Annotated in this window: 127 protein-coding genes and 1 tRNA gene (2 of these 128 running past the window's edge); 70 read left to right on the top strand and 58 right to left on the bottom strand. The window is 65.5% G+C overall.

Annotation, left to right across the window (positions count from 1 at the left end; all coding sequences use genetic code 11):
- The 5 genes in view from B0I00_RS05525 to B0I00_RS05505 are tightly spaced (at most 1 nt apart) and all read right to left on the bottom strand, a layout consistent with a single transcriptional unit that may run on beyond the window.
- Window positions 1-435 carry the 5' portion of a glycerol-3-phosphate dehydrogenase gene (locus B0I00_RS05525; RefSeq protein WP_100866288.1) on the bottom strand. 1053 nt of this gene lie to the left of the window's left edge, so the window shows 435 of its 1488 coding nt (coding positions 1-435); its start codon is at window positions 433-435; the stop codon falls past the left edge of the window.
- Window position 436: 1 nt separating this feature from the next.
- Window positions 437-1537, bottom strand: coding sequence for an LLM class flavin-dependent oxidoreductase (locus tag B0I00_RS05520; RefSeq protein WP_100866287.1), 1101 nt, complete (start codon window positions 1535-1537; stop codon window positions 437-439).
- On the bottom strand, window positions 1534-2439 hold the full coding sequence (locus B0I00_RS05515) for an aldo/keto reductase (RefSeq protein ID WP_100866286.1): 906 nt from the start codon (window positions 2437-2439) through the stop codon (window positions 1534-1536). The genes B0I00_RS05520 and B0I00_RS05515 overlap by 4 nt, the downstream gene beginning before the upstream one ends.
- A complete protein-coding gene (locus B0I00_RS05510; protein WP_100866285.1) occupies window positions 2436-3449 on the bottom strand; it encodes a LacI family DNA-binding transcriptional regulator in 1014 nt (337 codons plus the stop codon). The genes B0I00_RS05515 and B0I00_RS05510 overlap by 4 nt, the downstream gene beginning before the upstream one ends.
- Window positions 3446-5524 carry an alpha-glucosidase gene (locus B0I00_RS05505; RefSeq protein WP_100866284.1) on the bottom strand — a complete coding sequence of 693 codons (2079 nt, stop codon included), beginning with the start codon at window positions 5522-5524 and terminating at the stop codon, window positions 3446-3448. Before B0I00_RS05505 ends, B0I00_RS05510 begins: the two co-directional genes overlap by 4 nt.
- A gap of 86 nt (window positions 5525-5610) precedes the next feature.
- Here B0I00_RS05505 and B0I00_RS05500 point away from each other — a divergent pair, with 86 nt between their 5' ends.
- A complete protein-coding gene (locus B0I00_RS05500) occupies window positions 5611-8067 on the top strand; it encodes a TonB-dependent receptor (RefSeq protein WP_100866283.1) in 2457 nt (818 codons plus the stop codon).
- A gap of 72 nt (window positions 8068-8139) precedes the next feature.
- Here the strand turns inward: B0I00_RS05500 and B0I00_RS05495 are convergent, their stop codons facing one another.
- Entirely contained in the window at window positions 8140-9420 is a 1281-nt protein-coding gene (locus B0I00_RS05495) for an MFS transporter (RefSeq protein ID WP_100866282.1), read from the bottom strand.
- Between the two features lie 81 nt (window positions 9421-9501).
- On the opposite strand from B0I00_RS05495, the gene B0I00_RS05490 reads away from it, so the two are divergent.
- From B0I00_RS05490 to B0I00_RS05475, 4 genes are all read left to right on the top strand, one after another.
- Window positions 9502-10620, top strand: coding sequence for a YeiH family protein (locus B0I00_RS05490; RefSeq protein WP_100866281.1), 1119 nt, complete (start codon window positions 9502-9504; stop codon window positions 10618-10620).
- Window positions 10621-10706: 86 nt separating this feature from the next.
- Window positions 10707-11150, top strand: coding sequence for a MarR family winged helix-turn-helix transcriptional regulator (locus B0I00_RS05485; protein ID WP_232730119.1), 444 nt, complete (start codon window positions 10707-10709; stop codon window positions 11148-11150).
- Complete coding sequence (locus tag B0I00_RS05480; RefSeq protein ID WP_100866280.1) at window positions 11143-12237, top strand: HlyD family secretion protein; 1095 nt, start codon at window positions 11143-11145, stop codon at window positions 12235-12237. Before B0I00_RS05485 ends, B0I00_RS05480 begins: the two co-directional genes overlap by 8 nt.
- Before the next feature lie 11 nt (window positions 12238-12248).
- Window positions 12249-13841 carry a DHA2 family efflux MFS transporter permease subunit gene (locus B0I00_RS05475; protein ID WP_100866279.1) on the top strand — a complete coding sequence of 531 codons (1593 nt, stop codon included), beginning with the start codon at window positions 12249-12251 and terminating at the stop codon, window positions 13839-13841.
- A 9-nt stretch (window positions 13842-13850) separates the two neighbouring features.
- On the opposite strand, the gene B0I00_RS05470 is transcribed toward B0I00_RS05475, so the two are convergent.
- Window positions 13851-13925 (bottom strand) — tRNA-Gln (locus B0I00_RS05470).
- 49 nt (window positions 13926-13974) lie between these two features.
- A complete protein-coding gene (gene yghU, locus B0I00_RS05465; protein ID WP_100866278.1) occupies window positions 13975-14817 on the bottom strand; it encodes a glutathione-dependent disulfide-bond oxidoreductase in 843 nt (280 codons plus the stop codon).
- A gap of 108 nt (window positions 14818-14925) precedes the next feature.
- Between yghU and B0I00_RS05460 the strand changes: the two genes are divergently transcribed.
- Complete coding sequence (locus B0I00_RS05460) at window positions 14926-15957, top strand: DNA topoisomerase IB (RefSeq protein ID WP_100866277.1); 1032 nt, start codon at window positions 14926-14928, stop codon at window positions 15955-15957.
- Here the strand turns inward: B0I00_RS05460 and B0I00_RS05455 are convergent.
- Both B0I00_RS05455 and B0I00_RS05450 read right to left on the bottom strand, forming a co-directional pair.
- Window positions 15954-17051: a branched-chain amino acid aminotransferase gene (locus B0I00_RS05455; protein ID WP_100866276.1), complete on the bottom strand. Its 1098-nt coding sequence runs from the start codon at window positions 17049-17051 to the stop codon at window positions 15954-15956. The genes B0I00_RS05460 and B0I00_RS05455 overlap by 4 nt on opposite strands.
- 523 nt (window positions 17052-17574) lie before the next feature.
- The gene (locus B0I00_RS05450; protein ID WP_100866275.1) at window positions 17575-18096 is read right to left on the bottom strand and encodes a hypothetical protein; all 522 of its coding nucleotides are present in this window, start codon (window positions 18094-18096) and stop codon (window positions 17575-17577) included.
- A 57-nt stretch (window positions 18097-18153) separates the two neighbouring features.
- Between B0I00_RS05450 and B0I00_RS05445 the strand changes: the two genes are divergently transcribed.
- The 7 genes from B0I00_RS05445 (at window position 18154) to B0I00_RS05415 (ending at window position 23005) form a co-directional block, all read left to right on the top strand.
- Window positions 18154-18924, top strand: coding sequence for a TlyA family RNA methyltransferase (locus tag B0I00_RS05445; RefSeq protein ID WP_232730118.1), 771 nt, complete (start codon window positions 18154-18156; stop codon window positions 18922-18924).
- A gap of 57 nt (window positions 18925-18981) precedes the next feature.
- Window positions 18982-19533, top strand: coding sequence for a TspO/MBR family protein (locus B0I00_RS05440; protein ID WP_100866273.1), 552 nt, complete (start codon window positions 18982-18984; stop codon window positions 19531-19533).
- A gap of 26 nt (window positions 19534-19559) precedes the next feature.
- The gene (locus tag B0I00_RS05435) at window positions 19560-19814 is read left to right on the top strand and encodes an accessory factor UbiK family protein (protein ID WP_100866272.1); all 255 of its coding nucleotides are present in this window, start codon (window positions 19560-19562) and stop codon (window positions 19812-19814) included.
- Between the two features lie 63 nt (window positions 19815-19877).
- On the top strand, window positions 19878-20177 hold the full coding sequence (locus B0I00_RS05430; protein ID WP_100866271.1) for a hypothetical protein: 300 nt from the start codon (window positions 19878-19880) through the stop codon (window positions 20175-20177).
- A gap of 48 nt (window positions 20178-20225) precedes the next feature.
- A complete protein-coding gene (gene recO, locus B0I00_RS05425) occupies window positions 20226-20828 on the top strand; it encodes a DNA repair protein RecO (RefSeq protein WP_100866270.1) in 603 nt (200 codons plus the stop codon).
- 7 nt (window positions 20829-20835) lie between these two features.
- On the top strand, window positions 20836-21879 hold the full coding sequence (gene leuB / locus B0I00_RS05420) for a 3-isopropylmalate dehydrogenase (RefSeq protein WP_100866269.1): 1044 nt from the start codon (window positions 20836-20838) through the stop codon (window positions 21877-21879).
- Between the two features lies 1 nt (window position 21880).
- Window positions 21881-23005, top strand: coding sequence for a glycosyltransferase (locus B0I00_RS05415; protein ID WP_198519139.1), 1125 nt, complete (start codon window positions 21881-21883; stop codon window positions 23003-23005).
- On the opposite strand, the gene B0I00_RS05410 is transcribed toward B0I00_RS05415, so the two are convergent.
- Complete coding sequence (locus B0I00_RS05410; RefSeq protein WP_100866267.1) at window positions 23002-23559, bottom strand: hypothetical protein; 558 nt, start codon at window positions 23557-23559, stop codon at window positions 23002-23004. The two genes, B0I00_RS05415 and B0I00_RS05410, sit on opposite strands and share 4 nt — an antisense overlap.
- A gap of 95 nt (window positions 23560-23654) precedes the next feature.
- Between B0I00_RS05410 and B0I00_RS05405 the strand changes: the two genes are divergently transcribed.
- Complete coding sequence (locus tag B0I00_RS05405; RefSeq protein ID WP_100866266.1) at window positions 23655-24113, top strand: hypothetical protein; 459 nt, start codon at window positions 23655-23657, stop codon at window positions 24111-24113.
- Here the strand turns inward: B0I00_RS05405 and B0I00_RS05400 are convergent.
- A complete protein-coding gene (locus B0I00_RS05400; RefSeq protein WP_100866265.1) occupies window positions 24110-25198 on the bottom strand; it encodes an NADH:flavin oxidoreductase in 1089 nt (362 codons plus the stop codon). The two genes, B0I00_RS05405 and B0I00_RS05400, sit on opposite strands and share 4 nt — an antisense overlap.
- A 47-nt stretch (window positions 25199-25245) precedes the next feature.
- Window positions 25246-26523: a phospholipid carrier-dependent glycosyltransferase gene (locus B0I00_RS05395; RefSeq protein WP_100866264.1), complete on the bottom strand. Its 1278-nt coding sequence runs from the start codon at window positions 26521-26523 to the stop codon at window positions 25246-25248.
- A gap of 82 nt (window positions 26524-26605) precedes the next feature.
- On the opposite strand from B0I00_RS05395, the gene B0I00_RS05390 reads away from it, so the two are divergent.
- The 5 genes from B0I00_RS05390 to B0I00_RS05370 all read left to right on the top strand — a co-directional run bounded on the left by B0I00_RS05390 (window position 26606) and on the right by B0I00_RS05370 (window position 31369).
- Window positions 26606-27811 (top strand): trans-sulfuration enzyme family protein, encoded by a 1206-nt coding sequence (locus tag B0I00_RS05390; protein WP_100866263.1) that lies wholly within the window; start codon window positions 26606-26608, stop codon window positions 27809-27811.
- A 62-nt stretch (window positions 27812-27873) separates the two neighbouring features.
- On the top strand, window positions 27874-29232 hold the full coding sequence (locus B0I00_RS05385) for a sensor histidine kinase (protein ID WP_100866262.1): 1359 nt from the start codon (window positions 27874-27876) through the stop codon (window positions 29230-29232).
- A gap of 68 nt (window positions 29233-29300) precedes the next feature.
- A complete protein-coding gene (gene apaG, locus B0I00_RS05380) occupies window positions 29301-29699 on the top strand; it encodes a Co2+/Mg2+ efflux protein ApaG (protein WP_100866261.1) in 399 nt (132 codons plus the stop codon).
- Window positions 29700-29711: 12 nt separating this feature from the next.
- On the top strand, window positions 29712-30470 hold the full coding sequence (locus B0I00_RS05375) for a LysR family transcriptional regulator (protein WP_100866260.1): 759 nt from the start codon (window positions 29712-29714) through the stop codon (window positions 30468-30470).
- A gap of 56 nt (window positions 30471-30526) precedes the next feature.
- The gene (locus B0I00_RS05370) at window positions 30527-31369 is read left to right on the top strand and encodes an alpha/beta fold hydrolase (RefSeq protein WP_100866259.1); all 843 of its coding nucleotides are present in this window, start codon (window positions 30527-30529) and stop codon (window positions 31367-31369) included.
- 275 nt (window positions 31370-31644) lie between these two features.
- On the opposite strand, the gene B0I00_RS05365 is transcribed toward B0I00_RS05370, so the two are convergent.
- The gene (locus B0I00_RS05365) at window positions 31645-32319 is read right to left on the bottom strand and encodes an energy transducer TonB (protein WP_232730117.1); all 675 of its coding nucleotides are present in this window, start codon (window positions 32317-32319) and stop codon (window positions 31645-31647) included.
- A gap of 163 nt (window positions 32320-32482) precedes the next feature.
- Here B0I00_RS05365 and B0I00_RS05360 point away from each other — a divergent pair, with 163 nt between their 5' ends.
- The gene (locus tag B0I00_RS05360; protein ID WP_100866257.1) at window positions 32483-33046 is read left to right on the top strand and encodes a J domain-containing protein; all 564 of its coding nucleotides are present in this window, start codon (window positions 32483-32485) and stop codon (window positions 33044-33046) included.
- A gap of 7 nt (window positions 33047-33053) precedes the next feature.
- On the opposite strand, the gene B0I00_RS05355 is transcribed toward B0I00_RS05360, so the two are convergent.
- Together B0I00_RS05355 and B0I00_RS16990 are read right to left on the bottom strand one after the other, a co-directional pair.
- Window positions 33054-33824 (bottom strand): hypothetical protein, encoded by a 771-nt coding sequence (locus tag B0I00_RS05355; protein WP_100866256.1) that lies wholly within the window; start codon window positions 33822-33824, stop codon window positions 33054-33056.
- Window positions 33825-33957: 133 nt separating this feature from the next.
- Window positions 33958-34164 carry a hypothetical protein gene (locus B0I00_RS16990; RefSeq protein ID WP_157812471.1) on the bottom strand — a complete coding sequence of 69 codons (207 nt, stop codon included), beginning with the start codon at window positions 34162-34164 and terminating at the stop codon, window positions 33958-33960.
- Window positions 34165-34584: 420 nt separating this feature from the next.
- On the opposite strand from B0I00_RS16990, the gene rpsL reads away from it, so the two are divergent.
- From rpsL to B0I00_RS05175, 36 genes are all read left to right on the top strand, one after another.
- Window positions 34585-34956 (top strand): 30S ribosomal protein S12, encoded by a 372-nt coding sequence (gene rpsL, locus B0I00_RS05350; RefSeq protein ID WP_100866514.1) that lies wholly within the window; start codon window positions 34585-34587, stop codon window positions 34954-34956.
- 69 nt (window positions 34957-35025) lie between these two features.
- A complete protein-coding gene (gene rpsG, locus B0I00_RS05345; RefSeq protein WP_100866255.1) occupies window positions 35026-35496 on the top strand; it encodes a 30S ribosomal protein S7 in 471 nt (156 codons plus the stop codon).
- 110 nt (window positions 35497-35606) lie between these two features.
- On the top strand, window positions 35607-37679 hold the full coding sequence (fusA, locus tag B0I00_RS05340; protein ID WP_100866254.1) for an elongation factor G: 2073 nt from the start codon (window positions 35607-35609) through the stop codon (window positions 37677-37679).
- Window positions 37680-37770: 91 nt separating this feature from the next.
- The gene (tuf, locus tag B0I00_RS05335; protein ID WP_100866253.1) at window positions 37771-38961 is read left to right on the top strand and encodes an elongation factor Tu; all 1191 of its coding nucleotides are present in this window, start codon (window positions 37771-37773) and stop codon (window positions 38959-38961) included.
- An 82-nt stretch (window positions 38962-39043) separates the two neighbouring features.
- A complete protein-coding gene (locus tag B0I00_RS05330) occupies window positions 39044-39394 on the top strand; it encodes a hypothetical protein (protein ID WP_100866513.1) in 351 nt (116 codons plus the stop codon).
- 218 nt (window positions 39395-39612) lie between these two features.
- Window positions 39613-39924, top strand: coding sequence for a 30S ribosomal protein S10 (rpsJ, locus tag B0I00_RS05325; protein ID WP_100866252.1), 312 nt, complete (start codon window positions 39613-39615; stop codon window positions 39922-39924).
- A 281-nt stretch (window positions 39925-40205) separates the two neighbouring features.
- Entirely contained in the window at window positions 40206-40964 is a 759-nt protein-coding gene (gene rplC, locus B0I00_RS05320; protein WP_100866251.1) for a 50S ribosomal protein L3, read from the top strand.
- A gap of 4 nt (window positions 40965-40968) precedes the next feature.
- A complete protein-coding gene (gene rplD / locus B0I00_RS05315; protein WP_100866250.1) occupies window positions 40969-41595 on the top strand; it encodes a 50S ribosomal protein L4 in 627 nt (208 codons plus the stop codon).
- Window positions 41588-41893, top strand: coding sequence for a 50S ribosomal protein L23 (locus B0I00_RS05310; RefSeq protein ID WP_100866249.1), 306 nt, complete (start codon window positions 41588-41590; stop codon window positions 41891-41893). Before rplD ends, B0I00_RS05310 begins: the two co-directional genes overlap by 8 nt.
- 8 nt (window positions 41894-41901) lie before the next feature.
- Window positions 41902-42738, top strand: a complete 837-nt coding sequence (gene rplB, locus B0I00_RS05305; protein WP_100866248.1) for a 50S ribosomal protein L2 — start codon at window positions 41902-41904, stop codon at window positions 42736-42738.
- A gap of 6 nt (window positions 42739-42744) precedes the next feature.
- Window positions 42745-43023, top strand: coding sequence for a 30S ribosomal protein S19 (gene rpsS / locus B0I00_RS05300; protein ID WP_100866247.1), 279 nt, complete (start codon window positions 42745-42747; stop codon window positions 43021-43023).
- Entirely contained in the window at window positions 43023-43400 is a 378-nt protein-coding gene (gene rplV / locus B0I00_RS05295) for a 50S ribosomal protein L22 (protein ID WP_100866246.1), read from the top strand. Before rpsS ends, rplV begins: the two co-directional genes overlap by 1 nt.
- A gap of 3 nt (window positions 43401-43403) precedes the next feature.
- Window positions 43404-44114: a 30S ribosomal protein S3 gene (gene rpsC / locus B0I00_RS05290; protein WP_100866245.1), complete on the top strand. Its 711-nt coding sequence runs from the start codon at window positions 43404-43406 to the stop codon at window positions 44112-44114.
- 2 nt (window positions 44115-44116) lie between these two features.
- Window positions 44117-44551: a 50S ribosomal protein L16 gene (gene rplP, locus B0I00_RS05285; RefSeq protein WP_100866244.1), complete on the top strand. Its 435-nt coding sequence runs from the start codon at window positions 44117-44119 to the stop codon at window positions 44549-44551.
- The gene (gene rpmC / locus B0I00_RS05280) at window positions 44548-44751 is read left to right on the top strand and encodes a 50S ribosomal protein L29 (RefSeq protein WP_100866243.1); all 204 of its coding nucleotides are present in this window, start codon (window positions 44548-44550) and stop codon (window positions 44749-44751) included. The genes rplP and rpmC overlap by 4 nt, the downstream gene beginning before the upstream one ends.
- 10 nt (window positions 44752-44761) lie before the next feature.
- On the top strand, window positions 44762-45031 hold the full coding sequence (gene rpsQ, locus B0I00_RS05275; protein ID WP_100866242.1) for a 30S ribosomal protein S17: 270 nt from the start codon (window positions 44762-44764) through the stop codon (window positions 45029-45031).
- Between the two features lie 61 nt (window positions 45032-45092).
- Window positions 45093-45461: a 50S ribosomal protein L14 gene (rplN, locus tag B0I00_RS05270; protein WP_100866241.1), complete on the top strand. Its 369-nt coding sequence runs from the start codon at window positions 45093-45095 to the stop codon at window positions 45459-45461.
- The gene (gene rplX / locus B0I00_RS05265) at window positions 45461-45775 is read left to right on the top strand and encodes a 50S ribosomal protein L24 (protein ID WP_100866240.1); all 315 of its coding nucleotides are present in this window, start codon (window positions 45461-45463) and stop codon (window positions 45773-45775) included. Before rplN ends, rplX begins: the two co-directional genes overlap by 1 nt.
- The gene (rplE, locus tag B0I00_RS05260) at window positions 45768-46346 is read left to right on the top strand and encodes a 50S ribosomal protein L5 (protein ID WP_100866239.1); all 579 of its coding nucleotides are present in this window, start codon (window positions 45768-45770) and stop codon (window positions 46344-46346) included. Before rplX ends, rplE begins: the two co-directional genes overlap by 8 nt.
- A 20-nt stretch (window positions 46347-46366) precedes the next feature.
- Entirely contained in the window at window positions 46367-46672 is a 306-nt protein-coding gene (gene rpsN / locus B0I00_RS05255; RefSeq protein ID WP_100866238.1) for a 30S ribosomal protein S14, read from the top strand.
- Window positions 46673-46682: 10 nt separating this feature from the next.
- Window positions 46683-47078, top strand: a complete 396-nt coding sequence (rpsH, locus tag B0I00_RS05250) for a 30S ribosomal protein S8 (RefSeq protein ID WP_100866237.1) — start codon at window positions 46683-46685, stop codon at window positions 47076-47078.
- Complete coding sequence (gene rplF / locus B0I00_RS05245; RefSeq protein ID WP_100866236.1) at window positions 47078-47611, top strand: 50S ribosomal protein L6; 534 nt, start codon at window positions 47078-47080, stop codon at window positions 47609-47611. Before rpsH ends, rplF begins: the two co-directional genes overlap by 1 nt.
- On the top strand, window positions 47611-47952 hold the full coding sequence (gene rplR / locus B0I00_RS05240; protein ID WP_100866235.1) for a 50S ribosomal protein L18: 342 nt from the start codon (window positions 47611-47613) through the stop codon (window positions 47950-47952). Before rplF ends, rplR begins: the two co-directional genes overlap by 1 nt.
- 1 nt (window position 47953) lies before the next feature.
- A complete protein-coding gene (rpsE, locus tag B0I00_RS05235) occupies window positions 47954-48700 on the top strand; it encodes a 30S ribosomal protein S5 (protein ID WP_100866234.1) in 747 nt (248 codons plus the stop codon).
- 5 nt (window positions 48701-48705) lie between these two features.
- The gene (rpmD, locus tag B0I00_RS05230; protein WP_088307932.1) at window positions 48706-48882 is read left to right on the top strand and encodes a 50S ribosomal protein L30; all 177 of its coding nucleotides are present in this window, start codon (window positions 48706-48708) and stop codon (window positions 48880-48882) included.
- Between the two features lie 145 nt (window positions 48883-49027).
- Entirely contained in the window at window positions 49028-49573 is a 546-nt protein-coding gene (gene rplO / locus B0I00_RS05225; RefSeq protein ID WP_100866233.1) for a 50S ribosomal protein L15, read from the top strand.
- Between the two features lie 119 nt (window positions 49574-49692).
- Complete coding sequence (gene secY, locus B0I00_RS05220) at window positions 49693-51060, top strand: preprotein translocase subunit SecY (RefSeq protein WP_100866232.1); 1368 nt, start codon at window positions 49693-49695, stop codon at window positions 51058-51060.
- A gap of 39 nt (window positions 51061-51099) precedes the next feature.
- Window positions 51100-51747 carry an adenylate kinase gene (locus tag B0I00_RS05215; protein WP_100866231.1) on the top strand — a complete coding sequence of 216 codons (648 nt, stop codon included), beginning with the start codon at window positions 51100-51102 and terminating at the stop codon, window positions 51745-51747.
- Window positions 51748-51749: 2 nt separating this feature from the next.
- Window positions 51750-52301 carry an SRPBCC family protein gene (locus tag B0I00_RS05210; protein ID WP_100866230.1) on the top strand — a complete coding sequence of 184 codons (552 nt, stop codon included), beginning with the start codon at window positions 51750-51752 and terminating at the stop codon, window positions 52299-52301.
- Window positions 52302-52466: 165 nt separating this feature from the next.
- Window positions 52467-52835 carry a 30S ribosomal protein S13 gene (gene rpsM / locus B0I00_RS05205; RefSeq protein ID WP_100866229.1) on the top strand — a complete coding sequence of 123 codons (369 nt, stop codon included), beginning with the start codon at window positions 52467-52469 and terminating at the stop codon, window positions 52833-52835.
- A gap of 54 nt (window positions 52836-52889) precedes the next feature.
- Window positions 52890-53279, top strand: coding sequence for a 30S ribosomal protein S11 (gene rpsK, locus B0I00_RS05200; protein ID WP_088307824.1), 390 nt, complete (start codon window positions 52890-52892; stop codon window positions 53277-53279).
- A 107-nt stretch (window positions 53280-53386) separates the two neighbouring features.
- Window positions 53387-54448, top strand: coding sequence for a DNA-directed RNA polymerase subunit alpha (locus B0I00_RS05195; protein ID WP_100866228.1), 1062 nt, complete (start codon window positions 53387-53389; stop codon window positions 54446-54448).
- A 110-nt stretch (window positions 54449-54558) separates the two neighbouring features.
- Window positions 54559-54969, top strand: coding sequence for a 50S ribosomal protein L17 (rplQ, locus tag B0I00_RS05190; RefSeq protein ID WP_100866227.1), 411 nt, complete (start codon window positions 54559-54561; stop codon window positions 54967-54969).
- Between the two features lie 111 nt (window positions 54970-55080).
- A complete protein-coding gene (locus tag B0I00_RS05185) occupies window positions 55081-57228 on the top strand; it encodes a prolyl oligopeptidase family serine peptidase (RefSeq protein WP_100866226.1) in 2148 nt (715 codons plus the stop codon).
- Window positions 57229-57359: 131 nt separating this feature from the next.
- Window positions 57360-57959 carry a hypothetical protein gene (locus B0I00_RS05180; RefSeq protein ID WP_100866225.1) on the top strand — a complete coding sequence of 200 codons (600 nt, stop codon included), beginning with the start codon at window positions 57360-57362 and terminating at the stop codon, window positions 57957-57959.
- A gap of 135 nt (window positions 57960-58094) precedes the next feature.
- A complete protein-coding gene (locus B0I00_RS05175) occupies window positions 58095-58673 on the top strand; it encodes a hypothetical protein (protein WP_157812470.1) in 579 nt (192 codons plus the stop codon).
- Window positions 58674-58730: 57 nt separating this feature from the next.
- Here the strand turns inward: B0I00_RS05175 and B0I00_RS05170 are convergent, their stop codons facing one another.
- A complete protein-coding gene (locus B0I00_RS05170; RefSeq protein ID WP_100866223.1) occupies window positions 58731-60764 on the bottom strand; it encodes a S9 family peptidase in 2034 nt (677 codons plus the stop codon).
- A gap of 105 nt (window positions 60765-60869) precedes the next feature.
- On the opposite strand from B0I00_RS05170, the gene uvrC reads away from it, so the two are divergent.
- On the top strand, window positions 60870-62804 hold the full coding sequence (gene uvrC / locus B0I00_RS05165; RefSeq protein ID WP_100866222.1) for an excinuclease ABC subunit UvrC: 1935 nt from the start codon (window positions 60870-60872) through the stop codon (window positions 62802-62804).
- Window positions 62805-62811: 7 nt separating this feature from the next.
- Here the strand turns inward: uvrC and B0I00_RS05160 are convergent, their stop codons facing one another.
- The 4 genes from B0I00_RS05160 to B0I00_RS05145 all read right to left on the bottom strand — a co-directional run bounded on the left by B0I00_RS05160 (window position 62812) and on the right by B0I00_RS05145 (window position 67965).
- Window positions 62812-64380 carry a serine hydrolase gene (locus B0I00_RS05160; RefSeq protein ID WP_100866221.1) on the bottom strand — a complete coding sequence of 523 codons (1569 nt, stop codon included), beginning with the start codon at window positions 64378-64380 and terminating at the stop codon, window positions 62812-62814.
- A 109-nt stretch (window positions 64381-64489) separates the two neighbouring features.
- Complete coding sequence (locus B0I00_RS05155) at window positions 64490-65380, bottom strand: acyl-CoA thioesterase (RefSeq protein ID WP_100866220.1); 891 nt, start codon at window positions 65378-65380, stop codon at window positions 64490-64492.
- Between the two features lie 75 nt (window positions 65381-65455).
- Window positions 65456-65770 (bottom strand): hypothetical protein, encoded by a 315-nt coding sequence (locus B0I00_RS05150; RefSeq protein WP_100866219.1) that lies wholly within the window; start codon window positions 65768-65770, stop codon window positions 65456-65458.
- A gap of 92 nt (window positions 65771-65862) precedes the next feature.
- Complete coding sequence (locus tag B0I00_RS05145) at window positions 65863-67965, bottom strand: sodium-translocating pyrophosphatase (RefSeq protein WP_100866218.1); 2103 nt, start codon at window positions 67963-67965, stop codon at window positions 65863-65865.
- 246 nt (window positions 67966-68211) lie between these two features.
- Between B0I00_RS05145 and B0I00_RS05140 the strand changes: the two genes are divergently transcribed.
- Both B0I00_RS05140 and B0I00_RS05135 read left to right on the top strand, forming a co-directional pair.
- Window positions 68212-68406, top strand: coding sequence for a hypothetical protein (locus tag B0I00_RS05140; RefSeq protein WP_100866217.1), 195 nt, complete (start codon window positions 68212-68214; stop codon window positions 68404-68406).
- On the top strand, window positions 68403-69371 hold the full coding sequence (locus tag B0I00_RS05135) for a fatty acid desaturase (RefSeq protein ID WP_232730116.1): 969 nt from the start codon (window positions 68403-68405) through the stop codon (window positions 69369-69371). Before B0I00_RS05140 ends, B0I00_RS05135 begins: the two co-directional genes overlap by 4 nt.
- Here the strand turns inward: B0I00_RS05135 and thiL are convergent.
- From thiL to hisG, 4 genes are read right to left on the bottom strand one after another with little or no spacing between them, the layout of a single operon-like run.
- Complete coding sequence (thiL, locus tag B0I00_RS05130; protein WP_100866215.1) at window positions 69368-70231, bottom strand: thiamine-phosphate kinase; 864 nt, start codon at window positions 70229-70231, stop codon at window positions 69368-69370. The genes B0I00_RS05135 and thiL overlap by 4 nt on opposite strands.
- Window positions 70228-70671, bottom strand: a complete 444-nt coding sequence (nusB, locus tag B0I00_RS05125; RefSeq protein WP_100866214.1) for a transcription antitermination factor NusB — start codon at window positions 70669-70671, stop codon at window positions 70228-70230. The genes thiL and nusB overlap by 4 nt, the downstream gene beginning before the upstream one ends.
- Window positions 70668-71960, bottom strand: a complete 1293-nt coding sequence (hisD, locus tag B0I00_RS05120; protein WP_100866213.1) for a histidinol dehydrogenase — start codon at window positions 71958-71960, stop codon at window positions 70668-70670. Before hisD ends, nusB begins: the two co-directional genes overlap by 4 nt.
- Window positions 71960-72616: an ATP phosphoribosyltransferase gene (hisG, locus tag B0I00_RS05115; protein WP_100866212.1), complete on the bottom strand. Its 657-nt coding sequence runs from the start codon at window positions 72614-72616 to the stop codon at window positions 71960-71962. Before hisG ends, hisD begins: the two co-directional genes overlap by 1 nt.
- A 128-nt stretch (window positions 72617-72744) precedes the next feature.
- Here hisG and B0I00_RS05110 point away from each other — a divergent pair, with 128 nt between their 5' ends.
- Window positions 72745-73842, top strand: a complete 1098-nt coding sequence (locus B0I00_RS05110) for a DUF2332 domain-containing protein (RefSeq protein WP_100866211.1) — start codon at window positions 72745-72747, stop codon at window positions 73840-73842.
- Between the two features lie 3 nt (window positions 73843-73845).
- On the opposite strand, the gene B0I00_RS05105 is transcribed toward B0I00_RS05110, so the two are convergent.
- The 4 genes from B0I00_RS05105 to B0I00_RS05090 are packed head-to-tail and all read right to left on the bottom strand — an operon-like array spanning window position 73846 to window position 76755.
- Window positions 73846-74754 carry an alpha/beta fold hydrolase gene (locus B0I00_RS05105; protein WP_100866210.1) on the bottom strand — a complete coding sequence of 303 codons (909 nt, stop codon included), beginning with the start codon at window positions 74752-74754 and terminating at the stop codon, window positions 73846-73848.
- Entirely contained in the window at window positions 74751-75569 is an 819-nt protein-coding gene (locus B0I00_RS05100) for an SDR family NAD(P)-dependent oxidoreductase (RefSeq protein WP_100866209.1), read from the bottom strand. Before B0I00_RS05100 ends, B0I00_RS05105 begins: the two co-directional genes overlap by 4 nt.
- 29 nt (window positions 75570-75598) lie before the next feature.
- Window positions 75599-76480, bottom strand: a complete 882-nt coding sequence (locus tag B0I00_RS05095; RefSeq protein ID WP_100866208.1) for a pirin family protein — start codon at window positions 76478-76480, stop codon at window positions 75599-75601.
- Entirely contained in the window at window positions 76480-76755 is a 276-nt protein-coding gene (locus B0I00_RS05090) for a BolA family protein (protein ID WP_100866207.1), read from the bottom strand. Before B0I00_RS05090 ends, B0I00_RS05095 begins: the two co-directional genes overlap by 1 nt.
- 38 nt (window positions 76756-76793) lie before the next feature.
- Here B0I00_RS05090 and B0I00_RS05085 point away from each other — a divergent pair, with 38 nt between their 5' ends.
- Window positions 76794-77372: a J domain-containing protein gene (locus tag B0I00_RS05085; RefSeq protein WP_100866512.1), complete on the top strand. Its 579-nt coding sequence runs from the start codon at window positions 76794-76796 to the stop codon at window positions 77370-77372.
- Here B0I00_RS05085 and B0I00_RS05080 read toward each other — a convergent pair whose 3' ends face one another.
- Genes B0I00_RS05080 through B0I00_RS05035 form a run of 10 tightly spaced genes read right to left on the bottom strand, consistent with a single transcriptional unit; the run spans window position 77373 to window position 83158 of the window.
- Entirely contained in the window at window positions 77373-77813 is a 441-nt protein-coding gene (locus tag B0I00_RS05080; RefSeq protein WP_100866206.1) for an SRPBCC domain-containing protein, read from the bottom strand. It abuts the gene before it with no gap.
- An 11-nt stretch (window positions 77814-77824) separates the two neighbouring features.
- Window positions 77825-78475, bottom strand: coding sequence for a glutathione S-transferase family protein (locus B0I00_RS05075; protein WP_100866205.1), 651 nt, complete (start codon window positions 78473-78475; stop codon window positions 77825-77827).
- Window positions 78475-79146 (bottom strand): dihydrofolate reductase family protein, encoded by a 672-nt coding sequence (locus B0I00_RS05070; RefSeq protein ID WP_100866204.1) that lies wholly within the window; start codon window positions 79144-79146, stop codon window positions 78475-78477. The genes B0I00_RS05075 and B0I00_RS05070 overlap by 1 nt, the downstream gene beginning before the upstream one ends.
- Complete coding sequence (locus tag B0I00_RS05065; RefSeq protein WP_100866203.1) at window positions 79139-79627, bottom strand: VOC family protein; 489 nt, start codon at window positions 79625-79627, stop codon at window positions 79139-79141. Before B0I00_RS05065 ends, B0I00_RS05070 begins: the two co-directional genes overlap by 8 nt.
- Window positions 79624-80250, bottom strand: a complete 627-nt coding sequence (locus B0I00_RS05060) for a glutathione S-transferase family protein (protein ID WP_100866202.1) — start codon at window positions 80248-80250, stop codon at window positions 79624-79626. Before B0I00_RS05060 ends, B0I00_RS05065 begins: the two co-directional genes overlap by 4 nt.
- Window positions 80251-81036: a VOC family protein gene (locus B0I00_RS05055; RefSeq protein WP_100866511.1), complete on the bottom strand. Its 786-nt coding sequence runs from the start codon at window positions 81034-81036 to the stop codon at window positions 80251-80253.
- An 11-nt stretch (window positions 81037-81047) separates the two neighbouring features.
- Window positions 81048-81431, bottom strand: a complete 384-nt coding sequence (locus B0I00_RS05050) for a DUF1428 domain-containing protein (RefSeq protein ID WP_100866201.1) — start codon at window positions 81429-81431, stop codon at window positions 81048-81050.
- Window positions 81428-81859, bottom strand: coding sequence for a VOC family protein (locus B0I00_RS05045; protein ID WP_100866200.1), 432 nt, complete (start codon window positions 81857-81859; stop codon window positions 81428-81430). Before B0I00_RS05045 ends, B0I00_RS05050 begins: the two co-directional genes overlap by 4 nt.
- A gap of 14 nt (window positions 81860-81873) precedes the next feature.
- Window positions 81874-82527 (bottom strand): glutathione S-transferase family protein, encoded by a 654-nt coding sequence (locus B0I00_RS05040; RefSeq protein ID WP_100866199.1) that lies wholly within the window; start codon window positions 82525-82527, stop codon window positions 81874-81876.
- Window positions 82517-83158 (bottom strand): TetR/AcrR family transcriptional regulator, encoded by a 642-nt coding sequence (locus B0I00_RS05035; protein ID WP_100866198.1) that lies wholly within the window; start codon window positions 83156-83158, stop codon window positions 82517-82519. The genes B0I00_RS05040 and B0I00_RS05035 overlap by 11 nt, the downstream gene beginning before the upstream one ends.
- A 270-nt stretch (window positions 83159-83428) precedes the next feature.
- On the opposite strand from B0I00_RS05035, the gene B0I00_RS05030 reads away from it, so the two are divergent.
- Window positions 83429-84019: an outer membrane protein gene (locus B0I00_RS05030; protein WP_100866197.1), complete on the top strand. Its 591-nt coding sequence runs from the start codon at window positions 83429-83431 to the stop codon at window positions 84017-84019.
- A 60-nt stretch (window positions 84020-84079) separates the two neighbouring features.
- Here the strand turns inward: B0I00_RS05030 and B0I00_RS05025 are convergent, their stop codons facing one another.
- Both B0I00_RS05025 and B0I00_RS05020 read right to left on the bottom strand, forming a co-directional pair.
- Window positions 84080-84589: a DUF1697 domain-containing protein gene (locus B0I00_RS05025; RefSeq protein WP_100866196.1), complete on the bottom strand. Its 510-nt coding sequence runs from the start codon at window positions 84587-84589 to the stop codon at window positions 84080-84082.
- Complete coding sequence (locus tag B0I00_RS05020; protein ID WP_100866195.1) at window positions 84586-85239, bottom strand: glutathione S-transferase family protein; 654 nt, start codon at window positions 85237-85239, stop codon at window positions 84586-84588. Before B0I00_RS05020 ends, B0I00_RS05025 begins: the two co-directional genes overlap by 4 nt.
- 94 nt (window positions 85240-85333) lie before the next feature.
- On the opposite strand from B0I00_RS05020, the gene cobS reads away from it, so the two are divergent.
- Window positions 85334-86326, top strand: a complete 993-nt coding sequence (gene cobS, locus B0I00_RS05015; RefSeq protein WP_100866194.1) for a cobaltochelatase subunit CobS — start codon at window positions 85334-85336, stop codon at window positions 86324-86326.
- On the opposite strand, the gene B0I00_RS05010 is transcribed toward cobS, so the two are convergent.
- The 5 genes from B0I00_RS05010 to fmt all read right to left on the bottom strand — a co-directional run bounded on the left by B0I00_RS05010 (window position 86323) and on the right by fmt (window position 90893).
- Window positions 86323-87267: a homocysteine S-methyltransferase family protein gene (locus B0I00_RS05010; RefSeq protein WP_100866193.1), complete on the bottom strand. Its 945-nt coding sequence runs from the start codon at window positions 87265-87267 to the stop codon at window positions 86323-86325. The two genes, cobS and B0I00_RS05010, sit on opposite strands and share 4 nt — an antisense overlap.
- A 170-nt stretch (window positions 87268-87437) precedes the next feature.
- Window positions 87438-87998 carry a ferritin-like domain-containing protein gene (locus B0I00_RS05005; RefSeq protein ID WP_100866192.1) on the bottom strand — a complete coding sequence of 187 codons (561 nt, stop codon included), beginning with the start codon at window positions 87996-87998 and terminating at the stop codon, window positions 87438-87440.
- A 97-nt stretch (window positions 87999-88095) separates the two neighbouring features.
- A complete protein-coding gene (locus B0I00_RS05000; RefSeq protein WP_100866191.1) occupies window positions 88096-89202 on the bottom strand; it encodes a zinc-binding dehydrogenase in 1107 nt (368 codons plus the stop codon).
- Window positions 89203-89244: 42 nt separating this feature from the next.
- Complete coding sequence (gene truA / locus B0I00_RS04995) at window positions 89245-89991, bottom strand: tRNA pseudouridine(38-40) synthase TruA (protein WP_100866190.1); 747 nt, start codon at window positions 89989-89991, stop codon at window positions 89245-89247.
- A complete protein-coding gene (gene fmt / locus B0I00_RS04990) occupies window positions 89988-90893 on the bottom strand; it encodes a methionyl-tRNA formyltransferase (RefSeq protein WP_100866189.1) in 906 nt (301 codons plus the stop codon). The genes truA and fmt overlap by 4 nt, the downstream gene beginning before the upstream one ends.
- Before the next feature lie 43 nt (window positions 90894-90936).
- On the opposite strand from fmt, the gene recR reads away from it, so the two are divergent.
- Window positions 90937-91533, top strand: coding sequence for a recombination mediator RecR (gene recR, locus B0I00_RS04985; RefSeq protein WP_100866188.1), 597 nt, complete (start codon window positions 90937-90939; stop codon window positions 91531-91533).
- A gap of 3 nt (window positions 91534-91536) precedes the next feature.
- Here the strand turns inward: recR and B0I00_RS04980 are convergent, their stop codons facing one another.
- A complete protein-coding gene (locus tag B0I00_RS04980; protein ID WP_100866187.1) occupies window positions 91537-91932 on the bottom strand; it encodes a nuclear transport factor 2 family protein in 396 nt (131 codons plus the stop codon).
- A 113-nt stretch (window positions 91933-92045) separates the two neighbouring features.
- Here B0I00_RS04980 and B0I00_RS04975 point away from each other — a divergent pair, with 113 nt between their 5' ends.
- Window positions 92046-92612: a peptide deformylase gene (locus B0I00_RS04975; protein WP_100866186.1), complete on the top strand. Its 567-nt coding sequence runs from the start codon at window positions 92046-92048 to the stop codon at window positions 92610-92612.
- An 88-nt stretch (window positions 92613-92700) separates the two neighbouring features.
- Window positions 92701-94095 carry a DNA recombination protein RmuC gene (gene rmuC, locus B0I00_RS04970; protein WP_100866185.1) on the top strand — a complete coding sequence of 465 codons (1395 nt, stop codon included), beginning with the start codon at window positions 92701-92703 and terminating at the stop codon, window positions 94093-94095.
- Between the two features lies 1 nt (window position 94096).
- On the opposite strand, the gene B0I00_RS04965 is transcribed toward rmuC, so the two are convergent.
- The 6 genes from B0I00_RS04965 to B0I00_RS04940 all read right to left on the bottom strand — a co-directional run bounded on the left by B0I00_RS04965 (window position 94097) and on the right by B0I00_RS04940 (window position 98563).
- Window positions 94097-94471, bottom strand: a complete 375-nt coding sequence (locus B0I00_RS04965; RefSeq protein ID WP_100866184.1) for an META domain-containing protein — start codon at window positions 94469-94471, stop codon at window positions 94097-94099.
- Between the two features lie 51 nt (window positions 94472-94522).
- The gene (locus B0I00_RS04960) at window positions 94523-95326 is read right to left on the bottom strand and encodes a TrmH family RNA methyltransferase (protein ID WP_100866183.1); all 804 of its coding nucleotides are present in this window, start codon (window positions 95324-95326) and stop codon (window positions 94523-94525) included.
- Window positions 95327-95330: 4 nt separating this feature from the next.
- Window positions 95331-95609: an HPr family phosphocarrier protein gene (locus B0I00_RS04955; RefSeq protein WP_100866182.1), complete on the bottom strand. Its 279-nt coding sequence runs from the start codon at window positions 95607-95609 to the stop codon at window positions 95331-95333.
- A 43-nt stretch (window positions 95610-95652) separates the two neighbouring features.
- The gene (locus B0I00_RS04950; RefSeq protein ID WP_100866181.1) at window positions 95653-96057 is read right to left on the bottom strand and encodes a PTS sugar transporter subunit IIA; all 405 of its coding nucleotides are present in this window, start codon (window positions 96055-96057) and stop codon (window positions 95653-95655) included.
- Between the two features lie 112 nt (window positions 96058-96169).
- Window positions 96170-97087: an RNase adapter RapZ gene (rapZ, locus tag B0I00_RS04945; protein ID WP_100866180.1), complete on the bottom strand. Its 918-nt coding sequence runs from the start codon at window positions 97085-97087 to the stop codon at window positions 96170-96172.
- A gap of 66 nt (window positions 97088-97153) precedes the next feature.
- Window positions 97154-98563 (bottom strand): glutamate ligase domain-containing protein, encoded by a 1410-nt coding sequence (locus tag B0I00_RS04940; RefSeq protein ID WP_100866179.1) that lies wholly within the window; start codon window positions 98561-98563, stop codon window positions 97154-97156.
- Between the two features lie 53 nt (window positions 98564-98616).
- Between B0I00_RS04940 and B0I00_RS04935 the strand changes: the two genes are divergently transcribed.
- The 4 genes from B0I00_RS04935 (at window position 98617) to dnaN (ending at window position 102458) form a co-directional block, all read left to right on the top strand.
- Entirely contained in the window at window positions 98617-99441 is an 825-nt protein-coding gene (locus tag B0I00_RS04935; RefSeq protein WP_100866178.1) for an LD-carboxypeptidase, read from the top strand.
- Window positions 99442-99469: 28 nt separating this feature from the next.
- Window positions 99470-100405 (top strand): ACP S-malonyltransferase, encoded by a 936-nt coding sequence (gene fabD, locus B0I00_RS04930; RefSeq protein ID WP_100866510.1) that lies wholly within the window; start codon window positions 99470-99472, stop codon window positions 100403-100405.
- A 16-nt stretch (window positions 100406-100421) separates the two neighbouring features.
- The gene (gene fabG, locus B0I00_RS04925; protein ID WP_198519156.1) at window positions 100422-101174 is read left to right on the top strand and encodes a 3-oxoacyl-[acyl-carrier-protein] reductase; all 753 of its coding nucleotides are present in this window, start codon (window positions 100422-100424) and stop codon (window positions 101172-101174) included.
- A 165-nt stretch (window positions 101175-101339) separates the two neighbouring features.
- Window positions 101340-102458, top strand: a complete 1119-nt coding sequence (gene dnaN / locus B0I00_RS04920) for a DNA polymerase III subunit beta (RefSeq protein ID WP_100866176.1) — start codon at window positions 101340-101342, stop codon at window positions 102456-102458.
- Between the two features lie 61 nt (window positions 102459-102519).
- Here the strand turns inward: dnaN and B0I00_RS04915 are convergent, their stop codons facing one another.
- The 5 genes from B0I00_RS04915 to B0I00_RS04895 form a co-directional block, all read right to left on the bottom strand.
- A complete protein-coding gene (locus tag B0I00_RS04915; protein WP_100866509.1) occupies window positions 102520-103527 on the bottom strand; it encodes a zinc-dependent alcohol dehydrogenase family protein in 1008 nt (335 codons plus the stop codon).
- Between the two features lie 2 nt (window positions 103528-103529).
- On the bottom strand, window positions 103530-105284 hold the full coding sequence (locus B0I00_RS04910) for an N-acyl-D-amino-acid deacylase family protein (protein WP_100866175.1): 1755 nt from the start codon (window positions 105282-105284) through the stop codon (window positions 103530-103532).
- 102 nt (window positions 105285-105386) lie between these two features.
- Window positions 105387-106709 (bottom strand): FAD-dependent oxidoreductase, encoded by a 1323-nt coding sequence (locus tag B0I00_RS04905; RefSeq protein WP_100866174.1) that lies wholly within the window; start codon window positions 106707-106709, stop codon window positions 105387-105389.
- A 4-nt stretch (window positions 106710-106713) separates the two neighbouring features.
- A complete protein-coding gene (locus B0I00_RS04900) occupies window positions 106714-107547 on the bottom strand; it encodes an alpha/beta fold hydrolase (RefSeq protein WP_232730115.1) in 834 nt (277 codons plus the stop codon).
- Between the two features lie 16 nt (window positions 107548-107563).
- On the bottom strand, window positions 107564-108345 hold the final stretch of the coding sequence (locus tag B0I00_RS04895; RefSeq protein WP_232730114.1) for a PHA/PHB synthase family protein. It continues 928 nt past the right edge of the window; only the last 782 of its 1710 coding nucleotides appear in the window; its start codon lies off the right edge, out of view; the stop codon is at window positions 107564-107566.

The raw sequence follows: 108345 nt of genomic DNA, 5'->3' as shown, positions 1-108345 counted from the left end.
GCTGGTGAACTCCGGCTTCAAGGGCGTCCCGGCGGGATGGCGGGCAAGGGCGACGGTCTCGGTCGCGGGCAGGCGCTTGCGCCCGCCGATGTGGTCGTAGAGGAACAGCCCGAGCCGGACCAGCCAGCGCGGCCGCAGCCCTGGCACGTAAGGCAGCACGAAGCGCATCGGCCAGGCGATGTGCGGGGCGATCGCCCACAACCGTTCGCGCTCCGACAGGCTCTCGCGCACCAGGCCGAATTCGTAGTGCTCCAGATAGCGCAGCCCGCCGTGGATCAGCTTGGTCGACGCGGACGAGGTGCCGCCGGCCAGATCGCCCGCCTCGAGCAGCAGCACGCGTGCGCCGCGCCCCGCGGCGTCGCGGGCGATGCCGCAGCCGTTGACCCCGCCGCCGATGACGGCAAGGTCGTACAGGGGCTGGCCGGCCGCGTTCATCCTAGGCGAACTTCAGCGGGCCGTGCTCGATCTGCGGCAGGACATAGCGGGCGAACATGTCGCATTCGCCGGCGTGGGGATAGCCCGACAGAATGAAGGCTTCGATCCCCTCGGCCTGGTAGGCGCGCAGCTTGGCAAGGACCTGGTCGGGCGTGCCGACGATGGCCGCGCCGCAGCCCGAGCGCGCCCGGCCGATCCCGGTCCACAGGTTGTCCTCGACGAAGCCGTCGCCGTCGGCCGCGCCGCGCAGTTCGGCCTGGCGCTGCACGCCGTAGTTCTTCGCATCGAGCGAGGCTTCGCGGATCGCGCGGCCCTTTTCGTCGTCGAGCTTGGACAGCAGCCGGTCGGCATAGGCGCGGGCCTCGTCCTCGGTCTCGCGCACGATGACGTGGACGCGGTAACCGAACTTGAGGCTGCGGCCGTGGTTTGCGGCGCGCTGCTTCATGTCGGCGATGGTTTCGCGGACCTTGTCCATCGTGTCGGGCCACATCAGGTAGACGTCGCAGCCCTGCGCGGCGCATTCGCGCGCCTCGTGGCTCAGGCCGCCGAAGTAGAACGGCGGGCATTTGCCGCTGATCGTGGTCATGCGCGGGGGATCGAGCTTCAGCTGGTAATGTTCGCCCTGGTGGTCGATGCTCTCGCCGTTCAAGAGGCTGCGCACGATCTGCATCACCTCGGTCGCGCGGCCATAGCGCGGGCCGCCGGGCATGGCCTGGCCGGGCATGTCGGACGAGATGATGTTGACGTTGAGCCGCCCGGCCGTGCCATCGGCGTTGGGGCCTAGAATCCGGTCGAACGTGGCGATGCGGCGGGCCAGCTGCGGGGGCCAATCCTCGCCGATGCGGGTCGCCCAGAGCAGCTTCATCCGGCGCAGCAGCGGCGCCATGGCGGCGGCAAACACCGTGGTGTCGAGCCCGAGCTGGTAGCCCGAGGGGAGCAGGATGTTGTCGAAGCCGCCTTCCTCGGCGCGCAGCACGATGTTGCGGCAGTGCTCCCAGCTCGATTGCAGCTGCGCATCGGGGACGCCAAGAAACTCGTAGTCGTCATCGCAAAGCGCGGAAAACCATGCGATCTCGCACTGCTGGGCGGTTGTCTGGGTCATGGCAGCTTCTCCCCGCGCGAGGCGACCAGGACTGCGTACCACTCCTCGCGGGTCCACTGGACGGTCAGGGCCCGGGCGGCCTCTGCGATGCGTTCGGCCTGCTGCGACCCGACGATGGGAACGATGCCCGCCGGGTGCGCCATCAGCCAGGAATAGGCCGCGACGGTACGCGAAACGCCGCGGTCGTTGGCGACGGCGTCAAGCGCGGCGGCGACGGCCTTTTCGCGCGCGGTTGCCGGTTCGGCCAGCCGTCCGCCGCCCAGCGGCGACCAGGCCATCGGGACGAGGCCCAAAACGGTTGCCTGTTCCAGTTCGCCGTTCTCGATGCAGTCGATCCGCAGCGGGCTGATTTCCGGCTGCGTCGTTGCGATCGGGCGGCCGATGAAAGCGCCGAGCGCGGCGATCTGCAGCTGGGTGAAGTTCGATACGCCGACCTCGCCGATCTTTCCTGCGACCCGAGCGGCATCGAGCGCCCGGGCGGTTTCCTGCGGGTGGGCGAGGATGTCCGGGCGGTGAATCTGCCACAGGTCGATCCTCTCGACCTTGAGGCGCCTGAGCGAGGCGTCGATCGCTTCGGCGAGGTAGGCCGGGCTCTGGTCATAGGGCAGAGGCGGGCGGATACCGCCCTTGGTGGCCAGCACCATGCGGTCGCGAAGACCCGGTTCGGCTGCGAGCACCTCGCCCAGCAGCGCCTCGGCATCGCCGAACCCGGAGGTGCCGTCAAAACCATAGATGTCGGCCGTGTCGAGCAGGGTGATCCCGGCATCGAGCGCGGCGTGGACCAACGCCGCCGCATCGGCACGGCTGCGCCCGGCAAAGCGCCACATGCCCCAGGAGAGCGGGGCGAACGACGGCCCGTCGCGGCCCAGCCGCACGGTCTTGGGAAGGGGAAGCTGGCTCATGAAACTATCCTATTTGGCGGAGCGACCGAAGCGCGCTCGACAAGGGCATGGGGCAGGCGGCGATGGGTGATATCGCCTCCGGTGATGAGAATATCGGTGGCGGTACGGGCCAGTTCGGCCATCGGCTGGTGGATCGTGGTCAGCGGAGGCCAGACGGTGCGGGCAAGGGTCGTATCGTCGAAACCGGCGACGGAAAGATCGCCCGGAAGGTCGAGATTGCGGTCGTGCGCAAGGGCCAGCACGCCGGCGGCCATGTCGTCGTTCGCGGCAAAGATCGCGGTCGGCGGCACCTTCAGGTCGAGCAGGGCCATCCCGCCGCGCACGCCGCTGTCGAAGTCGAACTCGCCTTCGCAGACCAAAGCCGGTTCGAAGGCGATGCCAGCGCGGTCGAGCGCACGGCGATAGCCGAACAGGCGATCGTCGGACGCCATGTGGTTGGGATGGCCCTTGATGAAGCCGATCCTCCGGTGCCCCAGGTTGATGAGGTGGGTGGTCATGTCGTCGGCGGCCTGCGTATCGTCCATGAACACGCTGCTGGTCAGCGAGCGGTTGGTGCCCGGCGAGATCCTGACGAAGGGAATGTCGAGCGCGTCGAGAGTGCGAAGCACCGGTTCGCAATCGGTCACCGGCGAGGACAGCACGATGCCGTCGACGTGGGTTTCGCTGATCAGCCCGCGCACCTCCTCGCCGACGCGGGGATCGGACACGTCGACCGGCTGGGCGAGCAGGCGGATGCCTTCCTCGTGGCAGCGATCCCAGCAGCCCTTCTGGATCTGGAACATGTAGTAGGGACTGTGGTTGTCGTAGATCAGCGCGATCTGGTTGGACTTGGCGCCCGACAGGATCCGCGCCGCGATCGAAGGGCGGAAATCGAGCTCGCGCATCGCCATTTCCACCCGCTCGCGGGTCTCGGCGCTGACATAGGGATGTCCGTTGAGCACGCGGCTGACGGTCTTGACCGCTACGCCGGCCTTGGCCGCCACGTCGCGGATGTTGCTGCGCTCGCTCATCGCGCCAGCGCCTTGGGCAGGGCCGCGAACAGTGCGGCAAACTTGCTGTCCGTGCGGAAGAAAACCGGCGGCGCGTCGAGCGGGGCGGCCACGCGGTGGGCGCCCGGCGCATAGTCCGCGCCGCTCCACACATGGCGCCAGGGCTCCGTCCCCGGCAGCACGACATCCCGTTCCATGGCACCTTCCTCGATCACCGGGGCAACCAGCAGGTCGGCACCGTAAAGGAACGCGTCCTGCACCGTCCAGAGCGCGGGATCGTCGGGATGGTGGAGGAACAGCGGGCGCTGGACCGGAAGGCCCTGGCTCGCCGCCTCGTCGCACAGGTGGCGCACATAGGGCGCCAGGTGCGCGTGGACCCGGCTCCACCGGGCAAAGCAGGCAAGCAGTTCGGGCGTGCTGTCGTATTGCAGGTTGTCGTCGGGGCGGTTGCCTTCGTGGCTGCGCATGAACGGCGCGAAGGCCGCCATCTCGCACCACCGCCGCATCACCTCGGCGCTGCGCAGGTTGCCGTGAAGCGAGGTGTAGCCGCCGCAGTCCGAATGCGAATAGGCGCTGCCGAGGAGGCCCGCCGAGAGCGTCGCGGTGATCACCGTGCCGATCCCGTCGTGGCGGCTGAAATCGACCGACTGGTCGCCCGCCCACAGCAGCGCGCAATGCTGCTGCACGCCCGAAAAGCCCGAGCGCATGAAGAACACCGCCTCGCCGGTCTGGCCGCGGCTGGCGACGGCGCGCGCGTTCACCTCGGCCCACAGCACGGGGTAGCGGTTGTGCGTTTCCATTCCCGTCGTCCCGTCAGCGAAGCGGGCATCGGCAGGAATATACTCGCCGAAATCGGCCATCCAGCCGGACACCCCGATGTCGAGCATTTCCTGGCCCAGCACCCGGTCGGCGAACCAGGCGCAGGTTTCCTCGCGGGTGAAATCGAGCGAGGCGCAGGTGAACTCGCCGAAATCGGTGAGCAACACGGCGCCGTGGTCGTCACGCACGTAGTGATCGCCCTCGAGCCCCTCTTCGTAAAGCAGCCCGTCGATCGCGAGGTAGGGGTTGGCATAGGCGAGGAAGCGGATGCCGCGCGCCTTCAGCGCCGCGATCCGCGCGGGCAGGTCGGGATAGCGCTGTTCGCTGCGACGCCAGTCCCAGAACAGCCGGCGCCCGAAGCTGGTCTCGCGGATGCCGGCCCAGTCCTCGCACCAGATGCCGGAAATGGCGGCTCCGGCTTCGACGAAGCGTTCGAGCCGCTCGAAGCTGCGCGCGCCATCCTTGAGGCCGACGATCGCGCCGCCGATCGCCCAGTCGGGCAGGGGAGGCTGGCGCCCGAAGCGCTCTGAAAGTTGCCCGACCAGGCCGGCCGGACTGTCGGCGGCGAACAGATCGAAGCTGGTGTCGCCGGCCCATACCTCGACCCGGTGAGCGGCCGGATCGGTAAAGTCGAGCACGCTGTAGGTGCTGGCGTTGCAATGCACGGCCAGCCAGCGCGAGGTCAGGAAAGTCGGCTGGGGGAAATTGGTGGTCCAGTAATCGCCGGTGCCGTGGCCGGTCAGCGCCGCCTGCGGGGCATCGGGTTCGCGGCCGACGCCGGGTTCGCTGGTCCACATCGGGAAGCGCCGGCCGTTGAGGGCGAGATAGCTGAACTGCTCGCCGCCACCCCAGACGGCCTCGCCCGGTTCGGCGTGGAAGGCGATCGCAATGCGGTGATGCCCCGGTGCCAGCGCCCGGACCACAAGGGAGCCACCATCGAACTGCAGCCGGGCGATTGCCCCCGCCGCGTCGGACAGGGTTACCGTGGCTTCATCCACCAGATCGACGCGAACCGCGTGCCGCGCGTCGGAGGGCGAATCGGAGATGGTGAAGTTGCCCAGCGTCATGGCGACATCGGCCTTGCCGCGCGATGTGACCACCGCCGGACAATCTGGCCGGTGCCGCAGAACGATTCGCCCTGCAAAATGCAGGTCGAAACCGTCTCCGGACGCTGAAAACCCGTCCCTCACATCCCGTTTCCCATCGTTCCGGGCTTTGTGACCCGATGTCTTTGTCCTTGTGTGACACCGCTTGACATATCGAGCGTTCGCGATCATTTCAAGGCCCACGGCAGGCGCGATGGAACGCGCCGCGTAACGTCACGGCCACCGGTTCGGTCCGGGGCAGAGGGAGGATTTCTGAAATGAAGCACCTGTTTCGCTTGTCGTCGGCCTTGCCGCTGATCGCCTTCCTGTCCGCGCCCGCGCTGGCGCAGGATGCCGCGCCAGCCGGCGAGGCCGCGGTCGAGGCCGAAGCCCCTCCGGGCGAAATCGTCGTCACCGCGCAGAAGCGGACCGAACGCCTGCAGGACGTGCCGCTGGCGGTCTCCGTGCTGAGCGGCGACGCGGTGAGCAACGCCTCGCGCTCGAGCCTCGAAGGCGCGACGCAGCTGGTCCCGTCGCTCAACTTCGTCAAGGCCGGCACCTCGCTCAACCAGACGCTGTTCCTGCGCGGCCTCGGCACGACTTCGTTCTCGATCGCGGTCGAACCGTCGGTCTCGACCGTGCTTGACGGCGTGGTGTTGAGCCGCGCGGCCGAAGCCTTCAGCGACCTCGCCGATATCGCCCGCATGGAAGTGCTGCGCGGACCGCAGGGCACGCTGTTCGGCAAGAACGCCAGCGCCGGCGTGATCAACATCGTCTCGAAGATGCCCGGCCGCGACTTCGGGGCCGAGGTCGAGGGCGGCCTGTTCTTCGACAACGGCACCGAATACCGCGTGCGCGGTTCGGTCGACTTGCCGCTGTCGGACAGCCTGCGCACCCGCACCACGGCCTTCTACGACAAGTACGACGGCAACATCTTCAACGTGGCGCCGGGCGTGAACCGCCGGGTCAACGGCTTCGAACACTGGGGCGTGCGTTCGATCGTGCAGGGCGACATCAGCGATGCCGTGCGGGTGACGCTGATCGGCGACTATCACAAGAACGACGACGATTGCTGCGCCGACGTGATCGGCGGCCCGCCGCTCTTCGGCGCGACCAGCACGACGCCGGGCGCGGTCAACACCGCCAGTCTCAACCTGATCCAGACGGTGCTTCCGACGCTCGCCGGCGATCGCACCCGTGCGGTCAACCAGAACCTCGTCACCCGCACGATCGAGACGGGCTACGGCTTCTCGGGACAGTTCGACGCCGAACTGGGCGGCCAGACCGTGACCTCGATCACCGCCTATCGCAACTTTGCCAACAACGAGATCCGCGACGGCGACTTCTACCCGCAGCCCTACATCGGGGTGCCGCAGTCGCACGACACCGGCCCGCAGACCGGGTGGACCTTCAGCCAGGAACTGCGCCTGACCTCGCCGGGGAACCAGTTCTTCGACTATGTGCTGGGGGCGTACTATTCGTACACCTACACCAAGCGCGTGTTCCAGCGCGACAACACCTTCTGCAGCCTGGCGACCGGCGCAGTGGCGCCGGCAGGCGTACTGACCCCGTGCACCAGCACGCTGGCCGGACCGACAGGCACTGCCTTCGGCCGCGCGACCTATGACAACGCGCAGAAGAACCTCGCGCTGTTCGCGCAGACCACCTTCAACATCACCGATGCGTTCCGCCTGCTGGCGGGGCTGCGCTACACGATGGACCAGCTCGACGTGTCCTTCGTGCGCGTCACCAGCGCGGGCAACGGCGCGTCGCAGCCGCCGTTTGATGCCGGTGTCTATGCCCGTTACCGCGCCTTGATCGCGGCGGGCGTCGCGCCGACCACGGCGCAGACCCAGGCCGCCGCCTTCACCAACGGCGTGCCGCTGACGGAGAAGACCACCGCCGACAACCTGTCGGGCAAGGTCGGCGCCCAGTTCGACTTCAGCCGCGACGTGACCGGTTATGCAACCTATACCCGCGGCTACAAGGGGCCGGCGTTCAACCTGTTCTTCAACCTTCAGCCGACCGGGCTGAAGGCGCTGGAACCGGAAACCTCGGACGCCTACGAAGTCGGTCTCAAGAACACCCTTCTGGGCGGCACGCTGACGCTGAACCTCGCGGGATTCTATGCCAAGTACTACAACTTCCAGGCCAACAACCCCGACACGCTGATCGTCGGCGGGCAGACGACGACCATCGCCCGCTTCACCAACGCCGGCACGGTCTCGACCCGCGGCGTCGAGCTGGACATGGCCTGGCGTCCGACGGCCGATTTCTCGCTGACCGGCGGCGCGGCCTATACCGACGCGCAGATCGACCACTTCAATCCGCCGCCGGTGCGCACGCCCAACGATATCGTCGCCGATGGAACGACCTTGCCCTTCGCGCCGAAGTTCAAGGGCAGCCTGGCCGCCGACTACCGCCTGCGCACCGGCGGCGCGGTGGACATCGGGATCAATGTGCAGGGCTCCTATCAGTCGGAGCAAAGCCTGTTCCTGACCCCCGATCCGGTCATCGCCAAGGCGACCACGATCGACGGCTATGGCATCGTCAACGCCTCGATCTCGCTGATCGAGCCGGACGACCGGTTCAAGATCAGCGCGGTGGTGCGCAACCTGTTCGACACGTCCTACATCTCGGCGGTCAGCACCAGCGGGCCTTCGGGGGCCTACCGCTACCAGATCCCGCGCGATGCGGATCGCTATTTCGGAGTGACGGCCAAGGCCGAATTCTAAAGTCCGCAGGGTCGCAAGGAAAAAGGCCGCGGGGAGCGATCCCCGCGGCCTTTTCGTGTGCCCGCGAAAGGTTCAGCCCGGCTGGTCGCCGTCCTCGGCCACGATGCGCGGAACCAGCAGGTGGATCCAGCCCAGCGCCGCCAGATAGGCGAAGGCCGCGACCCAGAACAGCGGGGCGTAGCCGATCCCGTTGGTCAGCAGCCGGCCCGTCGCTTCCTGGATGCCGAAGCCGGCGACATTGCCGGCAACCGCGCCCAGTGCCATCACCGTCGCCACGCGGCGGGCGGGGATCGCGTCGGCGGCAAAGCCGAAGATGTTGGTCGAAAAGCCCTGGTGCGCGAACAGCCCGAGGCCGATCAGCGCCGCCGCCGTCCAGGCGCTGTCGACGGTCAGGGCGAGCGGAATCGGCAGGATGACCAACGCGTAGAGCAGCATACTGGTCTTGCGCGCGGCGTTGACCGAACGCCCGTCGAGCAGGACCCCGAACAGCTTGCCCGACGTGAGCGCGCCCAGCGCTGCCAGGCTGAAGGCCAGCGCCGTCGGGCCGACCAGCTCGGACTGGCTGAGGTGGAAGACCTTGTTGAACAGGTCGGGCAGCCAGAAGGTGAAGAACCACCAGAACATGTCGGTGATCGCCTTGGCCCCCATGATCGCCCAGGTCTTGCGGTCGGCCAGCGCCTCGCCATAGGACGAACGGGCAGGGCCTTCGCCGGGGGCCTCCGCGCGGGGCAGGGCGCGCAGGCGGCGCGTGCCGGCGATCCAGAAGGCCAGCCAGACGAAGCCGAGCAGACCGGTGACGATGAAGGCGGCCTTCCACCCGAACACCACCGCAAAGGGAACCACGGTCAGCGGAGCGAGGATGTTGCCGAGATTGGGAGCGGTGTTGACGATGCCCACTGCCATCGAACGCTGCTTGATCGGCAGGTACTGCGCCGCCGCCTTGACCGCCGCCGGGGTGTTGACCGCTTCGACCGCCACCAAAGCCACCCGCGCCGCGACGAACTGGCCGACCGTGGCGGCAAAGGCGTGGGCGATTCCGGCAAGCGACCACAGTCCGACTGCCGTTCCATAGGCCAGCCGCACGCCGAAACGGTCGATCAACCAGCCGACGAACAGCAAGGCGCCGGCCGCGGCAAGCTGGCTGGCCGAGGCAAAGTGGGCGAATTCCGCATCGCCCCAGCCGTATTCGGCCGAGATCGTCGGCTTCAATAGCGACAGCACCTGGCGGTCCACGTAATTGATGATCGTTCCGAAGAACAGCAGCGCGATCAACCACTTGCGGCTCCTGGCGAGGATGCGCTCGGCCTCGCTCGGCGCCAACCTGGCAGAGGGGTTCGCGGGGGCGTCGGTCATGCTATGGGCTCTCCCTTGGCGCCGCTCGGGGGCGCTTGCGGCTTGCATCTTAGCCGCTCGTGGGGCTAAGGAAAGCGCAATATGACACCGCCGGACAGAACCAGGCCGCAATCGTCGCCAAACTGGGATGCGCTGCCCAATGGCGGCGACCTGTTCGGCGAGATCTACCTCGCCGAACGGCTCGAGGCGGAAGAAGGGCCGTCAGCCGCGCGGCTTTGGCGACGCTATGCGCCCGGGCTGATCGTGGTCGGGGTCGCGGCAGGCACGGCGGCCTGGCTTGCGGAACACTATGGCTTTCCGATCATTCTGCTCGGCCTGCTGATCGGCCTTGCGCTCAATTTCGTGGCGCGCGAACCGGCGACCCATGCCGGGCTGGACCTTGCCTCGCGCACGTGCCTGCGCTGGGGCATCGTCGCGCTGGGCTTCCAGGTCACGGTGGCCCAGGTCGTGGCGTTGGGGCCCTGGCCCTTTGCCGCCCTGCTGGCGATCATGGCGACCGCGTTCTTTGCCGGCCTTGGCGGGGCTGCGCTGTCGGGGCAGTCGCGCTTTGCCGGGATCCTCGCGGGCGGGGCGACCGCGATCTGCGGCGCGTCGGCGGCGCTGGCGCTCTATGGCATCATCGGCCGCGACCGGCTGAGCCAGGCCCAATTCGCGCTGACCCTGGTCGGGGTCAGCCTGGCGAGCGCGCTGGCCATGTCGCTCTACCCCGCGATCGCCGGGGAAATGGGGCTCAGCGACCAGCAGGCCGGGTTCCTGATCGGCGCCTCGATCCACGACGTCGCCCAGGCGATCGGCGGCGGGTTCACCTATTCCGATGCCGCCGGAGCCGAGGCGACGATCATCAAGCTGTCGCGCGTGGCGCTGCTCGGACCGGTGATGATCCTGGTGGCACTGTGGATCGGCAATTCGGCGCTCGACGGGCGACAGCCGATCTGGCGCCGCATCGCGCTGCCGTGGTTCATCCTCGGCTTCATCGCGCTGGTCGCGGTCAACAGCCTGGGCGTGGTGCCGGATGCCGCGCGGCAGGCGATGATGACCGCATCAAAGGCGTTGTTGCTGTTCGCGGTCATCGCCACGGCGATGCGATCGGACACGGGCCTTATCATGCGGCTCGGCTGGCGCGCCGCAACGCCCGTGGTCGCCGCCACGCTGGCAAGCTTCCTGGCAGCGGTTGCCGCGATCTATCTCGGCGCAGCCTGACGCCGAGGCGCCTATCCGTTCCGGATCGCAATTTTGCGATCATGCTGTCCTTGACTAATATAAGCATAGTTATATATGTCGGGCTTATGGAAAACGTGGCTTCGATCATGGCCGATATCTCGCGCCTCATGCGCCGGGCGTTCGATGCGCGGGCGCGCACCATCGGTGTGACCCGCCCGCAGTGGCAGGTGCTGACCGTGCTCAAGCGGAATGAGGGCGTGAACCAGGGCGGCCTTGCCGACCTGCTCGACGTCGAGCCGATCACCGTGTGCCGCATGGTCGACCGCCTGCAGGACGCCGGCCTGGTCGAGCGCCGGGCCGATGCGGCGGACCGCCGCTCGTGGCGGCTGCATCTGACCCCCAAGGCGAGCGCGCTGCTCGATGACTTGCGCCCGATGGGCGAAGGCCTGATCGAGGAAGCGCTCGAGGGGATCGCGCCTGCCGATCGCGAACGCTTCCTGGCGCTGTTGCTGACGGTTCGGCAGAATCTGTCGCGCCCCGCCACGCAGGGGGCCATTGTCCATGGCTGACCGCGACCCCGCCATCGTCAAGGCCGACTCCACCCCGGTCGCCTCCCCGGTCGCCGAAGAGCTCGCCGCCCCGCCTGCCAAGGCACCGGGCAAGCTGCGCCGCGTTGCCGTGATGGGCCTCGTGCCCTTGCTGATCATCGGCGGGGCAGTGACCTACTGGTACACGCTGCAAGGCAAGGTGAGCACCGACAACGCCTACGTCCAGCAGGACAAGGTGTCGGTCAGCGCCGAAGTGGGCGGCAAGATCGCCTCGGTCGGCGTGCGCGAAGACCAGAATGTCAAGGTCGGCGACGTGCTGTTCACAGTCGATCCCTCGACCTACCAGATCCAGCTCGCCCAGGCCGACGCGGCCATCGCGACGGCCCAGGCCAGCGCGACCGCGCTTGCCAATTCCTCCGACCTGTCAGGCGCTGATGCCTCGGCCGCGCGCGAGGACATCGGCTTTGCCCAGGCCAATCTGGCCCGCCAGCAGGCCTTGTGGAACCGCGGGTTCACCACCAAGGCCGCCTATGAAGCGGCGCAGCACCAGGTTGCCCAGGCACGCGAACAGCTGCGCCTTGCCGAAGCCCGGCAGGTCGAGGCCCGCGCCAAGCTGGCGACCGGCAGCCAGGTCCCCGGCGTGCTGCCGGCGATTGCGGCCGCCCAGGCCCAGCGCCGTGCCGCCGAACTGGCGCTGACCCGCACGGTGGTGCGCGCGCCCATGGCCGGGCGGGTGTCGCAGGCCGACCGGCTCCAGATCGGCCAGGAAATCGTCAGCGGCCTGCCGGTGGTGACCATCGTCAAGAACACCGTGAGCTACGTCGAGGCCAATTTCAAGGAAACCGACCTTGCCGACATGCGCGTCGGACAGCCGGCGACGATCGAACTCGATGCCTATCCGGGCGTGAAGCTGAAGGGCCATGTCTCGTCGATCGGGGCGGGCACGGGCAGCGAGTTCTCGGTGCTCCCGGCGCAGAACGCCACCGGCAACTGGGTCAAGGTGACGCAGCGCGTTCCGGTGCGCATCGCCATCGACGAGGCCAGTCCGCGGCCCCTGCTGGCCGGCCTCTCCAGCCACGTCACCGTCGACACCGACGGCAAGCGCTGAGCGCCGCCGCCATGGCCAGCGCGGCAGCACGAGGGCGCCCGGCAGCCGGCGCGGCATCGGTCGAGGCCGGCGACGTTGCCGCTTTGCCGGTCGCCAACCCGGGGCTGGTCGTGTTCGGGATCATGACGGCCTCGCTGCTGCAGATCCTCGACACGACGATCGCCAACGTCGCCATTCCCGACATGCGCGCCGCGCTGGGCGCGACGCCCGACCAGATCAGCTGGGTCCTGACCAGCTACATCGTGGCGAGCGCGGTGGCCATGCCGGCGACCGGCTGGCTGTCCGACCGGATCGGATCGCGGCGCCTGTTCGTTCTTTCGACTGCCGGCTTCGTCATCGCCTCGATGCTGTGCGGCATGGCGCAGAACATCACGCAGATGGTGCTGTTCCGCACCTTGCAGGGGATCAGCGGGGCCTTCATCTCGCCGCTCAGCCAGGCGGCCATGCTCGACACCAACCCGCCTTCCCGCCAGCCGCAAATGATGGCGATCTGGGGCATGGGGCTGATGGCCGGACCGATCCTCGGCCCGATCCTCGGCGGCTACCTGACCGAGAACTGGAACTGGCGCTGGGTGTTCTACGTCAACGTGCCGCTGGGCATCATCGCGCTGGCGATCCTGATCGCGCAGCTGCCCTCGCGGCCGATCACGATCAAGCGGTTCGACTTCTTCGGCTATGGCATGATCACCCTTGCGATCGCGTCGCTGCAGCTGATGCTCGATCGCGGCAACCACGTCGACTGGTTCGAATCCTACGAGGTCTGGACCTATGCCATCGTCATGGCCTGTGCGGTGTGGATGGGCGGCGTCCACTTCGTTACCCGGCGCGGCGAAACGTTGTTCAGCCCGCTGCTGTTCGCCAACCGGTCCTTCGTCGTGGCGTTCCTGTTCATGTTCGTGATGGGCGTGGTGATGTTCTCGTCGATGGCGTTGCTGCCGACTATGCTGCAGCAGCTGCTCGGCTATTCGGTCATAGGCACCGGCTGGGCGCTGATGCCGCGCGGGGTGGGGACACTGGTCAGCATGTGGGTGTCGGGCCAGATGATCCGGCGGGGCGTCGATGCACGGTTCGTCGTAATCGCGGGTTTCCTTCTGACCGCGCTGTCATTCTACGAGATGTCGGGCTGGTCGCTCGCGGTCGACACGTGGCCGATCTACGTTTGCGGCGTGATCCAGGGGCTGGGCATCGGACTGCTGTTCATCCCGCTCAACAACTCCGCTTTTGCCACGCTGCCGCCGCATCTGCGGACCGAAGGGTCGAGCCTTCTGAACCTGTCGCGCTCGCTCGGCGCCTCGGTCGGCATCGCGGTGACCACCGCTCTGCTCGCCCGCAACCTGCAGATCAGCCACTCGGATCTTGCCAGCCACGTCACCGCCTCGATGACCGCGCTGATCGACTTCTCGACCGTCGACCGGTTCCAGTCTCTGGGGACGGCCGCGCTGTCGATGGTCGATGCCGAGATCAACCGGCAGGCGGCAATGATCGCCTATATCGACAACTATTACCTGCTGATGTGGATGAGCCTGGTGGCCATTCCGATGGCCTTCCTGCTGCGTCGCCCGTCGCCGCTGGCCGGGCCGGTCAAGGCCGATATTCCGCACTGAAGGCGGTGCTGGCTGGGGCGGCAGGATTCGAACCTGCGAATGCCGGTACCAAAAACCGGTGCCTTACCACTTGGCGACGCCCCAGCACGAAGGCGCGCTCTTAGCAGAGCGCGGCCATCGGGCAAGGGGGCAGTTACGCGGTTTCCAGACTGTCGAAATCGGCGGCGCTGTGGCGTTCGCGCAGCCCCGTGGCGACGTTGACCTTCTGTCCGCGCTTGACCGCCGGGCGCGCACCGATCTCCTCGACCCAGCGGCCGACGTTGGTGTATTCGTGCATCGACAGGAATTCGCCCGCGTCGTTGTAGGCAAGGCCCCGGTAAAGCAGGCCGAACCAGGCATAGACCGCCATGTCCGCGATCGTATAGTCGTCGCCCGCCAGGAAGCGGCTTTCCGCCAGGCGGTTGTCGGCCACGCTGAACAGGCGCTTGGTTTCCATCGAATAGCGGTCGATCGCATATTCGATCTTGATCGGGGCATAGGCGTAGAAATGGCCGAAGCCGCCGCCGATCAGCGGCGCGCTGCCCATCTGCCACATCAGCCACGACAGGCATTCGGCGCGGCCCCGGGGATCGGTCGGGATGAAGGCGCCGAACTTTTCCGCCAGGTGCAGCAGGATCGCCCCGCTTTCGAAGACTCGGATCGGTTCGGGGCCCGAACGGTCGAGCAGGGCGGGGATCTTGGAGTTGGGATTGATCGCGACGAAGCCCGAGCCGAACTGATCGCCGTCGCGGATGTTGATCAGCCACGCGTCGTACTCGGCGCCGCTGTGCCCGGCGGCAAGCAGCTCCTCGAACAGGATGGTCACCTTCTGGCCGTTGGGCGTACCGAGCGAATAGAGCTGGAACGGATGCTCGCCGACGGGAAGCTCCCGCTCGGTTTGCGCGCCCGCGGTCGGCCGGTTGATCGAAGCGAAGGGGCCGCCGTTTTCCTTGTTCCAGGTCCAGACCTTGGGCGGGGTGTATTCGGCATCGGCCATCGGGCTCTCCGTCTTCGCGTGGTGAAATGCAACGGACCTTGAATGGGCACTTAGGGGAAGGAGCGCAAGACGCGGGAACGGGCCCGGGCGGCAAAGCGTTTCTTTGGCATGAGCAAGCCGCAGACCATCCGCGCCGGAAAGAGCCGGCTGATCTTCGTCGATGACAGCCTGCCGGGGATCACCCGGCGCAAGGCGGGGCGGGGCTGGGCCTATTTCGATGCGCAGGGCAAGCGCATTGCCGAGCGCGACGAGATCGACCGGCTGAACCGCATCGCCTTGCCGCCGGCGTACCGCGACGCCTGGTTCTGCCCGGCGGACAACGGCCATATCCTGGCGATCGGCTATGACGACAAGGGCCGCAAGCAGTACCGCTACCACCCCGATTTCCGCAGCCACCGGGAAGGCGAGAAGTTCGACGGCTGCGCCGCCTTCGGCCGCCTGCTGCCGCTGATCCGCCAGCGGGTCGAGGCGGACCTTGCCAGCCCCCGGCTGACGCGTGAGCGAGCCATTGCCTCGGTCGTCCGACTGCTCGACACCGGCGCGATCCGCGTCGGCAACGAAGCCTATGCGCAAAGCAACAAGAGCTTCGGGGCGACCACGCTGCGGATGCGCCACGCCAAGGCCAAGGGCAACGTGCTGACCCTGAGATTCCGGGCCAAGAGCGGCAAGGACTGCCAGATGACGGTGACCGACAAGGGCCTCGCCCGGTTCGTGAGGAAGATGCAGGACCTGCCCGGCCAGCACCTGTTCCAGTATGTCGACGACGAGGGCGAGCCGACGCCGGTGGGTTCGTCCGACGTCAACGATTACCTGCGCGAGACGTCGGGGGCGGATGTCACCGCCAAGAGTTTTCGCACCTGGCACGCCAGCGCACTGGGGCTCGAGATCCTCGTCGAAGCGCAGGGCAGGGTGCCCTTGAAGGATCTGCTCAAGGAGGTCAGCGAGAGGCTCGGCAACACGCCGGCGGTCGCGCGCCGGTCCTACGTCCACCCCGCGGTGATCGCCCTGGTCGAGCGGCAGGAGGCGTTCAGGGCCGCGCTCGACCTGCCGTGCAAGACACGCTGGCTGTCACGCCACGAACGGGCGCTGATCGACCTGCTGGACGAAGGTCCGAAGGCGGCCGACCTGCTCGTCGCCTAGAGCTTGACCACCCAGCCGTGCGGATCGGGCGCGCTGCCGCGCTGGATCTCGACCAGCCGGTCCTTGAGCTTGCCGGTCAGTTGCCCCGGTCCGCCGCTGCCGATGGTGAAGGTGCCGTTGCGGTCCGCCACGGTGCCGACCGCCGTCACCACCGCCGCCGTGCCGCAGGCGAAGGTTTCGATCAGCTTGCCGCTTTCCGCATCGGCCTTCCACGCATCGAGGCTGTAGGGCTCCTCGCTCACCGTCAGCCCTTCGTCGCGGGCGAGCGTGATCAGGCTGTCGCGCGTGATGCCAGGCAGGATGGTGCCGCCCAGCGGCGGGGTGATCAGCCGCCCGTCGTCGAAGGCGAAGAATAGGTTCATGCCGCCCAGTTCCTCGATCCAGCGGTGCTCGGCTGCGTCGAGGAACAGCACCTGGTCATGACCGCGGGCAAAGGCCTCGGCGGTCGGCACCAGGCTGGCCGCATAGTTGCCGCCGCACTTGGCCGCACCGGTGCCGCCGGGCGCGGCGCGGGTATAGTCCGACACCCAGATCGAGACCGCCGGAGCGCCGGACTTGAAGTAGTTGCCCGCCGGGCTGGCGATGACGATGAACTTGTATTGCTTGGCCGGGCGTACGCCGAGGAACGCCTCGGTCGCGATCATGAACGGGCGCAGGTAGAGCGAGCCGCCCTCCACCTCGGGGAACCAGTCCTTGTCGGCGGCGACCAGTTGCTTGATCGCCTCGACGAAGGTGTCTTCGGGCAAGGCCGGCATGGCCAGCCGTTCGGCCGACTGGTTGAACCGCCGCGCGTTGGCTTCGGGGCGGAACAGCGCCATCGAATCGTCGGCAAGGCGGTAGGCCTTGAGGCCCTCGAAAATCTCCTGCGCGTAGTGCAGCACCGCGGCGGCGGGATCGAGGCTGATCGCCTCGCGCGGGCCGATCGTGGCGTTGTGCCAGCCCTTGCCCTCTTCCCAGTCGATCACGACCATGTGGTCGGTGAAGATCTTGCCGAAGCCCGGATCGGCTACCACGGCCGCGCGGACATCGGCCGCCACCGGGGCGGGATGGGGCAGGCGGGTAAACTGGATGGCCGGTTCGGCGAGCGTCGCCATGGGTCGTCTTTCCTCTGTCTGGAAGCTGCGGTTTGGGCGCATTGAATGAAAATTACGTTTGTTGCAAGCGCAGGGCAACTTTAGAAAAGGGGCCTTGCGCCATCCGGCGATAGAGCGGATCGTCCGCAAATCCAAGCCAGGGCCATGCATTGACCCCAAATGAGAAGGGCGGCCCTGCCGAAACAGGTACCGCCCTTCGCATGGTCAGCGGCCGGAAAGTGCCGCTCACAAAGCCTTTATCGCTGGATCAGGTCAACGATAATGCTCCGTGACGCGGATTACCGACCTCCCTGCTGAACCATGAGACATCGGTCACCTCCTTTCGCGCTGTTGAAGCCAAGTTCGCACCCTGGAAGAGTGCTGGGTCGGTTTGGAAAATCCGCTCCGTCCTTGCACCAATGTGTGATCGATTCCGCGCTGCACAACAAGTCTTGCAAAGATTTTTTTTGCCGTCAGAATCCGTCACTTCGGGCCTGCTTCGGGGTTATCCCCAGACGGCTTTCGCGGCGCCCGCCACAAGCCTTCAGCGACAGTCCTCGATCACCCGGCTGAGCTCGGGCCAGCTCGGCAGGTAGAGCGTCGGCTGGCCGAAGGTCTGCACGGCGAAGCGCCCGCGCGAAAAGGCCAGGGCATCCAGAGCCGGGCTGCGCGCGGCAAGGCCCACCGCGATCCAGCCGGGCGCCGCGCGCGCAGGTTCGCTGATCAGCGGGTAACTGCCCGTCGTCGTGTCGATCTGGATCAGCGATGGCGCTTCCACCGTGCCGCTGCGCGCCAGGATGACAAGGCCGTTGGCGCGATCGCAGGCCAGCGTCGCGACCGGCGCTGCGCCAACCACGCCAAAGGTTGCCGTCGAGCGGCCGGCGCTGACCGTCCACAGCCAGGTGCCCGGCGTCTGGGCCGCGTCGCGCCACTCGGCCGGGGCAGCCGGCGCGGGGCGGGGCGCGGGCGCCGGGCGCGGGGCGGGGGCCGGCGGCGGCGGAGCGGGCGGCACCGCGCGCGGCGCGGCGCAGTTGCTCAGCGCAACCGCCGCAGGGATGAGGATCACAATGCGGGAAATTGAACGATTTGCCTTCACCCGGCTTCTATGGAAGGAGCCGCGACGATGAGCAAGGCACCGAAAATCCGCGTGGATCAGGCGCTGGTCGATCGTGGCCTCGCCGAAAGCCGCACCCGCGCACAGGCTCTGGTGCTGGCGGGAACGGTGTTTTCGGGCGAAACGAAGATCGCCAAGCCCGGGCAGCAGATCGCCGCCGAGGCGCCGCTCGAGGTGCGCGGGCGCGACCACCCGTGGGTTTCGCGCGGCGGGATCAAGCTCGCCCATGCGCTCGACGTCTTTGCGCTCGATCCTGCCAGGGCCACCGCGATGGACATCGGCAGTTCGACCGGCGGCTTCACCGACGTCCTGCTGACCAGGGGCGCGGCACGCGTCTTCGCGGTCGATAGCGGGACCAACCAGCTCGCCTGGAAATTGCGCCAGGACCCCCGCGTCACCGTGCTCGAACAGACCAGCGCGCGGGTGCTGACGCCGCAGCTGATCGACGCGCCCTGCACGTGGGTGGTCTGCGATGCGAGCTTCATCGGCCTCGCCAAGGTGCTCGACGTGCCGCTGAGGCTCGCGGCGCCGCAGTGCCAGCTCGTCGCGCTGATCAAGCCGCAGTTCGAGGTCGGCCGCGCCGAGGTGGGCAAGGGCGGGGTGGTGCGCGATCCGGCGCTGCACACGCGCGTCTGCGCCGAGGTCCGCGCCTGGATCGAAGGGCTGGGCTTCGCGGTCCAGGGGATCGCGGAAAGCCCGATCAAGGGCCCGGAAGGCAACGTCGAGTTTCTCATCGCGGCACAGCGCGGCGCGCCGGCCATGGTTAGCGGGATTGCCTGACCCTGTTCACCCCGCCAATATCGGCGCCTATCGCCTTCGCGAATCGAGGATTTGCCGATGACTGAGCTTGCCTCCCGCGCCCAGCTGCGGGCGTCGTTCCTGCGCTGGGCCGTGGCGCTTGTCCCGGTCGTCGTCCTGCTCGGCCTGCTGTCCGGCCGGATCGCCAACAGCGGTCCGGGCAACGCCTGGTTCGACGCGCTGGCCAAGCCCTCGCTCTATCCGCCGCCGGCGCTTTTCGGGATCGTCTGGACGGTACTCTACATTCTGATGGGGCTGGCTCTGGCCATGGTGGTCACCTCGCGCGGGGCGCCGGGGCGCGGCCTCGCGATCGCCGCCTTCGTCGTGCAGCTTCTGCTCAACCTGGCGTGGTCGCCGGTGTTCTTCGGCATGGGCCGCCTGGTCGAGGCGCTGTATCTGCTGGTCGCGATCGACTTCGCCGTGCTCGTCACCCTGGTGCTGTTCTGGCGGGTGCGTCCGATCGCGGGCGTGCTGCTGCTGCCCTATCTTGGATGGGTGCTGTTCGCGACGGCGCTCAACTGGCAGTTCGTCGAGGCCAATCCCGGCGCCTCCAAGGGCGAGGCGTCGACCGTCACCGTTGACTTGCAATAGCGGGCGGCACGCGCCATCTAGCCGCCATGCAGAGCGAGAACCCCCTGTTCGCCGATTTGGCCAAAATGCTCAACAGCGCGGCCGGGACCATGGCCGGCATGGGCCGCGAGGCGCGCGACGCGGCGCGCGAACGGCTGAAGGAATCGCTGGGCGGGCTCGACTTCGTTGCCCGCGACGAGTTCGACGCGGTCAAGGACATGGCCGCCAAGGCCCGCGAGGAGAACGAGGCGCTGAAGGCCCGGCTCGACGCGCTTGAAGCGAAACTCGCCGCAAAGCCCTGACAAATATCGGGAACGCCCGCGCGCTCCGGTTGTTGGATAGCCGACAAACCGGAGACCTGCGACGTGTTCACACAGCTTAACCCCACCATTCCCGTCCACGTCCTGGGCAAGGGCGATGGCTATGCGATCGGCATGATCGACTATGGCCAGGAGCACAACCTGATCTGGGTCACCGCAATCGACGAGACGGGCGAGCTGTGGTGTGCGCCCAACCACAAGGTCCGCCTGGGCAAGAACTGGACCATGGGCCGCGGCGAAAACCCCCTCGTCGCCAAGGCCAAGGCCGACAAGTACGCCGCCCAGAACGCCGGACCGGTGGATGCGCACATCGTGCCCGATCCGGTCGCCTCGGGACACTGCTGAACCGCCAGTCCCTTGCGCCGGAGCGCACCCGCCTGCAAAAGCGGATGAATGGAGCTTCGCACCCCGGCGATTGTCTGCGCGGTCCGCCAGCATGGTGAAACCGCCGCCATCGTCAGACTTCTGACCGAGCCCCAGGGCATGGTTGCCGCCTATGTGGCCGGCGCGCGGGGTCGGGTGCTGCGTCCGGTGCTGCTCCCCGGCAACCTTGTCCAAGCCGACATCCGCTCGCGATCGGACGTGCAGCTTGCCTTCGCCCGGCTCGAGCTCCTCGAAAGCCGGGGCGCCTGGCTGACCGAGCCGCTGCCCGCCGCCGCGCTTGCCTGGGTGACCGCGCTTGCCGCCGCGACCCTGCCCGAGCGCCAAGCCTATCCCTCGCTGTTCCAGGCCTTGTCGGCGCTGGCCGTCGCGATTTGCCAGGCACCCAGCGCAAGGGGCTGGCTGCCGGGACTGATCGCCTTCGAGACGCTGCTGCTGCGCGAGCTGGGCTACGGCGGCTCGGCTCCGCCACCACCTGCCGCCGACTGGACCGAGACTCTGGCCCAGGTCGATCGGCTTGGCCAGCACCTGGAACGCTATCTGCTTGCCGATCGCCGCGCAGATGTTATGGGCGCGCGCGCCCTGCTGCGCGAGCGGCTGGGCAGGATGGGATAGACCACGAATGAAGATTGCGGTTCTCGCCGGCGACGGCATCGGCCCCGAAGTGACCCGCGAGGCAGTGCGCGTGCTCGAAGCGCTGCGCCTGCCCGGCCTGGTGCTGCTGGAAGGCGATGTCGGCGGGGTCGCGACCAAGCGTCACGGCACGCCGCTGCCCGTCGAAACACTCGACCTGGCGCGCGCCGCCGATGCGATCCTGTTCGGCGCGGTGGGCGATCCCGACTGCGACCATCTCGACCGGCACCTGCGCCCCGAACAGGCGATCCTGGGGCTGCGCAAGGAACTGGGGCTGTTCGCCAACCTGCGACCGGCGAAGCTGTTTGCCGGGCTGGAAGATGCCTCCGCGCTGCGGCCCGAGGTGGCCAGCGCGATCGATCTGCTGATCGTGCGCGAACTCAACGGTGACGTCTATTTCGGCGAAAAGGGCATCAGGACCCTGGTCAACGGCGAACGTCAGGGCTGGGATCTGATGGCCTATTCCGAAAGCGAGGTGCGCCGCATCGCCCACGTCGCCTTCAAGGCCGCCAGGGGCCGCCGCGGCAAGCTGTGCTCGGTCGACAAGGCCAACGTGCTCGAAACCAGCCAGGTCTGGCGCGACACCGTGATCGAAGTGGCCAGGGATTACCCCGAGATCGAACTGAGCCACATGTACGTCGACAACGCGGCGATGCAGCTGGTGCGCAACCCCGGCCAGTTCGACGTGGTCGTCACCGGCAACCTGTTCGGCGATATCCTGTCCGATCAGGCTTCCATGTGCGTGGGCTCGATCGGGCTGCTCGCTTCGGCCAGTCTCGGCGATGGGACCAGCGGGCTTTACGAGCCGATTCACGGCTCGGCCCCCGACATCGCCGGCAAGGGGCTGGCCAACCCGATGGCCACGATCCTCTCGGCCGCCATGCTGCTGCGCCATTCGCTCGGCCTCGAGGCCGAGGCCGCGCGGATCGAGGCGGCGGTCGCCAAGGCCCTTGCCGACGGCGTGCGCGGGGGCGATCTTGGCGGAACCATGGGCACCGCCGCAATCGGCGATGCCGTGCTGGAGCGACTGTAACATGACCCTGCGCCTCGGCGTCGTCCTTCCCACCTACAACGAGCGCGGCAACCTGCGCTCCATGGTCGATCGCCTCGACAAGGCGCTGGCCGGGATCGGCTGGGAAGTCATCGTGGTCGATGACAACAGCCCCGATGGCACCGCCGACGAGGCGCGCACCCTGGCGCAGGAAGACGCCCGCGTCCGCGTGATCCAGCGCATCGGCCGGCGCGGGCTGTCCTCCGCTGCGATCGAGGGGATGTGCGCCACCGCCGCGCCGGTCGTCGCGGTGATGGACGCCGATCACCAGCACGATCCCGACCTGTTGCCGCAGATGCTCGCCGCCGTCGAGAGCGGCGATTACGACCTGGCCTATGCCAGCCGCTTTGCCGAGGGCGCCAGCACCGAAGCCTGGGGCCGGCCCGACCGGGTCAAGGCGTCGAACCTGGCCAATCGCATCGCCAACAAGGTCACCGGGGTCGAACTGACCGATCCGATGAGCGGATATTTCATGCTGCCGACGCAGACCCTGCGCGCTGACGCGCACCGGCTGTCGGGGGTCGGCTTCAAGATCCTGCTCGATATCCTTGCAACGGTCGAGCGGCCCCTCAAGGTCAAGGAATTCCCCTTGAACTTCGCCGCCCGCGCCGAAGGGGAAAGCAAGCTTGACCGCACGGTGATCTTCGAATTCCTCGTCGGGCTCTACGACAAGTGGCTCGGCCGGTGGATCCCGACGCGCTTTGCGCTGTTCGGCACGATCGGCGGGCTGGGCGTGGTCGTTCACATGGCCGTGCTGGCCGTGGTCCTCAACCTGTTCGGCGCCGATTTCCTCGTCAGCCACTATCCCAAGGAGGTCGCCTTCATCGCCGGGCAGACCACGGCGGCGCTGGTGGCCATGACCTTCAACTTCGTGCTCAACAACGAGCTGACCTATGCCGACAAGCGGCTGCGCGGCTTTGGCCCGCTGATGACCGGCTGGGCGCGGTTCGCGCTGACCTGCGCCTTCGGTCTCCTTGCCAACATCGGCGCCGCAACCGCGCTGGTGCGGCTGGGCTTCCACGCCTATCCGGCGGCGCTGGTCGGGATCGTGCTGGGGTCCGTCTGGAACTTCGCGCTGTCGTCGAAGTTCGTCTGGGGCAAGTACTAGCGCGCGTCCGGGGCCGATCCACGGGCGACGGCTTCGAGCAAAACCTTGATCGCCCAGCGCGAGGCAGCGGCCATCGCCGGTGCGTCCATGCCCCACTGGTCGCGCATTTCGCGCCAGGCAAGCCCGCTCGAGAGCAGTTGCAGGACCGCTAGCGCCCGCGTCCGTTGCGGCTCGGCAAGGTCGCCAAGCGCATCGGCGTAGACATCGCGGAAGTAGGCGACGCGGTCGGCGGTCTTCTGGTTGCGGATCGCGCGGCCCTCGGCGCTGGCCATCGCGGCGATCATCGCGGCGGACTTGGCGTCGAACGCGCCGAACGTATCGTCGAGGCCCGGTCCGAGCAACCAGTCGAGATCGCCTTGCATGACCCCCACCGGTGAAAGCAGGGCCCAGACCGCGCGCCGGAGCGCGGCCTGGTCCTCGTACCGGCGATAGACCGTTCGGCGCGAGGTCTGCGCTTCGTGCGCGACGACGTCGTGAGTCAACGGAAGGCCCTTCGCGGTCACGGCAAGAAGCGCATCGCGAATGCGCTCGTCGGTGGATTTCTCTGCGGTCATAGGCGGTTGCTAGCTATTGGCACAAAAAGTGTCAAATTGTGATTGACACATTTTGTGCCAAAGCGCATTTTCCTGACCGAACCTGGAGAATCGCAATGTTGTTCCATCTCTCGATCGACAGCCAGAACCCCCGCCACGTTGCCGGGGTGATTGCCGAACTGTTCGGCAGCAACACCGTCGTTCCCTTCCCGCCGGTCGGAAACGGGGCCAGTTTCATGGCCCTGGCGGCCGATGACAGGAATACCGGCGTCGAGGTCTATCCCCGCGGCACACATCTGCGCCCCGGCGAGGATGGCGCCGAGGGTGAGGTCGTTCAGGGCGAAGGCACCTTGAGTTCGACCCACTTCGCCATGGCCACGCCGCTGGAAGAGGAGCAGGTCCTGGCCATTGCCGCGCGCGAAGGCTGGACCGCGCGGACGCTGAGCAGGGGCGGCCAGTTCGACGTGATCGAGGTCTGGCTCGAGAACGACCGGATGATCGAGGTGCTTACCGCACGGATGCAGGCCGACTACCTCAAGCTGGGCAGCATCGCGAAGGGACTGGCCAGCGCCTAGGCTTCGACCGGCTCCGCCACGAAGCCCGGCCAGGTCGACAGGTAGGCGACGAAGGCGTCGCCCAGTGCCTCGGCCTTGAGGTGTTCGCGGGTTACCGGATTGGCGATGCAGGCAAAGTCCGCATCGGCGATGGCGCGGCGCGGGAAGTCGTGGTGGAGGATCGCACCGCGTCCCACGAGGACGAAGTCCGCACCGGCGTCGAGACAATCCTGCGCCTTGGACGCCGACATGATCTTGCCCGCGACGCCGAGGCGGGTGTTGCCCCGTTCGAGCGCGGTGAAATGGCTGATCAGGGGCTGGCCCTTGTGGGCTTCCTCCTCGGGCTGCTTGAAACAGTCCCACAGCGACATGTCGAGGTAGTCGAGCTGCCCGCCCAGCATCATGTCCTGCGCAAAAGCCTTCGCCTCGTCGAGGACGATGTCGAAGCGTTCGGGCGACAGGCGCAGGCCGAGCTGGAAGTCGGCACGGGTGGCGCCGCGGATGCCCTCGATCACCTCGCGGATCAGGCGGGTGCGGTTCTCGAAGCTACCGCCGTAGCGGTCCTCGCGCAGGTTGTGCGCGGGATCGAGGAACTGGGCGAGGACATAGCCGTGCGCGCCATGGACCTCGACGCCGTCGAACCCGGCCGTTTCGGCGCGGACGGCGGCGGCGATGAAATCGTCGCGCAGGCGCTCGACCTCCTCGGTGGTGAGCGCGCGGGTGCCGGTCGCCTCGTCCGCAAACGGCCCGACCGGGGCCGTGCCGATCAGGTCGGCGGGCGAGCGCATCCCGGCGTGGTGCAACTGCACCGCCGACACCGCGCCGCGATCGCGCAGGAGGCCGGCCAGACGGGTGAGCCCGGGCAGGTGGTCGTCGGAAAAGATGCCGAGCTGCCCGGGAAAGCCCTGGCCCACCGCCTGGACATGGGCGGCAGCCGTCATCACCGTGGCAAAGCCGCCCTCGGCGCGCTTGACCAGCCAGCCGATCTCGTCGTCCGACAGGGTGCCGTCGGGATGGCTCTGCAGGTTGGTGAGCGGGGCCAGCATGAAGCGGTTGGCCATGGCGGGGCCACGGGTGAAGGTCAGCGTCTGGGCAAGGCTGGTCATGTTCGGCGATTCTCCCTGTTCGCCGCCCTTATGCTTTAACCGATCGGTTAACGCCAGCTTCTAAGCCACATCCATTGCGCGAAGCTGGGCTTGCCGCAGCACAGCTTCCCGGCCGAGATGATCGGGTAGAAGTAAAGGAACATGCCAGCGCTCACCGCCAGCGCCGCCGGGCCGAGCCAGCGCCAGCGATCCCGTCGTTGCCAGACCTCGTCGAGGGCCAGCGCCAGGCAGGCCATCAGGAACGTGCCCGGCAGCAGGTAGTGATAATAGAACTGCACCGGCTTGCTCGACAGCGCCCAGAACAGCAGGCTGACGAGATAGAGCGCGGCAAAGCCCAACGCATCCCGGCGCTTGCGGCGCAGGCCCGCCCACAGCGCCCAGGCGAGGGCCGGCAGGCCCGCCAGCATGGTGAAGGGATTGCCGATCAGCACGATCCCGCGCTGCGCACCGTCGATCGGCTGGTAAAGATACCAGACCGCGCGCCAGTTGCCGACCCACTGGTACCAGTAGCTGCGATAGGGGTGGGGTTTGACCACGCTGTCCTGCAGCTTGAGCATTGTCTGGTGCCAGCCGACCGGATCCCACGGATTGGCCGGGTTGACCGCCCAGTGGAACGCCGGCCAGTAGGTCAGCCAGTAGACCGCGAGCGGCACCAGGCCGAGCCAGACCCCGGCCTCGAGCAGCGAGATTCCCGGTACCGGCGCGGCGCGCGAGTAGGTCAGCAGGCGCGGGCCGTACCTTGCCCGCCAGATCAGGAAGACGAGGCCGGGCAGGACCAGCGCCGGGGCGATCGACCACTTGCTGCCCAGCGCCAGCCCGGCGAATAGCCCCCCCAGCGCCAGGCGTCCGCGCGCCTGATCGGGCAGGCGCACCGCCGCGACGAATTGCCACAACGCGATCATCCCGAAGCAGGCCATGAACATGTCGAGCATGGCGATCCGGCTCTGGATGAACCAGGCGAAATCGGTCGCCACCAGGACGGTCGCGATCAGGGTCGCCCGCGCCGATCCGCTGGCGAACCACACCAGCCGCGAAAAGGCGAAGAGGCCGAAGGCCCCGAACAGCGCCGAGGGGATGCGCCAGGCAATCGGCCGATCGCCCAGATGCTCGATCGCGAAAGCGATGATCGTCTTGCCCAGCATCGGGTGCTCGGCGTTTACGCGCAGCCCCTGCAGCATCTTGCGGGCGGCGACCACGTAGTGGATCTCGTCGAAATAGATCTTGGACGGGATCGCAAGGTGCCACCAGCACAGCGCGAGGAAGGCGCAGGCCAGCAGCGCGCACCACGCCCACGGATCCCGGTCGGTCGAAAAGCGCGCGGCCATAGCGGCGGCGACTTATCCGGCGCCCGGCTTCAGCGCAACGCCCTTGCGCCCACGCGGCACCGCACCTACAGCCCGCTTCGTCATGAAACGCAGTACCGGAAAAGACCGCTCGGTCACCCGCACCTGGCGTCCCGCCACGCAGGCGGTTCGCGCCGGCACCTGGCGCAGCGAGCAGGGCGAGACGAGCGAGGCGTTGTTCCTCACCTCGGGCTTCAGCTACGATAACGCCGAAACCGCCGAAGCGCGGTTCCGCGGCGAAGATCCCGGCATGACCTATTCGCGGCTGCAGAACCCGACCGTCGCCATGCTGGAAGAGCGCATCGCGGTGATGGACGGTGCCGAGGCCTGCCGCGTCCAGGCGACCGGCATGGCTGCCATGACCACGGCGCTGCTGTGCCAGCTTTCGGCCGGCGATCACGTGGTCGCAGCGCGCGCCGCCTTCGGATCGTGCCGCTGGCTGGTCGACCAGCTGCTGCCGCGCTTCGGGATCGCGACGACGACCATCGACGCGCGCGACAACGCCGCCTGGGAAGCGGCGATCCGCCCCAACACCAAGGTGTTCTTCTTCGAGACGCCGGCCAACCCGACGATGGACATCGTCGACCTGGCCTTCGTCTGCGGCCTTGCCAAGAGCCGCGGCATCACCACCGTGGTCGACAACGCCTTCTGCACTGCCGCGCTGCAACGCCCGATCGAATACGGCGCCGACGTTGTGGCCTATTCCGCGACCAAGCTGATGGACGGGCAGGGCCGGGTGCTGGCCGGCGCAGTCACCGGCAGCGAGGAGTTCATCAATTCCGTCCTGCTGCCGTTCCAGCGCAACACCGGGCCCAACCTGTCGCCGTTCAACGCCTGGGTGGTGCTGAAGGGTCTCGAGACGCTCGACCTCAGGGTCAAGCGGCAGAGCGAGAACGCGCTGGCGGTGGGCCGCTTTCTCGAAGGGCGGGTGCCCCGGATCAGCCACCCGGGCCTGCCCAGCCATCCGCAGCACAACCTGGCCATGCAGCAGATGGACGCCTGCGGATCGATCTTCAGCTTCGAGGTCGAAGACCGCGAACAGGCCTTTGCCGTGCTCAACGCGCTGACGCTGATCGACATTTCGAACAACATCGGCGATTCGCGCTCGCTGATGTGCCACAACGCCTCGACCACGCACTATTCGGTCAGCGCCGAGGCGCGCGCCGAGATGGGCGTCAGCGAAGGCATGCTGCGCATCAACGTCGGGCTGGAAGATCCGCAGGACGTGATCGACGATCTCGATCAGGCGCTGGCCGCGGCAGGGCTCTGACCGTTCGCATGCGAAGCGTTTGCATTTGCAAAGGCTCGGCAAACCAAGCACTGTAGGTCGGCATGGCCGCCCCGTCCGAACCGATCAACCTTTTCGAAGCGATCGTCAATTCATCTGACGCCGCGGTGATTTCCAAGTCGCTCGATAGCGTTGTGCTGAGTTGGAATCCCACGGCGGAGGCGCTGTTCGGCTGGACCCCGGAAGAGATCATCGGCCAGTCCGTGCGCCGCATCATTCCCGACGATCTTCAGCAGGAAGAGGACTTCATCCTCGACCGGATCCGCCACGGCGAAAGCGCCACGCGGCTCGAGACGGTGCGCATCCACAAGGACGGCACGCGCAAGAACGTGGCCATGCTGGTTTCGCCGATCCGCGACCGGTCGGGCACGATCATCGGCGCCAGCAGCATCATGCGCGATCTCACCGCCGAATTGCGCACGCGCGAGGCGCTGGACGATATCGAACAGCGTTTCAGCCTGATGGCCGACAACATCTCGCAGCTTGCCTGGATCACCGATCCGACCGGCTGGATCTTCTGGTACAACAAGCGCTGGTTCGACTACACCGGGACGAGCCTTGAAGAAATGCAGGGTTGGGGCTGGCAGGCGGTGCATCATCCCGACCATGTCGACCGGGTGACCCGCCATTTCAGCGAATGCATCAACCGCGGGGTGGAATGGGAAGATACCTTCCCCCTGCGCGGTGCCGACGGCGTCTATCGCTGGTTCCTGTCGCGCGCCGTCCCGCTGCGCGATGCCGAAGGCAAGATCCTCTACTGGTTCGGCAGCAACACCGACGTGACCGACCTGCGCGACGCGGAACGCCGCATCGAACTGTTGCTGATGGAGGTCAACCACCGTTCGAAGAACCTGCTGACCGTGGTCCAGTCGTTGGCCCGGCGGACCGCCGCGGCCAGCCCCGACACCTTCGTCGAACGGCTCGAACAGCGCATCGCCAGCCTCGCCGCCAACCAGGACGTGCTGGTCCAGCGCAACTGGTCGGCGGTGCCCTTGCGCGAACTGGTCGAGGCGCAGTTGTCCTACCTGGCCGAAACCAGCCGCCAGGTGGTGATGGACGGTCCTGATGTGGTCGTCCTGCCATCTGCCGCCGAAGCGGTCAGCATGGCGCTGCACGAACTGGCCACCAATGCCGAGAAGTACGGCGCGCTCTCGGTGCCCGGCGGCCGAGTCAATGTCAGCTGGGCGATCAGCGGCGAGCGTGACGATTCGCTGTTCACCCTGACCTGGGTCGAAAGTGGCGGTCCTCCGGCGCGTGCGCCCGGCCGGCGCGGCTTCGGGTCGCGCATCATCGAAGAGGTTCCGCGCGGCAAGCTGCGTGCCGAGGTTTCGATAGAATACCCGCCCGAAGGGTGCCGCTTCATGCTGCGTTGCCCGCCGCAGAACGTGCTCGCGCTGGCCTGAAGGGGCCTTCGCGCCGGACCGCGCACGGCGCCATTGTCGGATCGCCTCGTCGGCGCTAACCTGACCATATGAAGGAACTGTTCCAGCACGCCGCATTGACCGAAGGGATCACCGTCCGCGTGGCGGTGAACTTCCTGCCGGAACAGTCGCGGATCGACGCGGGCAAGTGGTTCTGGGTCTATCACATCCGGATCGAGAACGAGTCCGACCAGGCGGTGCAGCTGCTGACGCGGCACTGGCGGATCACCGACGGGCGCGGCGCGGTCAACCTGGTCGAAGGCGATGGCGTGGTCGGCGAACAGCCCTCGCTGCAGCCGGGGCAGAGCCACGACTACGTCTCGGGCTGCCCGCTCTCGACGCCGCATGGCAGCATGGAAGGCCACTACACCTTCCGCCGCGCCGACGGTTCTCAGTTCGAGGCGGCAATTCCGTTCTTCCCGCTGGCGGCGCCCGCAACAGCGGGTTAAGGCGCTCCGCACATGAAGCGGACCCATCTTCCCCTGAATGCCCTGCGCGTGTTCGACGCAGCCGCCCGGCACCTGTCCTTCACCCGCGCCGCCGACGAGCTGGCGGTCACTCCGGCGGCCGTCGGACAGCAGATCCGCGCGCTTGAGGACATGCTCGGCGTGGTCCTGTTCCGCCGCACCCCCAAGGGGCTCGAACTGACCGACGAGGCGAACGCGGGGCTCGAGGCGCTGCGCATCGGCTTTCTTCACTTCGAGGATGCGGTCCAGGCGATGCAGGCCGGGCAATCCAGCCTTGTCTATACCATCGCTTGCCCGCGCGACGTTTTCGCCACCTGGCTGGCGCCCCGGCTGGCGGCCTATCGCGCCGCCAATCCCGACGTGCGGATCAGCCTGGTGCCCGATGCCGGAATCGACTTCACCGAGGCCAATCTCGACCTGGCGGTGCGCTGGGTCGAAGGGCCGGGCGATCTCGAAGGGGTTCAACTGGGCGAAGCGGCGCGCGTCACCGTGGGGGAAGGGCCGTGGATCGCCTGGCCGGGCGATGCCTTGCCCGGCGGCAGCAACGAACCCGCCCCACTGAGCGTTGGCGATGCCGGCCAGGCCCTCGCCGCGGCGCGGGCCGGGCTGGGCCGCGCGCGCGTGCCCGCGCTGCTGGTCGATGACGATGCCGCCGTTCCCGAGGCCTGCCGCTTCGCCTATTGGCTGGTCGCGCCACTGCCGCAGTGGCGCCAGAAGAAGGTCAAGGCGCTGGTTGCCTTCCTGACCTCTTAACCGTTCGCTTAAATAGCTGTTGACGCCGAGGCGCGGCCCGCGCCATCGTGGCGGCAATGAACCGCACAACGATCCGCGTGCCCGTGGGAGACGGGCTGACCCTTGCCGCCGATGCCGCCGGACGGCGCGGCGCGCCCACTGTCGTGCTGGGTCACGGCGGCGGCCAGACCCGCCATTCGTGGGACAAGGCCGAGGACCAGCTGGCGGCGGCCGGCTATTTCGCCATCAACTATGACCTGCGCGGCCACGGCGACAGCGACTGGTCGCCCGATGGCGATTACGCGCTGGAAACCCGCGCCCGCGACCTCATGGCCGTGGCGGCGCAGGGCTCCGATCCCTTCGCCCTGGTCGGCGCCTCGCTGGGCGGGCTGACCGCGCTGATGGCGTCCTGCATGGGGCTGGAGCCCGCGGCGCTGGTGCTGGTGGATATCGTGCCCAAGATGTCGCCGGCCGGCGTTGCCAAGATCCGCGGCTTCATGATGGCCCATCCCCAAGGCTTCGTTTCGATCGAACAGGCGGCCGATGCCATCAGCGCCTATTACCCCGAGCGGCCCCGGCCCAAGGACCTGTCGGGCCTCAACAAGAACCTGCGGTTCGGCGATGACGGGCGCTACCACTGGCACTGGGACCAGCGGATGATGTCCGACGATCGCGCCAGCCCCGAGCGGATGCTGGCCCTGCTCGACGCTGCCGACTGGACCGACCGCGTACCGACCCTGCTGGTGCGCGGCATGAAAAGCGATATCGTCACCGACGATGGCGTCGCCGACCTGCGCCGCCGGGTGCCCGGCCTCGAGATCGTCGACATCCGCGGCGCCGGCCACATGGTCGCCGGCGACCGCAACGACGATTTCAACAGTGCGGTGATCGGCTTCCTGCAGCGGGTCATGCCGGCCTGAACCAGGGGCCGACCGCCGGCTTTTTTCGATCATCGGCGAAACATCGGCAGCCGATCGGATGGTCATCATCGCTATCCCGGCCCGGCCATGGTTACCTGTAACCACAGATGCCGCGTCGGCCGGGCCGTTGGTTCGCCGGGGCGCGCAAGGTTTTTCGGACGCAGGGCCTCCTGCATGAGGGCGACCCGAGGGCGATGCGACACAGGCGCATTCCTCTTACTGACAGGCCCCCGTCATCATGGCGGGGGCCTCTTTTCGCGGGCGCCCGGCAACCTTCACTCCGGGATCTCCCAGCGCACCGAGCTTGCATAGGTCCCGGCGAGCCGCGCGCCGGTGCTGTCGATCGCGGGATCGAAACGGGCGCGCTGCGCCAACCGCGCGCAGGCCGCGGCGTCGAGCCCGGGGTGCCCGCTCGATCCGGTGACGGTGCACTGGCTGACCCGCCCGTCGATCCCGATGTCGAGCCGGAAGCGGGTCACGCCGGTGTGCTCCTGCCGAAGGTCGGCGGCGGGATAGTCGCTTGCGGTGACCCACAGCCCGGGGTTGCCCCTCGGCCGCGCGCCGCGCACCAGGCTGGGGCTGGGCCGCGGTTCGGGCAGGGGGATATGGACCTCGGCGATGTCGCCGCCCGCGCCGCCGGTGCCGATCGTGTCGATCAACGCTTCGCTGGAAGGGGCGATCGGGGCATCGTCCAGCGGCAGCAGCTGCCGTGCATCGTGGGTCGGCACGGCCTTGGGCAGGGGCGCGGCGTCGCGCGGTTCGGGCACGGGCCTGGGCGGCGGCGGGGGCAACCTGAAATTGTCGGCGACGAGCGGCGGCGGCGCGATCCGCGGCAGGAACTTCGCGGCCAGCCCCGTGACAAGGGCATAGCCGGCGAGCGCGTGGAGCCCCGCCACGACGGTCAGCGTGGCCAGACGGCGGTTGGTGTCGAGCGAATTGGCATAGGCCATGGGCATCCTCCTGCAACCGATCCGCCGCCCTGCGCCTTCGTGGCGAGTCGCATGGATGAAGCGGCGAGTCGTGTTATATCATAACATCGTCGTGCGACCGCGCAACGCCTTTCCCTTTGCCGCGCCGGCGTATACTATTCGCACCGCGCCAGGGGGAAACGGCATGCCCGACAGGGAACCATTCGTCGATTTCTATGAAGTTCTGCAGGTAAATCCGCACAGCGATCTCAAGATCATCGAGAGCGCGTACAAGCACCTTGCCAAGATCTACCATCCCGATCACGACCAGACTGCGGACGTGGATCGTTTTTCAGCCGTCATCGAGGCGTGGAACGTCCTCAAGTTTCCCGAAAAGCGCGCCCGCTACGACGAGATCTACCGCCTTCACCACGGCCACCCCGAAAAGCCGGTCGACGAGCAGCTGGTCTCGGCTGACGTGGCGCTGGGCGATGCGGCGCTCCAGCGCAACATCCTGATGTACCTCTACAAGGCGCGGCGCGAGAACTTCCGCGGCAACGGGGTCGGCGCCTATGCCCTGCAGGAGCACTTCGGCTGCAGCGACGACGCCTTCGATTTCCACGTCTGGTACCTGCGCTCCAAGGGCTTCCTCGAAGTGACCGAGGCGGGGACCCTGGCGATCACGGTCGAGGGCGTCGATCACGTGATCGCGCTGCACCAGCCGGTCCAGCCGCAGCGCCTCGTCACCGACCAGTCGCCCCACGGCTAAGTCGCAGTCAGCCCCCGTCGTCGCGCTCGTCGGGCGGAGCCTTGTCGGGCGCGGCCAGCGCCAGCCGCGCCGCCGCTTCGGGATCGGTCCATTCGCCGCGCTCGATCGCCAGGCTTTTCTGGCGCAGCACCTCGAACCGCTGGTTGAGCCGGCGCAGGAACGCCTCGTCGCCGGCGCGGCGCACCTCGGCCGCGGCACGCTGCTCCGCCTCCCATTCGGCGCGCCAGCGGGCCTTCAACCGCAGCAGCCCGGGATCGTCGGGCGGCAGGTCGGCCAAGCTCACCGGGCCACCCTTGGGGCCATAGCGATCAGGGCGCCGCTGGCTCAGCATGAAGCGGATGTGGGCAAAGTTGTGCTTGCGGTAGGTGCCGAGCAGCCGGCCGCCCGAGACGATCGGCAGCTCCTCGCCGCGCAGCGCCAGCTCGACCGCGCAGTCCTCCAGCCGCGCCAGGCCCCGTTCGACCGCCGCTTCCCAGGCCGCGGCGAACTGTTCGGCCCCCGGCAGCGCGCGCAGCCTGTACAAGGCCTCGAGGCTCGCCCCGATGGCCCGCGCCGCCTGGGTCACGATCCCGCTTGCGGCGAGCGCGGCGATGAAGGCGCGCTGCCGGTCGGGCGTGATCGAATTGCGCCGCGGCGCGGCGTGGACATAGGGCGCGAAGCCCAGCAGCGGATCATCGCCGGGCGGCGGATCGCCGCAAAACGCCGCGCGGCTGGTGCGACGCGCGGGGCGGACGGAGGCGCATCGCGGCGCGGACGGGGAGCGGGGAGGGGCAGGCACGGGGCAGGATCGCCTTTCACGCGAACGGTGTCGGAATTCCCTGTGGCTGGGCACCGTAACGCGGGCGGCGGGATGTAGGAAAATGGTTTCGCGCGGGGCATGGCGGCGCCGGCCAAAGCCGGGCCGTCGCCCGTCAGGCCAGTCCGGCCGTGGCGCAGGTGTAGATGGTCCAGACCTCGTCGTCCTGGCGCGCCGAGAAGGCATAGGCGCCTTCGCGTTCGACGTGTGCGGCTTCGCAGTTCATTTGCACCATGATCCGCAGTACCGCCGATGCGTCGAGCGCATCGACGAAGGTGCCGGGCATGGCGGTATCGAACGGTCTGACGTGGAAACGGTACACGAGCGCCTCCTGCGTCGGGCGGGAGCGCTACGGTGCGATCTCTGTCGCCAGCATGCCTTGGTCGAGCTGGCGATGTACGCATCTTAGGGCACCGGGTTCCCGGGGGCGAGTCCTTTGCTCCTGTTCGCCGCTCGCTTCGTCGCATTGCGGCATTGCGCTTGACCGCGCGGGCAATCGGGCATAAAGGCGCGCGCTTCCGGGGCCGACGTCGAACGGCCGTCCCGGATCGAGCTGAACATTGCCGGTGCGTCCGCCTCGCGCGGGTTATCCGTCAAAGTAACCCGGCCCTTCCTGCCGGGTGGAGCGTTTCAGTCTCGCGCCAGACCTGCTGCGGGCTTGCCCCGCCGGCGTTCGCTTTTGGCGCGATTCTGTTTCCTTCACCTTGCCGGCCAGGCCAACAACCAAGGTGAAGAGCACTTCATGCCTACGATCAACCAGCTGGTCCGCAAGGGCCGCGTTGCGCAGAAGACCAAGAGCAAGGTCCCTGCGATGGAACAGAACCCGCAGAAGCGCGGCGTCTGCACCCGCGTCTACACGACGACCCCGAAGAAGCCGAACTCGGCGCTGCGCAAGGTCGCCAAGATCCGCCTGACCAACAGCCGCGAAGTCATTTCGTACATCCCGGGCGAAGGCCACAACCTGCAGGAACACAGCGTCGTGCTGATCCGCGGCGGCCGTGTGCGCGACCTTCCGGGCGTGCGCTATCACGTGCTGCGCGGCGTGCTCGACACCCAGGGCGTCAAGGACCGCAAGAAGAGCCGTTCGAAGTACGGCGCAAAGCGTCCCAAGTAAGCCTCAGGCTGGTTTTTTGAGGGCCGGCGCCACCTCGCGCGGCCGCCCCAAGGATAAGGAATACAAGCGATGTCACGTCGTCGTCGTCCCGAGAAGCGGGAAATCCTGCCCGATCCCAAGTTCAAGGATCAGGTGCTGTCGAAGTTCATGAACAACCTCATGCTCGACGGGAAGAAGTCGGTTGCCGAAAGCATCGTCTACGGTGCGATGGAAACCATGGAAGCGCGCGCCAAGACCGATCCGGTCCAGCTGTTCCACGATGCGCTGAACAACGTGAAGCCGCAGATCGAAGTGCGTTCGCGCCGCGTCGGTGGTGCGACCTACCAGGTCCCCGTCGAAGTGCGCCCGGAACGCGCCCAGGCGCTCGCCATCCGCTGGCTGATCACCGCAGCGCGCAACCGCAGCGAAACCACGATGAGCGCGCGCCTTTCGGCCGAGCTGCTCGACGCCGCCAACAACCGCGGCAACGCGGTCAAGAAGCGCGAAGACACCCACCGCATGGCCGACGCCAACCGCGCGTTCAGCCATTACCGGTGGTAGCAGAGAAGACGGCCAGGCTCTGCTGGCACGTCTTCAAACGGTCACAAAAGTAACCATATGGGCGGGGACGCTTTCACGGCTCCCCTCCTGCACCCCTTAAGGAACCCGACATGGCCCGCAGCCATCCGCTCTCCATGTATCGCAACATCGGTATCATGGCGCACATCGACGCCGGCAAGACCACGACGACCGAGCGCATCCTCTATTACACCGGCAAGTCCTACAAGATCGGCGAAGTCCACGACGGCGCCGCGACCATGGACTGGATGGAACAGGAACAGGAGCGGGGGATCACGATCACCTCGGCCGCCACGACCTGCTTCTGGAACGACCACCGCATCAACATCATCGACACCCCCGGCCACGTCGACTTCACCATCGAAGTCGAACGCTCGCTGCGCGTGCTCGACGGCGCGGTCGCCTGCTTCGACGGCGTCGCGGGCGTTGAACCGCAGTCGGAAACCGTATGGCGCCAGGCCGACAAGTACGGCGTTCCGCGCATGTGCTTCATCAACAAGCTCGACCGCACCGGCGCGAACTTCAAGTACTGCGTGCAGTCGATCATCGACCGCCTCGGTGCGACCCCGGCCGTCCTTTACCTGCCGATCGGCCTCGAAGCCGATCTCAAGGGCCTGGTCGACCTCGTCCACAACCGCGCGATCATCTGGAAGGACGAATCGCTTGGCGCCGAATTCTTCTATGAAGAAATCCCGGCCGACCTTGCTGACGAAGCGGCCGAATACCGCGAAAAGCTGATCGAACTTGCCGTCGAGCAGGACGACGACGCGATGGAAGCCTATCTCGACGGCAACATGCCGGACGTCGACACGCTGAAGAAGCTGATCCGCAAGGGCACGCTCAACCAGTCGTTCGTGCCGGTCTGCTGCGGCTCGGCGTTCAAGAACAAGGGCGTCCAGCCCCTGCTCGACGCCGTGGTCGACTATCTGCCTTCGCCGCTCGACATCGAAGACGTCCAGGGCGTCAAGATGGACAGCGACGAAAAGGACAGCCGTCCGCCCAAGGACGACGCGCCGTTCAGCGCACTGGCGTTCAAGGTCATGAACGACCCGTTCGTCGGCAGCCTGACCTTCATCCGCATCTATTCGGGTACGCTCACCAAGGGCACCTACCTGAACTCGGTGAAGGACAAGAAGGAAAAGGTCGGCCGCATGCTCGAAATGCATGCCAACGACCGCAAGGACATCGAAGAGGCATTCGCCGGTGACATCATCGCGCTGGCGGGCATGAAGGAAACCACCACGGGCGACACGCTCTGCGCGGAACGGGCGCCGATCGTGCTCGAACGCATGGAGTTCCCGGAACCCGTCATCGAACTGTCGGTGGAACCGAAGACCAAGGCAGACCAGGAAAAGATGGGCGTCGCGCTCAATCGCCTGTCGGCCGAGGATCCCTCGTTCCGCGTCTCGACCGATCACGAATCGGGCCAGACGATCATCAAGGGCATGGGCGAACTGCACCTCGACATCATCGTCGACCGCATGCGCCGCGAGTTCAAGGTCGAAGCCAACGTCGGTGCGCCGCAGGTGGCTTACCGCGAATACCTCGCCAAGCCGGTGGACATCGATTACACCCACAAGAAGCAGTCGGGTGGTACCGGCCAGTTCGGCCGCGTGAAGGTCAAGGTCACGCCGGGCGAGCGCGGTTCGGGCTTCGTCTTCAAGGACGAGATCAAGGGCGGTAACATTCCGAAGGAATATATCCCCGCGATCGAAAAGGGTTTCCGCGAAACCGCCGAGACCGGCAGCCTTATCGGCTTCCCGATCATCGACTTCGAGGTGAACCTATACGACGGTGCGTACCACGACGTCGACTCGTCGGCTCTGGCCTTCGAAATTGCCGGTCGCGGTGCCATGCGCGAAGTCGCCCAGAAGGCCGGCATCAAGCTGCTCGAGCCGATCATGAAGGTCGAAGTCGTCACCCCGGAAGAATATCTGGGCGATGTCATTGGCGACATGAACAGCCGTCGCGGCCAGATCCAGGGCACCGACACCCGCGGTAACGCGCAGGCCGTCGAGGCCATGGTTCCGCTGGCCAACATGTTCGGTTACGTGAACCAGCTGCGCTCGTTCACCCAGGGCCGGGCCAACTACTCGATGTTCTTCTCCCATTACGACGAAGTCCCGGCAAACGTCGCGACCGAAATCAAGGAGAAGCTTGCCTAACCGGCAAGATGGGACTAGGGGCGGCGCCTGATTCAGCGGGCGCCGTCCAAACCCCGCAGATTCAATTCAAAGCGAAAGAAGGTTTGAGACAATGGCTAAGGCTAAGTTTGAGCGGAACAAGCCGCACTGCAACATCGGCACCATCGGTCACGTTGACCATGGCAAGACCACGCTGACCGCTGCGATCACCAAGATCATGGCCGAAATCAACGGCGGTGAAGCCGTGGACTTCGCGAACATCGACAAGGCTCCCGAAGAGCGCGAGCGTGGCATCACGATCTCGACCGCTCACGTCGAGTACGAAACGGCTGCGCGCCACTATGCGCACGTCGACTGCCCGGGCCACGCCGACTACGTGAAGAACATGATCACCGGCGCGGCGCAGATGGACGGCGCCATCCTCGTGGTGAACGCTGCTGACGGCCCGATGCCGCAGACCCGCGAACACATCCTGCTCGCCCGCCAGGTCGGCGTGCCGGCTCTGGTCGTCTACATGAACAAGGTCGACCAGGTTGACGATCCGGAAATCCTCGAACTCGTCGAGCTGGAAATCCGCGAACTGCTCTCGAGCTACGGCTTCGACGGCGACAGCATCCCCGTGATCCCGGGTTCGGCTCTGGCCGCTCTCGAAGGCCGTGACGAAAACATCGGCAAGAACTCGATCGTCGAGCTGATGAACGCTGTCGACACCGCGATCCCGCAGCCGCCGCGTCCGACCGACAAGCCGTTCCTGATGCCGGTCGAAGACGTGTTCTCGATTTCGGGTCGTGGTACGGTTGTGACCGGCCGCGTGGAAACCGGCATCGTCAAGGTTGGCGACGAAGTCGAAGTGATCGGCCTCAAGGACACCCAGAAGACCGTCGTCACCGGCGTCGAAATGTTCCGCAAGCTGCTCGATCAGGGCGAAGCCGGCGACAACATCGGTGCCCTGGTTCGTGGTCTGAAGCGTGAAGACGTCGAGCGCGGTCAGGTTCTGGCCAAGCCGGGTTCGGTCACGCCGCACACCGAGTTCAGCGCCGAAGTCTACGTGCTGTCGAAGGACGAAGGTGGCCGTCACACGCCGTTCTTCGCCAACTACCGCCCGCAGTTCTACTTCCGCACCACCGACGTGACCGGTGAGGTCGTGCTTCCCGAAGGCACCGAAATGGTCATGCCGGGCGACAACGTTGCACTGTCGGTCAAGCTGATCGCTCCGATCGCCATGGACGAAGGTCTGCGCTTCGCTATCCGCGAAGGCGGCCGCACCGTCGGTTCGGGCGTTGTTGCCAAGATCACGAAGTAATTCGCTGATCCTCGGGCAACCGAGACAAGAATGGCCCGGCTTCCGTAAGGGAGCCGGGCCTTTTCTTTGAAGGGAAGTGGCCTTGGCCCGGAAATACACGAAGCACGGTTCGCGCGCGGATGCGTGGGATGAAGCCGAGGATCCGGTAGAGGCGCCCCCGCCGCGTGATTGCTGGCTGTGCGAGCGGCCCTGCGGTGAAACGGTGATCTGGCATCACCCGATCCCCAAGAGTCGGGGCGGGCGCGATACGGTCCCCATGCACCCGATCTGCCAGAGCATGCTGATCACCACGTTCACCAACTCCGAGCTGCAACGCAATGGCCTGGACGCCGGCCTGCTGCGGATCGATCCCCGGGTAGAGAAGTTCATCGCCTGGGTCTCGGGCAAGGAACCGGACTTCAACGCTCCGCTTGGGAAGAAGAAGCAGCGCTAAGCTTCGGCCGGCTTTCGAACGCCCAGGGATTTCTGTTACGTGGCGGCAGCTGATCGTGTCATTATCTTGCGTGAAGTCGGCTGATGGGGAGACAGCGCCAGAAATGCCGATTTTCTGCGAGGAAAGGGGCTTGCGCGAATCCCTTACCCTGTGTAGGGGCGCGGCTCGAAATTGATGGGGCGCAGGCCCCTTTTGCTCTTTCTCATCGGTAGGACACAATGGAAGCTCAGAATATTCGCATTCGTCTTAAGGCATTCGATCATCGTGTGCTCGACCAGGCGACCGGCGAAATCGCGGAAACCGCCCGCCGCACCGGCGCGCTTATCCGGGGCCCCATTCCTCTGCCGACGAGAATTGAAAAGTTCACCGTGAACCGCGGACCGCACATCGACAAGAAGTCGCGTGAGCAGTTCGAAGTTCGCACCTACAAGCGGCTGCTCGACATCGTGCAGCCCAACGCCACCACGGTCGATGCTCTGATGAAGCTGGACCTTGCTGCCGGCGTCAATGTGGAAATCAAGCTGGCCTAAGCCGCTCGGTTCCAAAGTTTCGGATCTTCGGATCCACATCCTTCCGGGCTTCGGCCCGGCTCCTAGCAGGGAAATCCCTGCGACGAGACAGAGCCTTGGCGGATACGCCAAGGACACAAGGGATACCTCCGGGGCTTGCTCCGGGCATGCGTCCCCCGTCTCGCTTCCGGCCGGTTCCGACCAGCCAGGGAGCACCCAGCCCGGACGGGGCTCGTATCACACACATGGGCTGGACACGCCTGTCGGGATGGTCTCGGCAGGCCTCTGTAGGAGACTGGATCATGCGCACAGGCGTGATCGCCAAGAAGGTGGGGATGACTCGCCTTTTCCAGGAAGACGGTCGGCACGTGCCGGTTACCGTTCTGGCGCTGGAAGATTGCCAGGTAGTCTCGGTTCGCACCGCTGATCGCGACGGTTACGTCGCCGTGCAGCTGGGCGCCGGGGCAGCCAAGCAGAAGAACGTTGCCAAGCCGCAGCGCGAACACTTCGCAAAGGCCGAAGTTTCGCTGAAGCAGCGCGTGGCCGAATTCCGCGTCGCTGACGATGCGGTTCTCGAAGTCGGTTCGACGATCGCGGCTTCGCACTTCGCAGTTGGCCAGATGGTCGACGTTGCCGGCCACACCCAGGGCAAGGGCTTTGCCGGTGCAATGAAGCGTTGGGGCTTCGGCGGTATGCGCGCCACGCACGGCGTGTCGATCAGCCATCGTGCCCACGGTTCGACCGGTAACCGCCAGGATCCGGGCAAGGTTTTCAAGAACAAGAAGATGGCCGGCCACATGGGCGACCGTCAGCGCACCCAGCAGAACCTGGAAATCGTGCGTGTGGACGACGAGCGCGGCCTGATCTTCGTCAAGGGTTCGGTCCCGGGCGCGAAGAACAGCTGGCTGACCGTCAAGGACTCGGTGAAGGTCTCGCGCCACGCCGAAGCTCCCTATCCCGCCGGCCTGAAGCAGGCCGCCAACAGCAACAATTCGGCCGCTGCCGACACCCCCGCTGAAGAAGCGACGGCTGTCGAAGCGACCGAAGGCCAGGAGGGTTAAGCCCGTGAAGGTGAAGCTTTCCAATCTCGATGGCAGCGCCGGCAAGGGCGACGTCGAACTGAACGATGACGTGTTCGGCCTCGAGCCGCGCGCCGATATTCTGCACCGTGTCGTCACCTGGCAGCTCGAAAACCGTCGCGGCATCGCCCGCGCCGCTCGGGAGCGTTCTGAAGTGTCGCGCACCGGCAAGAAGTTCGGCCGCCAGAAGGGCGGCGGTACGGCCCGTCACGGTGACCGTGCGGCCCCGATCTTCATCGGCGGCGGCAAGGCCCACGGCCCGCGTCGCCGGGACTTCGACGTCTCGCTGAACAAGAAGGTGCGCGCGCTGGGGCTGAAGATGGCCCTGTCGAGCAAGGCCAAGGCCGGTCTGGTCGTGGTCGACACGCTCGACGTCAAGGACGCCAAGACCAAGGCCGTCGCCGCGCAGCTCGCCAAGGCGAACTGGGGCAAGAAGGTTCTGGTCATCGATGGCGAAGCGGTGAACACCGAATTCGCCCGTGCGACCCGCAACCTCGTCGGGGTCAATGTGCTCCCGGCCGTGGGCGCGAACGTCTACGACATCCTGAAGCATGACACGCTGGTGCTCACCCGCGCCGCTGTCGAAAAGCTGGAGGCCCGTTTCAATGGCTAAGGACGCAATCGACACGCGTCACTACGACGTGATCGTGGCTCCCCACATCACCGAAAAGGCGACGCTGGCCAGCGAATTCAACGCCGTGGTCTTCAAGGTGGCGGACAGCGCCACCAAGCCGCAGATCAAGGCAGCGGTCGAAGCCCTGTTCGACGTCAAGGTGGTCTCCGTGAACACCCTGACCCAGAAGGGCAAGACCAAGCGGTGGAAGGGCAAGCCCTATCGCCGTTCGGACGTCAAGAAGGCTGTCGTGCGCCTGGCTGAAGGCCAGTCGATCGACATCACCAGCGGGATCTGAGGCGCACCATGGCACTCAAGAACTACAACCCGACCAGCCCGGCCCGTCGCGGCCTGATCCTGGTCGACAAGTCGGCGCTGTGGAAGGGCAAGCCCGTCAAGGCGCTGACCGAAGGCAAGCGCAAGACCGGCGGCCGTAACAACAAGGGCCACGTCACTTCGCGCGGGATCGCTGGCGGTCACAAGCAGAAGTACCGCTACATCGACTTCAAGCGCCGCAAGTGGGACGCCCCCGCGACTGTCGAGCGTCTGGAATACGATCCCAACCGCACGGCGTTCATCGCTCTCGTCAAGTACGAGGACGGCGAACTGGCCTACATCCTGGCGCCGCAGCGTCTGGCCGTCGGCGACACTGTCGTCGCCGGTGAAAAGACCGACGTGAAGCCGGGCAACGCCATGCTGCTTTCGACCATGCCGGTCGGCACCATTTGCCACAACGTGGAGATGAAGCCGGGCAAGGGCGGCCAGATCGCTCGTTCGGCCGGCACCTATGTGCAGGTCGTCGGTCGTGACCGCGGGATGGTGATCGTTCGTCTCAACTCGGGCGAACAGCGCTACCTGCGCGGCGATTGCATGGGCACGGTTGGCGCGGTTTCGAACCCCGACAACTCGAACCAGAACCTCGCCAAGGCTGGCCGCAACCGCTGGAAGGGCATCCGCCCGCTGACCCGCGGTGTTGCCAAGAACCCGGTTGACCACCCGCACGGCGGTGGTGAAGGCCGCACCTCGGGTGGCCGTCATCCGGTTACTCCGTGGGGCAAGCCGACCAAGGGCGCCCGGACCCGCAACAACAAGCAGACGGACAAGTTGATCATCCGTTCGCGTCACGCCAAGAAGAAGAGGTAATCAGACATGGCACGTTCCGTCTGGAAAGGCCCCTTCGTCGAACTGAGCCTGCTCAAGAAGGCCGAGGCCGCGCAGGACGCTGGCACTCGCGCCGGACCGATCAAGACCTGGTCGCGTCGTTCGACGATTCTGCCGCAGTTCGTTGGTCTGACGTTCAACGTCTACAACGGTCACAAGTTCATCCCCGTCGCTGTCAACGAAGACATGGTCGGCCACAAGCTCGGTGAATTTGCGCCCACGCGCACGTTCCCCGGCCACGCCGCCGACAAGAAGGGCAAGCGCTAATGTCCAAGGCTAAAGCCCCCCGCCGCGTCGGCGACAAGGAAGCCCTGTCGGTCGGCACGCAGATCCGCGGTTCGGCCCAGAAGCTGAACCTGGTTGCCGGTCTGATCCGCGGCAAGAAGGCCGAAGAGGCCATGAACATCCTCGCTTTCTCGAAGCGTGCGATGGCCGTCGACGCCCGCAAGGTTCTCGCATCCGCGATCGCCAACGCGGAAAACAACCACAACCTCGACGTTGACGCGCTGGTTGTGAGCGAAGCCAGCGTCGGCAAGTCGATCACCATGAAGCGGTTCCACACCCGTGGCCGCGGCAAGTCCACCCGCATCCTCAAGCCGTTCAGCCGGCTGCGGATCGTGGTTCGCGAAGTCGAGGAGGCGTAAGTCATGGGTCACAAGTCAAACCCGATCGGCCTGCGTCTGCAGATCAACCGTACCTGGGACAGCCGTTGGTACGCCGAAGGCAAGAACTACGCGAAGCTGCTTGAGGAAGACCTCAAGATCCGCAAGTTCGTGGTCGAAACCCTGCCGCAGGCCGCCATCAGCAAGGTCGTGATCGAACGTCCGGCCAAGCTGTGCCGCGTGTCGATCTATGCCGCTCGTCCGGGCGTCATCATCGGCAAGAAGGGCGCGGACATCGAAAAGCTGCGCTCGCAGCTCGCCGCGATGACCGACAGCGACGTCAAGCTGAACATCGTCGAAATCCGCAAGCCGGAAGTCGATGCCAAGCTCGTTGCCCAGGGCATCGCCGACCAGCTGATCCGCCGCGTGGCGTTCCGCCGGGCGATGAAGCGCGCGATGCAGTCGGCCATGCGTCTGGGTGCCGAAGGCATCAAGGTGGTATGCGGCGGCCGTCTCGGCGGCGCTGAAATCGCCCGTGTCGAACAGTACCGCGAAGGCCGTGTGCCGCTGCACACCCTGCGCGCGAACATCGACTATGCCGAAGCCGAAGCGCTGACCACCTATGGCATCATCGGCATCAAGGTGTGGGTGTTCAAGGGCGAGATCCTTGGCCACGACCCGATGGCGCAGGACCGTCTGATGATGGAAGCCCAGACTTCCGGCGTCCGTCCGGCTCGTGAAGATCGCAGGAACTAATCATGCTGCAACCGAAAAAGACCAAGTTCCGCAAGGCGTTCAAGGGCCGTATCAACGGTCTCGCCAAGGGCGGCACGGACCTGAACTTCGGGTCCTACGGCCTCAAGGCTCTCGAGCCGGAACGCATCACCGCGCGCCAGATCGAAGCGGCCCGCCGTGCCATCACGCGCCACATCAAGCGTCAGGGACGCCTGTGGATCCGCGTGTTCCCCGACGTGCCGGTTTCGAAGAAGCCTGCCGAAGTCCGTCAGGGTAAGGGCAAGGGTTCGGTCGAATACTGGGCTGCCCGCGTCAAGCCGGGCCGTATCCTGTTCGAACTCGACGGCGTTGCCGGTCCGCTCGCTGCCGAAGCGTTCAGCCGCGCGGCAATGAAGCTGCCGATCAAGACCAAGGTCGTTGCCCGCCTGGGCGACACCACTCACCTCGGAGGCGAATGATGGCCAAGGCTGACGATCTGCGCGCCAAGAGCGACGACCAGCTGACCGCTGACCTGGGCGAACTGAAGCGCGAGGCATTCAACCTGCGCTTCCAGGCCGCGACGAACCAGCTTGAGCGCCCCGCGCGCATCAAGGAAGTGCGTCGCGACATCGCCCGCATCAAGACGTTGCAGGGCGAGCGCGCCCGCAGCGCGAAGTAAGGAGGCAACGATGCCCAAGCGAATCCTGATCGGGACCGTTGTTTCCGACAAGACCGACAAGACCGTGGTCGTGAAGGTCGAACGCAAGGTGAAGCACCCGCTTTACGGGAAGATCATCCGTCGTTCGAAGAAGTACCATGCCCACGATGAGGACAACGCCTTCAAGACCGGCGAAACCGTCCGCATCGAGGAAACCCGCCCGATGTCGAAGCTCAAGACCTGGAAGGTCATCGAGCGCGTCACCGCCGGGAAGACCGCCGCGGTCGAAGCCGACGTCTGATAAAGACTTTTTTGGAACTGCCGGACTGGTTCCGGCAAGCCAGTGAGAAGGAACCGGATCAATGATCCAGATGCAATCCCAGCTCGACGTCGCTGACAACAGCGGTGCCAAGCGCGTCCAGTGCATCAAGGTGCTGGGCGGATCGAAGCGCCGGACTGCCGGCGTTGGCGACATCATCGTCGTCTCGGTCAAGGAAGCGCAGCCGCGCACCAAGGTGAAGAAGGGCGACGTCCACCGTGCCGTCATCGTTCGCACGAAGAAGGAAGTTCGCCGGACCGACGGTTCGGTGATCCGCTTCGACAGCAACGCGGCCGTGCTGATCAACAAGAACGCCGAACCCATCGGCACCCGTATCTTCGGCCCCGTGGTCCGCGAACTGCGCGGGCGTGGCTACATGAAGATCATCTCGCTCGCTCCGGAGGTGCTGTGATGGCCGCCGCGAAGATCAAGAAGGGCGACAGCGTCGTCGTCCGTTCGGGTAAGGACAAGGGCCGCACCGGCACCGTCCTTCAGGTCATGCCCAAGGAAGGCAAGGTCGTGGTGTCCGGCGTGAACATCGCCGCGCGTCACCGCAAGCCGACCCAGGTGAACCCGCAGGGCGGCATCGACCGCCGTGAAGCACCGCTCGCGATCAGCAAGATCGGCCTCGCGGTCGACGGCAAGCCGAGCCGCGTGCGCTTCGAAACCAAGGACGGAAAGAAGGTCCGCGTGGCCGTCAAGTCCGGGGAGACGATCGATGGCTGACAAGTACACTCCGCGCCTGCGCACCAAGTACGACGAGCAGATCGCCAAGGCGATGACCGACAAGTTCGGTTACAAGAACGTCATGGAGATCCCGAAGATCGAGAAGATCACGATCAACATGGGCGTCGGCGAAGGTAGCCAGGACAAGAAGAAAGTCACGACAGCTGCGGCCGAAATGGAGCTGATCTCGGGCCAGAAGCCGGTGATCACCAAGGCCAAGAAGTCGATCGCGCAGTTCAAGCTGCGTGAAGGCATGCCGATCGGTTGCAAGGTCACCCTGCGCCGCGAACGCATGTACGAGTTTCTCGACCGTCTCATCACGGTTGCCATGCCCCGCATCCGCGACTTCCGTGGTCTCAACCCGAAGTCGTTCGACGGACGCGGCAACTATGCGATGGGCCTGAAGGAGCAGATCATCTTTCCGGAGATCAGCTACGACCAGATCGAGAAGGTGCGCGGGATGGATATCATCATCACCACCACCGCCAAGACCGACGAGGAAGCACGCGAACTGCTGCGCCTGTTCGGGTTCCCGTTCCCGGCTGAAGCCGAAACCGCGCAAGCGGCCTGATTTAGAGAGAGCTTAAGTCCATGGCGAAACTGAGTTCCGTGAACAAGAACGAGCGTCGCAAGCAGCTCGTCAAGAAGTACGCTGCGAAGTACGCGAAGCTGAAGGCTGTCGCGGACGACGAGTCGCTCGATGATACCGAGCGTCTGATCGCGCGTCTGAAGCTGGCGGAAATCCCGCGCAACGGGAATCCCACCCGCGTGCGCAACCGCTGCGCAACCACCGGGCGCCCGCGCGCCTATTACCGCAAGTTCGGCCTGTGCCGTATCGAGCTGCGTGATCTTGCCAACAAGGGCATGATCCCGGGCGTCACCAAGTCGAGCTGGTAAGGATACCCCAATGGCGATGACCGATCCCCTGGGTGATATGCTCACCCGCATCCGCAACGGCCAGCGTGCGAAGAAGGACTCCGTCCTTTCGCCGGCCTCGAAGCTGCGCGCCAGCGTTCTCGAGGTTCTGCAGCGCGAAGGCTACATCCGTGGCTATGCCGAAGACGCTACCGGCGTTCACCCGCAGCTGCGCATCGAACTGAAGTATTTCGAAGGCGAACCGGCGATCAAGCACGTTGCTCGCGTTTCGAAGCCCGGCCGCCGCGTCTACTCGGGTTCCAAGGAACTCCCGGTTGTGCGCAACGGCCTTGGCATCACCATCGTCTCGACGCCTCGTGGCGTGCTTTCGGATGCCGAAGCGCGCGCCCAGAACGTCGGCGGCGAAGTGCTGGCGGAGGTGTTCTGATGAGCCGCATCGGCAAGAAGCCCGTTTCGATCCCAAGCGGCGTGTCCGCCGAGATCAAGGACGGCGTGCTGTCGGTCAAGGGTCCCAAGGGCACCCTGACGCTGACCCTGCGCGACGAGATCAGCTATACGGTTGACGGCGACAGCATCCTTGTGAAGCCCGCCAACGACACCAAGGCCGCTCGCGCGTTCTGGGGAATGCAGCGCACGCTCGTCGACAACCTGGTCACCGGTGTGACCGAAGGCTACACCAAGGTGCTTGAAATCACCGGTGTCGGCTACCGCGCCAACGCTCAGGGCAAGAACCTGAAGTTGCAGCTCGGCTACAGCCACGACGTCGATTTCGCCGTGCCTGAAGGTATCGAGATCAAGACCCCGGACAACACCACGGTCGAAATCTCGGGCATCGACAAGCAGAAGGTCGGCCAGGTGGCCGCGGAAATCCGCCGGTGGCGCAAGCCCGAGCCTTACAAGGGCAAGGGTATCAAGTACCGCGGCGAGTTCATCTTCCGCAAGGAAGGGAAGAAGAAGTAATGGCCAAGCTCTCACTCTTCGCGCGCCGCCGTCGGCGCGTCCGCACCGCGCTCCGCGCAACTGCCGGTGGACGTCCGCGTCTGTCGGTGCACCGCTCGGGTCGTCACATCTACGCCCAGATCATCGACGACGCCGCCGGCCGCACGCTGGCTGCCGCCTCGACCCTTGGCACCAAGGGCGGGTCGAACGTCGACGCCGCCACGAAGGTCGGCAAGGATCTGGCCGAAGCCGCCAAGAAGGCTGGCGTGACCACCGTCGTGTTCGATCGCGGCGGGTTCCTCTTCCATGGCCGCGTCAAGGCGCTGGCCGATGCCGCGCGTGAAGGCGGGCTGGAGTTCTAAGATGGCTGACGAAACCAACATTGCAGACGCCCCGGCCGAAACGCCGATCGCTGCCGAAAATCCCAAGGGTGCCGAAGGCGGCGAAGCGCGTGAAGCGCGCGGCGGCCGTGGCGGCAACCGCGGCCGTGGCGGCAACGACCGCGGCGGTGACCGTGGCCGTGGCCGTGGTGGCCGTGACGACCGTCGCGGTCGTGGCGGCGACGACGATGGCGGGGAAGAGCTGATCGAAAAGCTCGTCCACATCAACCGCGTGTCGAAGACCGTGAAGGGCGGCAAGCGCTTCGGGTTCGCCGCGCTGGTCGTGGTCGGTGACGGCAAGGGCCGTGTCGGCTTCGGTCATGGCAAGGCGCGCGAAGTGCCGGAAGCCATCACCAAGGCGACCGCTTCGGCCAAGAAGAAGATGGTCCGCGTTCCGCTCAAGGAAGGCCGCACCCTGCATCACGACGGCAAGGGCCGTTTCGGCGCCGGCAAGGTCAATGTCCGTTCGGCTCCGGCCGGTACCGGCATCATCGCAGGCGGACCGATGCGCGCCGTCTTCGAAAGCCTGGGCGTTGCCGACGTGGTGACCAAGTCGGTCGGTACTTCGAACCCCTACAACATGATCCGCGCCACCTTCGACGCGTTGACCGACCAGACTTCGCCGAAGTCTGTTGCCCAGCGTCGTGGCAAGAAGGTCGCCGACCTGCTCGGCCGTGGCGGCGCAACTGCGGTGGAGGCTGAAGCCGAAGCCGCCGCGATCACGGAGTAAACACAATGGCGAAGATCAAGATCAAGCAGATCGGTTCGCCGATCCGTCGCCCGGAGAGCCAGAAGAAAATTCTGATCGGTCTGGGCCTGGGCAAGATGCACCGCGTGGTCGAGCTGGAAGATACGGCCGAAGTGCGTGGCGCCATTGCCAAGCTTCCGCACATGGTGGCCGTGGTCGACTGACCATATCTGCCGTTCGGTTAGAATACAGCGGCGCCCGGTTCGATGGACCGGGCGTCGTCGTTAGAAAACGGGGTGACAGACGGGCGATTGTGCCCTAACCGCGCCCCTTCCATCAGCGCGACAAAAGCGAAAGCGAGTGCAAATTATGAAACTGAATGACATCCGCGACAACGATGGTGCCCGCAAGTCCCGCATGCGCGTGGGCCGTGGCATCGGTTCCGGCAAGGGCAAGACCGCCGGACGCGGCCAGAAGGGTGCCAAGGCACGTTCGGGCGTTTCGGTCGCCGGATTCGAAGGCGGCCAGATGCCGCTGCACATGCGCATCCCGAAGCGCGGCTTCAACAATCCGTTCGGCAAGGACTATGCCGAAGTGAACCTGGGCATGGTCCAGAAGGCGATCGACGCCGGCAAGCTCGACATCAAGGGCACGATCGATCACGCCGCGCTCAAGGCTGCTGGCTTGGCCCGCGGCGGCAAGGACGGCGTGCGCCTGCTCGGCAAGGGTGAACTGACCGCGAAGGTTGCGTTCGCGGTTGCCGGCGCCTCGGCCGGTGCTAAGGCTGCTGTCGAAAAGGCTGGCGGTTCGGTGACGCTGCCCGAAGCGCAGCCAAGCGAACAGGAAAAGAAGACCGCGCGCCGCGACAGCAACAAGGCTGCCAAGGGCGGCGCAAAGGCCGCCAAGGCCGAATAATTCCGGGGCACGAGCGGGCGGGGGTTTTTGACTTCCCGCCCGCGTCCTATATGGGCTCCTCGTATCCAATGGGGGGAGCCGGGCCGCATCCGGCGTTCCAAGCAAGGCTTGACCAGACAATGGCATCACGCGCCGACAATATCGCGAGCAATCTCAGCCTCGCCAACTTTTCCAAGGCAACCGAACTCAAGAACCGGATCTGGTTCACCATCGGCGCCCTGATCGTTTTCCGCTTTCTGAGCTTCGTTCCGCTGCCGGGGGTCAATCCGCTGATCCTGCGAGAGCTCTATGCCCAGACCCAGGGCGGGATTCTCGACATTTTCAACACCTTCTCGGGCGGTTCGCTCGAGCGCATGAGTCTGATCGCGCTGGGCGTGATGCCTTACATCACCGCCTCGATCGTCGTTCAGCTCGCCGCCTCGCTCCACCCGACGCTTGCCGCCCTCAAGAAGGAAGGCGAAAGCGGGCGCAAGAAGCTCAACCAGTACACGCGTTACGGCGCGGTGCTGCTGACCGCGATCCAGGGCTATTTCATCGCCACCGGCCTCGAAGCCTACGGCGCCTCCAGCGCGCTCCAGGCCGTAGTCCAGCCAGGCATGGTGTTCCGAGTCAGCGCGGTAATCAGCTTGATCGGCGGGACCATGTTCCTGCTCTGGCTGGGTGAACAGATCACCAGCCGTGGGATCGGCAATGGGACCTCGCTGATCATCATGGCGGGGATCGTCGCCCAGATGCCGCGCTTCATCAGCAACCTGTTCGAAGGCGGTCGCAGCGGCTCGATCGGCGGATTCACCATTGCCGGCCTGGTCGTGCTGATCGTGGGTATGGTCCTGTTGATCTGCTTCATGGAACGCTCGACCCGCCGCTTGCTGATCCAGTATCCCAAGCGCGCCAGCCAGAACGGCATGATGCAGGCTGATCGCAGCCATCTGCCGCTGAAGCTCAACACGGCGGGCGTTATCCCGCCGATCTTCGCCAGCTCGCTGTTGCTGCTGCCGCTGACCATCACGCAGTTCGCTGGCAATTCGGTTTCGACCGATTCGACCATGGGCAGCTTCATCGTGACGCTCAACCAGTACCTGGCGCACGGCAAGCCGCTGTACATGCTGCTGTACGGCCTGGGCATCCTGTTCTTCAGCTTCTTCTACACCGCGGTGGTCTTCAACCCGGAAGAAACGGCCGACAACCTGAAGCGCAACGGTGGTTTCATCCCCGGCATCCGCCCGGGTAAGAACACGGCGACCTACCTCGACTACGTGCTCACCCGCATCACGGTGATCGGCGCAATCTACCTGACCTTCGTCTGCGTAGTGCCCGAATACATCATCGCGCAAACGGGGATCACGGCGATGTTCATTGGCGGCACCAGCCTGCTGATCGTCGTCAACGTGACGGTAGACACCATCACGCAGATCCAGTCGCACCTGCTGGCTCACCAGTATGGCGACCTGATCAAGAAGGCCAAGCTGAAGGGGCGCCTGCGCTAAAGCCGGGCCTCTCACCACGACAATCAGGGGGAGCGCGTAGTGAACATCATCCTGTTGGGACCTCCCGGCGCGGGCAAGGGCACGCAGGCGCAGCGGCTTGTCGATGCGCACGGCATGCGCCAGCTATCGACGGGCGACATGCTGCGGGCTGCGGTCAAGGCCGGCACGCCGACCGGGCTCGAGGCCAAGGCGGTGATGGAACGCGGCGAGTTGGTGTCGGACGCGATCGTCTCGGCGCTGATCGGTGACGAACTGGACGCGATGGGCGCGGACACCGGCGCCATCTTCGATGGCTATCCGCGCACGGCCGAGCAGGCCCGCTCGCTCGACGGGATACTTTCCGCGCGCGGACGCACGCTGGATCACGTGATCGAGCTCGAGGTCAACGAGGACGCGCTGGTCGAACGCATCTGCGGCCGCTACACCTGCGCGAACTGCGGCAAGGGCTATCACGACGTCTTCGAGAAGCCCAAGGTTCCGGGCGTGTGCGACAAGTGCGGTTCGACCGAGTTCAAGCGGCGCCCCGACGACAACGAAGACACGGTGCGCACCCGCATGGCCGAATACCGGGCCAAGACCGCGCCGATCCTGCCGATCTACGAGGCTCGCGGGATAGTGGCCAGGGTCGATGGCATGGCCGATATCGACCAGGTTACCGCTGCCATCGAAGCGGTCCTCAAGGACTGATCATGTCGCGCGCCTTCCATCTCGGCGGCGCGCTGGCCCTGGCTTTCACCGCGCTTCCTACGCAGGCCGAGGTGAAATCGGCCGACGAGGCCGGCTTCGTGACCGGGGGTACGCAGGACATCGATGCCAGTCCCGCCGCTGTTTGGTCGAGCCTGGTGAAACCCGCCCAGTGGTGGGACAGTGCTCACACCTGGTCGGGCAAGGCCGCGAACCTGTCGCTCGATCCGCGGGCAGGGGGATGCTTCTGCGAACGCCTGCCGGGCGGGGGCAGCACCGAGCACATGCGCGTCATCCGCGCCGATCCGGGCACGCAGATGATCCTTTCGGGCGCACTCGGTCCGCTGCAGACCGAGCCCGCCAGCGGGGTTCTGATAATCAAGCTTGATGCAACGGAAGGCGGGTCCACGCTGACCTGGCGCTATGCCGCCTCGGGCTTGCGCGGAATGAAGGGCACGGCAATAGCGGGGCCGGTCAATACGGTTATGTCCTTGCAGTTTGCCAGTCTCGCCAGGGTTGCTGCCAGTGGCGGCAAGGCTGCGCCGCGCCGCCGTTGACATCATGGGCGAATCGTCCTAAGCGCGCCGCTCAACCGACAAACGGGACCGTCCGGAAGGCGTAACGCATTGCGCACGCCAGCCGGGCTTTTTGCCGTTCAGCGGTTGAAGCGTTGAGATGGGTGGCTATCTAGCGGTTGCCTCCTGTGGAGCATGGAGAATTAAGTGGCTCGTATTGCCGGGGTAAACATCCCCACCAACAAGCGCGTGATCATCGCGCTCACCTACATTCACGGCATTGGCTCGTTCAAGGCTCGCCAGATCGCCGACAAGCTGGGAATCGATCACAGCCGTCGCGTTCAGGATCTTTCCGACCAGGAAGTGCTGCACATCCGCGAAGCGATCGACGCCGATCACACCGTTGAGGGTGACCTGCGCCGCGAAACCGCGATGAACATCAAGCGTCTGATGGACCTGGCCTGCTATCGCGGCCTGCGTCACCGCAAGGGCCTGCCGGTCCGCGGTCAGCGCACGCACACCAACGCCCGCACCCGCAAGGGCAAGGCCAAGCCGATCGCCGGCAAGAAGAAGTAAGCCGCGGACCCCGGTCCAACGCTTTCCCTTCCTGATTTCGAGTAGGATAGAAAAATGGCACGCGAACCCCAGCGCATTAAGCGCCGCGAGCGGAAGAACATCACGAGCGGCATCGCGCACGTGAATGCGAGCTTCAACAATACCATGATCACCATCACCGATGCCCAGGGCAATGCGATCAGCTGGTCCTCCGCCGGGATGATGGGCTTCAAGGGCAGCCGCAAGTCGACCCCCTATGCCGCCCAGGTGGCAGCGGACGACGCTGGCAAGAAGGCCGCCGAGCACGGCGTGCGCACCCTTGAGGTCGAAGTGAAGGGCCCCGGTTCGGGCCGCGAGAGCGCGCTTCGCGCCCTTCAGGCCGTCGGCTTCACCATCACTTCGATCCGCGACGTGACGCCGATCCCGCACAACGGGGTCCGGCCGTCGAAGCGCCGCCGGGTCTGATCGTGTCCTTCGCGGCAGGGCGTCCGCCTTGCCGCTGTTTCGGATCGGCCGCGGTTCCCATGTCGGAGCAGCGGCCGTCCCGCCAAGAATAACCCCAGGGGAAGTCCATGACTGTCAACATCAAGAACTGGCAGGAACTCAAGAAGCCCAACGCCCTCGAAGTGAAGGCGGGGAACGACCCCAAGCGCCGCGCGACTTTCGTTGCCGAGCCGCTCGAACGTGGTTTCGGCCTGACGCTGGGCAACGCCCTGCGCCGCGTTCTGCTGTCCTCGCTGCAGGGCGCCGCAATCACCTCGATCAAGATCGAGAACGTGCTGCACGAATTCTCGTCGCTGGCCGGCGTGCGCGAAGACGTGACCGATATCGTCCTCAACGTGAAGCAGATCGCGCTCAAGATGCAGGGCGAAGGCCCCAAGCGTCTGCAGCTTTCGGCTACCGGCCCCAGTGAAGTCACCGCTGGCGACATTGCCGTGACCGGCGACATCGAGGTCATGAACAAGGACCTCGTGATCTGCCACCTCGACGAAGGTGCGACGCTGAACATGGAACTGACCGTCGACACCGGCAAGGGCTACGTCCCGGCGGTCGGCAATCGTCCGGTTGATGCGCCGATCGGCCTGATCCCGATCGATTCGCTCTACTCGCCGGTTCGCCAGGTTAGCTACAAGGTCGACAACGCCCGCATCGGGCAGGAGCTTGACTACGACAAGCTCAACCTGACGGTCGAAACCGATGGCACCGTGACGCCGGAAGACGCGGTGGCCTATGCCGCTCGAATCCTCCAGGACCAGCTCTCGCTGTTCGTACACTTCGAAGACGCTGTGCCGATGGGCTCGTCGCCGATGATCGGCATGGCCGCGGCCGCGCCGAGCGAGGAAGGCGATACCAATCAGCTCAACCGCTACCTGCTCAAGAAGGTGGACGAGCTTGAGCTGTCGGTCCGTTCGGCCAACTGCCTCAAGAACGACAACATCATCTATATCGGCGACCTGGTCCAGAAGACCGAGGCCGAGATGCTCCGCACGCCGAACTTCGGCCGCAAGAGCCTCAACGAGATCAAGGAAGTGCTCTCGTCGATGGGTCTGCGCCTCGGCATGGACATCCCTGGCTGGCCGCCGGAAAACATCGAGGAAATGGCCAAGAAGCTCGAACAGGAACTGTTGGGCTGACCTGGACAAGGGGTGCCTTCGGGTGCCCCGCCACGGTGATCGGCGGCGACCTTACAGCCGCCAGGTATGGGGTACCTTGCACGGCCCCCTAACGAACGAAGGAACGAAACATGCGTCACAAGTACGGCGGGCGTAAGCTCAACCGCACCTCCAGCCACCGCATTGCCCTGCTGCGCAACATGTCGGCCGCGCTGATCAAGCACGAACAGATCACCACCACGCTGCCCAAGGCGCGCGAACTGCGTCCATACCTCGAAAAGCTGATCACGCTGGCGAAGAAGGGTGGCCTCTCGAACCGCCGCCTTGCCCATTCGCGCCTGCTTGACGATGCGCAGCTGGTGAAGCTGTTCGACGTTCTGGCTGAACGCTACGCGGGTCGCGAAGGCGGCTATACCCGCGTGATCAAGGCCGGCGTCCGCGCGTCTGACGCTGCGCCGCTCGCCGTAATCGAACTGGTGGACCGCGACACTGCGGCCAAAGGCCAGGACAGCGGTCCGGTGATGGTTGACGACGGGGAATAAGCCGAAGTCGATGGACGGTGCCGCCAAGGCGCTCGTCGATCCATCAATTGCAAAAGCGGTTGCAGGCCAATAGCCTGCGGCCGCTTTTTGCATTCCGGGAGCCAAAACATAATGCGTCGCTATCTGGTGGGCTCACTCGCCGCCGCTCTTTTGCACTCTGCCGCTGGAGCGCAGACCATGCCGCCAATCGCCTATCCTGACACCCGCAAGGGCGATGTCGTGGAAACCCAGTTCGGCGAGGCGATTGCCGATCCCTATAGATGGCTTGAAAACGACGTTCGCACCGACCCGCAAGTGGCCGAATGGGTCAAGCAGCAGAATTCCGTGACCGATGCCTACCTTGCCACCTTGCCGCAACGCGCCTGGTTTGCCGACCGCATCAAGCAGTTGATGGACTATGAGCGCTTCGGCTTGCCGGTTAAGGCAGGGCAGCAGTATTTCTACACCCGCAACTCGGGTCTCCAGAACCAGTCGCAACTGTTCGTCCGCACCGGACTCAATGGCGCGCCGCGCCTGCTCATCGATCCGAACAGCTGGGCCAAGGACGGCGCGACCGCCCTCGACGCCTGGGAGCCGTCCGAGAAAGGTCGCTATCTGGCATATTCGGTGCAGGACGGCGGGACCGACTGGCGCATCATCAAGCTGCTCGATGTCGCAACCGGGAAGGTCTTGGACGACGAGGTGCGCTGGGCCAAGTTCACCACGATCCAGTGGGTCGGCGAAGAGGGCTTCCTCTATTCGCGCTTCCCCGAACCGGCCAAGGGCGCGGAATTCCAATCGCGCAACTTCAACCATGCTGTCTACTTCCACCGCATCGGTACGCCAGCCAGCGCCGATCAACTGGTCTTTGCAACGCCAGATCGGCCCGAGGTTTCGCATCGGGCGACCGTGACCAACGGCGGCCGCTACGCCGTTATCGTCAGTTCCATCGGCACGGATGCGCGCAATCAGATCCGGGTCATCGACCTCAAGCAGCGCAAGGGATCCGGGCCGAAGTCGGGCTGGAAGTCCAGCAGCCTGATTAAGGGTTTCGACAACAAGTGGGAGCCGGTCGACGCGATCGGCAACCGCCTGTGGTTCGTGACCGACAAGGACGCGCCGCGCGGCCGACTGGTCTCTGTCGACTTGACCGGCAAGATTTACAAATGGACCGATGTCGTCGCTCAGCGACCCGAAACGCTGGAGCGCGCGACCATCGTCGGCAACAAGCTGGTTCTGGCCTACCTCAAGGACGCCTCGACCCGCGCCGAAGTCTACGACCTGACCGGCAAGCGTCCGCAGGTTCTTACGCTCAACGGAATCGGCACGGCCTCGGGCTTTACGGGCAAGCCGGGCGATCCGGAGACGTTCTATTCCTTCACCAGCTTCAACCAGCCCGCGACGATTCAGCGGCTCGACCTTGCGACGATGCAGTCGAGCCTGTTTGCCGCGCCAAAGCTGGCATTCAATCCTGATGATTTCGCAATTGAACAGCGCTTCTACACCTCGAAGGACGGCACCCGCGTGCCGATGTTCATCGTCCGCAAGAAGGCCCTGGTGGGCAAGCCGCTGCCCACGCTGCTCTATGGCTATGGCGGTTTCGATATCTCGCTCACGCCAGGCTATTCGGCCTCGCGCATGGCCTGGCTGGACGCGGGCGGGGCCTATGCCCTGGCCAACCTGCGCGGCGGCGGCGAATACGGCAAGGCCTGGCACGACGCGGGTCGCCTCGCGAAAAAGCAGAACGTTTTCGATGACTTCATTGCGGCGGGTGAATACCTGATCGCCGAAGGGATCACCCCCAAGGGCGGCCTGACGGTACAGGGCGGTTCGAATGGTGGATTGCTCGTCGGAGCAGTGGTCAACCAGCGGCCCGACCTGTTCGCGGCCGGCAATGCCGCGGTCGGCGTGATGGACATGCTGCGTTTCGATCGCTTCACAGCTGGACGCTATTGGACCGACGATTACGGGTTCCCCAACAAGGAAGCCGATTTCAAGGTCCTGCGCGCCTATTCGCCCTACCACAACATCCGCAGCGGAAAGGACTATCCGGCGGTGCTGGTCACCACAGCCGATACCGACGACCGCGTCGTCCCGGGGCACAGCTTCAAGTACACCGCTGCCCTGCAGGCCGCCCAGGCCGGTCCCAAGCCTCATCTGATCCGGATCGAAACCCGGGCTGGGCATGGCGCGGGCAAGCCGACCGACAAGGCGGTGGCGGAAAGCGCCGATGTCCTTGCCTTCCTCGCCCAGTGGAGCGGCCTAGCCACTCCGAAGTAGACGTTAAGCAAAGTGGATTGAAAGCTGAACGGTGGCTGCTAGCGCCGTTCAGCACTCGGCCAAAGCGGAATCGGTAACTCATCCTCAACGCCGGACAGCTCGGTCCGGTATTTTTTGAAGGATGAAATGCCATGAAGACCCTGTCCAAGGCCCTCGTCGGTACCATCGCGGCAGGCGCGGTGGCGATCTCTTCGGCTACTCCCGCCATGGCGCAGAGCTATCGCGACCGTGACGGCATCAGCGCCGGTGACGTGATCGCCGGTGCCCTGGTGATCGGCGGTATCGCAGCGGTGGCTTCGGCCGCCAGCCGCGGCAACAGCTATGGTTACGATCGCGATTACCGCGACGATCGCGACGATCGCTACGGCGATTACCGTTATGGCGGCAACCGCTACGGCTACGGCTACGGCGGCAACCCCCGCCAGGCCATCGAACAGTGCGTCTACGCCGCCGAACGCACGGCCGGACGCTACAGCTATGGCCGCGCCGACGTGACCGACATTCGCGACGTCAAGCAGACCCGTTACGGCCTGGAAGTGAAGGGCCGGATCGCGGTCAACCAGATGGGCCGTGGCTGGCGCTCCGGCGACAACAACTACGGTCGCGGCTGGGGCAACGACTACCGCGGCTGGAACCAGAACCTGCGCGGCTACGATGCCGGTTCGTTCAAGTGCAGGTACGAACGCGGCCGAGTGGTCGACATCGACTTCAGCGGGATCCGCGGTCTCTAAGACCCGATCCTTCTGAAAGGAAACCGACAGGCGGTTCAGGCAGAGGAAAGCCTGGGCCGCCTAGTCGTATGGAATTACGGCGTATTCTGCGATTCGGCCTGTGTCCGATCGATGCGTCGCTGAGGGGTAGCACCAATGAACCGCACGTTTTTCCGCAGCGCTGCCGTTATGGCGTCGATTGCATCGCTGTCGCTCGTGGCGACGCCGGCCCTCGCCCGTGACCGCTGGGGCGGCTGGGGTGGCCGCTACCACCATGACCGTGTCGATGCCGGCGACGTGCTGGCCGGCGTCCTGATCATCGGCGGCATCGCGGCCGTGGCCAGCGCGGCGGCCAAAGCCGCGCGCGAACGGCGCGACAACGATCGCCGGTATGACGACCGGCGCTACGACAATCGCGACTATGAGGATCGCGGCACCAGCGGACGCGAATACCGGGGCGAAGACTATCGCGCCGCGCCCGACCGCGGCGATGCGCCGGGTACAGACTACGACGTCGCTCCGGCACGCAACAACGACGGCATGAGCCAGGCGGTCGATCGCTGCGTCGGCGAAATCGAGCGCGGCTCGACCCGCGTCGAAAGCGTCGACGAAACTCGCCGCGAAGGCAACGGCTGGAAAGTCGAAGGCCAGGTCAGTGGCAACGAGGAGTTCGCCTGCACGATCGACGGTGACGGCCGCATCCGGGACGTAACGATCGGCGGCCGGGCACTCTGACCGCCGCAATCCACGGCAAACGCACGGCCGCTCCCGCTTGGGCGCGGCCGTTTGCGTTCACTTTACTCTGTAGCGATCGAACCAGGCCAGGATTGCCGAGGCCTTGCCCGCCGATTGCGATGGTCGTGCGGTAAAGCCGCCGTGGCTTGCTCCGGGGACCTTGACGAGGGCCGTGGGCACGCCGGCGATCTGTAAAGCGGTATAGTACTGTTCCGATTCGCTCACCGGGGTGCGGTAGTCCTCGCTCCCCACGACCACCAGGGTCGGCGTCTTGACGTTCCCGACCAGGCTGAGCGGCGAGCGCTGCCAGTAGGATGTCACGTCGACCCACGGTGGATTGTCGAACCAGTAGCGCGAGGTATGGGTGGTGTTGTCCATGGTCAGTGCCTCGCTTGCCCAGTTGATTACCGGCTTCTGCGTTGCGGCGGCTCTGAAACGGTCGGTCTTGCCCACGATCCATGCGGTCAGGATCCCGCCACCCGATCCGCCGGTGACGAACAGGTTGTTTGCATCGATGGTTCCGGTAGCGATCGCGGCGTCGACCGCAGCCATCAGATCGCCATAGTCTTCTCCCGGATAGGCGCGGTCGATCAACTTGGCAAAGGCCTCTCCATAGGATGTGCTGCCGCGCGGGTTGGTCCACAGCACCGCGTAGCCGCCGGCGGCATAGAGTTGGTAGTCGGTCGAGAACCACGGCCCGTAGGCGGTATGCGGGCCGCCGTGGATCTCGAGTATCATCGGCACCTTGCTTCCCGCCGGCGCGCCAGGCGGCATCATCAACCAGGCGTCGATCGGCCTGCCGTCGGGCGCGGTAACGGCGACCTTTTCGGCCTGTCCCAGCGCCTTCGCGCCGATCCAGGTATCGTTGAGACGGGTCAGTTGAACGTCCTGACCGGCGCGAAGGGCGTGAACGTCTGGCGGGCGGGTGCAGCTACCCGCCGTCCAGGCAATCATGCCGTTCTTTCCGACCTTGAACTCGCCGCCTGTATAGGGCCGGTCGAATCCTGCGCCTGAAAGCCCGCGCGCAAGCGGCTTGCGCGATCCGTCGAGTCCGATGCGCGACAGCAGTTTTACGCCGTGATCGTCATACGCGGCGAGCAGGCTCTTGCCATCGGGTGCCCACTGCGCGTCGTCGATGCTGATATCCATGGCGCCGGTCAGATTGCGCTGGCCGGTCCCGTCGCGGTTCATCACGTAGAGTTCGGTGTTCTCGTAAGTGCGGCGCTTGTCGTCAAAGCCGAGCCAGGCGATCTTGCTGCCATCGGGCGAGGCGATGGGGGCGGCATCGGGTCCGAAGCGCGTGGTCAGCGCCCGGATCGCGCCGCTGCCAAGGTCCAGTGCCATGACCTCGCTGTCATTGGGTTCGCGTTCCCAGTTGTTCTTGCGCACGGCAGAAAACAGCACGGTGCGACCATCTGGCGTGAACGAGAGCGGACCGTCATCATCGAACGAGCCGAAGGTCAATTGGCGCGGCGCACCGCCGTCGGCCGAAACCGTGAAGATGTGCGAATAGCCAGGCTTGTAGTAGCCAGCGCCGTCGCCGCGGTAAGTCACGCGATCGATCACTTCGAGCGGCTCGGCCCATTTCGCGCCCTCGGGCTTGGGCGGCGCCTTGCCCAGCTTCGCCCCATCGCCCGGCACGCGCATGACATAGGCAAGATTTCGGCCATCCGGCGCCCAGGTCACCGAACCTGGGCTGTCGGGCAGGTTGGTCAGCTTGGCGGCTGCCCCGCTGTCGATCCAGCGTACCCACAGCTGGGTGCCTCCATCCTCGATCGCCGTAAAGGCAAGCCGCGTTCCGTCGGGCGACCAGCGCGGCGCCACGTAGCTCCCGCTGCCAGTGACCAAGGGGCGCTGACGACCTGTCGCCACGTCGACAAGCCAGATCGAGGTTCGGTTGCGGTCGCTCATGACATCGCCCGCCTGGCGGACATAGGCGATCGTGCGCCCATCTGGGCTCGGCTGCGGATCACGCGCCGCTTCCAGCTTGAACAGGTCCGATCCGGTGAAGGCGCGCTCGGGTGCATCCTGCGCCCGGGCCGGGGTCAGTGGCAGCGGTGCGAGCAACAGGGCAAGAATGGCAAGGCGCATCGTGTCAGGTCCCCTCTTAAAGCGTTGGCACAGCTTGCGGCGGGGGCCGACAATTGGCAATCCCGTCGGGGTGACCTTTACCTTTCGAAGCCCTATCTAGCGCCCATGTCCAAGGCCGGTCGTCCCGATCAACCCAGCGCGTCGGATCGCTTTAACGAGGATCGCGCCACGACCACGGTTCGCGGCAGCCAGCCCGATCTGGTGGCGGGGGTTGCGGCGATCCGCGAGGTGCTGGCAACGCTGCGACCAAAGCCCGGCGTCTATCGCATGACCGATGCGAAGGGCGACGTCCTCTATGTGGGCAAGGCCCGGGCGCTCAAGAACCGCGTGGCGAATTACACCCAGGTCGATCGCCTGCCGCAGCGGCTGAAGCGCATGGTTGCGCAGACCCGCGGCATGACGATCGTCACCACCAACTCCGAGGCTGAAGCGCTTCTGCTCGAAGCGCAGTTGATCAAGCGTTACCGCCCGCCCTACAACGTGCTGCTGCGTGACGACAAGAGCTTTCCCTTCATTTTGCTGCGCGCCGATCACGATTTCCCGCGCATTCAAAAGCATCGCGGTGCGCGGCGTGCCAAGGGCAATTACTATGGTCCCTTCGCCAGCGCCGGGTCGGTGAACACGACGATCAATGCACTGCAGAAGCTGTTCCTGTTAAGGAGTTGCACCGACAGCTTTTTTTCGCGGCGCGATAGGCCCTGCCTGCTCTACCAGATCAAGCGCTGCTCGGCCCCCTGCGTCGGCCGCATCGACGAGGCTGGGTACCGGGAACTGGTGGGCGAGGCGAAGGACTTCCTCGGCGGGAAGAGCGGGGCTGTGCAGGCCAAGCTGAACGCGCAGATGGAGGAGGCAGCGCAAGCCCTCGACTTCGAGCGCGCCGCCCTGCTGCGCGACCGGCTGCGCGCGGCGACCTTCATCCAGGGTAGCCAGGCGATCAACGCCGAAGGAGTGGGCAACGCCGACGTTTTCGCGCTGGCGGAGAAGGGCGGCCACGTCGGAATCCAGGCCTTCTTCATCCGCGGTGGACAGAACTGGGGCCACCGCGCCTTCTTCCCCAGCCACACCGAGGGTCTGGCGGTGGAGGAAGTGTTCACTGCCTTTCTTGCGCAGTTTTACGAAGATGTGCCGCCACCCCGCACGATCCTGGTCGACCGACCACTGCCCGAAGGCGAGCTTCTGGCTGAGGCGCTGCGCGAGGCGGCGGGCGGCAAGATCGACCTTTCGGTCCCCCAGCGCGGTGATCGCCGCCGCCTGATGGACCAGGCCCGCCGCAACGCGGTCGAGGCGCTTGAGCGGCGGCTGGCCGAAAGCGGCACCAAGGCGAGGATCAACCGCGAACTGGCCGAATTCCTGGAACTGCCCGAAGTGCCGCAGCGGATCGAAGTCTACGACAACAGTCACATCCAGGGCAGCAGCGCGCTAGGGGCGATGATCGTCGCCGGGCCCGAAGGCTTCATCAAGGGCCAGTACCGCAAGTGGAATATCAGGCAGGCCCAGACCAACGACGACTTCGGCATGATGCGCGAAGTGTTCGGCCGACGCTTTGCCCGCGCGCAGTACGAGGACCCCGACCGTGACGGCGGAATGTGGCCCGACCTGGTGCTGATCGACGGCGGCAAGGGCCAGATGAGTGCGGCACGGGATACGCTCGAGGAAATGGGGATCGAGGACGTGCCGTTGATCGCCATCGCCAAGGGCCCGCACCACGGGCGCGAGGGGCGCGAGGTGTTCCACTTCCCCGACGGGCGCGAGAAGATACTCCCGGTGAATTCGCCGCTGTTGTTCCATCTCCAGCGCTTGCGCGACGAGGTTCACCGTTTCGCCATCGGCGCCCACCGCGACAAGCGGAGCCGCGCCATCACGGCCTCACCTCTGGACGAAATCCCCGGGATCGGGCCGGCCAGAAAGCGTGCCTTACTGCTGCACTTCGGCACCGCCAGCAAGGTCAGGGCTGCGGCGCTGACCGATCTGCAACGCGCTCCCGGGGTCAGCGCTGCGGTCGCGCAGGCCGTGTACGACTTCTACCACCCCAACGGGTGAGCGCGGCCTACTTCCGCTTCAGGTCGAGATCGTGGAAATCGTAGCTGAAGTCGGTGAGTTCCGAGATCGCCTTCATCTTCATCCCCGTCGCCTTGCCGCTTTCGACCGTGAAGGTGACGAAGGCATCAGCCTTCATCGTCCGGTCGGGCCACAGCGCGGCGAAGGTATCGCCTTCGAACGGCGTGAGCGGCCCGTCGAGCAGGGTCGAGCGGCCCATGTCGATGAACAGCTTGCCGCGCTTCTGCGTGATGGTGACATCGCCGTACCAAGCGTCGTGATAGACGCCGGTGTAGGCGCTGAGCGGCAACGACGGCCTGGCCGCACCCTTTGGCGGTCTGATTGCCTGGGCGACCAGCCCAGCGGCCTTGGCATTGGCTTCGGTGTTGCGCTTGATGACGCGGTCGATCACATCGACGTCTTGCTTCCCGTTGACAAGATGGTCGGCGATCTGGCGGGTCCAGGCGTTGGCGGTTGCCATGTAGTCGTTGCTCGAGGCAAAGATGGCGACGTTCTGCTGCGGCAGCAGGATGAAATTGGTCGCAACGCCTGGTGCGCCGCCCGAATGGGTGATGACCGGCGCGCCTTCCAGGCTCTCCACCGCCCAGCCGAGCGCGTACATCTCGAGGTTGCGGGCAGGGCCAGTCTTTGGAATGACGCCGCTCGACGTAGGCGTGACGCCCTTCCAAAGCTCGTTCTTCTGCGCTTCGCTGATCAGCCGCGTACCGTTTGCCGTCACGCCGCCATCGAGCCAGAACCTGGCCCAGATCATCATGTCGCCGACCGGGCAATTGAGCCCGCCCGCCGCGGCGACGGCGGGAGTGAAGGTCATGCGCTTGTCGATCGGCGTGCCCTTCTTCGCGCCGGCTTCGCGTTCGTGCCCGGTTGCGACCTGCTGGCCCGGGCGGATGCGGCTGGCGTCGACCGCGCAACGGGTCAGACCGACGGGTTTGAGGATTTCGGCATCGACGAAGTCCTGGAAGCTTTTGCCTGACACGCGCGCGATGACCTCTCCGGCGATCAGGTAAAGCAGGTTGTCGTAGGCATAGCCGTCGCGAAATCCGGTCGTCGGGCGGAGATTGGGCAGCGCCTTGATGACGTCGGGTACTCCGGCGTTTCCATCGGGCCAGAACAGCAGGTCACCTGCGCCAAGCGGCAGCCCGGAACGGTGCGTCAGCGCGTCGCGGATAGTGAAATGCTCACTGACCCAGGGATCGTACATTGCGAATTCCGGAATGTACTTGCGGACCGGGTCGTCCCAGCCAATCTGCTTGCGATCGACCAGGATCGCCAGCGCGGTCGAAGTGAAGGCCTTCGACAGCGAGGCGATGGGGAACAGGGTGTCGGTGGTGACGGGGCGCGTGCCACCTTCCTCAAGCTTGCCAAACGCGCCGGTGTAGACGACTTTCCCATCGACCATCACGCCCGCGACCATTCCGGTTGCGTTGAGTCCATCGATGATGCGGCGCGCTTCGTACTCGTAGCTGGGCTGGGGAGCGGGAGGCAACACGGTTTGAGCGCGGGCCGGAGCGGCCAGAGCGGCGCCTGCTGCCAGGACCGAAACTAGGCGGCGAATCATTTACGGGTCCTCCCTGTTGGGAGCCGGGATTAGGGCAGCAGCAACCCATGTGCCAGCGCGCGCTCGGCCAACGCCCTGTACGATCGATCAGGGTAATCGACGCTCTTGGTCAGTCCTTCGGCTTGGCGCGCCGGATCATCCCTTCTTGCGCCACGCTGGCAACCAGGCGGCCATCGCGGCTGAACACCCGGCCCCGGTTGAAGCCGCGTCCGCTTCCGCTCCACGGGCTGTCGGTTGCGTAGAGCAGCCATTCATCTACGCGGAACGGTTCGTGAAACCACACCGCGTGATCGAGGCTGGCACTGATCACCTCGCCGCGCGCCCAGGAGAGGCCGTGGGGCAGGGCGCACGTTCCAAGTAGCCCCATGTCGCTGGCAAAGGCGAGAACGGCGCGGTGGACGCGCGGATCGTCGGGCAAGGCAGCAACCGTGCGGAACCAGGCATGGGAACGCGGCGGCGCCTTTTCGGGGTTCGACCAGTGCCGCCCCTCGACCGCCCGCATTTCCACCGGCCGCGGGGCGAGGAACTGGTGCCGCGCGCCTTCCAGGGCTTGGTCGGCAAAGCGGCGACGCACGTCGACTTCAGGTTCCAGATCCTCGGGCGGGGGTACTTCGGGCATGGGACTGTCGACGTGGTGCAGGCCGTCCTCATGCTTCTGGAAGCTGGCCGTGAGGTTGAGGATCGGCCGGCCCTGCTGGCTGGCCACAACCCGCCGGTTGGAGAACGATCCGCCATCGAAATCGCGCGCTACGGCATAGTCGATCTCGAAGTCCTCGCTGCCTCCGCGCAGGAAATAGGCGTGGAGCGAATGGGCGGGGCGATCGGGATCGACGGTCGTTTCGGCCGCCGCCAGCGCCTGGGCGATGACCTGGCCGCCAAAGACTCGGCCGACGCCGCCCCGTTTGCGGCGGCCGGTAAAGGTGTCGGCATCTTGCGGCTTCACTTCCAGCAGTTTGACCAGGCCGGATACCAGCCGCTCGGGTGTGATCGTTTCGTCCATTGCCACCGGCTTTGCGTTGCAATCCGCTACGCGTCAAGAACGCGCGGCGCAGCGGCCGCTAGCGTGTCATCTGTCCTAAGGCCCTTCGCAATGGAGGTGGCCGGCTTCCATCATCGCGCGCTGCTGGGTCAGCGTGGCCAGACTGACGAGCAGGATCACGGCGTAAACTATGCGCAGCCGGGAAAAGCGAAGGCTGGCAAGGCCGAGCGGCAAAAGGAGCAAGAACACGAAGTGCAGACTACTGAAGGCATCGCCCATGCCGTCGTCGCCTACCGCGCAGAACATCGAGAAAAAGTGTCCCGCAGCAGTCGTCAACGTCCAGATCAGGATCCCCAGTTGCAGCAGGATCAGGCCAGTGGTTACGCGGCCGGGAATTATCGGAACGCTCATATCGGACTGTCTAGCGCATGGTGATCAAAAGCAAAACCCCGCCCGGATCGCTCCGGACGGGGCTAGGCATCACCCAACGGTGCCGGTGCGGATCAGGCCGCGTGGTTCGCCAGCGCAGCGAGCAGGAGCAACGCCACGATGTTGGTGATCTTGATCATCGGATTGACGGCCGGGCCGGCGGTATCCTTGTAGGGATCGCCGACCGTGTCGCCGGTCACCGCGGCCTTGTGGGCTTCGCTGCCCTTGCCGCCGTGATTGCCGTCCTCGATGTATTTCTTGGCATTGTCCCAGGCGCCGCCGCCCGAGGTCATCGAGATCGCGACGAACAACCCGCCAACGATCACGCCAAGGAGCAGCGCGCCGAGCGCGGCAAAGCCTTCGGCCTGTCCGGCGACCATTGTGATCACGAAATAGACCACGATCGGGGCAAGGACCGGCAGCAGCGAAGGAATGATCATTTCCTTGATCGCCGCCTTGGTAACCAGGTCGACCGTGCGCGCGTAGTCCGGCTTGGTTTCATAGGTCATGATGCCGGGATTGGCCTTGAACTGTTCGCGCACGTCGATCACGACGTCGCCGGCCGCGCGGCCGACGGCGGTCATGCCCATCGCGCCGAACAGGTACGGCAGGAGCGCGCCGAGCAGCAGCCCGACGATGACGTAGGGATTTTCAAGGCTGAAGTTGACCGTGAGGTTCGGGAAGAACTCCTTGAGGTCGGTGGTGTAGGCGGCGAAAAGCACCAGCGCGGCTAGGCCGGCCGAACCGATGGCATAGCCCTTGGTCACGGCCTTGGTGGTGTTGCCCACGGCGTCGAGCAAGTCGGTCTTTTCGCGGACGCTGTCGTCCAGACCGGCCATTTCCGCGATGCCCCCGGCGTTGTCGGTGACAGGACCGTATGCGTCGAGCGCCACGACCATGCCGGCGAGGGCGAGCATCGCGGTCGCCGCGTAGGCGATCCCGATCAGCCCGGCGAGCTGGTAGGCGATGATGATGCCGGCGACGATGACGATCGTCGGCAGAGCGGTCGATTCAAGGCTGATGGCCAGGCCCTGGATCACGTTGGTGCCGTGGCCGGTTTCCGACGACTTGGCGATCGAGCGGACCGGGCGGTAGCTCGTGCCGGTGTAGTATTCGGTGATCCAGATGATCAGGCCGGTGATGACAAGGCCGAGCAGCGAGCAGTAGAACAGCGAACGGCCGTTGTAGTCGGTCCCGGCAATGGTCGCTTCCATGCCGCCGAGCGCAGTCGAGGTGGCCCACCAGATCGCCGGAACGGCAAGCACGGCCGAAACCAGGAAGCCCTTGTACATGGCGCCCATGACGTTGTTCGACTTGCCCAGCTTGACGAAGTAGGTGCCGATGATCGAGGTGACGATGCAGACACCGCCGATCAGCAGCGGCAGCGCCATCAGGTTGGGCAGCAGTTCGCCCGCACCCTTGAGCAGCAGCGCAGTCAGCACCATGGTAGCGCCAACGGTGACGACATAGGTTTCGAACAGGTCCGCGGCCATGCCGGCGCAGTCGCCCACGTTGTCGCCCACGTTGTCGGCAATGACGGCCGGGTTTCGTGGATCGTCTTCGGGAATGCCCGCTTCGACCTTGCCGACGAGGTCGGCGCCGACGTCGGCGGCCTTGGTGAAGATGCCGCCGCCCAGACGCGCGAAGATCGAGATGAGCGAGGCGCCGAAGGCGAGGGCGACCAGCCCGTCGACCACGGTTCGATCCTCGCCGCCGACCGTGAATCCGGCGACTGCGGTCAGGTAATAGTAGAACACCGCGATGGCGAGGAGCGCGAGACCCGCGACCAGCATGCCGGTGATGGCGCCGGCGCGGAATGCCAGGGTCAGCCCGGCCTGCAGCCCGGTCTGCGCCGCAGCGGCGGTGCGTACGTTGGAGCGCACCGAGATGTTCATCCCGATGAAGCCCGCCACGCCCGACAGCACGGCTCCGATAACGAAGCCGCTGGCCGATATGCCCCCCAGGGTCACCGCGATGATGACCGCCACGACGACGCCGACGATGGCGATCGTGGTGTACTGGCGCTTCAGGTAGGCTTGCGCGCCTTCCTGGATCGCGGCGGCGATTTCTTGCATCTTCTCATTCCCGGCCGCAGAGCCGAGAACCTGGCGACTGGTGACAAAGCCATAAACGATGGCCAGCAGTCCCAGGAAAATAGCGATCGTGACTAGATCCACGGACACGCTCCCCCTTGTGTTGTCGATAGTAAAAGCCCCACCGGACGGGGGGCTTCGGGCGGCAGGCTAGTGCGTTTTTCGGCCTTTGCAACGCCTGCCGTGCGCTTTTCCCGCGCGCCTTGCGGCCTTGCCGTTCGCTTCGATCTCGTTCTGGAACAGGGGCCTTGTCGTGAGCCTGCGCCCGACGCTTGCCGCCAAACGTGCTTTATGAGAGATTACTATCCTTGGTTTGCGCGGGGTTAACAAATGCAGGCTGCGGTCAAGGGGCTGTTCCACTGGATGCCCCTGTTGTTCGGGATCGGCTTCATCGCGCCGCTGATCGCGCAGGTCATGGTGCGCTTCGATGTGGTGCCGCCGCTCGGAATCACTCCCTTGGCGTTCGGCCTGCTGGTCGGCGCGCCATGGGGCCTCGTCACGGTGATCAGGGGGCGCTGGCTGTGAGCGAGGCGGATCCCGTCATCCTGCGGCCGGATCTTGGCGATGCGGGCGTCGCGCCTTCGATCGACCGTCCGGCGCTGCCACTCGGTCCCGAGGGGCTCGACCGGCACACCCGCCGCGATCTCCTGAAAGAGGAAATGGCGATCGCCCGGGAATTCCACGGCGGACGAATGTGGCCCTATGCCGTTGCGGCCTTCGGCTGCTTTGCCGTGTGGCTGTCCTTCTTCCCGCTGGGGATCATGGGGCAGATCAATCTCGGCCTCGCCTTCGTGCTGTCGTGCATCTTTGCCACCGGCGGCTATGTTACCAGCCACGAAGCGATGCATTCGAACATCGGCCGCCCCGGGGAAAAGACCCGCTGGCTGAACGAGGCAGTGGGCGCGGTGTCGACGATTCCTATCGTTTTCCCGTTCTCGATGGCGCGGATGATGCACCTGGAACATCACTACCACTGCAACGATCCGGTAAAGGATCCCGACTACACCGACGAGGCGCCCAACGCGCTGATGGCTTGGTACAAGACGTGGTACAACCGCCAGCCCGGCGTCGACGGGTCGATCCATCACTACAAGCGCATCCTCGCCGAAATGGGCACGCCCGAGGCGGCCCGCGCATTGAAGGAAACGATGCTGCTGCAGCTGGTGTTCATGGCGGTGCTGTTCACCATGGCGTGGAGCGGTTACGCGATCGAGGCGGCGCTGATCTGGTGGCTGCCGCGGCACATCGGCCTCAGCTACATCCGCTTCTACCTGTCGTGGGCGCCGCACCACCCGCGCGAGGGCAAGACCGCGCGGTACGAACAGGCCAATATCTTCAAGAGCCGGCTGGGGCACGTCCTGTCGATGGGGATGGAAACCCATCTCATCCACCACCTCTATCCCGGCATTCCCAATCACCGGACTCGGCAAGCCTATCTGGCGCTCAAGCCGATCCTGGAAAAGCGCGGCGTCGACGTCAGCGCAATCTAGTGTTCGTAGCCGAGGCGGCCTGACGGGGCGCGGCCGTCAAGCAGGACAGGCGCTCCGCCAATCTCTCGCACCACCCCGATGCGGTGAGCCGGAAACGGGCAGGCGCGCTCCTGCGGCAGGGTGAACAGCAACTGGTAGTCATCGCCCCAGCGAAGAGCCTCGTCGCGCCGCGCTTCGGGGCAGGCGAGGGGAATTGCCGCGCTGTCGAGCGCAATGGAGACGCCGCTTGCCGCTGCCATGCGGCTCGCATCGAGCAACAGGCCGTCCGAGACGTCCATCATCGCCGTGACGAGGGGGGCAAGGGCCATTCCTTCGCGAAGCAGCGCGGTGGGGCGGCGATAGGCGAGGCTGTCGCCCGATTTTGCGCGCAGCGCATCGAAACCGGACATCGCCGCTCCAACCGGGCCGGTAAGCCAGACCGCATCGCCCTCCATTGCTCCACCCCGCGATGGAACCGGGCGGTGCGTTGCGCGTCCCAATGCGGTGAGGCCCAGCACCTGCGAGCCGGTCGCGGCCACCGTATCACCGCCCAAAAGAGGGACGGCGTAATGTGCGAGCACGTCGCGCAGACCTTCGATAAATCGCCCGTTGGCCTGCCCCAGCTGGTAGCCGAGCAGGACGCCAAGCGGCTCGGCCCCCTTTGCTGCAAGATCGGAGAGGTTGGTGGCAACCAGCTTCCACGCGACGTCGGCAGGGTCCTGATCTGGCAGGAAATGCACCCCTGCGGCCATCGCGTCATGCGTCAGGACAAGGGCTTCGCCGCCGATCTCCAGCACGGCGCAATCGTCAGCCAGTCCGCGCGCGGCGGGATGCGAGGCAAGCGCCCGCAAGGCTTCGATAAAGGCGCTCTCGGCGCTCAGCGCACCGCCTTGGCGACGGCATCCAGCACGCCGTTGACGAACTTCGCCTCGCGCGGCTCGAAAAAGGCGTGGGCCACGTCGACATATTCGCTGATCGCTGTGGCGGTCGGAACGTCGGCACGGGCCAGCAGCTCCCAGGTACCGGCGCGCAGGATCTGCAGCATGGTCTTGTCGAGTCGTTCGAGCTTCCAGCCTTCGGCAAGGCGTTCGCCCAGCAGCGCGTCGATCTCGTCGCGGCGGGCCGTGACGCCCTGCACCACCGCGTCGAAGAAGGCGACCTCGGCTTGGGCGTACTGGTCGCCTTCGATCTCGGCGCCGAGCCGGTGGCGGTGGAACTCGTCGAGAAGGGAGGCCATCGGCGTGGCTTCCATTTCGACCTGGTACAGCGCCTGGACGGCAGCAAGGCGCGCGGCAGCGCGCTTCTGGGTGGAGGACTTCATTGGCCTAACCTGACTTGAATCGAACGTGCGTGCGCGCCCAGCCCCTCGGCGTCTGCCAGTTCCACGGCGGCGGGACCGACCGCGTGCAGGGCGGCCTCGTCAAGCTGTATGAAGCTCGTACGCTTCATGAAGTCGAGCACCGAAAGGCCCGAGGAAAAGCGCGCGCGGCGCCCGGTAGGAAGGACGTGATTGGGTCCGGCAACGTAATCGCCGACGGCTTCTGGGGTCATGCGGCCCAGGAACACCGAGCCGGCGTGGCGGATCTTGCGAAACAGGGCTTCCGGATCGTCGGTGGCAATCTGGACGTGTTCGGCCGCCAGCGCGTTGGCCAAGGCGGGCGCTTCGTCGAGATTGGCGACCTCGATAATCGTGCCGTGAGCGTTCCAGCTCTCGCTGGCGACGCGTGCCGTGGGCAGCATGGCCAGCTCTACACCTATGCGATCGGCGACCGTATCGGCAAAGACCGCGTCGTCGGTGATCAGGATCGATTGCGCCGCAGGATCGTGCTCGGCCTGGCTGAGCAGGTCGGCGGCGGTCCAATCGGGATCATTGCGACCATCGGCGATCAGCAGGATCTCGCTTGGCCCGGCGACCATGTCGATGCCGACTACGCCGTAGAGCTGGCGCTTGGCTTCGGCGACCCAGGCGTTGCCCGGGCCGACGACCACGTCGACCGGCCTGATCCGCTGGGTGCCATAGGCAAGGGCGGCGACGGCCTGGGCCCCGCCGATGCGCCAGACTTCGTCCACCCCCGCGAGGTGCGCGGCGGCCAGGACCAGCGGGTTGACCTGGCCCTTGTTGGCGGGCGTGACGACGACAAGCCGCTCAACCCCGGCGACCTTCGCCGGGATCGCGTTCATCAGCAGCGAGGAGGGATAGGCCGCGCGCCCGCCCGGAACATAGAGTCCGGCGGCATCGACCGCGGTCCAGCGCGCGCCCATGCGCACGCCGAGTTCATCGGTTTCGTCACGGTCGGTGGGCCGCTGCGCTTCGTGGTAGGCGCGGATGCGGGTGGCGGCCAGTTCCAGCGCGGCGCGCAGGTCGGGCTTGAGGGCGTCGAAGGCTTCGCGGCAGGCCTCTGGCGATAACGACCAGTCGGCATCGGTGGCCAGGACGTGGCCGTCGAACCGTTCGGTCAGTTCCGCGAGCGCCGCATCGCCGCGGTTGCGCACGTCGGCGAGGATGACCTCGACGTCGCGCGCCACGTCCTCGTCGCTCTCGCGCCGGTCGGAAACGAGACGCCGGAAGGCGCGTTCAAAACCGGGATCGCGGGTGTTGAGGCGGTGCATCAGGCGGCCTTCGCTTCGCTGACGAGCGCGCGGAACGCGTCGACCAGACGGGCCACTCGCTCGTCGGTCTTCAATGCGGCGCGGTTGACGATCAGCCGCGCCGACACGTCGAGGATGCGGCTCGTTTCGACCAGGCCATTGTCCTTCAGCGTCCGCCCGGTCGAGACAAGGTCGACGATACGGCTGGCAAGGCCAAGTCCAGGAGCCAGTTCCATCGCCCCGTTGAGCTTGACCACTTCGGCCTGGATGCCGAGGCTTTCGAAATGGCGCCGCGTCAGGTTGGGATATTTGCTGGCAACGCGCAGGTGGCTGGCGCGGGCGGCGCTCGCCTGTTGCGCGGCCGGCTCGGCGACCGACAGGCGGCAGTGGCCGATGTCAAGATCGACCGGAGCGTAGAGGTCGGAATAGGCGAACTCCTCGACCACGTCAGATCCCACGATGCCAAGCTGCGCCGCGCCGTGGGCTACGAAGGTCGCCACATCGAAGGCGCGCACGCGGATGATCCGCATGTCCGACCCTTCGCAGGCGAAGGACAGGGCGCGGTTGGACTTGTCGTGAAAGCCCGCCTCGGGAACCACGCCGGTGCGCGCCATGATCGGCAGCGCCTCGTCGAGTATCCGGCCCTTGGGCACGGCAAAGGTCAGCGGCTCTGGCATAGCGCGCAGCCCTTACGGGCACGCGGCCCAAAGGGCAAGGCAATGGCGGGTTTTTCCTTGTGCCGCATGGGTGGAACAGCCACCGTGGCGGACAGTGCCGCCGCTTGCCCGGCACGAATGGAGAGACCATGGCGGAAAGCTATACGTTCACCGATATCGCCGCGACTGGCGACGGCATGGTCGAAGCTGCCTTTGGCAACCAGGTCGCCTATTGTAACGCCGCCGATGCGCCGATCACCGCGCGGATCGTTGCCGCCGTGCGCGATCTGCTGGTGCGGGGCGAGGAGGGCGCGCTGTTCGATGCCTTGCGCGGCTGGACCGGCGCCCCGCTGGCCGATGCCGTGCCGCTGCGGGTCGCTGGCGGGCTGCACGCACTGCACCTCAAGGACGCAGATGAAGGCCTGTCGCGGATCTACGCTGGCGAACAGGGTATCGACGATGCAGCATTGGTCGGTGCGGCCATTCGCGCACACGAGGGCGAGCTGCTACCGTGGCTGGACGGTCCGCCGCAGACCAACGAAGCGGGGCGATCGTCCAATTTCGTGGCAGCCATGCTGTGGCTTGCCGATCAGGGGCTGCCGCCCCGGTTTCAATGCCTCGAGATCGGATCGAGCGCGGGAATCAACCTGATGCTTGATCGCTACCGCTACGACCTTGGCGGGGTCACGGTGGGACCGGAACCGGGCGTGATGCGTTTCAGACCCGAATGGGAGGGGCCACCTCCGCCCGACCGGCCGGTCGAGATCGTATCCGCCAGGGGCTGCGACGTGGCTCCGGTCGATCTGACCGATGTGGACCAGGCGCTGCGGCTCAAGGCCTATATCTGGCCAGAGCACACCGTGCGGTTCGAGCGCATGGAGGCCGCGGTGCGCGAGGCGGGGCGATCGCCGCCCGATCTTGTCGCCATGAACGCCGCCGACTTCGTCGAGACGGAACTGGCAAAGCCCCAGGCTACGGGCACGACGCGGATGCTGATGCATTCGATCGTCTGGCAGTATGTCCCCGCCGATCAGCAGGCGCGCGTCACCGCCGCGATGGAACGCGCGGGGACCCAGGCAACGCCCGAGCGCCCGTTGGCCTGGGTCGCGCTGGAGGCCAACCGGGTGCTCCACATCCACGAGATGGTCGTGCGCTATTGGCCCGGGGGCGACGAGGGCGTGATCGTGACGCGTGCCCATCCCCACGGCGCGTGGATCGGCTGGGGCGGCAGCGACCGGACGATCTGAGCGTTAGTCCGGCGTCCGCGACAGGAACACGTCGAGCGCCGCGTTGACCACGGCGGGCGCTTCCCAGGGCACGAAATGGCCGCAGTTAGCCACGCGGACCAGCGTCATGTCGGTGACCATGGTTTCCAGGCCATCGAGATTCTCGGGCGGCAGGGCCATGTCGTCCAGCGCCCAGATCACCAGCGTCGGAATGGTCAGCGGCGGCATCTGGGGCGGAGCGCGGCCGGCCGGCATCACATAGGGTTCGTCCAGCGTCGGCACATATGCAGGGCTGGCGCGGTACCAGTTGAGCATGCCGAAAGCGGCGTCGCGGTCCTCCCAGTCCCTGAGCAACTGGGCCCGTTCCTCGGGCTCCATGGCGTCGGCGCCAACCTCGCGCCCGGCAAAGGCCTTGGCCAGCATTCCGCCAAGCCCGTGTGCGCGCACCAGATCGTCGTTCGAAGTATCGCGGAAGGCGCGGAAATACTGGCTTGCCTCGCGCTGCTGGCGGTTTTCCCAGACCAGCCTGGTAAAGCCGACCGGATGGGGCGCGTTGGCGATCACCGCACGGGTTACGCGCTTGCCCTGGCCAGTCAGCGCTACGCCCCAGGCAATCGCGCCGCCCCAGTCGTGACCCACAATGGTGAAGGTGTCGATGCCCAGCGCATCCGCCAGAAGGAAGACGTCGCCGATCATCTTGTCGGGGGTGTAGCTTGCCACGTCCTGGGGCTTGGACGACCCGCGATAGCCGCGCTGATCGGGCGCGATACAGCGATAGCGATCCGACAGGTGCGCAATCTGGTGGCGCCAGGTGCGGTGACTTTCGGGAAAGCCGTGGAGGAAGATGATTGCCGGCGCATCGCGCGGACCTTCGTCGACCACGTCCAGTTCGATCCCGTTGGCAAGAGCGATGCGCTGCTGGGCCATGGTCATTGCGCGCCCTCGTTCATGCGCTTGGCATAGCCCTTGGCCATGAACCCGCCGAGCAGGTCGAGGAGCGAATCCGACATGCGGCGTTCCTCGCCCATGGCCAGTTCGGATCCTTCGGCGACTATGATCTCGCGCTCTCCCGCAGCCATGGCGGCGATCATCCTGGTTGCAGCCTCGTCAGGATCGATACCGTTGTCGATGACCTGGTCCGATACGCCGCGGCGGCTGCCGTCGGCGGTCAGCGCATTGCGCGACACGTCGGTGCGGATCGAACCCGGGTAGATGTTGTGGACCTGGACCCCCAGATAGCCGACCTCGGCCCGCAAGGCATCGGCATAGCCGGCAAGCCCGAACTTGGCCGCGCAATAGGCCGTTCGCATCGGCACGCCGACCTTGCCGGCGATCGAACTGATCATGGCAATCCGACCGCTGCCGCGTTTGACCATCGCGGGCAGGACCGCCTGCGTCAGGGCGATCGGGGCGAGAAGATCGACTGCGATGATTCGCTCATAGACCGAAAGATCGGTGTCGACGGCAAGGCTGCGCTGGGAAATGCCGGCGTTGTTGATCAATACATCGATCCGTCCGGACCATTCTTCCGCCGCGGCGACGGCAGGTGCGATCGCATCATGGTCGGTGGTTTCGAACGGCAGGATGAGGTGGCCTCCGCCGCACTGCTCCGAGACCTGTTCGAGCGCATCGACGTTGCGGCCCGACAGGATCAACCGCGCGCCTTGCCTGGCAAGGCCACGCGCCAACGCCGCCCCGATTCCCGAAGACGCACCCGTTATCCAGGCTGCCTGTCCTGCAAATGCCATGCTCTTTTCTCTCTCCCGTGGTGTACCCGTCATTCGCTGCGGGTCAGCGGAACTTTCGGCAACGGAATGAACTCTTCCTCGTCGCCGGGCACAAGCGGAAATGCGCCATCGCTCCATTCACGCTTTGCTTCGTTGATGCGCTCGCGCGAGGAGTGGACGAAGTTCCACCAGACATGACGGGGGCTGGCAAAGGCCTCGCCGCCAAGCAGCATTACGCGTCCGCCCTGCGCGCTGGCGAGGCGCATGGCCGCACCCGGCGCCAGAACAGCGAGCGAGAACGGTTCGAGCGGCTGGCCATCAATTGTCGCCTCCCCACCGACCAGCATGACCGCGCGTTCGTCCGCCTCGGCATCGATCGGGATCGAACCGCCGGGCGCAAGCACGATTTCTGCGTAGATCGTTTGCGCATGCTGGGTCGTCGCCGCGGTCCGTCCCCACAGCGTGCCCATGATGATGCGGGCCGAGACGCATGTATCCTCGATCAGCGGAAGGTCGGCATGGCTTTCGAAGGCTGGCGCAATGTCCTCCATCCCATCGGGCAGGGCAAGCCAGGTCTGCATGCCGTAGATCGGCTTTTCGCGGTCCCGTTCTTCGGCAAGGCCTCGTTCGGAATGGACGATTCCTTTGCCCGCGGTCATCAGGTTGACTTGGCCGGGGCGGATCGTCGCTGAGGTGCCCAGGCTGTCGCGGTGATTGATTGCGCCCTCGAACAGCCAGGTCACGGTGGCAAGCCCGATGTGCGGGTGCGGCCGCACGTCCATGGCGTGCCCAGGCGGGATGATCGTCGGGCCGAATTCGTCGACGAAGATGAAAGGGCCGACCATTGTTCGTTTCGGACTCGGCAAAACGCGGCGGACCGTGAAGGCGCCGAGATCGTGCGTGGAAGGCTGGATTATGGAGGTGATCGTCATCAGGCTTCTCCGGGTGCGCGGGCCTTTATCGCCAGCGCATGGACCCGTTGTCCGGGAATGTCGCCCAGCGCACCGTTGACCATCCGCTGGCGCTGCAGGCGCGAAACGCCGGCAAAGGCGGCGCTTTCGATTTCAACCGTGAAGTGGCTTTCGCCCGATCCGTCGTCGCCCGAATGACCGTGGTGGTTGGCACTGTCGTTGATCACGGCAAGGCGGGTGGGTGCAAACTCCGCGCGGAGCAGGCGTTCGATTTCAGCGGCGAGTGGTCCGGTCATGTCTTTCCTTCTAGCCGCTCAATCGCCATGTGGAAGCCGTGAAGCACGATAGATTTCATGGCCGGGTAGGCAACGGGCGCCGCCCCTGCGACTGGCCCGGCTGCGACCAGCCCGGCGAATTCCGCGCGCCTGGGCCGCGCGCATCGGGCTTCGACGGGCCGGGCGACTATCGCTGGTTCTGCCTCGAACATGTTCGCGAATTCAACGCCGGCTACGATTGGTTCGACGGGATGACGCCTGAAGAGATCGTAGCGGCGCAGTCGCCGATCCATGGCTGGGATCGGCAGACCCGCGCATTCTCCCCGACCGCGGGGATCGACGCCGCGCCCCGCTGGGCCGATTTCGCCGACCCGCTTGAAGCGATCAGTGCACGGGCACGCGCGCGCCGTCCTGCCGAACGGCAGGACGGTCGGGCTGTCAGCCCCGACGAGCGTCGCGCACTCGAGGTCCTCGACTTGCCGCTTGACGCAGGGCGGCGGGCGTTGCGGCAGCGGTATTCGCAGCTCGTCCACCAGCTGCACCCTGATCGCAACGGCGGCGACCGCAGCCAGGAACAGCGCTTGCAGCGGGTCATCGCTGCCTACCAATTGCTACGCAAAGCGGCAGCTTTCGCCTGATCAGGGCGCCTCGCACAGCTCCTTGAACTGGTCGGCCATTACGCCCCAGCCTTCTTCGAAGCCCATGTCGGCGTGCTGCTTCATCGCCTCTTCGGTCCAGTGGCGGGCGCGGCCGGTGTATCGCGTGCCGCTGCCTTCGGGAATGATCTCCCAGATTCCCAGCATGAACGGGCCGGCCGGCTCGAGATCGCCGACGACGGCATCTGTGGTGGCAATCCGCCGACCCTCGTCCCAGGCAAGTATCAGGCCGGGATGTTCGTTACGCTCGCCATCAGGACCGTACATCGTTGTGTGAACCACCGCTCCGGGCTGGCGCGCACCCCAGTTGACTTCGGCGCGCCAGGGCTTGGGGCACCACCATTCGTCGGTCTGGTTGACGAGAATGTCCCAGACCTTGCCCGGGTCGGCCTCGATGTGCCGGGAAACAGTCAGTTCATGCATGGCGAATCCTTTCAATCGCGGTCGGGAGCGCCAAGCGGGAAATAGGCGCGATACGGGCGGGCATCGTCGACGCACCGCGCGACGGGCGGAAGGGCGAGAAGATGCTCTCGCCAGGCCTTCAGGCGGGCGCAATCGTCAGGGATGTCGATGACCCAGTCGGCATAGAACAGGCTGGGCGCCGCCGCGCATTCGACAAGAGTGATGGTCGAGACAGGGCGATAGGTGCCGAGCCAGTCTTCGATCCAATGGTAAGAACGGATCAGGCGCGCGCGAACGGCATCGCGCGCCGCCTCCGCGCTTATCACTGGGTCGCGCAGCTTCATCGCGACGGCCTGCTGCATCGCGTTCATCACATGGAGATCGAACACCCGGTCCCACATCCTCACCCGCGCTGCCTCGGCCGGATCGGTGGGGAGCAAGGACGCCTGGCTCGGGTGGTGGCAGTGCAAGTGCTCGATGATTGCCGTTGCTTCGAACACCGTCGCCTCGCCGTCGCGCAGCACGGGAAATTGCCCGCTCGGCGAGGCCGCGGCGACGAAGCTGTCGTCGTCCGCGTTGTCTTTGCCGAGTTCGCGGAATTCGAACGGGGTTCCGTTGGCATATAGCGCGATGAGCGCCTTCCAGGTGTAGGACGAGAAGGGATGACCGTAGAGGATGAGCATTACCAGGTGCCGGCCTTCATCCGCGCCTGCCGTTCGGCCTCGAGAGCGCTGGTCGATGGTTCGGGCGCGTCGGCCGGCATCGGTGGCAGAGCTCCAACCGGTTCGAACGTAGTAATCACCGTCCCCTTCGGGGTGATCGTATGCTCGACCAGGCGGAGCATACCCGGCGGCGTGCCCTGCCCAAACAGGCGTTTGCCCGGGCCGACGGTCAACGCGTAGGTCATCAGTGTGAGTCGGTCGAGCAGACCGGCGGCGAGCAGGGCGGGGTAAAGGGTGCTCGACCCTTGGATCACCAGATCGGGTCCGTTGCCGGCCTTGACCGCCGCAAGATCGGCCATGCTGCTCAGCCGATGCGAGTTCTTCCAGCCTAGGGGCTGATCGCCTCGGGTCATGACGAACTTGTCAGCTCGGGTGAAGGCTTCGCCAAGGCCAGCCTCCGCGCCCGTCACATAAGGCCAGTAGGCCGCGAAGATATCATAGGTGCGCCGCCCGAGCAGCAGGGCGTAGTCGCCGCCGAACAGCGATTCGAGTACCGGATTGATCCCCTCGTCGTCGAGCTTGAAGACCCAGCCGCCCTGATCGAAGCCGCCGGTCGTATCCTCGGTCGGACCGCCCGGTCCCTGGATCACGCCGTCGAGCGTGACGAAGGCGGCGCCGATGATCCTACGCACCGCTTCGCGCCTCGGCCACGGCTGCCTCGATCGCGGCGACATCGATCTTCCGCATGGTCATCATGGCGGTGAACGCCGCCTGCGCAATGGCCCCACCTTCGCGCATCGCATCGGTCAACTGGACCGGTGTGATTTGCCAGGACAAGCCCCACTTGTCCTTGCACCAGCCGCATTCGCTTTCCTGCCCACCATTGCTGACGATGGCATTCCAGTAACGGTCGGTTTCCTCCTGGTCCTTTGTCGCCACCTGGATGCTGAAGGCTTCGGTGTGCGGGAAGATCGGACCGCCGTTCAAGCCCATGCACTGAAGCCCCAGCACGGTGAATTCCACTGTCAACGGATCGCCCTTCTTGCCGCCGGGAAAATCACCCGGAGCGCGCTGGATCTGACCGACGCTGCTGTCGGGGAAAGTTTCGGCATAGAAGCGCGCCGCCTCTTCGGCGGTGCCGTCGTACCACAGGCATAGTGTTGGTTGGGTCATTTGCGGGAAGCCTCGATCAGGGCGTTGTCGATGGCCTTGGCGGCCTTGTAGGCATCGCGCGCCTGCAAGCGTTCAGCATAGGCCACGAACGCCTCGTTGGGCGGGATGGATCCGAACGTCAGCCCCCAGTCCACCTGGCTGCCGACATAAACATCGGCCATGGTGAAGCGGTTCCCGCACACGTAGTTGTTGCCCTCGAAATGGCTCTCCAGCGTGGCCATGGTGCGCTCGTAGTTGCCCCATCCGGCCATGCCTTCGCGTTCGACCGGAAGCTGCCAGCCCATCGATCTCACCATTACGGCCTGCTCGACCGGACCGGCCGCAAAGAACAGCCAGCGATAATAGGCCGCGCTCTCGTCTGCCGAGGGGCCAAGCCCGGCCTCGGGATGGGCCTCGCCCAGATAGACGCAGATTGCCGCGCATTCGGTAACCACCTTGTCGCCGGTGGTGCTGTGATGAACCAGGGTCGGAACCTTGCCCATCGGGTTCACGGCCAGAAAAGCCGGCTGCTTCTGGGCGAAGTCGACGATCACCTGGTCATAGCCGGCTTCGACTTCGTGAAGGGCCCAGCGAGCGATCTGGCCGCGGCTCATCGGGTTGGTGAAGAAGGTGTATTCAGCCATTCAAAGTGCTCCGACCAGAGAAAACATCGCGCCTTGGGGGTCGATCGCCCGGATGATCCAGTCATCGCCGGGAACGTGCCTCGGGCCGTTGATCACCGTGCCGCCGTGCGCCTCGACGGCGTTCTTGGCGGTGGTGATGCTGGGCACCCAGAAATAATGGCTCCAGCCCGAAAATGGCGCTTCGGCCGGCTTCTGCATGATCGCGCCGACGGTTACGCCATCGTGGGCAATGAACTGGTATTGGCCCATCGCGCCCATGTCCATCGGCTCGGGCAGGGTCCAGCCGAACCGGGCGGTGTAAAAAGCGATGGCCTCGGTCGCATCGCTGGCCACCAGCTCGTTCCAGCCGCAGCGGCCGGCGTTTCGCTCGGCCGAAAAGGCGGTGCTTTCGCCGCCGCCGGGGGGCGGGGTGGGCGTCATCACATAGAAAGGCGCGCCGCAGCAATCGGCTACCATGGCGATCCTTCCGGCCATCGGTACGTCGCGCGCCGGCATCACCACGGTGCCGCCCGCCGCCTCGATAGCGCTGACCGACTGGTCGACATCATCGACGCCGATATAGCCCAGCCAGGCCGGGTGCGCCCCGCCGCCGATCATGTCGCCGGTCAGCGCAAGGACGCCCCCGGTCATTTGTCCGTCGGCGTTGACCAGAAACCCGTAGTCGCCGGTTTCCGGCGTTCCGGGATTGACGGTCCAGCCGACCACCGCTTCGTAAAAGGCCTTGGCGCCGACCGGGTCGGGCGTCATCAGTTCGTACCAGATCCAGCTACCTTGCAGGGTCGACATGGCGTTCTCCTTCACGCGGTCAGATCGACGATCGGGGCGAACCCGCCATAGATCATGCGGGCGCCGTCGAACGGCATCGGATTCTTGGCCGGGTCCATCCGCGGGTCGAGCTTGGCCGGATCGGTCATCATCTCGGTCATGCGCGCCATGCCCGCATCACGGGTTGCCTTGTCGGGCCATTCGATGAAGCTGAACAGCACCGCCTCGTCGTCCTTGGCCTTCACGGCCATGCGGAAGTCGGTGGTCTTGCCGTCGGGCACGTCGTCACCCCAGCATTCGACCACGCGCAGCGCGCCCATCTCGAGGAACATCATATCGCCGAGATTGGCGTGGGCGATGAACTTGTCCTTGTTGGCCTTGGGACAGGCGATCACGAATCCATCGAAATAGCTCATTGCGCTGCCTCCTCTTGCTGTGTTTCGCCCAGGGCCTGGGCCGCATCCATCCAGAACGGCTCCCACAGATGACCGTCGGGATCGGCCAGGCTGCGCTGGTACATGAAGCCGTGATCCTCGGGCGGGTTGACGTCGGCCGTGCCCCCGGAGGCCGCGCCGGCGGCGACCAGCCGATCGACCTCCGCCCGGTCATCGCAAGACAGGGCAAGCATCACTTCGCTCGACCCTGCCGGGCACATCGGCCGCGTGGTGAAGCCCTGCCAGCGGGGATGGGTCAGCAACATGACGAAGATCGTGTCGCTCAGCACCATGCAGGCGGCAGTGTCGTCGGTGAACTGCGGATTGTTGGTGAAGCCGATGGCCTCATAAAAGCGCATGGCCCGCGGAAGGTCGGCCACGGGCAGATTGACGAAAATCATCTTGGGCATCGATTTCTACTCCTTCAGGCAGGTTCGGCAATGAAATCGGCCAGTTGCGCAGCCAGCGCTCTCTGGAAAGCGGGACGAGACTCTCCCCTGCGGACGTAGTCGACCAGATTGGCCGGCGCATACTGCAGGATGTCCTCGCCGCGGATCGTGGCGACCATCATCAGGTCGCCAACGGTAAACTCTGCCTCAAGCCACTCCTTGTCACCCAGCCATTCGCCGAGCCGGGCGAGACGCGCGGCAAGGAACTGCGCGAAGTGCTCCGATGCACCAGGAGACCAGTCCTTGTCCGCGTTGAAGAGCGAGGCCGAGACATAGGCCATGACTGGTCCGTCAATGCTGTTCAATGCGGCGAACAGCCATGTGATCGCGCGGGCCCGGCGGATCGGATCGCGTGGCAGCAGGGCTTCGCTCGTCTCTGCGATGTGCAATGCGATTGCGCCGCATTCGAACAATTCCAGCGCTCCGTCTTTGTAGACGGGAACCTGATTCCATGGCTGCTCGCGCTCGTAACCGGGCGGACGCGGATTGCCGATCAGGCGGGTTCGGTAGGATCGCCCTGCTTCTTCCAGGGCCCAGCGGACCCGCAGATCGCGCACCTGGCCCTTGGCAAAGTCCGGAACCCATTCGAAAGCCGTCACCTCGATTGGTGCGGTGTCATCAACCGGCATCGCGTTCTCCCTCGTTAAACAGCAGCTCGAAATAACGGCGCAAATGCGCCAAGGCTTCTGCCGCAAGCGGCGCGGCCGCTTCGCTTTCCTGCGTCTTGGCGACGATAAAGGCGCCCTGGATTGCCACCTGTATGTACCGCGCGAGGCCAGGTGCATCGGCCGTGTCGAGCCCGGCCTGGGTCAGCGCCTGCGCGATATCGTCCTCAAGCGCCGCGGCGTTCCCCATTATGCTGGCCTCGCAGGCCTGGCGGATCGCCGCGCTGGACCGAAAGCTCTCCTGCAGCATGGTTCCCGCGACGCAACTGAAAGCCTCGGGCGGGCCTGCGAGAAGGGCGCTGCGCAAGTCGATGTAGCCCAGCACGCGATCGATGGCGCGTGGATGGTGGTGATAGGGCGCTTCGGCAAAGAAGGCGCCGGTGTTGGCCGACCAGTACCCCGCCAAGGCCACGCCCAGGGCTTCTTTCGACGCGAAATGATGAAAGAAGGCGCCCTTGGTCACCCCGGCGGCCCGGCACAACTGATCTACCGATGTCGCTCCGAAGCCCTGGCTGCGGACCAACGCGACCGCGGCTTCGAGGATGCGATCCCGGGCCGTCGCCGGCGCGGGGCGGAAAGGTACGTTCGGAATCACGAAGTCAGCATACCGACCGGTCGGTCTGCGTCAATGTCGCTCGTCGTGACGCCTGACCGGTTCGTCCGGACCTCTCCGCAATATTGTTGCTGCAGTGCAACAGTCCCGATCTTTGTGATGATTTGAGTGGGAACTGACAGTTGCGGTTCATGTTCTGAACCCCACCTGCGAAGCCGCTCGGTGACCCACGGCGCAGGTTCAGACTGTGCCGGACGTCGTGCGCGCCGGGCACTTGAGGGACGGATTTCCGTCCAAGAGGAGTATTTGAATATGAAGAAGTTTCTCATGATCGGCGCGGCCATGGCCGCCTTCGCTCCCGCTGCCGCCATGGCTCAGGATACGGGCTCGTGGACCGGCGCGCATGTCGATGCGATTGCCGGCTGGGACCAGATGAAGGTCGAAGACGCCTTCGCCCCGGGCGACGACTACACCAAGAGCGGTGCGGTCTACGGTGGCAGCCTCGGTTTCGACTATGACACCGGCAGCGTCGTCATGGGCGCCGACGCCGAACTGACCGGCGCGTCGACCAAGGATTGCGAAACCATCGCCACCACGACTGCCTGCATCAAGACCGGCCGTGACATCTACGCCGGTGCGCGCCTTGGCGTGCCGGTGGGCGATGCCCGCGACACCCTTCTGTACTTCAAGGGCGGTTACACCAACGCCCAGTTCAAGGCCGAAGAAACCACGGGTACGGTCGTTACCACCGAAACCACCGAAGAAGAAGGCTACCGTCTGGGCGCCGGCATCGAACACAAGTTCGGAACCAACGTCTCGGCCAAGGTCGAATACCGCTACTCGGACTATGGTGACGGCGTGAACCGCAACCAGGTCGTGGCCGGTATCGGCTACCGCTTCTAATCGCACCAGCATGCGATGAAGGACGCCGCCTCCGGCTTGCCGGGGGCGGCGTTCCTGCGTTCAGGCGCGAAGCAAGGCGGCGAGCTTGCGCACCGTGTTCATGTTGCGCGCGGTCCGCGAATGCTTGTCGGGGATCTTGAGCTTTGTAGTTCGGATTCCTTCGCCGTAATCGACGTGGAGTTCCCGACCGTTTACAGAAAGGCGCTCGTCTCGGCGATCGCGGCATCTGTCACCGAAATCGTGAGGAAGAGGGGCGGCGTGGAAGAACACCATGTGCCGGCTACCTACAGCATCGGGGAACGGGTTCGCCGCGATGATGGCCTCGAGTTCGTCCAGGCTGCGGACGAAGACCTCGATCCGCTTGTCCAGCGCTTGCGCCAGCGCGGCCTCGATCCGATCGATCAGAGCAGGCTCGGTAAGGTCGCTTTCGAACAACAGGTTGCCGCTTGCGATGTAGGTGCGCGGATTGGCCAGGCCTGCATCGGCGCCGAGTGCCTTGAGCCGCGTCATCGGCAACGCGCCGGTGCCGCCCACGTTCACCGCGCGGAGTAGCGCGACATAGGGGGTCATCTGGCGGGAGTGAGCACCCGTTCCATCACTTTTGCCTCGCGTTCGGCAACGGCCTTCCAGCTTTCGCGATCCTTGACCCGGTCATACCAGGCCGCGGTTCTGGGATGGGTCGCGGGATCGGGTTCGAGGCCGATATAGCCGAGCGAGCGCAGCGCTACCGCCACGGCAACATCGCCGACACTGAAGTTATCACCGGCCAGCCAACCGTCGCCGCACTGGCTTTCCAGGTAGTCGAGGATCGGGCCAAGTTCAGCCACGCCCTGTTGCGCGGTCTCCTCGTTGCCCTCGATACCGAGAAAGGTCGGGCCGACGAAGCGGTTGAACAGCACCTTGCCGCCTGCTGCCACAAGGATCGTGTCGGCAAACTCCTCGAACCAGATGGCCCTGGCCTTCTGCCGGGCATTGCCGGGGGTGATCGACGGAGACGGCTCGATCGCCTCGAGGTAGGTGACGATTGCGGTCGAATCGCAGAGGTTGAAGTCGCCATCCTGCATGGCCGGGATCTTGCGGAACGGGCTCGCCGCAAGAAACTCCGGCGCGGGATCGCCCGGGCGACCCAGCACCATCTCGATCGGAATACCCTTTTCGGCAGCAATGATGTGGACCTTGCGCACGAAGGGCGACAGCGGAAATCCGAAAATCCTGATCATGACCTCTTCCCCGAGCCCGGCGCGAAAACGAGTCGCGAAAAGCAACCGAAACCTTATTGCAGCGACGGCTGGTGCCGTATAGGCGAATTGCGCGATGACCCAGATCCAAGACACCACTTTCGACCAGCGTCAAAACACCGTTCTGGCCGCGCCCGACCGCGAAGTCGACGTGCGCGAGACCTTCGGCATCGACATCGACATGAAGGTTCCGGCCTTCAGCGTAGCCGACGAGCGGGTGCCTGACCGCGACGATAGCTATGTCTTCGATCCTGATACCACCCTGGCGATCCTGGCCGGCTTTGCGTTCAACCGCCGCGTCATGGTCCAGGGCTATCATGGCACGGGCAAGTCGACCCACATCGAACAGGTTGCCGCCCGCCTCAACTGGCCGTGCATCCGCATCAACCTTGACGCGCATATCAGCCGCATCGATCTGATCGGCCGCGATGCCATCGTCCTGCGCGATGGACTGCAGGTGACCGAGTTCCGCGAAGGCCTGCTGCCCTGGGCGCTGCAGCATCCGGTCGCGCTGGTGTTCGACGAATATGACGCCGGCCGTCCCGACGTGATGTTCGTGATCCAGCGCGTGCTCGAAACCGAAGGCAAGCTGACCCTGCTCGACCAGAACCGGGTCATCCGTCCCAATCCCAACTTCCGCCTGTTCGCCACGGCCAACACGGTCGGCCTCGGCGACACCAGCGGTCTGTACCATGGCACCCAGGCGATCAACCAGGGCCAGATGGATCGCTGGAACATCGTGGTCGGGCTGAACTATCTTCCGCCCGCAGTCGAAACCGAGATCGTGGTCAAGAAGGCGCAGGGCGCCTCGCCCGAACTGGTCGCCAACATGGTCAAGGTTGCCGACCTGACGCGGCAGGGGTTCATCAACGGCGATATCTCCACGGTGATGAGCCCGCGCACCGTGATCACCTGGGCGCAGAACACCGCGATCTTCAAGGATCCGGGCTTTGCCTTCCGGCTCTCGTTCCTGAACAAGTGCGACGAGACCGAACGCATGCTGGTGGCCGAATACTACCAGCGCGTGTTCGGCACCGACCTGCCCGAAAGCGTGGTCGGCAAGAGCTAGGCGGACTGCCGGGCCCGGATCGCCGGGACGCACTGGTCGGCGATCGCCGCCACGTGCCGATGATCGGTGCCGCAGCATCCGCCCAAAACGCAGACGTGGGGTAGCGCGTCCAGCAGGGATGCGTAGTCGCCGGCGAGTTCGGCCGGATCGCCGTCGTCCAGCTCCTCAGCTTCGTCGAGTTCGGCGTGGCTCATGCGCGATGCGTTGGCCCGGATTCCGCCGATGCGCTCGCGCAGGCCGGGATCGTCGAGCGCGGCGATGAAATGCGAGGGATGCGCGCAATTGACCATGTAATAGGCGACGCTGCCTCCACTTTGATCGTCGGTGCGCCGCACCGCTTCGGCCAAGGTCATGCCGGTCGGCAGCCTGCCGTCGGTCTCGACCGTGAATGATATCACGCAAGGCGTCGCGGTCCTGGCCGCCGCCGCCGCAATGCCCTGAGCTTCCTCAACATAGTTCATTGTTACCGCGGAGAGCATGTCGATACCGGCATCGGCTCCGACTTTCGCTTGCCAGCCATGATACTCGGCCGCTTGGGCCATGCTCATCAGCGCGTCAGGCCGATAGCCGTCGCCGCGCGGGCCGATCACAAGATTGACGGCGACCCGGTCCGCGATCGGTGACTGCGCGCGCAGGTCCGACACCATGGTTATCGCGTTGCGGTTGACCGTTTCCAGCTGGGATCGGTCAAGGCCTAGCGCGTCGCCCCAATCGGGATTGGCCCGCCAGCTTGGCGTGTCGAGGACGAAACCAGCCCCGTGCGCTTCTGCCAGCGCTAGAAAGGTGCGATAATAGGCCTCGAGGTTCGGTCGACCGGGGCCGTCGACCAGAACGAAGGATGCAAACGACGGAAGGTCCAGTCCGTCCTTGAAGACCATGCAGGTTTCAAGGCCGGCATCGGTGAGAAAGGGCGCGCCGCCGAGCTTTGGAAGATTGCCCATCGTATCTCCGAAAACAGGTGAGACTGGCGACCGTATTGTTCGGGGAAGGTATCACGCCTTGCGCCGTTGGCAACGGCAGCTTGAATGCGAGGGGGCCTGCAAAACAAGAAGGCGGGCTCTCTGCCGAGAACCCGCCCCAAGTCAGGGTGATACGGTAGGTTTACCTATGTCTATTCGCCTTCCCAGCCGTCGAGCAGGTCGGCAAACTCGTCGGCGTGCTCTTCTTCCTGTTCGAGGATGTGCTCGACCAGCTTGCGGCTCGTCGGGTCGCGCTCGGCAAGGTATTGCGCGAGTTCGCGGTAGGCTTCGACCGCGATGCGTTCGGCGACTAGGTCTTCGGTGACCATTTCCTTCAGCGTCTTGCCTTCCTTGTATTCGGCGTGGCTGCGCTTGGTCAGGTTGTCGGGGTTGAGGTCGGGTTCGCCGCCCAGCTGCACGATGCGTTCGGCCAGTGCGGTCGCGTGAGCCTGCTCGGCCTTGGCATGTTCAAGGAAGTGGGCCTTGATCGGTTCGGACACGAGGCCCGTGGCTGTGTGATAGTGGCGCATGTAGCGCAACACGCAGACCCATTCAGTGGCGAGCGATTCGTTCAGCTTTTCGATGATCGTTTCGCGATCAGCCGGGAAATTGGCGGTTACCGCACCGTCTTCGACGTTCTTGCGCGCCTGCGCGCGAAGGGTCTTGGTGTCGGTGAAGTGGGTTTCATTCTTGGGCTTTGCAGCGGTAGCCATGAACGGTGTCCTCTGTACACTAGGCGTGCGCCGAGGCGCACATTTAACCATGCAAACGTGCCGCAATGCACAGAGGTTCCCAGTCGAGCGGAAAAATTCAACCGTTCGGCAGGACGAGGTATTTCTCGCCCGTTCGCCGCGCGTTGTAGGCGCCGACGGCCTCCTTCGACAGCATGTCCTCGAGGCTGACGCGGGCCTTGTAGTGGCTGGCAAAAGTCGTGGTCAGCTCGCTTGCCACGCGGGCTCGCATCCGTCCGACGATTTCCATCCCGGCCTTGGCCATGAATGGGGTCAGAAGCCAGCCGCCAAGGTCCCATGTCAATCCGAATGCGCGGTTGAGGATCGTCGGTCCAAGGTCGAGCGCGCCGTAGATATAGACTTTTTTGGCCTCGCTCGATCCGTACCGGCTGAATGCGGCGCCGCGGCTGGCGGCGGCCTCCATCGCCGTGAGAATCTGGCCGGCAAGCGTGCCTCCTCCGATTGGATCGAAACCGATCATGGCCTTGGTCTCGGCGATGGCATCGATGAGCTTGGGCATGAAATCGGGCTCGGTCATGTCGAGGACATGGGTCGCTCCGAGATCCTTGAGGATCTTCACCTGCTCCGGGCTGCGCACGATGTTGACCAGCGGCACCTTGTCCGCCTGGCAGATCTTGACCAGCATCTGGCCCAGGTTCGATGCCGCAGCAGCGTGAACGATGCCGGTGAAGCCTTCGAGCCTCATCGTCTCGACAAAGCCCAGCGCGGTCATCGGGTTGACGAAAGAACTTGCCGCCTGCTCGGCGCTGACCTCGTCGCCCACCGGCATGCACATCGCCGCATCGGCATAGGCAAAGGTGCCATAGGCCGTCCCCGGCACGCAGGCGACGCGCTTGCCCATCAGGGCCTCGGCGCCTTCGCCTGCGGCGACGACGGTGCCGGCGGCCTCGTTGCCGGCCGGCATGGCCATGCCGTGGCGCGCCTTCATCGCGCGGGTCGCGTTTTCGGGCATTCTGGCAACGACCTTGCCCGGCGAATAGGTGGCGTTTTCGGTATCGGCGCTGGCGAACAGCAGGCCGAGGTCAGAAGGATTGATCGGCGTTGCCTCGACCTTGATCAGCACCTGGCCGGGTTTGGGCGCGTCCCAGGTCTTGTCCCCCAGTTGGACGGTCAGCGTGCCGTCGGCGTCGAGCTGGGTCGTCAGTTGCTTGCCGGTGAAGGTCATGGTGGTCTCTCCCGAATCTGTTGCAGATTGCAACCTAGGAACTCAATCGCCGGGGTAAACCGCCTTCACGAAATAAAGTCCATCGCTGGGTGCGTTAAGGCCCAGCGCCTGGCGCGCGCGCGCGGCCAGCGCTTCGCCAACCTGTTCCTCGCGCCAACGGCCGAGGCCGACCAAGGCCAGACAGCCAACCATCGAGCGAACCTGGTGATGGAGAAAGCTACGCGCTGACGTTTCGATGATCACGGTCTGCCCTACTCGCCGCACTGCCAGACGGTCGAGCGTCTTGATCGGATCGCGGGCCTGACACTGGACCGAGCGGAAGGTGGTGAAGTCGTGCCGTCCGATCAGGCTCTGCGCGGCGCGGTGCATCGCTTCGTCATCGAGTGGCTGGGCGACCTGCCACGCCTTGCCGCGGTCCAGCGTCAGCGGCGCGCGGCGGTTGACGATGCGGTATTCATAAGCCCGGCCGATGCAGGAAAAACGGGCATGCCAGTCGTCGGGCTTCGCCTCGCAGGCGATGACCGCAATCGGATCGGGGCGCAGGTGATGGTTCATCGCTTCCATCAGGCGGAAGGGCGCGATCGTCTTGGCGACATCGACGTGGGCGCGCATCGCCAGGGCATGGACGCCGGCATCGGTGCGCCCGGCGGCGTGCATCGTTACCGCCTCGCCGGTTATTCGTGCGACTGCCTCTTCCACCGCCTGCTGCACGCTCGGCCCGGACGACTGGCGTTGCAGTCCAAAGAACGGCGCACCGTCAAATTCGAGGGTCAGGGCAAAACGGGTCAAGTCAGCCCCGTCCCGGCTGGCACGGGCCTTCCGCGCAGCAGTTCGTCAATACCCATGACCGGTCGCCCCGCGCGCTGGATCAGGATCGGCCGTACCGCGCCGTGGCCGCAGGCGATGGTCAGCCGATCGTCGAGCGTGGTGCCTGCCACGCCCTCGCGGTTGACAAGTTCGACCTTGAGCAGACGATAGCGCTCCCCGCCAAGTTCGAAGAAGGCGCCGGGGGCAGGGGCGAAGGCTCGGACTTGCCGTTCGACCTGCTCGGCCGCGCGGGCGAAGTCGATCCGGCTTTCCGCCTTGTCGATCTTGCGGGCATAGGTAACGCCGAGGTCGGGCTGGGCTTCGGCCCGGCGCGAAGGCAAGTCGGCCAGCACGTCGACCATCAGGCGGCCGCCGATCTCGGCCAGTTCGGAGGTCAGCTCACCGGCGGTCTTGTCCTCGATCGGGGTGCGGGCGATGGCCAGCATCGGCCCAGTGTCGAGGCCGGCCTCCATCTGCATGATCGTTACCCCGGTGACGGGATCGCCGGCCAGGATCGCGCGCTGGATCGGCGCGGCGCCGCGCCAGCGCGGCAGCAGGCTGGCATGGACGTTAAGACAGCCGTGCAGGGGCGCGTCGAGCACCGGCTGCGGCAGAATCAGGCCATAGGCGGCAACGATCGCAATGTCGGCATCAAGCGCGGTGAAATCGGCCTGGGCTTCGAGATCGCGCAGCGTCAGTGGCGTCCGTACCGGGATGCCCAGCGCTTCGGCCTTGCGATGGACGGGCGATGCGACCAACTGCTTGCCCCGGCCTGCAGGGCGTGGCGGCTGGCTGTACGCGGCAACAACCTCGTGTCCGGCTTCGACCAGCGCGGTCAGCGTGGGGACCGCGAAATCGGGAGTGCCCATGAAGATGACGCGCATGGTGGCTTTGCCTTTCGTGATGCGCGGCCCTATCTGGGGCGCGATGGCATCGCAAGAGATCGAAACGCTGACCCAGGCCCTGTCGCGACTTCCGGGGCTTGGGCCACGGTCCGCTCGGCGGGCGGTGCTGTGGTTGATCAAGCGGCGCGAGACCTCGCTCGTCGGCCTCCTCGAAGCTCTGGCTGCTGTGCGCGACGGCCTGGTCGAATGCACGACTTGCGGCAATGTCGATACGAGCGATCCTTGCGGCATTTGCGCCGACCCCCGACGGGATCAGCGCGGTCTCTGCGTGGTCGAGGATGTGTCGGATCTCTGGGCGCTCGACCGGGCGCGGCTGTTCACCGGTCGCTACCACGTGCTGGGCGGGCGGCTTTCGGCGCTCGAAGGGGTGCGGCCCGAGGACCTCGCCATCGGCTCGCTGATCGACCGGGTGGAACGGGGCGGGATCGACGAAGTCGTGCTGGCGATGAATGCTACTCTGGAAGGGCAGACCACTGCGCATTACATTGCCGAACGGCTCGAAACCTATCCAGTGCGCATTACCCAGTTGGCCCATGGTCTGCCGGTGGGCGGCGAACTGGACTACCTAGACGAGGGTACGCTCGCCCAGGCGTTGCGGGCCCGCCGCCCGATTGGGTGATGGTTAGCTGACGGCGTGGTCGGCCAGGATCGTTTCAGTGTGCAGCGCGCACTTCCAGCCGTTTCCGTCATGCACCCAGGTCGAACTGTCGGCACAGGTGAGGTCCATGGCCTTGTCCGCCATCGTGCCGGTCTGGTGCACCTTGTAGGCAATCACCGCGACGTCGTCCGACGGAAAGATCACGTCGACATCGCTGAACTCGAAAGCCTCGAGAGTCCACTTTCCGTCGCGGGTCATCTCCTCGTACTTTTGCGGCGTGATCTGCATTGCCCCCATCGGGCCGGTGACGATCGATTGATCGGCAATCATCGCGGCAGCTGTCTTGGCGTCCTTGTCGATCATCGATTGCCAGAACCGCGTTTCGAGTTCGACGATGTTTGCGCTGGCCTTGTCAGTCATGGCTGCTCTCCTGGGTTGTGCAAGGTTAACCCCGGCGTGCCCGGCGGGGTTCCGGGGCCGATGCGGGCGGTCTTGTCTTGCGAACGGTTCACAGCGGCACTATCTGGCCCGGCATGGCTATTCGCGAAATCATCGAAGTCCCTGATCCCCGCCTCAAGGTCGTGTCGGACCCCGTCACCCTATTCGACGACGATCTGAAGACGCTCGTCGCCGACATGTTCGAGACGATGTACGATGCGCCGGGCATCGGTCTCGCCGCGATCCAGGTCGGCGTGCCGCTGCGCGTGCTGGTGATCGACCTCCAGCCCGATGACGAAGATGCAGAGCCGGTTGCCTGCAACCATGACGGCCATCACCATCACCACCAGCCGACCAAGAAGGAACCGCGGGTCTTTGTGAACCCCGTGCTGTCCGAACCATCGGACGAGCATGCGATCTACAACGAAGGCTGTCTCTCGGTCCCCGAAATCTACGCCGAGGTCGAACGCCCGGCGCGGATCCGCGCCCAGTGGCAGGATCTCGACGGCAAGCACTACGACGAGGTTATCGACGGCATGCTGGCGACCTGCCTGCAGCATGAGATGGACCATCTCGAGGGGATCCTGTTCATCGACCACCTGTCGCGCCTGAAGCGGCAGATGGCGCTTAAGAAGCTGCAGAAGATTCGCCAGGCGGCGTAACCGCCGCGCGCACCTGGCCTCGGTAAAGTTGTTAAGATCGGGCCCTGGCCCTTGCGGCGGAAGCCGTGTTCATTCTATGTTCCATGATATGGAACTGTTCAGCCTGATCGTTGCTTTTGTTGCCCTGCTTACCGGGCTGGCCCTCGGCTGGTTCGCTGGTTCTCGTCCGGTTGGCGATCTGCACCGGCGCCTCGCCGCAAGAGAGGAGGACGGCCGCGAGCTCGACGAAAAGTTCAAGGCAGCGATCCGCGATCTTGCCGGCGCGAGCGAACGGGCCGAGCGAGCCGATGGTCTCGCCGTCGAACTGGCGGCCGTGCGCCAGCGGGGTGAGGAACTGGCCTCCGAACTCGCCACGCTCAAGGCCAATGCCGCCCACTTCGAAGAGCAGAAGCGCCTCTTGCTCGAAGCGCAGGACGGACTGAAGAAGGAATTCGAGAACGCCGGCGCCAAGGTGCTCGAACGCGCGCAGGAAGCGTTCCTGAACCGCGCGAACGAGCGGTTGGCCGTGTCCGAGGCGAAGAGCGCCGAGCAGATCAAGGCGCTGCTCGCGCCGGTCGACCAGCGGCTCAAGAGCTACGAGGAGCAGGTCCAGGGGCTGGAAAAGCAGCGCGTCGATGCTTTTGGCCAGCTCACCGGACTGATCCAGTCGATGCGCGACGGACAGGAAGCGGTCCGGGCCGAGGCGGCTAGGCTGGGCAATTCGCTGACCAATGCCCCCAAGGCGCGCGGTCGCTGGGGTGAACGAGCGCTCCAGAACGTGCTCGAGCAATGCGGTTTGTCCGAGCATACCGACTTCGATCTCGAACATTCGCTGGACACCGAGGACGGTCGGCTGCGGCCCGATGCGATCGTCCACGTTCCCGGGCAAAAGAAGCTGGTGATCGACGCCAAGGTCTCGCTCAATGCCTATCAGGCAGCCTTCGAATCCAGCGACGATGCCGAGCGCAGGCGCCATCTCGACCTTCACGCCCGCTCGATGCGCAACCACGTTCAGACGCTGGGCCAGAAGAGCTACCAGAGCCAGTTCGACGAGGCGCCGGACTATGTCGTCATGTTCGTGCCGGGCGAGCATTTCGTAGCAGCGGCCCTCGAGCACGATCCGGAGCTGTGGGATTTCGCCTTTCACAACAAGGTACTGCTGGCCACTCCGACCAACTTGGTGGCGATTGCCCGGACCGTGGCGATGGTCTGGAAGCAGGACCAACTGGCGCGCGAGGCGGTGGAGATCGGGAAGGCCGGCGCCGAGCTCTACGACCGGTTGGCGACGACCAGCGAACATCTAAAGGGGGTGGGTGCTGGGCTCGACCGCGCGGTACGCAAGTACAACGATTTCGTCGGCAGCTTCGAGCGCAACGTTCTGACTTCGGGCCGGCGCCTGCGCGAGAAGGGCATCGAGATCGGCAAGCGCGAGCTCGACGAGGTCAATCTGATCGAAGCGTCGCCGCGCTATGGCGACGATCAGCCGGCCGAAGCCGCGGAATGACCTAGCGCCGCAAGCGCAGCGTCAGGGCATGTGCAGTCGTCGTCAGGCGCAACTTGTCACCTTCGCGCGCGATCGTGGGTGAACCCCGCAGGACCGCGCCGAGCGCGCTTTCGTCCGCCATCAGGTTCTCGCAGGCCATCAGCGTCTGGATCAGCGAAGGCGCTACCAGCTTGCCGTCCTCTATCGTGTAGCTTCCGCTGAGCGCGTTGCAGCCTGCGGTCGCCTGCAGCGAACCGCCCGATAGCTCGATCGAGGCCCCGGAATAGCGCGGCGGCTTGCCGTCGATCGTCTCGACCATCCAGATCCCGGAGAGATTGCCCGGCGCGGCCGCGATTACGGCAAGGGCTGCTAGAGGAAGGGAGATGGCGCGATGCATGGCTCGCTTGTGCCTCGGGCTCGACGAACGCTGCCTGAACGGCAGGCGCAATCAACCCAAGGTGTCCAGAACCTCGTAAGCCAGCACGGCAGCGGCCACGGCGGCGTTGAGGCTGTCCGCGCGGCCCTTCATCGGCATGGTGACGCGCAGGTCGCAGGCGGCCTCGTAAGCTTCGGGCAGCCCGCGGCTTTCGTTGCCCACCATGACGAAGCACGGCGCCGCGTAGGGCGCGCCGCGATAGGGCACGGCTTCGCGCAGGCTGGCTGCGACAAGCTGGCCCTTGCCGGCGCGCAGCCAGGGGAGGAACTCCTCCCAGCGCGCCTGGGCGATCTGCTGGGTAAACACCGCGCCCATGCTGGCGCGCACCGCCTCGACCGAGAAGGGGTCGGCGCAGTCGTCGAGCAGGATCAGGCCGCCCGCGCCGACGGCATCGCCGGTGCGCAGCATCGTGCCGAGATTGCCGGGATCGCGCAGAGCCTGCGCCACGAGCCAGATCCCGGCCGCATCGCAATCAATGCTGGCCAGCGAGGTGTCGAACTCGGCAAAGACCGCGGCAACCGCCTGTGGATTGTCCTTGCCGGTGATCTTGGCGAGGATCTCCGTGTCGCATTCGATCAGGTCGCCGCCGCTTGCCTGTACGTCGGCCTCCAGTCTGTCGAGCAGGGGATGCGGCTCGCGACCCGTTGCCATCACCAGCGTTTCGGGCAGGTGTCCGCATTCGCGCGCATCGGTCAGCAGGCGCAAACCCTCGGCAAGGAACTTGCCCGCGGCCTTGCGGTGCTTCTTCTCCCGCAACGAGCGCAGGAACTTGACGGTCGGATTGGAAAAGCCGGTAATCTGGCGGCGTTGGGCCACGCTCTCAATCCTCGCCGAAGCCGTCCTTGACGAGCCCGACCAGCTTGAGCAGCGCGGCATCGGCGTCGTTGCCGGTGCAGATGATCTCGATCGAATCGCCCTTGGCGGCGCCGAGCATCATCAGGCCGAGGATCGAGGCACCGGCGGCGTCGTTGCCGTCCTTGGCGACGCGCACAGTGACCCCATCCCCCAGTTTGGCCACGGCGTTGACGAACTTGGCGCTGGCGCGGGCGTGCAGGCCACGGTTGTTGACGATCTCGACGTTCTCGCGAAATTCGGTCATTCCGTGCACTCTATTCCCCCATTGGCTGCTGAGCCCTGCCGCGTCAGGCGTCCTGCCCCAGGAACTCCGAAGCGATCGTGATGTAATTGCGCCCGGCGTCGCGCGCGGCAAGAACTGCCTTGCCAAGGGGCATCGACCCTCGAGCCTTGGCCAGGCGGATCAGCATGGGCAGGTTGATCCCGGCGATCACCTCGACCGAACCGGCCTTCATCAGCGAAATCGCAAGATTGGACGGAGTGCCGCCGAACAGGTCGGTCAGCACGATCACCCCTTGGCCGTTGTCGACCGTCTTGATCTTGTCGGCGATCTCGCGGCGGCGCGCTTCCATGTCGTCGTTCGGGCCGATGCAAACTGTATCGACCGCATCCTGGCGGCCGACCACGTGCTGCATGGCGTGAACGAATTCGACGGCAAGGTTGCCATGAGTGACCAGGATCAGACCGATCATGCTGGAATGAAGCTCCGCTGTGGCGACCCGGCGCAAAAGGCAAGCCCAGCGTCCGGCAGAGGCGATTTTCCTCTGGAATGGCGCAGGGCCATGCCGATGTTGCGCGCGGCGGTCAATGCTTTCCTTCCACCAGATCGGCTGCACGCGTCAGCAGATTGCGATGGAGTACGCTCGGTTCGTACCCCGCCTCGCGCAGCGCCTCCGCCATGCGCTCCGCCGTATAGACCGAGCGGTGCCGCCCGCCGGTGCAACCGAAAGCGACATTGACATAGGCTTTGCCTTGCGCAGCGTAGCGCGGGAGCAGTTGCACGATGAGGTCGCGGATCCGGCCGAATGCCTCGGCAAAGGCGGGATCGTTCTCGATGTGCGCGCCTACTGCGGCATCCCGTCCGGTCAGTGGCCGAAGCTCCGGATCCCAGTGGGGATTGTCGAGAAACCGCATATCGAACACCAGATCGGCGATCGGCGGCATTCCACGGGAAAAGCCGAAGCTCGTGATAGTGACAACGGTCGATTGCGGCGCATCGCCCGCAAACCGCTCGCGCATGACCTGCTGCAGGTCGTTGCTGGTGAACTGGGTGGTCGAGATGACAATATCGGCCCAGCGCCGCAACGGTTCAAGCAATTCGCGTTCGGCGGCGATGCCGCTCGCCGCCGGCACGTCCTGTGCGAGGGGGTGGCGTCGTCGGGTCTCGTTGTAGCGGCGCTCAAGCTCCTGGCCCGAACAGTCGAGGAACAGGGTCGTCAGTTCGATATCGGTGCGCTGCGCAAGCCGCTTCACGCGATCAATGACCTGCCCGGCATCGAACCCGCGCGTTCGCGAATCGAAGCCTATCGCTAGCGGTGCGCGCGCTTCCGAGAGCGCATCCGCGGTGCCGATGAGGCGGCCGAGCAAATGGATCGGGAAATTGTCGATTGTCTCCCAGCCTAGATCCTCCAGCACCCTGAGCGCCGTCGTCTTGCCGGCGCCTAGGAGGCCGGTGACGAGAAGCACCCGCTGGCGGGCTTCCGATGGTGGCGATTCGTCCATGATCCTGCGCGGCACTGTGCGAATGGTGGCTTGGAAAGAAAAGGGGGCTGTCGCGGTTGTCCCGTGTCAGGGCAGCGCGGCGAACAGGCTGCGGGCGAAATCGCTCAGGGTATCGTCGCGCGCGCCCATGATCACGATGCGGTCTCCGGGGCGCGCCATGGCGACGATCCGGTCGCCGCATGCGGCGCGATCGGGTATGTACTCGGCGGTTCCGCCGTTCTCTTCGATAAGCCGGACAATGCGCTCGCTGCCTTGGCTGCGATCGACCGTGCCGCCGAAATAGACCGGGTCGCACAGGATTGCGACATCCTCCGGACCAAGCAGGCGCGCGAACGTTTCGGCCAGTTCGGCGCCCATCTGGCGCAGGGGCCCGTAGCCGTGCGGCTGGAAGAACGCGATGACCCGGCCGCTATGCGACTTGAGCGTGGCCAGGGTCGCGGCGATCTTGTCGGGATTGTGCCCGAAGTCGTCGATAATCGTTATTTTCGATGAAGTTGTGCCGATAATGTCGAAACGACGCGATAGCCCGGCGTAACTCGCCAAGGCAGCTACCGCATCGGCAACGGGTACGCCGGCTGCTGAACTGGCGGCGATCGCCGCAAGCGCATTGGCGAGGTTGTGCCGACCCGGCACAGCCAGTGCGAGTGGGTGCATCGAACCATCCCGACGGTCGACCACGGTTGCGCCAAGAGTCGACGTTCCTGCGGCGATGGATCCCTCCATAATGCCGATGGCGGCATCCGGGCTTTCGATGCCGAAGGTCACCGGGTCTTGTGCCCGCCCTGCAAGGGCAGCAGTTTCCGGATCGTCGAGATTGATAACCGCCGACTTTGCTCTCGAGAGAAAATCGCCAAATAATAGAATCAGTTCATCAAGACTCTTGTGATCGAGCGTAATGTTACCGAGGACCGCGACAGCAGGGCGGTAGAGGGCGATGGACCCGTCGCTCTCATCGACCTCCGAAACGAAGACATCACCCTGGCCGACCCGCGCACTGGCGAAAGGGGCGGCGGGCGTCGCATAGTTCTTCATCACCGCGCCGTTCATGATCGTGGGGTCGCGACCGACCGTATCGAGGATCCATCCCGTCATCCCGGTGACGGTGCTCTTGCCGCTGGTACCGCCGATGGCGATGCCAAAGGGGGCGGCGTTGAACAGCGCGGCGAGTAGTTCGGCCCGGCTCATCCGCGAGCAACCAAGGTCGCGGGCCCGTACGATCTCAGGCACCGTGTCCTCGACGGCAGCCGAGGCAACCAGGGTCTGGTCGGCCGAGACGATGCCGCTGCCGTCCTGCGGATGGAGCGTGAAGCCGAGACTTTCGAGCCAGGCAAACTTTTCCGGGGTTCGGCCCTGGTCGCGGCTGCGGTCCGAGCCGGCAACGCTTGCCCCCGCGCCCTTGAGGATCAGCGCCAGCGGAAGCATGCCCGATCCGCCGATGCCGCAGAAGAACCAGGGGTGCGAGGTAAGGTTGGTCATGGGCGCCGCGGTATGCGGCCTTGCGTGCCAGCGCAACCGGGTTAGGTAAGGCCATGGCCCGGGTTGCGATCTGTGCACCGTCGCGTGCGATCACCGAAGAGATGGCGGATCGCGTGCTGGCTTTGGCATCGGACTATCCAGGCCTCGAACTCCAATTCCATCCGCAATGCTTCCTGACCGACGGGCACTTCGCCGGCAGCGATGCGCAGCGCCGCGCGGCGCTGGCCGAATGTGCCAACGATCCGGCCTTCGATTCTGTCTGGGCGGCGCGCGGCGGTTATGGCGCGGTGCGGATCGTCGAGGACGTACTGGGCGATCTCGGCCAAGCCGCGCAAGACAAGCGCTATCTAGCCTATTCCGATGGCGGCACGCTGCTGGCGGGGTTGTACCGGCACGGGATTGGCCAGCCGGTTCATGCTCCAATGCCGGCCGACATAGCCCGCGACGGAGGGGAGGGGGCGGTACGCCGATCGCTTGCTTACCTCGCGGGTGAACACGCCGGGCTTGAGCCTGGACTTGATTCGCGGCCCGTTGTTGCTTTCAACCTGATGACCTTGGCGATGGTTTGCGGAACGCCTTTGATGCCCGACCTTTCCGGCCACGTCGTCATGGTCGAAGAAGTGGCCGAGCACCTTTACGCGATCGACCGCCTTTTCTTCCACGTCACGGCGCACCTGGGGGGCATCGCCGGGCTGCGGCTCGGGCGAGTTGGTGACGTTCCTGAAAACGACATCGATTTCGGACAGGCCGCGCCTCAGATCGCGCGGCACTGGTGCGAACGGCACGGCATTCGCTTCCTGGGAGAGGCCGACATCGGCCATGACGTTGCCAACAAGATCGTGCCGTTCGGGCTTGCAGGACGCGGGGCCGCGCAATAACCGCGCCGTTCACAAGGAGAAGGACGTCATGCGCGCATTCGTGTTTCCGGGGCAGGGTAGCCAAAAGGTCGGCATGGGTGCCGACCTGGCCGAAGCCAGCCCCGCCGCCCGCGAAGTCTTTGAGGAAGTCGACGACGCGCTCGGCCAGAACCTGTCGCAGATCATGCGCGAGGGGCCGGATGATGCCTTGACTCTGACTGAAAACGCCCAGCCGGCGATCATGGCCAATGCCATTGCCGTGCTCCGCGTACTCGAGAAGGAAGGCGGCCTTGCTCTTGCCGACAAGGCCGATTTCGTCGCCGGGCACAGCCTTGGCGAGTACACCGCGCTGTGTGCGGCCGGCGCGTTCAGCCTGTCCGATACTGCTCGCCTCTTGAAGCTGCGCGGCCAGGCCATGCAGGCAGCCGTGCCGGTCGGCGTGGGCGCCATGTGCGCGCTGCTCGGTGCCGATATCGACAGGGCCCAGGCCTTGGCCGACCAGGCGGCCGAGGGCGAGGTTTGCGCCGTCGCGAACGACAACGATCCCTCGCAGGTCGTGCTCTCGGGCCACAAGGGCGCGATCGAGCGCGCCATCGCCATGGTCAAGCAGTTCGAGATCAAGCGCGGTGTGGCGCTGCCCGTCTCGGCCCCGTTCCACTGCCCGCTGATGCAGCCTGCCGCCGATGCGATGGCTGAAGCCCTCGGCAAGATGCCGCCGTCGGCCTTGCAAATCGCGCTGTTCGCCAACGTGACCGCCAGCACGGTCACCGATCCCGCCGAAGTCAGCCGCCTGCTGGTCGAGCAGGTTTGCGGCCGCGTGCGCTGGCGCGAGAGCGTGCTGGCCATGGAAGACGCCGGGGTGCAGCACTTCGTCGAACTGGGCGGCAAGGTGCTGGGTCCGATGATCGGCCGCACCGTTGCCGGCGCGAATGTGACCAGCGTGATCGGCATGGCCGACATCGAAGTAATCGCCAAGGAGCTGTAAAGCCATGGAAAATCGTCTGTTCGATCTCAGCGGCATGACCGCCCTCGTCACCGGAGCTGCGGGCGGCATCGGCTCGGCCATAAGCCACGCTCTGGCGCGGCAGGGCGCGCGGCTTGCGCTGTCGGGCACCAATCCCGCCAAGCTCCGCGCCTTCCGCGAGGAACTCAACGACACCTACGGTCACGACCACATCGAGATCACTTGCGATCTGTCGAACACCGAACAGGTCGAGCATCTGGTGCCTGCCACGGTCGACACGCTGGGCAAGATCGACATCCTGGTGAACAACGCCGGCATCACCCGCGACAACCTTGCCATGCGGATGAAGGACGAGGAGTGGGACGCAGTCATCAAGGTCAATCTCGAAGCCGCGTTCCGCCTGATGCGCGCGGCGACCAAGCCGATGATGAAGGCCCGTCACGGCCGCATCATCACGGTGACCAGCGTGGTTGGCGCGACCGGCAATCCGGGGCAGGTCAACTATGCCGCCGCCAAGGCTGGCCTGGTCGGCATGTCGAAGTCGCTGGGCCAGGAACTTGCCAGTCGCGGGATCACCGTGAACTGCGTCGCCCCGGGCTTCATCCGTACGGCCATGACCGACGTTTTGCCAGACGCGCAGAAGGAGGCACTCAACGCCCGCATCCCGATGGGACGCATGGGCGAGGGCGAGGATATCGGCGCTGCGGTCGCCTATCTTGCGAGCAAGGAAGCCGGCTATGTCACCGGCCAGACGCTGCACGTGAACGGCGGCATGGCGATGCTGTCCTGACGCGGCCCGGACTTTGTCCGGTAGCCTGCGGATTTATCCCCAGATTCGCCCGCACCTCGGGCCGCCAGCCTTGCCGCGTCGCCCACTGGCGGTAAGAAAGGCAGTCCGAATTGACGGCGCGCTGCCGATTCCGGCCTCGCGCGCTCCAGGGGACACGACACGACCATGAAGGCCACTATCGAACGCGCGACGCTCTTGAAGTGCCTGTCGCACGTCCAGTCCGTCGTCGAACGGCGCAACACCATCCCCATCCTGTCGAATGTCCTGATCGAGGCATCGGGCGACGGCACGGTCAAGGTGATGGCCACCGACCTCGACCTTCAGGTGGTGGAAAGCCTCGCCGCTGTATCGGTCGAAACGCCGGGTGCGATCACCGTGTCGGCGCACCTGCTGTTCGATATCGCCCGAAAGCTGCCCGACGGCAGCCAGGTCAACCTGGAAACCGCCGACAACCGCATGGCGGTGAAGGCCGGGCGCAGCCGCTTCTCGCTGCCGACCTTGCCACGCGACGATTTCCCGGTGATCGTCGAAGGCGACCTGCCCACAAGCTTCGAATTGCCGGCAACGACTCTGGCCCAGCTGATCGATCGCACCCGCTTTGCGATCAGCACCGAGGAAACGCGCTATTATCTCAATGGCATCTTCCTTCATGTGTCGGACGACGAATTGAAGGCGGCGGCAACCGACGGGCACCGCCTCGCGCGGTTTACTCTGGCCCGACCTGACGGCGCGCAGGGCATGCCCGACGTGATCGTCCCCCGCAAATGCGTGGCCGAACTGCGCAAGCTGCTTGATGAAGCGGGCGATACGATGGTCCTGATCGATTTATCGGCCAGCAAGATCCGTTTCACTTTGGGCGGTCAGAACGGCGTCGTCCTGACAAGCAAGCTGATCGACGGGACCTTCCCCGATTACACCCGCGTCATCCCGACCGGAAACGACAAGCTGCTCAAGCTCGATCCGCGCAGCTTCTGGGAAGGGGTGGACCGCGTTGCCACGATCGCCACGGAAAAGACGCGTGCGGTCAAGATGACGCTGGAAAACGACAAGGTGACGCTCTCGGTCACCAGTCCCGACAACGGCACTGCGGCTGAGGAAGTGCCCGCCGATTACAGCGCGCAGGGTTTCGAGATCGGTTTCAACGCCAATTACCTCAAGGATATCCTCGGCCAGATCGAGGGCGATACGGTGGAATTGCACCTTGCCGATGCCGGCGCGCCGACCCTGATCCGCCAGGACGACAAGAGCCAGGCGCTCTATGTGCTGATGCCGATGCGGGTCTGATCCGCATCGCGGCAGCCAGAAGAAGACGGGCGCCCTGACCGGCGCCCATTTCTCGTTTTGCTCAGATGTCGACGACGATCTTGCCGAAGTGCTTGTTCGCAATCTGGTGACGGAAGGCGTCGGCCAGGTTTTCCAGCGGGAAGTGGTCGGAAATGACCGGTTTGATCCCGTTCGCCTCGATTCCCCGGATCATGTCGAGTTGATGCGCGCGGCTGCCCACGGTCAGGCCTTGGACGCGCAGGTTCTTGGCCATCAGCAGGGCGGTCTGCACCGGTCCGGCAAAGCCCGCGAGCACGCCGATCAAAGCGACATGGCCGCCGACGCGGGTGGCCATCATCGACTGGTCGAGCGTGCCCGACCCGCCAATCTCGACCACGCAGTCCACTCCGGAGCCGCCGGTCAATTCGAGCGCCCTGGCGCCCCAGGCTTCGGTCTGCTTGTAATTGATCAGATCGTCCGCGCCGAGCGACTTCAGCCGGTCGAGCTTGGCGTCCGACGATGAGGTTGCGATCACTCGCGCGCCGGCCGCCTTGGCAAATTGCAGAGCGAAGACCGAAACCCCGCCGCTGCCCTGGATCAGCACGGTCGATCCGGGCTTGATCGCATTGTCGACGAACAGCGCGCGCCAGGCAGTCAGACCCGCACAGGTCAGCGTGGCGGCCTCGGCAGCCGAATAGCCGGCAGGAACGCGTGTGAACCAGTGCTCGGGCGTGACCACGGCTTCGCGGGCATAGCCGTCGATCCCGTCGCCTGGCACGCCGCGAAACGCCGTGGCGGGCGGTGCGCCGTCGATCCATTCAGGAAAGAAGGTCGAGACCACTTGGTCGCCGACCTTGAAGCCGGTGACGCCTTCTCCTACCGCCTCGATCGTGCCGGCGCCATCGGACATCGGGATGCGCCCTGCCTCCGCCGGGATCAGCCCGTTTACCACGGCAAAGTCGTGGAAGTTGAGCGAACTGGCCGCCAGTCTGACCCGGATCTCGCCGGGGCCGGGCTGGCCCGGATCCTCCGCCGTGGCGGGGAGCAAGGTGTCGAGCGTCGCAGGCGAACCGACGCGAACCGCGCGCAGGCTCATTCCGCGGCTTCCGCCATGTCGGCGCGCTGAGGGCCGCGGATAAGCCCGCCCGGCGTTTCACCGGTCCACTGGCCGTCCTTGAAGGTCACCACGCCGCCCTTGATAGTGAAGTCATAGCCTTGGGCGCGTTGCAGAAGGCGCTTGCCGCCCGCCGGAAGGTCGAAGGCCAGCCACGGCTTGCCCAGCTTGATCCGGTCCATGTCGATGACGTTGATGTCCGCAAGGTAGCCGGGCGCAAGGATGCCGCGGTCGTCCAGGCCGTATAGGCGCGCCGTATCGCGGCACTGGCGCTTGATGGCATTTTCAAGGCTGATCTTCTGCCCACGCTTGCGGTCACGCACCCAGTGCTGAAGCATGAAGGTCGGGCTGGCCGCATCGCAGATTGTGCCGCAGTGCGCCCCGCCATCGGACAGCGAGTTCACCGTGTCCTCACTGTCCTGCAGCGCTTCGAGGAAATCGAGGTTGCCGTCGGCGTAGTTGAGGATGGGCAGATAGATGAAGCCCCGGCCATCGTCGCGGCAGAGGAGGTCATAGGCATATTCGTCGCCCGATACGCCAGCGGCTGCAGCGCGTGCAGCAATGCTTTCGTCGGCCTGTGGCTCATAGTTGAAATCGGGGTCCATCTCGTATTGCATGGCCCATCCGCCGCAAACGACCATGATCAGGCCGATGATGTCCTGGTTCACATCGGAATAGTCGCTTTCCTCGGCGAGAAGCTGCGCCTTGAACGCCGGATCGAGCAGCCTTGCCTTTTGCTGGTCCCACGGCAGATCGGCGATAGCCTTGAAACTGGGACGCAGGCGGAAGGGGTGCACCGTGCCCTGCCAAGCCATCACGATCCCGTTTCCGCGAAGCGCGATCTGCGCGACGATGTTGGCACCGTTGTCGTTTTCGGCCCGCATATTGGCGATCTGCTCGTTGAGCGATTGTTCCTTGGCAATCGACTGCAGCGCGGCGAAGGTGCAGGGCAGGCCGGTTTCCCGGCTGAGGGCGCCCATCCAGCCAAACTCGTCCCATTCGCGGCGCATGTCGCTGGCGATCTCGAACACCCCGTAACCGACGCGGCCCATGGCGCGACCGATCTCGATCAATTCTTCCTTGGTAGCGGTCGTGCCGGGAACCACTTCACCATCGATGTCGCGGTGCAGGACAGTGCGGCTTGTCGAAAAGCCCAGCGCGCCGGCGCGAACGCCTTCCTCGACGATGTCGGCCATCTTGCGGATGTCGTCGGCCGTGGGAACGGCGCCGGGACGTTCGCGGTCACCCAGCACATAGGCCCGCACCGCGCCGTGCGGGACGTGGGTGCCGACGTCGACGGTCCGGGGCATCTCTTCCAGCGCATCGAGGTATTCAGGGAACGTCTCCCAGTTCCACTTCATTCCTTCCGCGAGCGCCGTGCCTGGAATGTCCTCGACACCTTCCATCAGGCGGATGAGCCATTCGTGGCGATCGGGCGCTGCCGGTGCGAAGCCGACGCCGCAGTTGCCCATCACAACCGTGGTCACGCCGTGCCAGCTTGACGGGGCCATTTCCGCGTCCCAGGTCGCCTGGCCATCGTAGTGGGTGTGAACATCGACCCAGCCGGGCGCCACGACCTTGCCGCCGGCGTCGATCACTTCGTCAGCATCGCCATGGACCGTACCGACAGCGGCAATTAGGCCGTCCTTCACGGCGACGTCACCGGTGAAGCGCGGGGCACCGCTGCCGTCGACTATCGTTCCGTTGCGTATGATAAGATCGTAGGTCGCCATGGCTCTCTCCAGGTTTGGCGGCAACTGCACGGTCGGCGCCTTAACCAGACGATTAAATCATGGACTGCGAGTCCCGGCAAGCCATACCATGCGTTCGAACGATCAGGCGTCGCGCGCCCTGATCATTTCATCGACATCGACGAATTTCTCGCGCGGGGAACCGTCGCGGGCGCGGCTGATTTCCGCTGCATCGATCTTCTGCCAGTCGCGGAACGTGACGACCTCGATCGCGCGCTGCTCCGCCAGCCGGTCGAAACCGGAGCGACCTTGCTTGTCGCCGGTCAGGATTGCGCCGCTGCTGATGTCTTCCGCGATACGCTCGACCACCGCAAAGCCGTCGGGCCGGTTGGTGCCGATCGTGCCCGACGGGCCGCGCCGGGCCCAGCCCACGCAATAGAGGCCGGGCAGGATGCGCCCGTCGGCGTTGGCGAAACGGCCTTCGCGCTCTTCGAACGGGACGCCGGGGATGGGTGAGCTCTTGTAGCCGATCGCGGTGATCACGATGTCGCAGGGGATGGTATAGACTTCGCCGGTGCCGCTGGCGCGGCCATCGCTGTCAAGCTCGGTCCGTTCCACTTCAAGCCCCTCAACCTTGTCGGTGCCAAGGATGGCCTTGGGACTGGCGAAGAAATCGAAGCAGATATCGACCGGCCGTTCGGCGCGGAACGCTTCGGGAATGGCGGCGAAGCTGCGCAGGTGGGCCACCGACTTGCGTTGCCCGGGTTCGAGGAAGGCGTCATCGTCTTCGGCCGGCAGGTCGGCCGCGTCGACGCGCGGGCAGGCGCGGGCGAGGTGGGCCAGTTCGCCTAGTTCCTTGGGCGTCATGGCGATCTGGTGCGGACCACGCCGACCGAGGATCGTGACCTGCTCGATCTTCGACTCCTGCAGCGCGTGGAGCGCATGGGCAACGATATCGCTGCCGGAAAACTCGTCGGGCGTCTTGGCGAGGATCCGCGCGACATCGAGGGCGACATTGCCGTTGCCGATCACCACGGCGCTGCGGCCCGACAGGTCGGGGTTGAGCTTCGCGAACTGGGGGTGACCGTTGTACCAGCCGACGAAGGCCGCGCTGCCGAATACATTGTTGAGCGCTTCGCCGGGAATGCCTGCGGCGCGATCGTTGGGCGCGCCGGTGGCCAGCACGACCGCATCGTAAAGGCCCTGCAGTTCCTCTATGCTGATATCCTCGCCGATGGTGACGTTGCCGACGAACCGCACGTTGTCGGTCAGCGCCGTGCCTTCGTAGCGCTTGGAGACGCCCTTGATCGACTGGTGGTCGGGCGCGACGCCGGTTCGGATAAGGCCATAGGGGACCGGCAACATGTCGAAGATGTCGACCCGGACCCCGTCGCCCCATTGCTTCTGCGCGGCCTCGGCCGTGTAGTAGCCCGCCGGGCCAGAGCCGATGATCGCGATGTGGCGCATGGGGTCAGGCTGCTTTCTTCTGGTCCCTGTCGGGTGCGTCGAGGAAGCCGCGAATTGACGAAAGAGTCTGTTCGCGGTGGGTAAGCATGAACAGGTGTCCGCCCTGCTCGAAAATCTCGAGCCGGCTGTTCGGGATCAGCGCTTCTAGGATCCGGCCATTGGCGAGCGGCACGATCTGGTCTTCGTCGCCCATCATGATCAGTACTTCCTTCTTGAGGAACGGTAGCATCGGCACGCTGGTCCAGCCCAGCATGCACAGCAACTGGTAGACGTATCCGCGCGGCGTGGGTGGGGTCAGGCGGTTGATATGCTCGCTCTTGCCTCCGGTAAGTCCGCCATAGAGCGTGCGGAAGTGCTTCTCCATGAAGGACGCATCGACATAGCGCCGCGGATTGGCCATCTTGCTCAGCGCCGATGGCTTGCCCGGCACCATGACCATGCCCGCGCTCGTCGCCGCCAGGATCAGACGGCGCACCGTGCCGGGATATTGCAAAGTGAAGTGCTGCGCCATGGCACCGCCCCACGATACGCCCATCACATCGACCGTGTCCGCGCCGAAACGCTTGAGCAGCTCCCTTGCGGTCCAACTCATCGTGAAGGTGTTGTAGGGCACCAGCGGCTCGGGCGAGCCGCCCACGCCCGGCATGTCGAACATGATAAAGGGGCGATCGGTCAGGGCCTCGGCCAGTGGGGCGACGGCCTCGATATTGGCGCCGATGCCGTTGAAGAACAGGATCGGCGGATGGTCGCCCGGCATGTCCCAGCGCCAGCGCGCGACACGCAGGGTTCTTCCTCCGACCTTTTCCATCGAGAACGTTGCGGTAATTTCGATTGTCACTTTGTAGTGCGGCCTTTCAGCACGGCTCGAGGACGTAGAGCCCAGGCGCCGCATCCATCGGAGGGTGCTTTTTGCTGCCAAGGGATTTCGGTGCCGGCACCTTGTTCCCCGCTCGCTTCTGCACCCAGTCCATCCAGAACGGCCACCAGCTCCCGGCGACTTCCTCCGCTCCTTTGAGCCAGTCGTCAACATCGGCCGGCGGCTTGCCCGCTCTTTTCGACACGTAGTACTTCGCCTTGGGATTGCCGGGCGGGTTAAGGATCGCCTGCATATGTCCCGACTGGCTGAGCACGAAGGTCACGTCCTTCGATCCGAACAACTGGGTCGAGCGATAGCAGGCCTTCCACGGGGTGATGTGGTCGGTGGTGCCGCCAAGGATGAACAGGTCGCTCTGAACTTTCGATAGGTCTATCGGGTGGCCGGCCATGGTGACTTCGCCGCGCTTGGTGAAGGCCAGCGTTTCGAACAGGTGCAGGAAATCGCCCATCAGCGTTGCCGACAGATTGGTGGCATCGGCATTCCAGAACAGCACGTCGAATGCCGGGGGATCGTCGCCCATCAGGTAGTTGTTGATTACGTAGTTCCAGATCAGGTCGTTCGGGCGTAGCCACGCGAAGCCGCGCGCCAGATCGTTGCCTTTGATCACCCCGGCCTTGGCCGCGCGCTTCTTTGCCAGTTCAAGCCCGTTCTCGGTCATCAGCGACCCGGCTTCGATATCGTTCTGCTTGGGGTGCAGCACCGTCACCATGTAGGTGAGGGCGCCCAGCCTCTTGTCGTCCGCCGCCGCCATCTTGCTGG

The sequence above is a fragment of the Novosphingobium kunmingense genome (assembly GCF_002813245.1).
GTDB classification, from domain to species: Bacteria; Pseudomonadota; Alphaproteobacteria; order Sphingomonadales; family Sphingomonadaceae; genus Novosphingobium; species Novosphingobium kunmingense.
The sequence above is the reverse complement of the archived record's forward strand: the minus strand, read 5'-3'. Positions and strand labels throughout refer to the sequence as shown.

Bases quoted from the DNA above. Each gene is read 5' to 3' on its own strand.
- B0I00_RS05520 (WP_100866287.1), bottom strand. From the start codon at position 1,537: ATGACCCAGACAACCGCCCAGCAGTGCGAGATCGCATGGTTTTCCGCG.
- B0I00_RS05515 (WP_100866286.1), bottom strand. From the start codon at position 2,439: ATGAGCCAGCTTCCCCTTCCCAAGACCGTGCGGCTGGGCCGCGACGGG.
- B0I00_RS05510 (WP_100866285.1), bottom strand. From the start codon at position 3,449: ATGAGCGAGCGCAGCAACATCCGCGACGTGGCGGCCAAGGCCGGCGTA.
- B0I00_RS05505 (WP_100866284.1), bottom strand. From the start codon at position 5,524: ATGATCGCGAACGCTCGATATGTCAAGCGGTGTCACACAAGGACAAAG.
- B0I00_RS05500 (WP_100866283.1), top strand. From the start codon at position 5,611: ATGAAGCACCTGTTTCGCTTGTCGTCGGCCTTGCCGCTGATCGCCTTC.
- B0I00_RS05495 (WP_100866282.1), bottom strand. From the start codon at position 9,420: ATGACCGACGCCCCCGCGAACCCCTCTGCCAGGTTGGCGCCGAGCGAG.
- B0I00_RS05490 (WP_100866281.1), top strand. From the start codon at position 9,502: ATGACACCGCCGGACAGAACCAGGCCGCAATCGTCGCCAAACTGGGAT.
- B0I00_RS05485 (WP_232730119.1), top strand. From the start codon at position 10,707: ATGGAAAACGTGGCTTCGATCATGGCCGATATCTCGCGCCTCATGCGC.
- B0I00_RS05480 (WP_100866280.1), top strand. From the start codon at position 11,143: ATGGCTGACCGCGACCCCGCCATCGTCAAGGCCGACTCCACCCCGGTC.
- B0I00_RS05475 (WP_100866279.1), top strand. From the start codon at position 12,249: ATGGCCAGCGCGGCAGCACGAGGGCGCCCGGCAGCCGGCGCGGCATCG.
- yghU (WP_100866278.1), bottom strand. From the start codon at position 14,817: ATGGCCGATGCCGAATACACCCCGCCCAAGGTCTGGACCTGGAACAAG.
- B0I00_RS05460 (WP_100866277.1), top strand. From the start codon at position 14,926: ATGAGCAAGCCGCAGACCATCCGCGCCGGAAAGAGCCGGCTGATCTTC.
- B0I00_RS05455 (WP_100866276.1), bottom strand. From the start codon at position 17,051: ATGGCGACGCTCGCCGAACCGGCCATCCAGTTTACCCGCCTGCCCCAT.
- B0I00_RS05445 (WP_232730118.1), top strand. From the start codon at position 18,154: ATGAGCAAGGCACCGAAAATCCGCGTGGATCAGGCGCTGGTCGATCGT.
- B0I00_RS05440 (WP_100866273.1), top strand. From the start codon at position 18,982: ATGACTGAGCTTGCCTCCCGCGCCCAGCTGCGGGCGTCGTTCCTGCGC.
- B0I00_RS05435 (WP_100866272.1), top strand. From the start codon at position 19,560: ATGCAGAGCGAGAACCCCCTGTTCGCCGATTTGGCCAAAATGCTCAAC.
- recO (WP_100866270.1), top strand. From the start codon at position 20,226: ATGGAGCTTCGCACCCCGGCGATTGTCTGCGCGGTCCGCCAGCATGGT.
- leuB (WP_100866269.1), top strand. From the start codon at position 20,836: ATGAAGATTGCGGTTCTCGCCGGCGACGGCATCGGCCCCGAAGTGACC.
- B0I00_RS05415 (WP_198519139.1), top strand. From the start codon at position 21,881: ATGACCCTGCGCCTCGGCGTCGTCCTTCCCACCTACAACGAGCGCGGC.
- B0I00_RS05410 (WP_100866267.1), bottom strand. From the start codon at position 23,559: ATGACCGCAGAGAAATCCACCGACGAGCGCATTCGCGATGCGCTTCTT.
- B0I00_RS05405 (WP_100866266.1), top strand. From the start codon at position 23,655: ATGTTGTTCCATCTCTCGATCGACAGCCAGAACCCCCGCCACGTTGCC.
- B0I00_RS05400 (WP_100866265.1), bottom strand. From the start codon at position 25,198: ATGACCAGCCTTGCCCAGACGCTGACCTTCACCCGTGGCCCCGCCATG.
- B0I00_RS05395 (WP_100866264.1), bottom strand. From the start codon at position 26,523: ATGGCCGCGCGCTTTTCGACCGACCGGGATCCGTGGGCGTGGTGCGCG.
- B0I00_RS05390 (WP_100866263.1), top strand. From the start codon at position 26,606: ATGAAACGCAGTACCGGAAAAGACCGCTCGGTCACCCGCACCTGGCGT.
- B0I00_RS05385 (WP_100866262.1), top strand. From the start codon at position 27,874: ATGGCCGCCCCGTCCGAACCGATCAACCTTTTCGAAGCGATCGTCAAT.
- apaG (WP_100866261.1), top strand. From the start codon at position 29,301: ATGAAGGAACTGTTCCAGCACGCCGCATTGACCGAAGGGATCACCGTC.
- B0I00_RS05375 (WP_100866260.1), top strand. From the start codon at position 29,712: ATGAAGCGGACCCATCTTCCCCTGAATGCCCTGCGCGTGTTCGACGCA.
- B0I00_RS05370 (WP_100866259.1), top strand. From the start codon at position 30,527: ATGAACCGCACAACGATCCGCGTGCCCGTGGGAGACGGGCTGACCCTT.
- B0I00_RS05365 (WP_232730117.1), bottom strand. From the start codon at position 32,319: ATGGCCTATGCCAATTCGCTCGACACCAACCGCCGTCTGGCCACGCTG.
- B0I00_RS05360 (WP_100866257.1), top strand. From the start codon at position 32,483: ATGCCCGACAGGGAACCATTCGTCGATTTCTATGAAGTTCTGCAGGTA.
- rpsL (WP_100866514.1), top strand. From the start codon at position 34,585: ATGCCTACGATCAACCAGCTGGTCCGCAAGGGCCGCGTTGCGCAGAAG.
- rpsG (WP_100866255.1), top strand. From the start codon at position 35,026: ATGTCACGTCGTCGTCGTCCCGAGAAGCGGGAAATCCTGCCCGATCCC.
- fusA (WP_100866254.1), top strand. From the start codon at position 35,607: ATGGCCCGCAGCCATCCGCTCTCCATGTATCGCAACATCGGTATCATG.
- tuf (WP_100866253.1), top strand. From the start codon at position 37,771: ATGGCTAAGGCTAAGTTTGAGCGGAACAAGCCGCACTGCAACATCGGC.
- rpsJ (WP_100866252.1), top strand. From the start codon at position 39,613: ATGGAAGCTCAGAATATTCGCATTCGTCTTAAGGCATTCGATCATCGT.
- rplC (WP_100866251.1), top strand. From the start codon at position 40,206: ATGCGCACAGGCGTGATCGCCAAGAAGGTGGGGATGACTCGCCTTTTC.
- B0I00_RS05310 (WP_100866249.1), top strand. From the start codon at position 41,588: ATGGCTAAGGACGCAATCGACACGCGTCACTACGACGTGATCGTGGCT.
- rplB (WP_100866248.1), top strand. From the start codon at position 41,902: ATGGCACTCAAGAACTACAACCCGACCAGCCCGGCCCGTCGCGGCCTG.
- rpsS (WP_100866247.1), top strand. From the start codon at position 42,745: ATGGCACGTTCCGTCTGGAAAGGCCCCTTCGTCGAACTGAGCCTGCTC.
- rplV (WP_100866246.1), top strand. From the start codon at position 43,023: ATGTCCAAGGCTAAAGCCCCCCGCCGCGTCGGCGACAAGGAAGCCCTG.
- rpsC (WP_100866245.1), top strand. From the start codon at position 43,404: ATGGGTCACAAGTCAAACCCGATCGGCCTGCGTCTGCAGATCAACCGT.
- rplP (WP_100866244.1), top strand. From the start codon at position 44,117: ATGCTGCAACCGAAAAAGACCAAGTTCCGCAAGGCGTTCAAGGGCCGT.
- rpmC (WP_100866243.1), top strand. From the start codon at position 44,548: ATGATGGCCAAGGCTGACGATCTGCGCGCCAAGAGCGACGACCAGCTG.
- rpsQ (WP_100866242.1), top strand. From the start codon at position 44,762: ATGCCCAAGCGAATCCTGATCGGGACCGTTGTTTCCGACAAGACCGAC.
- rplN (WP_100866241.1), top strand. From the start codon at position 45,093: ATGATCCAGATGCAATCCCAGCTCGACGTCGCTGACAACAGCGGTGCC.
- rplX (WP_100866240.1), top strand. From the start codon at position 45,461: ATGGCCGCCGCGAAGATCAAGAAGGGCGACAGCGTCGTCGTCCGTTCG.
- rplE (WP_100866239.1), top strand. From the start codon at position 45,768: ATGGCTGACAAGTACACTCCGCGCCTGCGCACCAAGTACGACGAGCAG.
- rpsN (WP_100866238.1), top strand. From the start codon at position 46,367: ATGGCGAAACTGAGTTCCGTGAACAAGAACGAGCGTCGCAAGCAGCTC.
- rpsH (WP_100866237.1), top strand. From the start codon at position 46,683: ATGGCGATGACCGATCCCCTGGGTGATATGCTCACCCGCATCCGCAAC.
- rplF (WP_100866236.1), top strand. From the start codon at position 47,078: ATGAGCCGCATCGGCAAGAAGCCCGTTTCGATCCCAAGCGGCGTGTCC.
- rplR (WP_100866235.1), top strand. From the start codon at position 47,611: ATGGCCAAGCTCTCACTCTTCGCGCGCCGCCGTCGGCGCGTCCGCACC.
- rpsE (WP_100866234.1), top strand. From the start codon at position 47,954: ATGGCTGACGAAACCAACATTGCAGACGCCCCGGCCGAAACGCCGATC.
- rpmD (WP_088307932.1), top strand. From the start codon at position 48,706: ATGGCGAAGATCAAGATCAAGCAGATCGGTTCGCCGATCCGTCGCCCG.
- rplO (WP_100866233.1), top strand. From the start codon at position 49,028: ATGAAACTGAATGACATCCGCGACAACGATGGTGCCCGCAAGTCCCGC.
- secY (WP_100866232.1), top strand. From the start codon at position 49,693: ATGGCATCACGCGCCGACAATATCGCGAGCAATCTCAGCCTCGCCAAC.
- B0I00_RS05210 (WP_100866230.1), top strand. From the start codon at position 51,750: ATGTCGCGCGCCTTCCATCTCGGCGGCGCGCTGGCCCTGGCTTTCACC.
- rpsK (WP_088307824.1), top strand. From the start codon at position 52,890: ATGGCACGCGAACCCCAGCGCATTAAGCGCCGCGAGCGGAAGAACATC.
- B0I00_RS05195 (WP_100866228.1), top strand. From the start codon at position 53,387: ATGACTGTCAACATCAAGAACTGGCAGGAACTCAAGAAGCCCAACGCC.
- rplQ (WP_100866227.1), top strand. From the start codon at position 54,559: ATGCGTCACAAGTACGGCGGGCGTAAGCTCAACCGCACCTCCAGCCAC.
- B0I00_RS05185 (WP_100866226.1), top strand. From the start codon at position 55,081: ATGCGTCGCTATCTGGTGGGCTCACTCGCCGCCGCTCTTTTGCACTCT.
- B0I00_RS05180 (WP_100866225.1), top strand. From the start codon at position 57,360: ATGAAGACCCTGTCCAAGGCCCTCGTCGGTACCATCGCGGCAGGCGCG.
- B0I00_RS05175 (WP_157812470.1), top strand. From the start codon at position 58,095: ATGAACCGCACGTTTTTCCGCAGCGCTGCCGTTATGGCGTCGATTGCA.
- B0I00_RS05170 (WP_100866223.1), bottom strand. From the start codon at position 60,764: ATGCGCCTTGCCATTCTTGCCCTGTTGCTCGCACCGCTGCCACTGACC.
- uvrC (WP_100866222.1), top strand. From the start codon at position 60,870: ATGTCCAAGGCCGGTCGTCCCGATCAACCCAGCGCGTCGGATCGCTTT.
- B0I00_RS05160 (WP_100866221.1), bottom strand. From the start codon at position 64,380: ATGATTCGCCGCCTAGTTTCGGTCCTGGCAGCAGGCGCCGCTCTGGCC.
- B0I00_RS05155 (WP_100866220.1), bottom strand. From the start codon at position 65,380: ATGGACGAAACGATCACACCCGAGCGGCTGGTATCCGGCCTGGTCAAA.
- B0I00_RS05150 (WP_100866219.1), bottom strand. From the start codon at position 65,770: ATGAGCGTTCCGATAATTCCCGGCCGCGTAACCACTGGCCTGATCCTG.
- B0I00_RS05140 (WP_100866217.1), top strand. From the start codon at position 68,212: ATGCAGGCTGCGGTCAAGGGGCTGTTCCACTGGATGCCCCTGTTGTTC.
- nusB (WP_100866214.1), bottom strand. From the start codon at position 70,671: ATGAAGTCCTCCACCCAGAAGCGCGCTGCCGCGCGCCTTGCTGCCGTC.
- hisD (WP_100866213.1), bottom strand. From the start codon at position 71,960: ATGCACCGCCTCAACACCCGCGATCCCGGTTTTGAACGCGCCTTCCGG.
- hisG (WP_100866212.1), bottom strand. From the start codon at position 72,616: ATGCCAGAGCCGCTGACCTTTGCCGTGCCCAAGGGCCGGATACTCGAC.
- B0I00_RS05110 (WP_100866211.1), top strand. From the start codon at position 72,745: ATGGCGGAAAGCTATACGTTCACCGATATCGCCGCGACTGGCGACGGC.
- B0I00_RS05105 (WP_100866210.1), bottom strand. From the start codon at position 74,754: ATGACCATGGCCCAGCAGCGCATCGCTCTTGCCAACGGGATCGAACTG.
- B0I00_RS05100 (WP_100866209.1), bottom strand. From the start codon at position 75,569: ATGGCATTTGCAGGACAGGCAGCCTGGATAACGGGTGCGTCTTCGGGA.
- B0I00_RS05095 (WP_100866208.1), bottom strand. From the start codon at position 76,480: ATGACGATCACCTCCATAATCCAGCCTTCCACGCACGATCTCGGCGCC.
- B0I00_RS05090 (WP_100866207.1), bottom strand. From the start codon at position 76,755: ATGACCGGACCACTCGCCGCTGAAATCGAACGCCTGCTCCGCGCGGAG.
- B0I00_RS05080 (WP_100866206.1), bottom strand. From the start codon at position 77,813: ATGCATGAACTGACTGTTTCCCGGCACATCGAGGCCGACCCGGGCAAG.
- B0I00_RS05075 (WP_100866205.1), bottom strand. From the start codon at position 78,475: ATGCTCATCCTCTACGGTCATCCCTTCTCGTCCTACACCTGGAAGGCG.
- B0I00_RS05065 (WP_100866203.1), bottom strand. From the start codon at position 79,627: ATGACCCAACCAACACTATGCCTGTGGTACGACGGCACCGCCGAAGAG.
- B0I00_RS05060 (WP_100866202.1), bottom strand. From the start codon at position 80,250: ATGGCTGAATACACCTTCTTCACCAACCCGATGAGCCGCGGCCAGATC.
- B0I00_RS05055 (WP_100866511.1), bottom strand. From the start codon at position 81,036: ATGTCGACCCTGCAAGGTAGCTGGATCTGGTACGAACTGATGACGCCC.
- B0I00_RS05050 (WP_100866201.1), bottom strand. From the start codon at position 81,431: ATGAGCTATTTCGATGGATTCGTGATCGCCTGTCCCAAGGCCAACAAG.
- B0I00_RS05045 (WP_100866200.1), bottom strand. From the start codon at position 81,859: ATGCCCAAGATGATTTTCGTCAATCTGCCCGTGGCCGACCTTCCGCGG.
- B0I00_RS05040 (WP_100866199.1), bottom strand. From the start codon at position 82,527: ATGCCGGTTGATGACACCGCACCAATCGAGGTGACGGCTTTCGAATGG.
- B0I00_RS05030 (WP_100866197.1), top strand. From the start codon at position 83,429: ATGAAGAAGTTTCTCATGATCGGCGCGGCCATGGCCGCCTTCGCTCCC.
- B0I00_RS05025 (WP_100866196.1), bottom strand. From the start codon at position 84,589: ATGACCCCCTATGTCGCGCTACTCCGCGCGGTGAACGTGGGCGGCACC.
- B0I00_RS05020 (WP_100866195.1), bottom strand. From the start codon at position 85,239: ATGATCAGGATTTTCGGATTTCCGCTGTCGCCCTTCGTGCGCAAGGTC.
- cobS (WP_100866194.1), top strand. From the start codon at position 85,334: ATGACCCAGATCCAAGACACCACTTTCGACCAGCGTCAAAACACCGTT.
- B0I00_RS05010 (WP_100866193.1), bottom strand. From the start codon at position 87,267: ATGGGCAATCTTCCAAAGCTCGGCGGCGCGCCCTTTCTCACCGATGCC.
- B0I00_RS05005 (WP_100866192.1), bottom strand. From the start codon at position 87,998: ATGGCTACCGCTGCAAAGCCCAAGAATGAAACCCACTTCACCGACACC.
- B0I00_RS05000 (WP_100866191.1), bottom strand. From the start codon at position 89,202: ATGACCTTCACCGGCAAGCAACTGACGACCCAGCTCGACGCCGACGGC.
- fmt (WP_100866189.1), bottom strand. From the start codon at position 90,893: ATGCGCGTCATCTTCATGGGCACTCCCGATTTCGCGGTCCCCACGCTG.
- recR (WP_100866188.1), top strand. From the start codon at position 90,937: ATGGCATCGCAAGAGATCGAAACGCTGACCCAGGCCCTGTCGCGACTT.
- B0I00_RS04980 (WP_100866187.1), bottom strand. From the start codon at position 91,932: ATGACTGACAAGGCCAGCGCAAACATCGTCGAACTCGAAACGCGGTTC.
- B0I00_RS04975 (WP_100866186.1), top strand. From the start codon at position 92,046: ATGGCTATTCGCGAAATCATCGAAGTCCCTGATCCCCGCCTCAAGGTC.
- rmuC (WP_100866185.1), top strand. From the start codon at position 92,701: ATGGAACTGTTCAGCCTGATCGTTGCTTTTGTTGCCCTGCTTACCGGG.
- B0I00_RS04965 (WP_100866184.1), bottom strand. From the start codon at position 94,471: ATGCATCGCGCCATCTCCCTTCCTCTAGCAGCCCTTGCCGTAATCGCG.
- B0I00_RS04955 (WP_100866182.1), bottom strand. From the start codon at position 95,609: ATGACCGAATTTCGCGAGAACGTCGAGATCGTCAACAACCGTGGCCTG.
- B0I00_RS04950 (WP_100866181.1), bottom strand. From the start codon at position 96,057: ATGATCGGTCTGATCCTGGTCACTCATGGCAACCTTGCCGTCGAATTC.
- rapZ (WP_100866180.1), bottom strand. From the start codon at position 97,087: ATGGACGAATCGCCACCATCGGAAGCCCGCCAGCGGGTGCTTCTCGTC.
- B0I00_RS04940 (WP_100866179.1), bottom strand. From the start codon at position 98,563: ATGACCAACCTTACCTCGCACCCCTGGTTCTTCTGCGGCATCGGCGGA.
- B0I00_RS04935 (WP_100866178.1), top strand. From the start codon at position 98,617: ATGGCCCGGGTTGCGATCTGTGCACCGTCGCGTGCGATCACCGAAGAG.
- fabD (WP_100866510.1), top strand. From the start codon at position 99,470: ATGCGCGCATTCGTGTTTCCGGGGCAGGGTAGCCAAAAGGTCGGCATG.
- dnaN (WP_100866176.1), top strand. From the start codon at position 101,340: ATGAAGGCCACTATCGAACGCGCGACGCTCTTGAAGTGCCTGTCGCAC.
- B0I00_RS04910 (WP_100866175.1), bottom strand. From the start codon at position 105,284: ATGGCGACCTACGATCTTATCATACGCAACGGAACGATAGTCGACGGC.
- B0I00_RS04905 (WP_100866174.1), bottom strand. From the start codon at position 106,709: ATGCGCCACATCGCGATCATCGGCTCTGGCCCGGCGGGCTACTACACG.